Below are 114,982 nucleotides of genomic sequence, written 5' to 3' on the forward strand. Positions count from 1 at the left end.
TTTTCCGACGGCACCCGCTCACGATCCGGACCTTGCTCGAACCAGCCCCAGCGTCGGTGCTCTTCGGCGCCCCAGTGCTCGCCTTCGGTTTTCGGGGTCTTGCCGGCCAGCAGCGCGTCTTCCTGACCGTCCAGCCCTTCGACGGTGTAACAACCGGCGGTGCCATTTACCCGAAAACGCGGGGCCTGGCTGTTTTGCAGGGCGCTGCCCCACAGGTGCGAAATCACCCCGTTGGCGTGGGTCAGCGATACAAAGAAGCCGTGATCCACGTTGGGCTCATCGGCGGTGTAGTGCAACTGGGCGAAGACCCGGTCCACCGGGCCAAACAGCTGCATGGCCTGGTCCACCAGATGGCTGCCCAGGTCCCGCAGGAAACCGCCGCCACTGGCATTGCCCACGGAGTCTGGGTTGTAGCGCTCCACCCGGGATTCAAAGCGGGTGATGGTGCCCAGGGCGCCGGCATCGATCAGCTTGCGCAGGGTCAGGAAATCCGAATCCCAGCGCCGGTTCTGGTAGACGCTGAGCAGCACGCCCTGGCGCTCGGCGGCGGTAATCAAGGCCTGGGCCTGTTCGGCGTTGCTGGCGAAGGGTTTGTCGCTGACCACCGCCACCCCGTGCTCGATGGCCTCCAGCACCAGGGCCGGACGGCCCTTGAGGGTGGTGGAGATCACCAGCACGTCGACACCGGCCTCGGTGATCTGCCCGATGCTGTCGAAGGCTTTCACACCGGGGTGATCGGTTGCCAGTTGCTGGCGACGCTCGGGTGACCGCGTCACCACGCCGACAAAGGTCGCCCCCGGCAGGCTGGCTATCAGGGGTGCATGAAATACACGGCCACCTTTGCCGTATCCAACCAGTCCGATTCGCATGGGTCGATTCCTTGATCGTTCCCACGCTCTGCGTGGGAATGTAGCCCGTGACGCTCTGCGTCACATTAAGAGCGGACGCGGAGCGTCCAGCGAGGCGTTCCCACGCAGAGCGTGGGAACGATCTATCTAACAGCAAAGTTCGCGGGTGACCCGCTCCAGCATCATCCGGTTGGACTCATCCGGCCGGTCTTCCCAGGCAAACACCGAGACCGTGGCGATGCCGTCGAACTTGATTTCCCGCAGGGTGCCGAAAAACGCCTCCCAGTTCACCTCGCCCTGGCCGATGTCCAGGTGCTGGTGCACGGTGGCGGTGACGCCCGGCGGGTTGACGATGTAGCGCAGGTTGGACGAAGCGCGGTGGTTGTAGGTGTCGGCGATGATCAAGTGACTGAGTTTGGAGCCTGCGTACTTGAGCATCGAGGCGATATCGCCCTTGCCGTCGTCATAGAAGAACGTGTGCGGCGCGGCGTAGAGGTAGTTGATCCAGTCGCGGTCGAGGCCGCGAATGATGTCTACCGACTCGTTGTTACGCTCGCAGAAGTCGTACGGGTGCGCCTGGATATCCAGCTTGACGCCTTCGCGTTCGAACTCCGGCATCAGCTCGTCCATGGAGCGCATGAACTGGTTCTCGCACACCAGCGGGTTGTCGGACTGGCCGGTGAATTCGGTGTTGACCAGCTCGCAGTCCATTTCCACGGCGATCTGGATCGCGCGTTTCCAGTTGCGTACGGCGGCAACCCGCAGGCCTTCGTCGGCGGCGGCCCAGTGGTACATGGGCAGCAGGGATGAGAGTTGCACGCCGGCATCGCTCAAGGCCTTGCGAAACTCCTTGATGCGCGCTCGGTCGACCCGGGCTGACTTGTAGAACGGCAGGAAGTCTTCACGGGGTGAGAGTTCGATGTGCTGGTAGCCGAGCTCGGCGGCCTTGTCGACCATTTGGCCGAGGGGCAGGTGGCGGTACATGTAGGGGTCTAATGCGATGCGCATAATATGAAGTCTCCCGGATCGCCTTATGTGGGAGCGGGCTTGCTCGCGAATGCGGTGTGTCAGTTAATGAATTTGGATACTGATCCACCGCATTCGCGAGCAAGCCCGCTCCCACACTGACTGCGTTACATCAGTGAGGGTTGTGGTTAGCCGTAGAAGTGCGGTCGGTCTGGCAGCCCCACCTTCACAATCTGCCCACTGTTCTGCGCCTCAATGCACGCATCCGCCGCCACCGCCGCCGCAAAACCATCCCACGCCGACGGCCCGCCTACCTGCCCTGCCCTTACGCCATCGATAAACGCTTGCAACTCGACGTCATACGCCGCGATAAACCGGTCTTTCCAATCCATCAGAATTGCATTCGACAGCTTGGCCTCACTGCGCATCTGCACCTGGGACGGCTCCGGCAATTTCGCAATACCGGTCTCCCCCACCACTTCACACTGAATGTCGTAGCCGTACTGGCAGTTCACAAACACTTCCACATCGATGCGCGTGCCCTTGGCGGTTTCCAGCAGCACGATCTGTGGGTCGCGCAAGTGCGCCAGCGCCTTGCTCGATTTACGCGGGAACACCACTTGCACCGACACATAGTCATCAGCCAGCAACCAGCGCAACACATCCAGCTCGTGGATCAGCGTGTCGGTGATCGCCATGTCGGTCTTGTAGTTCTCACCCACCCTCGGGTTACGGTGCGCGCAGTGCAGCATCAACGGCTCGCCGATCTGGCCGCTGTCGATCACGGCTTTCAAGGCGCGATAGCCTTGGTCATAGGGACGCATGAAACCCACCTGCACCAGGCGCTTGCCGTGGGCCACTTCGGCCTCGACGATCTTGCGGCAGCCTTCGGCAGTCACCGCCAGCGGCTTCTCGCAGAACACCGGCTTGCCGGCCGCAATCGCCGCCAGCACGAACTCTTCGTGGCTCGGGCCCCAGGAGGTCACCAGCACCGCTTCAACTTGCGGCGAGTTGATCAGCGCGTGGCCGTCCGGGTAGATCTCGGCGGTGAGTTTCAGGTCCGAGACGACCTTGGCAGCCTGCTCAAGGTTGATGTCGGTCACGGCCACCACCTGGCTGTTGAGCAGGGTCTGGCTGCAACGACGAATATGATCCTGGCCAATGGCGCCAGTACCGATAACTCCAAGCTTCAACGACATGAAAACACTCCTCTTGTTATTAGTACTGCCGAGCCTTGGCCAGGCGTTCATTGAGTTGTTTGGCCACCGCATCGGTGCGCGCGCTGGTGGACACCTGCGCCACACCGACGCGCCACCACGACAGGTATTTGTGGATCATGGTTTTCGGCAGGACCTTGATATCAATCAGCGTCGATACCGTTTGCGTGCGCGCATCGGCCAGCGCCGCCTGCAACTGCTCCACGGTGTTGACCTTGTAGGTCTTGCAGCCATAGGCCGCCGCGCTCATGGCGAAGTCCACCGGGACGAAACCGCCGTCGAGCTTGCCGGTCTCGGGGTTGCGAAAGCGGAACTCGGTGCCGAAGCTGTCCATGCCGTGTTCCATCTGCAAATTGTTGATGCAGCCAAAGGTCATGTTGTCCAGCAGCACCACGTTGATCTTGCGCCGCTCCTGGATCGAGGTGGCCAGCTCCGAGTGCAGCATCATGTAGGAACCGTCGCCCACCAGTGCGTACACCTCGCGCTCAGGCTCGGCCAGCTTCACGCCCAATGCGGCGTTGACCTCGTAACCCATGCACGAATAACCGTATTCGACGTGGTAGGTGTTCACGCCCTTGCTGCGCCAGCTGCGCTGCAGGTCACCCGGCAGGCTGCCGGCGGCGGCGACGATGATCGCGTCGTCGGCCAGGGTTTCGTTGAGCACACCGAGTACGCGGCTTTGGGTCAGGCAGGAACCGGTCAATTCGATGAATTCGCGCAGCACCGCCGGGTCCATGTGGTCGTTGATTTCCGGGACGAAGTTTTCAGTCTGGTATTCAGCCTGGTAGATGCGGTCGACCTCGACGTCCAACTGCGCCTTGGCATCCCGTGGTTGATCGCCCCAGCTGGACCGGTAGTCGCCCAAAGCCTCAGCCAAGGCTTCCAGGCCGACCTTGGCATCCGCCAGCAGCTGCACGCCATCGAGTTTCAGTGCGTCGCAGGGGCTGATGTTCAGGTTGAGAAACTGCACCTCGGGATGCTTGAACAGCGACTTCGACGAGGTGGTGAAATCGGTATAGCGCGTGCCGATGCCGATGATCAGGTCGGCTTCCGGTGCCAGCAGGTTTGCCGCCAGGCAGCCGGTTTCACCGAGGCCGCCGAGGTTCAGCGGATGGCTTGAAACCACCGCACTCTTGCCCGCCTGGGTTTCCGCGAAAGGAATGTCGAAGCGCTCGGCAAAGGCTTGCAACGCGGCATTCGCGCCGGAGTACTTGACCCCGCCACCACACACGATCAGCGGTTTGCGCTTGCCCTTGAACGCCGCCACGGCATCCCCCAGCATCGCTTCGGTCGCCGGGCGCCGGTCGATCCGGTGCACGCGCTTTTGCAGGAAGTAGTCCGGGTAATCCCAGGCTTCGCCCTGTACATCCTGTGGCAGGGCCAGGGTCACGGCGCCGGTTTCCGCAGGGTCGGTGAGCACGCGCATGGCGTGGATCGCCGCCGTCATCAGCTGTTCCGGGCGGTTGATGCGGTCCCAGTATTTGCTGACCGCACGAAAGGCGTCGTTGGTGCTGATGCTCAAGTCGTGGAACTGCTCGATCTGTTGCAGCACCGGATCGGGCTGGCGACTGGCGTACACATCACCGGGCAACAGCAGCAGCGGAATCCGGTTGGCGGTCGCGGTCGCCGCGGCAGTCAACATATTCGCCGCGCCCGGTCCCACCGAAGAGCTGCACGCGTAGATCTTGCGGCGCAGGTGCTGCTTGGCAAAACCAATCGCCGCGTGGGCCATGCCTTGCTCGTTGCGGCCCTGATGCACCACCAGGTCGCCGCTGTCCTGCTCCAGGGCCTGGCCCAGGCCCAGCACATTACCGTGGCCGAAAATCGTGAAGATGCCGGCGACAAACTTGCTTTGAATACCGTCGACTTCGATGTACTGGTTATCCAGAAACTTCACCAGGGCCTGGGCCATGGTCAATCGGGTTGTGGTCATGGGGTACCCCTTATCGTTTCTGCAGGTGGGCGATACTCGCCCCCAACGCCTGCTTGATATCCGCCAGGCCGTGCACGCTTTCGGCGAACGGTTCGAACGACAGGTAACCGCTGTAGCCGGTGCTGAGCAAGGTGTCGATCTGCGCGGCATTGCCGAGGATATCGCCCTCGCCCACCAGCACGCGGTGACCGTCGCGGATCGTGTTCAGCGGCGCGTCGGCGTCTTCTACACCGGAGATGTGCACCAGCCCGGTCAGTTCGGGAAAGAACTCATGTTCGCTGGCCAGGTGGTGGTGGAAGGTGTCATGCACCACGCGAAACACATCCAGCCCGCCGATGGCCTTGATCGCATCCACTGCTACGCGCTTGCGGCGCAGGGAGCATTCTTCAAATCCCAGGGGTTCAACAAAACCGAGAATCCCGTATTCCCGCAGGATCGGCGCCAGCTCACTCAAGGCCGTGCGCAAACCGGCTGCGCGCTGAGCTTCGTTGCGCGGGTCGGCGCGGTCGTTCAACGGGCACATCACCAACGCCTGCGCACCGCTCTCGCGAGCATAGGCCGCCAACTTGATCGCCTGGGCGCGGCGCTCGTCATTCCACACGTCGAACGGGTACAGCGCGTTGATCGACAGCACGGTGATGCCGTGCACCGCGCACAATTCGCGCACGCGGCTGGCGGGAGTGCCGTCTTCAATTTCGATGCCCTTGAGGTCGTTGCGGATCTCGATGGCGTCGCATTTCAGGGTCACCGCCAGCTGGATAAAATCCGGCAGGGAAAGGCTGGGGGCGACCATGCGGTTCAGGGCAAAACGTAGAGGCGACTTCATTATTGTTGTGCTCCACACTCGAAAGAGTTACTTGGCGGTTGGCATGCTGAATTCAGGGCCCTTGGCGATGCTGTCAGGCCAGCGTTGCATGACGCTTTTGTAGCGGCTGTAGAAACGAATGCCTTCTTCACCGTAGGCATGGTGGTCGCCGAACAGCGAGCGCTTCCAGCCACCGAACGAATGCCAGGCCATCGGCACCGGAATCGGCACGTTGATGCCGACCATGCCGACCTTGATGGTGCGAGCAAAGGCGCGGGCGATGCCGCCGTCGCTGGTGAAACACGACACGCCGTTGCCGAACTCATGGGCGTTGATCAAGGCGACAGCGCTGGCAAAATCCGCCACCCGCACGATGCCCAGCACCGGCCCGAAAATCTCTTGCTGGTAGATGCTCATCTCGGTGGTGACGTTATCGAACAAGGTCGCGCCGACGAAGAAACCACCCTCCGCGCCTGGCACCTTGAAGCCACGACCGTCGACGATCAGCTTCGCGCCCTGGGCCACGCCCTGGTCGATAAAACCTTCGACCTTGGCCTTGTGTTCGGCGGTGACCAGCGGGCCCATCTCGCTGTCTTTTTGCATACCGTTGCCGACCTTCAGCTGGTCGATACGCGGCAGCAGTTTTTCGATCAGCTTGTCGCCGACATCGCCCACCACCACGGCAATCGAGATGGCCATGCAACGCTCGCCGGCCGAGCCGTAAGCCGCACCGATCAAGGCGTCTGCCGCCTGGTCCAGGTCGGCGTCCGGCATCACGATCATATGGTTCTTCGCGCCGCCCAATGCCTGCACACGCTTGCCGCGCTGGGTGGCCTGCTGGTGGATGTACTCGGCAATCGGCGTGGAACCGACAAACGAAATCGCCTCGATATCCGGGTGCTGCAACAGGCCGTCTACCGCGCTCTTGTCACCCTGCACCACGTTGAACACGCCGTCGGGCAGCCCGGCTTCGGTCAGCAGGCGGGCCATCAGCAAACTGGCGGACGGGTCGCGCTCGGAAGGCTTGAGGATGAAGCAGTTACCGGTGGCCAACGCCAGCGGGATCATCCACAGCGGCACCATCACCGGGAAGTTGAACGGGGTGATGCCGGCGCACACCCCCAGTGGCTGGCGCAGGTTCCAGTTGTCGATGCCGCCACCGATGTTGTCGCTGAAATCGGTTTTCAGCAGGTTGGGCGCGCCACAGGCGTACTCGACGATCTCGATGCCGCGAGTGACTTCGCCCTTGGCGTCGGAGAACACTTTGCCGTGTTCGCGACTGATGATTTCCGCCAGCTCGTCATGGTGCTGGTCGAGCAGTTCCTTGAATTTGAACAACACCCGCGACCGGCGCAGGGACGATTGCTCGGACCACGCCGGGAAGGCTTTGAGTGCCGACGCGACGGCTTCATCGACGGTCTTCTGGCTGGCCAACCCGACGCGGGCCTGGACTTCGCCCGTGGCCGGGTTGAACACATTGCTGAAGCGCTCGCTACTGCTGTCCTGCACCTGGCCGTTGATGTAATGGCCGATTACCGGGGCGTTGCTCATTATTGTTCTCCGTCGAAAGTGCTTAAAGATCCAGCAGCCAGCTGTGCTGCGGGTCGTTATGGAAGTGCCAGGCGCGCTTGGGGCCGGCCATAACGTTCAGGTAGTAGGACTCGTAGCCATACGGCACGCTGACCGGGTGATACCCTTTGGGCACCACCACCAGGTCGCTGTTTTCCACGGCCATGGCCTGGTCGATGCTGCGGTCGTCGGTGTAGACCCGCTGGAACACAAAGCCCTGGGGCGGGTTGATCTGGTGGTAATAGGTTTCTTCGAGAAAGCTCTGGTGCGGCAAGTCGTCGGTGTCGTGCTTGTGGGGCGGGTAGCTCGACGAGTGACCGGAGGGCGTACGCACTTCCACCACCAGCAGCGAATGGGCAGGCTCGCTGTCGGGCAGGATGTCGCACACGTAGCGGGTGTTGGCGCCCTTGCCGCGTACGCTGCGCTTGCATTGCTCGGGGCGGATCAGGCGTGGCACCAGGCCTGCTTCGGTGGAGCCGGGAGCAGCGCAGACGGCGATTTGTACGTCGCTCAACGCGGTGACCTGGGCGTCGGTGCCCGGTGGCAGGTAGGCGGCAAAGGGGGATTTGTCTTCGAAGACCGAGTGGCGGTCACCGAGGTTTTCCCAGTTGAAGCCTTCGCCCTGAATCGTCACCCGGCCGCTGAGCAGCACCAGACACAGCTCTTTATCACCGGCCGTCACGGGCAGGGTTTCGCCCAGGCTCAGGCGGTAGGCGGCAAACCCTACATATTCCAGGCGCCCTTCTTCCAGGGCGACCATGGTTTGCCCGCGTTTGCTGCTTTTGACCAACAGGCTCATTGTCCAATCCTCTCGCTGAGAAGCGCGCGCAGCGTGTCGTAGCCTTTCTTCGCATAGATGTAGCTCGGCGCCACGGCAGGATCCTGTTCCGCCTCCACCACCAGCCAGCCCTTGTAATTGGCGGCCAGCAGCACGTCCAGCAATGCGGCGAAGTCGATATCACCGTCGCCGGGCACGGTGAAGGTGCCGTTGACGATGCAGTCCGGGAAGCTCCACATCTGGTTGCGTGCCAGTTGCACCACCGGCTTGCGCACGTCCTTGAAGTGCACGTGGCAGATGCGGTCGATGTGTTTGCGCAGCACCTCGATCGGTTCGCCGCCGCCCATGTAGCAGTGGCCCGAGTCGAACAGCAGGCCGACTTCCGGGCCGGTGCGGCGCATCAGTTGGTCGATGTCGTCCGGGGATTCGACGTAGGCGCCCATATGGTGGTGGTACGCCAGGCGCACGCCTTGGGACAGGGTGAAGCGCGCCAGTTCGGTGAGTTTGTCGGCGTATTCCTGCCAGGCCTGTTCGCTGTGGAAACGCGGGCGTTCCATCAGGCGCACCGGTGAACCCTGGATCGAGTCGGCGACTTCGCCGTACACCAACACGCTGGCGCCATTTTCGCGCAGCAGTTCGACATGGCTGGCGATGGCCTCGATTTCTTCCGCCACCGAGCGCCGGGCCAGGCGGCTGGAGTACCAGCCGGAGACCAGTGCCAGGTCATACGGGCGCAACACATCACCGACGCCCTTGGCGTCCTTGGGGAATTTACCGTTGAGTTCGAAACCTTCGTAGCCGATGTCCTTGCCTTCGCTGAGGGCCGTGCTCAACGGCGTTTCGCCGCCCAGGGCCGGCAGGTCGTCGTTGCTCCAGGAGATCGGGTTGATGCCAATTCGGATAGCGGGCATGGCTGCACCTATTATTGTTTTTCAGAGTGACCTGAGATCTGCTTTATGTGGGAGCTGGCTTGCCTGCGATGCGGGCGACTCGGTCTAACAGGTGTACCGAGGTGATGCCATCGCAGGCAAGCCAGCTCCCACATTTGATTGCATTCCAATTCAACGACCGGGGTTTAACTTCGAGCACTGCGCCAGGCATTGATCAGTTGTTCGAATATGCCTTGGGCTTGTTGAATCAACCCCTCATCGTCGATCTCCCCCGCCAGCCAGGCACGGCTTGGCTCCTGGAAAATCGTGCGGCCCACGGCGAAACCGCGGCAGGTCTGGCTCTGGCTGGCTTGCTGGAAGCCATCGGCCAGGCATTCGGCGGAAGCATTCAGGCCCAGCAGCACCACGCCCCGGCAGTAGGGGTCGCGTTCCTGGATAAGTTCGTCGAGCTTTTTCCAGTCTGCGGCCGACTGCGCCTCAATCTTCCACCACGCCGGGTAGATGCCCAGGTTGTACAGGCGCTTGAGGCTGCGGTAGAGCACGTCGGGATAGGTGGACGGATGGTCCTTGGGCGGCACGATTTCCAGCAGCAACTCATGCCCGCTGACCAGGGATGCCTGGTACAGGCTCTTGAGTTGTGCTTCCTGTTCGAGGCGCAGCAGCGGCTCGTCGTCAGGATGGAACTGCACCAGGCACTTGATGATTTGCTCCTGCGGCCAGGCAATCAGGTTGCTGCCCACCGAGCGGCCGTGTTCAAAGGCCAGCGGCCGTGAGTTCTGGACTTCCACCGGACGGGCGATCCACCAGCCACGACCGCTGGCAGCGTTCAGCGCGTCCTGGCCGAAGCGTTGGTCAGCCAGAATCCCCACATCGGCTTCGACGCCCTGCTCCGCCAGTTTGCTTTCAACCCGTTCCACGGCCTGGATAAACAGTTGCTTGAGGGCGCTGATGCGCGCCGGGTCCTGGCCGCCTTTTTGGGCGAGTTCCACCAACTGCCAGCGGTGGTCGAAGGCAAACACAAACAGCTGCTTCCAGACTTTGCGCGGCACACTGACCTGGTGCAGGCGTTGCAGCACCGCGTCCTGATCCGGACGGGTAATCGGCACCGGGCTGTTGAACAGGTAATCGAGTTCGGCACGGGTCGGCATCGCCGGTGCGCAGGCGTGGCGCGACACCACCAGGCCGCCGCAGGCATTCGCCAACTGGCAGCAGCGCTCGTCGCTGGCGTCTTCAAGCCAGCCACTGAGGAAGCCGGACATGAAGGCATCACCGGCGCCCAGGACGTTGAGCACTTCCACCCGCACGCCAGGGTAGATGGCGCCGTCTTCGAGGCGGGCCGGGATGTCACCGTGGATCACCGTGCAGCCCTGCGGGCCGAGCTTGACCACCAGGGTTGCGCAAGTCAGGCCACGTACCGTGCGCAGTGCCGTGAGCAAATCTTCGCTGCCACCAGCAATCAGGAATTCTTCTTCAGTACCGACGATCAGATCGAAGCGCGGGAGGATTTTCTGCACGTGCTGGCTGACATTCTGGTCGGCGACAAACCGCGTTTCACCGTCGGCCTTGCCGGCCAGGCCCCAGAGTACCGGGCGGTAGTCGATGTCGAGCACGCGTTTGACGTTGTGCTGCTCGGCGTAGTCCAGGGCCTGGATGCTGGCCTTGTACACGCCGTCGGTGGAGAAGTGAGTGCCGGTGATCAGCAGCGCCTTGCTGGAGGCAATGAAGGCTTCGCTGATGTCTTCGGCGCGCAGGGCCATGTCGGCGCAGTTCTCGCGGTAGAACACCAGCGGAAAGGTTTCGCGGTCCTTGAGGCCCAGCAGCACCAGAGCGGTGAGGCGTTCCGGGTCGACCTTGATGCCGCTGACATCGCAACCTTCACGGGCCAGGGACTCCAGCAGGAAACGCCCCATATGGTCGTCCCCCACCCGGCTCAACATCGCGGACTTGAGCCCCAGCCGCGCGGTGCCGAACGCGATGTTGGCGGAGGAACCGCCGAGGTACTTGGCGAAGCTTGAGACATCTTCCAGCCGTGCACCCACTTGTTGTGCGTAAAGGTCGACGCCCAGGCGTCCCAGGCAAATCAGATCCAATTGACGCCCACTGGCAAAACGAGTCTGGCCCATGCTGGCTCCTGTTATTTTTATCAGCCTGCGTGTGCCGTCGTGGTGGCGGCATACGCTCTTGGTGCAAGCAGACTAGAACGTCTGGCGGCGCCAATCAATATTTATTCTATAAATATTTTTCGTGGAATATATTTTCCAATACGCCATCATCGGCGTGTTCCAGCCACGGTGCATCGTTTCAGCCGTACCGTGGGGCGGGATGCCGAGGTATTTTTTTGCGCCTACCCTGTAGACTTGCGCACATCGACTTATTGGTCAGGGGCGACTGAACGCGCCCTATAAGAACAAGCCAGAAGGATTCCCTATGTCCCAGAGCGCCCCGGAAGACGCACTCGTCAGCCCGCCGCTGAACGCCGAGCGGCTGTTGCAGCTGATCACCGATGAATACGAGAGCCTGCCCCGCCAGCTCAAGCGCATCGCCAGCTACATGAGCCAGCAGAGCGACCGGATCATGGTCGACCGCATCAGCGACATCGCCCGTGAATGCGAAGTGCACCCGTCGGCCATCGTGCGGTTTTCCCAGCGTTTCGGGTTCAGTGGCTTCAGTGAAATGCAGGCGCTGTTCCGCGAGGCCTACACCCACAAGACCACGCCGGTGCAGAACTACCAGCAACGCATCCGCAGCATGATCGCCAACAAGTCGCAGAAAGCCAGCGGCGGCGACTTGGCGCGCGAATGTGTGAACGCCACGCTGTCCGGCATCGAGCGCCTGGGGCTAGAGCTGGATGACGCGGCGTTTGAAAAGGCCGTGGACCTGGTGGTGAATGCCGACAATATCTACGTGGTGGGCGTGCGCCGTTCGTTCGCCGTGGCGGATTACCTGGTGTACAACCTGCAGCACACCAACAAGCGGATTCATTTGGTGTCGGGGCTGGGCGGCAGTTATCGCGAGCAGATGCGCAGTGTGCGGGCGAATGACTTGGTGATTGCCATCAGCTTTACTCCCTATGGCAAGGAAACCCAGCACTGCCTGCGGATTGCCCAGCACCATCAGGCCAAGACGTTGATTATTACGGACAGCAACCTGTCGCCCCTGGCCAAGCGGGCGAGCACGGTGTTGCTGGTGAATGAGGGCTCCTCGTTTGCGTTCAGGTCACTGAGTGCGACGCTGTGCCTGTGCCAGGCGTTGTTTATTGCCGTGGCGTATCGGCTGGAATTGAAGGTCGATGAGATTCATGAGCAGGTGGGGTTCGACGACTGACGGCGACCTTTCAGCCACCAAAGATCAAATGTGGGAGCGGGCTTGCTCGCGAATGCGGTGGAACAGTCGATGGAGATGTTGACTGACAGACCGCATTCGCGAGCAAGCCCGCTCCCACATTTTTGACCGCGTTCACTCGGGCTTAGCGCAGTGCCCGGCGCAGCACCTTGCCCACCGTCGTCTTGGGCAACTCCTGCGTACGAAACTCCACAAACCGCGGCACCTTGTACCCCGTCAAATATTCCCGGCAATGGGCCAGGATCTGTTCCTGGGTCAAACTCGGGTCCTTACGCACCACGATGATTTTCACCCGCTCGCCGGTCACGCCATCCTCCACGCCAATCGCCGCCACTTCCGCCACGCCGGGATGCAACGCCACCACGTCTTCAATTTCGTTGGGGTACACGTTAAACCCGGACACCAGGATCATGTCTTTCTTGCGGTCCACCAGGCGGATGAAGCCCTGCTCATTCATCACCCCGATGTCCCCGGTAGACAGCCACCCGTCGGCATCCAGCACCTCGGCAGTTTCCGCCGGGCGTTTCCAGTAACCCTGCATCACCTGCGGGCCGCGTACTTGCAGTTCGCCCTGCTCGCCCAGTTCCGCCAACTCACCGTCCTCACGAATGAACCGCACCCAGGTCGACGGCAACGGCACGCCGATACTGCCGGTGAATTCCATCTCGCGCATGCGTGAGATGTCGATGGGGCTGATGCTCACCACCGGCGAACATTCAGTGAGGCCGTAGCCTTCGATGATCGGCAAGCCGGTGACTTCCTTCCAGCGCTTGGCCACAGCGGTATGGGTGGCCATGCCGCCGGCGATCACCATGCGCAAATCGGAAAAATCCCGGGCGCAGAACTCCTTGTTTTCCAGCAGGCCGTTGAACAGCGTATTCACCCCGGCAATCCCGTTGAAACGCTCCTTGCGCAGGATCATCTGCACCCGCTTCACATCCCGTGGGTTGGCGATCAGGATGTTGCGCCCGCCCAGGCACATGAACATCAGGCAGTTCACCGTCAGGGAAAAAATGTGGTACAGCGGCAGCAGGGTGACGTTGGTTTCCTGCTGGTTCTGATCGAGCTGATCACCGACCCACGCCTTGGCCTGCAACAGGTTGGCGATGATGTTGCGGTGGCTGAGCATGACGCCCTTGGCATCGCCGGTAGTGCCGCCGGTGTATTGCAGGAAGGCCAGGTCTTCGCGGTTCATCGGCACGGCGAGATGGGTTTGCCCGCGTCCCTGTTTCAACACCTGGTTGAAACGCACGGCCCCCGGCAGGTTGAAACGCGGCACCTGCTTCTGCACGCTGCGCAGGATAAAGTTCATCGCCGCGCCCTTGAAGGTGCCGAGCAGGTCACCGATGGCCGCGATCACCACACGTTTGACGGTACTGGCGGCCACCACCTTCTCCAGGGTGTGGGCGAAGTTTTCGAAGATCACCAGGGTCTCTGCGCCACTGTCCTTGAGCAAATGCTGCAGCTCCCGGGCGGTGTACAGCGGGTTGACGTTGACCACCACCGCACCCGCGAGGATCGTGCCCAGCAGGCAGATCGGGTACTGCAAGCAGTTGGGCATCATCAACGCCACCCGGTCGCCCTTCTTCACACCCTGGGCTTGCAGCCACGCAGCAAAGGCGATGCCCTGCACCTCCCAGTCGGCGTAGGTCATTTCGGTGCCGATGCTGACGTAGGCCACGCGGTCGCGGAATTTGTGCAGGTGCTCCAGGAACACCTCGCGCAACGACGGGTAGTCCTCGATGCCGACGTCGATGTCTGCCGGTACGCCGGGCAGGTAAGCGTTCAACCAGAGGCGTTCGGTCTGTTCCAGGCTTACAGCGTTCATGGCAGTCTCCTTGTTGTTTTTATGGTGGGAACTACTTTTCGACGATAGCGGTAATGCCCAACCCACCCGCCGCGCAGATCGAAATCAGGCCGCGGCCGCCGCCACGCTGGTGGATCGCCTTGGCCAGTGCCGCGAGTTGCCGGCCACCGGTGGCGGCGAAGGGGTGGCCGCAGCCGAGGGAGCCGCCGTTGACGTTCATCTTGCTGCGGTCGATGCTGCCCAGCGGCGCGTCGAGGCCCAGGCGGTCGCGGCAGTAATCCGGGTCTTCCCAGGCCTTGAGGGTGCACAGCACCTGAGCGGCGAAGGCTTCGTGAATCTCGAACAGATCGAAGTCGGCGAACGTCAGGCCTTCGCGCTTGAGCATGCGTGGCACGGCGTAGGCCGGGGCCATCAACAGGCCTTCGGTGCCGTCGACGAAATTCACCGCAGCGGTTTCACCGGTTCGCAGGTACGCCAATACGGGCAAGCCGCGCTCGGCGGCCCATTCCTCGCTGGCCAGCAGCACCACCGACGCGCCGTCAGTCAGGGGCGTGGAGTTGCCGGCGGTGAGCGTGCCGTTCTGGCGGTCGTAGGCCGGGGACAAGCCGGCAAGTTTCTCCAGGCTGGCGTCGGCCCGCAGGTTGTTGTCCCGGGCCAGGCCGCGATACGGGCTGATCAAATCATCGAAGAAACCCTGCTTGTACGCCGCATCCAGCCGCTGGTGGCTGGTGAGGGTCAACTCGTCCTGGGCCAGGCGCTTGATCTGCCAGCGCTTGGCCATTTCCTCGCAGTGTTCACCCATGGACAAGCCGGTGCGCGGCTCGCCATTGCGCGGCAGCAGCGGCTTGAAGAACATCGACGGGCGCACACCCATCAAGGCCTTCAACCTGGCGCCGGTGCCCTTGGCGCGGTTGGCTGAAAGCAAGGTGCGACGCAGGGACTCGTTGATGCCGATGGGCGCGTCGGAGGTGGTGTCGGAACCACCGGCAACGCCCACTTCGATCTGCCCAAGGGCGATCTTGTTCGCCACCAGCAACGCCGCTTCCAGGCCGGTGCCGCAGGCTTGTTGCAGGTCGTAGGCCGGGGTTTCGGGAGACAGTGTGGTAGACAGCAGGCTTTCCCGGGCCAGGTTGAAATCCCGGGAATGCTTGATCACCGCACCCGCGGCAAACTCGCCCAGGCGCAGGCCGTGAAGGTTGTAGCGGTCCACCAGGCCTTGCAGGGCGGCGACCAGCAGATCCTGGTTGCTGTCATGGGCGTACACGGTGTTGGAGCGGGCGAACGGGATACGGTTGCCGCCGATAATCGCCACGCGGCGCGTCGGGGCCGGGTTGAAACTGTAGTCACTCATCGATCGGTCTCATTCCAGATAAACAGCCCACGCATATGGGGTTTGTCACCGGCGAAATTACGCACTTCAAACTCACGGCGCGGGCCGGTTGGCGGAACGTTCCACAGCGCCACCTGGCCGGGCAGGAAGATCGGCAGCTTGAAGTCGCAATGGGCCTCGGCCTGGTCCAGTCCGCCGGGGGGTTGCTGGGCGGCCAGGGCGCGGCCAAGGGTCCACATGCCGTGGGCGATGGCCCGGCGAAAACCGAACAATCGGGCGCCGATCACCGAGGTATGAATGGGGTTGAAATCCCCCGAGACCCTGGCGAAACGCCGCCCCAGATCCGCCGGCAGCACCCAGCGTTGAGTGCGCAGCAAACCTTCTTCCTGCAAGGGCAACGCGTCGTCCCACGGCTCGCCAACCGGCGCGTTTACGTCACGGCGCAGGTACAGGCTGTCGCTCTCCCATATCAGGGCGCCCGCGCTGTAGCCACGGGTGGCGATGCTCAGCGCCTGGCCTTTCGGATGGGCGACCCAGCGTTCGCAATACACCTCCAGGCGCAAGGCCTGGCCCGCCTCCAGCCGTCGATGCTGGCGGATGCGATTGGCCAAATGCACCATGCCGCTGGCCGGGTACGGGAAACTCGGGCGGGTCAGCAGCATCAGGTGCAAGGGGAACGCCAGCACATGGGGATAGGACAGCGGCACGCCTTGCTCACGGCGGAAACCACAGGCCCGACCGTAAGCCGCGATCCCTTGGGCAGACAGCTCGACGGCCGAACGCACCAGGCGTTCTTTCGGCAACGTCGGCTCGCCTTCCAGCTTCGGTTTGCGCAGCCCCAATACCCCGTCCAGCAACAGCCGCGAGCGCGAGGGCGGCGGCTCAATGATCTGCGTCACATAGTCCATGCTCAGGCTCCCAACAGGCTTTGGCCACAGACCCGCACCACCTGGCCATTGACCCCGCCGGATGCCGGATGCGCCAGCCAGGCGATGGTTTCTGCCACGTCGATGGGTTGCCCGCCCTGGGACATCGAGTTCATCCGCCGCCCCGCTTCGCGAATCATCAGCGGGATCTTCGCGGTCATCTGGGTTTCGATAAAACCGGGGGCCACCGCATTCACGGTCACTTGCTGCGCCGCCGCTTGCGGTGCCAGGCCTTGGACCAGGCCGATCACACCGGCCTTGGACGTGGCGTAGTTGCTTTGCCCGAGGTTGCCGGCAATGCCGGAAATCGACGAGACACACACGATCCGCCCACCCGCGTTCAGGCCTTGGCTTTCCAGCAAGGCAGTGCTCAGGTGCAGCGGAGCTTCCAGGTTGACCGCCAGTACGCTACGCCACGCCGCTTCGGTCATCTTGGCGATGGTCTTGTCGCGGGTGATCCCGGCGTTGTGCACCACCACGTCGAATGCGCCGTGTTGGCTGACATGGGCTTGCAACTGCTGCGCAGCGTCGGTGGCGGTGATGTCCAGCGCCAGTGCCGTACCACCGACACTGCTGGCCGCTTGTTGCAATGATTCCTGGGCCTGGGGCACATCCACGCAGACCACCTGCGCACCGTCACGGGCCAGCACCTGAGCGATTGCCAGGCCGATGCCACGGGACGCGCCGGTGACCAGGGCACGGCGGCCGCCGAGGGGTTTGTCCCAATTGATTTCGGCTTGGGTGTCGACCGGTTTCTCAAGGCGTACCACCTGCCCCGAGACATAGGCCGAGCGCCGCGACAGGAAGAACCGCAGGCTGCTTTCCAGCGCACCTTCGGCACCCGGTGCGACGTAGATCAACTGCACGGTGATCGCCCGGCGCAGCTCCTTGGCCAGTGAGCGCACCAACCCTTCAAGGGCGCGTTGAGCGATGGCCTGCGGCAAGTCCTTGCACAGCTCCGGCGCGGTGCCCAGCACCACCACCCGGGCGTGTTGGCCCAGGCGCCTGGCGTTGGCGTGAAAGAATTCGTAGAGCTCGTCCAGTTGCTTGAGGTCGGCGATGGCGCTGGCGTCGAACACCGCGCCCTGGACCTTGACTGTAGAGGGCGCCTTGAGGGTCGCGGCGGTGGCGGGCACCGTGTCGGTGGCACTGAAGATGCGCTGGATCTCGGCAGCCAGGCGCCCTGCCCCGGCTACGATCACCGGGTTGGCCAGGCCGTGTTGGCCGCTGCGATGACGTTGCAGCGCCAGGGGTTGCGGCAGGCCCGCAGTCTGCGCCAGCCAGCGGCCCCAAGGGGAATTGACGAACGAGAGGTAGCTGTCACTCATGGATAAATTCACTCACAACACGGTGTTGCCATGGAAACCCGATCCCTGTGGGAGCTGGCTTGCCTGCGATTGCGGTGTGTCAGCCAACACATCTGGCCCTGAACCAACGCTATCGCAGGCAAGCCAGCTCTCACATTGACCGTGTTCCCCCAGTTCCAATCAGTTGACCGGCGCGTTTTCGCTTTGGTTGGCGCGGCGCTTGGCGGTCGGTTTGGCGGCCTGTTCCAGCGCCTGTTGGCGCTGTTGCAAGGCTTCCAGCAAGCCGAAGTCCTGCGGGAAGTCGTCCACCTGGATCGCGTGATCGCCGTATTCCACATAGCGCGCCAGCAAGCTGTCCTCGTCGTCGCTGATCAGGTCCAACGCCCGTGCCTTGACCCGCCACGGCGTAAACGCAGTACCGGAAATCGGCATCGGTTCGATCAGGCCTTGCTTGATCGCGCCCTTGAGCCGCGCCTCGATCAGTTCCACCTGTGGCAACAGGCGGAAGCCCAGTTCGCCATAAGCCAGCTTGTCGATTTCCGGCCGCGGGATGTAGGAATTGCCCAGCAAGCGGTCACGGGTTTCCCCCGGCACTTGCACCAGTTCCGCCACTTGCGCCAGCAGGCGATCCGACGGTTTGCGCAGTGGAATGCCAAACGGAAAGCTCAAGCCACGCACCACCGCCGCTGCAGCTTTCGAAGGATAGTTGTCGAGCACTTCAGCCAGGGCTTCATGGGCCCGCAGCAACGCGTCCTGAGCCGCCCAATGCACCAGCGGCAGATCTGCCTGGGGCCGGCCATCATCTTCAAAGCGCTTGAGCACGCAGGACAGGATGTACAGCTGGGACAGAATGTCCCCCAACCGCCCGGTGATACTTTCCTTGCGCTTGAGGGCACCGCCCAGCACGCCCATGGAAATGTCCGAGATCAACGCCAGCACCACCGACAGCCGATTGGCCTGGCAGTAGTAGGACGCCAGCGCCGGATCGGTCTTGCCCGGCACCGAAATCAAGCGCCCGCCCGTCAGCGAATGCACCGCTGCGCGTACGGTATTGGCCAGCACAAAGCTCAGATGGCCGAACATCGCGCTGTCGAAATCCACCAGGGCCTTGCGCCGGTCGGTGTTGCGCGCCGCTTCCATCTCGCGGAACACATAGGGATGGCAACGAATCAGGCCCTGGCCGTAGATGATCAGGCAGCGGGTCATGATGTTCGCGCCTTCCACCGTGATGGCGATGGGGCTTTGCTGGTAGGCCCGAGCGAGGAAGTTGTTGGGGCCCATGCAGATGCCCTTGCCGGCGACGATGTCCATGCCGTCGTTGACGATGATCCGCGCGCGCTCGGTGACGTGGTATTTGGCGATGGCCGAGATCACCGACGGTTTTTCACCGGCATCCAGTGACGCCACTGAAACCTTGCGCACCGCATCGCAGGCATACAGATGCCCGGCCATACGTGCCAATGGTGCTTGTACGCCTTCGAACTTGCCGATGGGCAGGCCGAATTGTTTGCGCATCGCCGCATAAGCGGTGGTGCCGCGCACGGCCACCTTGCCCAGGCCGACGTTGGCCGACGGCAGGGAAATCGCCCGGCCAGCCGCCAGGCACTCCATCAACATGCGCCAGCCGTTGCCGACTTGTTCGCGGCCACCGATGACCCATTCCAGCGGGATAAACACATCCTTGCCGGTGGTTGGGCCGTTCTGGAATACCGCGTTGAGTGGCCAGTGACGCCGGCCGCTGTTCACGCCCGGATGGGTGGTCGGGATCAACGCACAGGTGATGCCCAGGGAGCCGGGCTGGCCGAGCAAACCGTCCGGGTCTTCGGCGCGGAATGCCAGGCCGAGCACGGTGGCGATTGGGCCGAGGGTGATGTAGCGCTTGTCCCAGGTCACGCGGAAACCCAACACTTCCTCACCTTCGTGCAGGCCTTTGCAGACGACGCCCAGGTCTGGAATGGCCCCGGCGTCGGAGCCGGCATACGGGCTGGTCAGGGCAAAGCACGGGATGTCTTCGCCACGGGCCAGGCGTGGCAGGTAATAGTTGCGCTGGGCGTCGGTGCCGTAGTGCAGCAGCAGTTCTGCCGGGCCCAGGGAGTTGGGCACCATCACCGAAATCGCCGCCGCCGAGCAACGGGTCGAGAGCTTCATCACCACTTGCGAATGCGCATAGTGGGAGAAGCCTTTGCCGCCGTACTGCTTGGGAATGATCATGCCGAGGAAGCCGGCATCCTTGGTGTACTGCCAGCCTTCGGGGGACATGTCCTGCCAGACCTGGGTGGTTTCCCAGTCGTTGGACATGTCGCACAGGGTCTCCACTTCGTTGTCGAGGAAAGCCTGTTCTTCAGCGCTGAGGCTGGCAGGTGCGGCTTGCAGCAGGCGCTCCCAGCGCGGTTTGCCGCTGAACAGCTCGGCGTCCCACCACACGGTGCCGGATTCGATGGCGGCGCGCTCGGTGTCGGACATCGCCGGCATGATGCTGCGGAAAAGGCCCAGGGCCTTGCTGGTCAACAGCGCGCGGCGCAGGGGTTTGATCGTCAGCAGCAGCGCGGGCAATACCACCAGCACTGCCACCACACTGACGCCGAAACCGGCGACCACGTTGAACAGGTAACCGACCGCAAGCCAGACCAGGCCGGCACCCAGCCAGAGGGTGGCAGCGGCTTGTCGATACGCCAGGGCAATCGCTGCTGCGAGTCCCGCCAATAACCAGATAACCATGGGGATACCTCTACTCAATTCAGGGTACGGCCAACGCCCGAGCAGATCGGAATGACCTGTGACGTAAAGCCACACTACAAACTTGAAAAGATAAATTCAAATTTTGTTTTGAAATTTTTATTTAATGCTTGGGCGAAAAAATAGCGGCTGAATGAATCAGCCGTTCAGGTCAGTGAAAAAGGGATCGGAACGGGTCGCGTGGGCGACCCGTCGATGCAATACCGGTGTGAGATGTGCAGAAAGATGCGCTGACTGCAGGCTGACACCGACACACGCCACAACGGTGGATCAGAACTCGTAGGAGATCGCCATACTGACTACGTCCCCATAGGCGTCCGCCTTGCCATCCAGGGTGGCTGCCCCCAGACGATCCTGGTTGTGGGTTTGCAGCTTGGCTTTTTCCACGAATTGGTGGGAGTAGGAACCGTCGATACCCAACCCCGGAATCGCACGAACTTTGTAGCCAAAGCCCAGGGATGTGAAGATCCGGTCACCATCCGGAATGCGTGGGTCACGGGTGGAGTTACGGGTTGGCGTCTGGTCCGTGGCCACACCGGCGCGCACAGTGAGATCGTTGGTGAGTTTATAGTCACCGCCGAGGGAGACCATCCAGGCGTCCTTGTAGTTATAAGGAATCGACACAATCTGGTTGCCGTCAGACTTCAAGGTCAGCGCCTTGAATGACGACCATTGGGTCCACATGACACTGGCACCCAGGCTGAAACGATCACTGAACTGGTGAACCCAGTCGATGGTGGCGTTGGCCGGGACATCAAGTTGTGTGCTGGCGTTGGCACCGTTGAGCTTCAGGTCCAGACCTGGGTAGGCAAGGCCTGGGAGACCGCCCTCGATCAGCGACTGGCTCAAGGGGTCAGCGTAGATATTGTATTTGCCCTCCAGCTTGTTCTTGATCTTGGCGTGGTAGGCAAGGCCCAAGGTATCTTTGTCTGTAGGCTTCCAGGCCAGGCCGCCAAACCAGCCGACGGAGGTATTGTCCACCTTGACGCGAATCAGCGAATGGCCTACGCCGGAAGGAAACTGAAGTCCGATCGGAGACACGGCCGCCGCGGAATACAAGTCTATGTTCTGGCTGACGAAGCCTTTGGTGTGCTGAACAATTGCACCGCCGCCAATGGAAAACTGATCATTCACCTTGAACGACAGCGCGCCCGTCAGGCCAACGGTTTCAATGCGCGTGTCGACGGCAAAATCTCGTCCAATCCAGTCGGAATCCCATGTAGTACGTGCACCCATGGGAACCACCTGGCTCAGACCAAAGGCGAAGCGATCGCCAATCGGCATCACCGCAAATCCGGTCGGTACCCAAGCGGTGAAGCCGCCCTGCCCGCCTTTGTTGTCATTGGGCGTGCCGGCCAGCGTATCCGGGTCTACCAGCTGCGGCGCATTGCCGGCGTAGTCCTTTTCGGTGCCTTTGTATTTGATGTTGATCCGCGCATAGTTGACGGTGAGCTCGGCGACGTTACGATCGATAAAGGCCATGGCCGCCGGGTTGTTGAACGCCGCGGATGGATCGTTCTGAAACAGCGAGCCACCCCCGAAGGCACGGCCCCAGCCTTGGGCACCATAGGTCGGAGTCGCGAAGCCGCCGGCCTGGACCGACCCTGCCGCGGCCATGAGCCCGCCCAACAATGCCAGGCCGAGAAACGCTTGAGCCTGTTGTTTCTTATTATTCATGCTCCACTCCTTATTATTTTTTCCATCACGGGCGTTAACCCCGATCGGGCTTACCTCGACAGGTGCCTCTGACGAGGCACCTGTTTATTTCAACGTGTGATCATCACGTCTTGCGCGGAGCAGTACTTATGGCGAAATGACGAATGCTGGGTTCGGTGTTGCAGTCAGAGCGGTGATGGTGCAAGACCCAACTGCCTGTTGTGTCGCAATACTCAGGAGGTTGGAGCCGTTGTTCCAGGTCACTGCAATTGGCACGGCGGCCGATGCACAGTTAGAGACAACCGAGAAGTTCACCGACACGGTACCGGTGTAACTTGGGTTGGCACCGGCGGTCACTTGCAGTTTCCATGGCAGGTTCAGCAGTTTTGGAACACCGCACAGAGGGTTGCTGCCATTGACGGTCGCACTGTTGATCTGAGCGTAGGTACCATCAGCCGCCACTTGGCCGGAAAACGCAATATTGCAAGTTACAGGCTGTTGCAGCGACGCCGGCGACTTCACAGTAATGCTGCCGGTAGTTGCGAAGGGCGAACCCGCCGGAGCAATGGTATAGGCCGCATTGGCCATCGAAGCTGCGCCGAAGCACAACGCAAACGAACCTACACAAACGAGGGTTTTCAAGCTTTTCATTGTTTTTCCTCACATGTTATGGCGAGTCAATTCGCCAGGGGTAATGGCCATGATCGAGAGGTCACGGTGAATCTGCAGAACTTCCCTTTCCAGCCAAATTTCAATTCGATTACCGTTACAACGCCTAACTGTTACTCAACAACTTTGAAAGTCGGCGGCATCTTGATCGACACCGTTTTAATCGTGCAGTCTTCGCCGATCGGCACATTGGCCGCTTCTAACTTGCCAGTGGCGTTATCCCAAGTTCCATCGGCGGTAGAAGGCCCGCATTTACCGCCCAACCCAAAGGCGTGCACATCGACGGCAATCTTCGACATCGAGCCGCTCTTGGTATCTTTAGCCACCAATACCCACGGCAAGTTGATCGCTTCCACCCGGCTGCACTTGAGGCCGCCGTCGAATTCAACTTTGTCGACATTCACCGACGAGCCATCCGCCGCCACTTTGCCGGCGACCTTGATGGTGCAGTCCGCGCTGATCAGCGCGCCCTTGGAAAAGCTGATGGGACCCTGGGCAGTAAACGCACTGCCGGCGGGTTCGATACGGGCGGCCTGGGCCTGGTGGTAAACAATCAGGCCCAGGGCGGCCAATACAATGTGCGTCGTGAACTTGGCAGGGTTTTGCATGGTGTACGTCCTTCCCTTAATTTTATTTTTGTTCGGGTCAAACAACTGTCTTGCAACTAAGCCGTACTCGAAACCGGTAAAGCCTGGGCGATGAGAACCTGCGCGATACACAGATCCCGAGTACGCCCTACAACTGACTGATTTACGTTAGAAGGGTCTGGTGGTGTTGCTATACTTCTCCAGGTACTTCAAACGTTGTGACGGTTGAAGATTGGTCAGGGTGATATCCCCGGCATAGTGATTAAGCACTCGGTGATCCATGCGTCGTCGCCACAAGTACGGTACATAAGCCCAGACAATCATGCTGGCATAACCGTAGGGCAGTTGCGGCGATTCATCAAAGTGACGCAGGGACTGATAACTTCTGGTTGGGTTGGCGTGATGGTCAGAGTGGCGCTGTAGTTGGAACAGAAAGATATTGGTCACAATCCGGTTGCTGTTCCACGAATGCCGTGGCGAGCAGCGCTCATAACGACCGTTGGGCAACTTCTGGCGCTTGAGACCGTAATGCTCGACGTAGTTCACCACTTCCAGCAGCGAGAAACCGTAGATGCCCTGGATGATCAGGAACGGAATCACTGCCGCGCCCAGCCACGCAATCATCGCGCCCCACAACACCACACTGTACATCCAGGCGCTGAGTACGCCGTTCTTCCAGTGCCAGGCCGGCAGGCCGAGTTTGCGCAGGCGCTCACGTTCCAGGTTCCATGCCGAGCGGGCGCTGAACCACACCGAGCGTGGCAGGAAGGCCCAGAAGCTCTCCCCCAACCGCGAACTGGCCGGATCTTCCGGAGTGGCGACACGTACGTGGTGGCCCCGGTTGTGTTCGGTGTAGAAGTGCCCGTAGAAGGTCGGCGCCAGGGTGATCTTGGCCAGGATGACTTCCAGCAGGCGCGGCTTGTGCCCCAGTTCATGGGCCGTGTTGATGGCGATGCCGGTGGCGGCGCCGGTGGACATCGCCATGCCCAGGTAGGTGAACCAGCTGATTTCGCCGTGCAGTTGGGTGCGAGCGGTGATGAACGCGGCGGTCTTGGCCAGCCAGCTCGACGGGTCCAGGGTGGCGGTAGCGTGCAGCAGACCGCCGCCGATGATCCAGTCGATGCCACCGGCCGCCAGCCACCCGGTGATCACCACCGAGGAGATGACAAACAGCACGCCGGTGTAGACGATCCAGCGGTAGTAGCTTTGGGATTCAAGGTTGCTGACGGCGGATTCCGGCGGGTTGCTGACGTCTTCACCCAGCAGGCCGTCGATTAATGGGATCAGGCCGAAGATCACCAGTACGCCAACCCACCACAGCTGTTGCACACCGGTGGAGATGGCCAGGGCGCCAGAGAGCAAAGGGGTTGCCAGGGGCATAATGCCGAGCCACCACAGGTGGCGTTTGCCGTCGGTCCAGACGTTCGGGGCAGCCAGGGTCTGATTCATGGCAACCTCCGTACGCGGCAGGTGGGCAGGGAGCAAAAATCAACACTGGACAGGTACACGGAGCGATGACTGCTCCGAGAATTCAACCATGCGATAAAAGGCGTTTTTTTCATTATTTTATTCGCTCTTAGGCATTTCAAAAATTGTTTCAAATTAGACATTGAAATAATTTTTTTAAATAAATAGCGCGGAATCGTTAGGTCGTCAACTAAATTCTTGAACCCTTTTGAACGTGACCGGGCAGTCTCTTTTTCAGCCGCTTGGTCAGGTGTCTAGGGCAAGCATTGACGGCGTGGAACCGCGAGTTCAGTCGCACAATTATTTGCTCGCCACGGCAAATGGCGGATGCAAAATCGTGGCGCTTTCCGGTGGCCGGACACGCTTGGCCACCTGCTCGACCAGGGCCGCGACACGCTCGGTAGCCGTTATCGGCAACATATGCCCGCGCCCTTCCACCAACTGCAGCTTGAGGCCCGGCACCCGGCTGGCCAGGGCCTGGCCGTGTTTGCGGAAGTCCAGCACCTTGTCTTGCGCGCCATAGATCAACCCGATGGGCAGGGTCAGTTGCGGGTAGCGCTTGACCATATCCGGCAGGAAATCGTTGACCAGGTTGATCTCGGTGGAGGCGGCATAGAAGTTGTCGGGCCGCATGCCAAGCAATCCTCCGCCGCGGGTGGCGAAGTCTTCCGGAGCGGGGTCGGGGGCGAACACGCCCTTGACCACCGAGCCTTTCGTCAGCAGGCCTATAGGCATGGTCAGGGTGTGGGCCATGTAGCGCCGCAACCATCCCGGACGTATCGCCAAGGACATAAACACCAGCGGCAGCATGCGCTGGGGATGGGTGAGCGGCGCCACCAGGATCAATCCGGACACCGCGTGGGGATGATCCAGCGCCAGCGCCAGAGAAATCGCCCCGCCGAGGGAATGCCCCAGTACCAATGGCTTATCCAGGTCCAGAGTCTTGATAAAGCTCGCGACTTGCCGGGCCTGGCCAGGCAGGTCGGCGGCCGTCCCGGCATGCCGAGTGGAATAGCCCGAACCCGGACGATCCAGGGTGATCACCCGAAAGTGCTCACGCAATTGGGCAGACAAGGCATACGTCAGGTTGCGACTGCTGCCCATCAGCCCGTGGATCATCACCAGCGGCGGGCCCTTGCCCTCGTCTACATAATGAAAGCGCTCGCCGTTGATCTCCAGAAAGCGCCCGTTGATCGGAACAGCGGCTTCTATACGCCGTGTCATCCGGGCACTGAAGCCCCACAACACTACGCTTAACCCTACAAACACACCCGCAGCGACAACCCATTCGACAGCCATAGCTCGGTCCTCTGCATCCCTGCGTTGCTGGCGGCCCGACCGGTATTGGTCAAGACCTCAGCCATCGTCCACCCCTGGACCTAACTGCGTGCGTAAAAGCTCTCGTCCGTCGGATAAGTCGCACTTGAGGAACTGGGTCGTAGCCTAGACGATATTTTCAGGTAGATTATTTAAAATCTTTTTTAAAATAAATAATTCAATTTTTCTTTGCAATGGTGTTCTATCTAAAAAGCCAAAACAAAAACAAGGAGCACATCCGATGTCGAAACCCGTAAGGCGCCACCGGCCCACGAGGGACAGCCTATGAATGCCCATGACACCGTCGACATTGCCATCATCGGTTCCGGATTTGCCGGGCTGTGCATGGCGATCAAACTCAAGGAAGCCGGGTTCAACGACTTCTTTGTCGCCGAGCAAGCCGACGCCCTCGGCGGCACCTGGCGCGATAACCACTACCCCGGCTGCGCCTGCGACGTGCAATCCCATGTCTATTCGTTTTCCTTTGCGCCCAACCCGGACTGGACGCGGCAGTTTGCGCCACAGGCGGAGATTCGCGCCTACCTGGAACAATGCGCCCAACGCTTCGGGCTGGCGCCGTTCCTGCGCTTTGGCATGGGCCTGGAGAAGGCCGTGTTTGATGAGGCACAACATCGCTGGAGCCTGAGCTTCAGCAATGGCCGTCAGGTCAGCGCGCGGGTGTTGGTATCCGGGATGGGTGGCTTGTCGCGCCCGGCACTGCCGAACATTCCGGGCCTGGACAGCTTCAAGGGCAAGCGCTTCCACTCCCAGCAGTGGGACCACGAGTATTCATTGAAGGGCAAACGCGTGGCGGTGATCGGCACTGGCGCCAGTGCCATTCAGTTCGTGCCGCAGATCGCGCCGCAGGTGGCCCATCTGGACCTGTTCCAGCGCACCCCGCCGTGGATCATGCCCAAGCCCGACCGGCCGATTTCACGCGTCGAGCGCTGGGCTTTCAAACACCTGCCGTTCACCCAGCGCCTGGTGCGCGGTGCGTTCTATTGGGCGCTGGAAGGCCGCGTGGTGGGCTTTGCCCTGCACCCGCGCCTGATGAAAATGGTGCAGAAAATCGCCGTGCGCCACCTGCACAAACAAGTGGCCCGCCCTTCCCTGCGCAAGACCCTGACGCCGGACTACACCATCGGCTGCAAGCGCGTGTTGATCTCCAACGACTACTACCCGGCCCTGTCGCGCAGTAACGTGCAGGTGGTGACCGACAACGTGCAGCGCATTGAGGCCGACGGGGTTGTCACCGCCGACGGCATCAAGCACCCGGCCGATTGCATTATCTTCGGCACCGGTTTCCAGGCCACCGATCCCCTGCCCCGCAACTGCATCATCGGCCGCCACGGCATCGACCTGATGGACACCTGGCAAGACGGTGCCCATGCCTACCTGGGCACGACGGTGCCGGGTTATCCGAACCTGTTCCTGATCGTTGGCCCCAACACCGGGCTGGGGCATAACTCGATGATTTTGATGATCGAGGCCCAGGTCACCTACATCCTCGATGCCTTGCAACAAATGCAGCGCCATCGCATCGCCACGGTGGACGTCAAGCCAACGGTAGAGTTGGCCTACAACGCCAGGCTGCAGGAAAAACTCAACGGCACCATCTGGTCCACCGGCGGCTGCAAGAGCTGGTACCTGGACCCGCGCACCGGCAAGAACACCACGCTGTGGCCCGGCTCCACCTGGCGCTTCAAGCAGGTCACCCGGCACTTCGCCCTCAAGGACTACGTCGCCAATCTGGTGCCGGTACCTTCCACCCCGCGCCCGGCCGCAAATCCCCACACCACCGCAGAAGGGAGCCTGTCATGAAGTCATTCAACGGCCGCGTGGCGGCCATCACCGGCGCGGCGTCAGGCATGGGCCGCGCGTTGGCCCTGGCGTTGGCGCGTGAAGGCTGCCACTTGGCGCTGGCGGATAAAAACAGCCAGGGCCTGGAGCAGACCGTCGCACTGATCAAGGCCCAGGTGCTTGCGCCAGTGCTGGTGACCTCGCAGGTGCTGGACGTTTCCGACCGCCAGGCGGTGGAAGAGTGGGCGGCCCGCTGCGCCGCGGAGCATGGCCAGATCAATATGATCTTCAACAACGCCGGCGTCGCGCTGTCCAGCACCGTCGAAGGCGTGGATTACAGCGACCTGGAATGGATCGTCGGGATCAACTTCTGGGGCGTGGTCTACGGCACCAAGGCCTTCCTGCCTTACCTCAAGGCCAGCGGCGACGGCCATGTGATCAACACCTCCAGCGTGTTCGGCCTGTTCGCCCAGCCGGGCATGAGCGGCTACAACGCCACCAAGTTCGCCGTGCGTGGCTTTACCGAATCCCTGCGCCAGGAACTCGACTTGCAAAAAAGCGGGGTCTCGGCCACCTGCGTGCATCCCGGCGGGATCCGCACCGACATCTGCCGCAGCAGCCGGATCGACGCCAACATGACCGGCTTTCTGATCCACAGCGAACAGCAGGCCCGGGCCGACTTTGAAAAGCTGTTCATCACCGACGCCGACCAGGCCGCCAAAGTGATCCTGAGCGGAGTCCGCAAAAACAAACGCCGCGTGCTGATCGGCCGCGACGCCTACTTCCTGGACCTGCTCGCCCGCTGCCTGCCGGCCGCCTATCAAGCGCTGGTGGTGTTCGCCAGCAAACGCATGGCGCCGGAACAACGCAGTGCGCCCTCGCCCGTCCTTGAAACCAACGAAGAGCACCGTCTCTGAACTGGAGTACCGACCATGCTGCCGATTCGCCGCGACCTCCGTTTTGCCCTGCCGGCCGAACGCATCAAGAACTGGCATGAACAAGGCCCGTTCATCACGCACTTTTTCAACGCGTTGTCGCTGCTGTTTCCCCAGGGCGAACTGTTCTTCATGGACAGCGTACGCCACTACCGCCAGCGCATCGAAGACCCCGAACTGAAGAAGGAAATCCAGGGTTTCATCGGCCAGGAAGCCATGCACAGCCGCGAGCACGTGGCCTACAACGACCTGCTGCAAGCCGCCGGGCTGCCCGCGCATACCCTGGACCGTCGGCTGAAGATGATCCTCGACGCGCAAAAGAAATACATGCCCGCCTCCTTCAACCTGGCGGTGACCATTGCCCTGGAGCATTACACCGCGATGCTCGCGGAAATCCTCCTCAGCGATCCCTCGCGGTTCGGTGACTCGGTCAAGGGGTACCAACAGATGTGGTACTGGCATGCCCTGGAGGAAACCGAGCACAAGGCGGTGGCGTTTGATGTGTGGAACAGCGTGATCAAGCCTGGGCCCAAACGTTATTTGCTACGCACCGGGACCATGCTGACCACCACGCTGCTGTTCTGGGTGGTGGTCTTTGATTTTCACCTGCGCCTGCTGTTTGCCGACCGGCGTTCGGGTGGGCATGTGAAGGGTTTCTGGCGGATGCTCAAGTTTCTTTACGGGCCCAAGGGTGTGTTCCCGCGCATGGCGCTGCCCTGGTTGCATTACTTCAAGCCCGGGTTTCATCCCTGGGACCATGACAACCGGGCACGCCTGGCGGGCATTGACCGTTTGGTGGAAGAGATCGAGCAGGCCCATAACGGTTATGGGCCCGCTTGAATCCGCTTAACGCTGGGTCGGGATGCGAATGTCGCCATCCCGGCACTGGCTCTTGACGCTACGCGGGCAGCCGGCGAATGCCAGGTCCTTGGTCAGGCACACCCGCACTTCGGTCAGCACCGCGCCCTTGCAGATCACTGCAAGGCCGTGGTTGCCCATGGCCGGGTTGCTCTCGCGAAACAGCGCTTCGATGTCCCGCGCGCCCAGGCCGCTTGGGACATTGAAGGGCTCAAGCTGCTGCGGGATCTTGACCACGCCCAGCGCCGCGTCGGTCTTGTCCAGGTAGGCTGACGCCTCAAGCCCACTGCAGGTACCGTGCTTGGCCCATTCATGCCTGAGCAGTCTGGGCGACGGGAACAGCGTCCTGCCCCGGGCGAAGTCTGCATCCGACAAGCGCGACTGCGGCTCACACGACGCCGGCCAGCCGCCCTTCGCGTACTGCGGCCACAGCCCATGCAGGACAAACCCGTAGCCCTTGCCCGAACACTGCTGGTCGTCCGGGTGCGTCAGGCAGAAGGTTGGCGACCAGGACAGCGACAACACATAAAAATCAAACTCCCCGGCTTGCCCCTGGGCCCGCGGCGCTGCCGTCGCGGCCCCGGCCAATGCCAGGCAAAGCACAATCCAGGCTGCTTTCATCTTCATCCGTTCATTCCTTAAAAAGACAAAATCAACGCACCGCTAGACCGCCAGGTTGGGGTTACGTTGTAGCACCCGGTCCATGACCCGGTCGGTCTTCAACGCCTCGATCGCCAGCGCCGGGTGCTTGCTCTCGCCGCGAATATGCGCATTCATCCCCAGTACGTGATGCCACTGGATATGCGCATGGTTGGGCACCTCCAGCACCTCGCTGGTCTCGCCCTCAAGCCGCAACGGCGCTTCATCGAACACCGAGAACGTGATGCGACCCTTGCTGCCGATCATCTCTACCCGGTCTTCGCGCCGGTCGGCGACAAAGTTCCAGCAGCCCATGCCCAACGCGCCCGAGGCGAAGGTCCAGCAGGCGGTGACGGCATCTTCGGCGGCGTAGCGCCCGGCCTGGCGCGCGGTAAACCCGGCCACATCGACGATATCCCCGACCAGGTACTGGAACAGGTCAAAACCGTGGCTGGCCAAGTCGGCAAAATACCCGCCGCCGGCAATCGCCGGGTCGGTGCGCCAGTTGGCACTGCTGGCATCGTCTTCTGACGGCGGCTTGCACAGGGTCCAGGTCAGATGACGCAACTCGCCGATGCGCCCGTCCTGCAGCCAGTCCCGCACCTGCTGGAAGCGCGGCAGGGAACGCCGGTAATAAGAGACAAACAGGTGCAGCCCGGCCTGTTCGAAGGTGCGTTGCATCAGCGCGCTTTGCTCGGCATTCAGTGACATGGGCTTCTCGACGCAGCAATGCTTACCGGCAGCGGCCACCATCAGGCTGTATTCGAGGTGGCTGTCGGGTGGCGTGGCGATGTAGACCGCGTCCACTTCCGGGTCGTCAATCAGCGCCTGGGCGTCGGTGTAGAACCGGGCAATGCCATGGCGTGCCGCATAATCGCGCACGGCTTCCTCGCGGCGCCCCATCACAGCCACCAGCGCCGAACCTGGCGCTTTGTAGAAGGCGGGTCCACTCTTGAGTTCAGTGACACTGCCACAGCCGATCATGCCCCAGCGTACGGTGTTCATCTGCATCTCCTTCAGGTGAGTTTTTTCGATGGGGCAGTATCGGTGTTTTCCGGCCCCCTCTCCACCCTGCCGGAGAAAGACTCAGCATGACAATTGCATTACACTTTTATGACAATCATCCAGCTGCGGGGGCACAGACGATGAAAATAAGGGCCACGGTGATTTGCGAGCACGACGGGCACATCCTGTTCGTGCGTAAAGCCCGATCGAAATGGGCACTGCCCGGCGGCAAGGTCGAGCGCGATGAGCGCCCGGCAGGTGCTGCCGCACGAGAACTGGAAGAGGAAACCGGGCTGAACGTGGACGGTTTGCTGTTATTGCAGGAGCTGAAGGCCAGCGACACCCTGCACCATGTGTTCGAGGCGTCGGTGGTGAATATCGACGAAGCCCGGCCGCTGAGCGAAATAAAGGAATGCCAGTGGCATCCCTACACGCGCCTGGAAGACCTGGATACCACCCAGGCCACCCAGCAAATCGTCAAATCCTTCCTGCGCCGCCTCTAGTCGGGAACGAACGGCAGCGCGCGCATGTGGGCCGTCTTGAGGTAGGCGCTCTCGACAATCGCCCTCACCCGTTCACTGACCGACTCGCCCATCAGATAGCTGTCGATCTCGTCATAACTGCAACCATACGCCAGCTCATCCAGCTTGCCCGGGGCCAGCTCTTCCAGGTCAGCAGTCGGTGCCTTGGCCACCAAGTGGCGTGGCCCGCCAAGGGCGCTGGCCAGCAGGCGCACCTGGGTCTTGGTCAGCCCTGAGAGCGGCGCCAGGTCGCAGGCGCCGTCACCGAACTTGGTGAAAAACCCCATCAACGCCTCTGCGCCGTGGTCGGTGCCCACCACCAGGCCATTGTGCAAATTCGCTACGGCGTACTGCGCCATCATCCGCGCCCGGGCCTTGACGTTGCCCTTGATAAAGTCGATGCGTTCAGCACTGGCCTGCCCGGCAGACAGGCTGCCCATCAGCCCGTCGACGCAGGCGGCAATGTTCAGCGTCTCGATCTGGTCCGGCGCGATAAATTCCAGGGAGGCCTGGGCGTCGCGTTCGTCCGCCTGGGTTTTATAGGGCAGGCGCATGGCAATAAAGCGCGCCTCGTAGTCCTCGTCGCGCAGTTGCTCCACCGCCAACTGGCACAGGCGCCCGGCGGTCAGTGAGTCGACGCCGCCGCTGATGCCCAGCACTAATGCGTGGCAGCCGGACTGGCGCAAAGTGCCCTTGATGAAGTCGATGCGCCGTTGCAGTTCAGCGCCCTCGCCACCCTTGCCGAGCAGCCGGTTGATCTTCAGTTCTTGTGCGATACGTGCCTGTGTGTCCATGTCACACCCCCAGTTGCGGATTGACGTTGCCGACGTTGAACACCTGCGCCGCATACTGCAGGAACGAGGCGTCTTCGCAGACGTTCTTGATCGGGTCATCGGAGAATTTCACCACCGGCTCGCCATGCACCCGCACCAGCTTCATCACGATGCTCAGCGGCTCCACTCCGTCGACATCACAGGCCAGGCTGGTGCCCATGCCAAAGCCGAACTTGGCCTTGCCCCGCACGTGCCGCAGGATCGGCAGGCATTTCTCGAAATTCAGGCCATCGGAGAACATCAGGTCCTTGGTCATCGGGTCGATGCCCAGCTCCTTGTAGCGGGCCAACACCTTGTCGGCCCAGACGATCGGGTCACCGGAGTCCTGGCGCAAACCGTCGTACAGCTTGGCAAAGTACAGGTCGAAATCCTTGAGGAAAAAGTCGGTGCTGATGCAGTCGGTCAGGGCGATACCCAAGCGCCCACGGTATTCGCGCACCCAGTTTTCCAGCGCCGCGTTCTGGCTTTCCCGCAGCCGGCCCAGTTGCTGGTGCACCATCAGCCATTGGTGGGCCATGGTGCCGATCAGCGGCAAGTCGAATTCGTAGGCCAGGTGCGCGTTGCTGGTGCCGATGAACTGGCCGGGAAAGTCACGGCGCATGATGTCCACCACTTCGCGCTGGGCCTTGAACGACAACCGACGGCGGGTGGAGAAGTCCGAGACGCGCAGGTCCGCCAACTCGTCGCGGGTGAGATTCTTCTCCAGCCAGTCGAACTTCTGGTAGAGCTTGCGGGTGACGTCTTCGAGGGTCACGTCGGGGTATTTGGCGCGGTTGCGCAGTTCGCTGACCAGGGCCAATACCGGCTGTTCGAACATGATGCAGTGCAGCATCGGGCCAACCACGCGGATGTTCAGTTGGCCGTCGACTTCACTGACGTGGATATAGCGGAGGTTGAAGCGGAACAGGCCCAGGAAACGCTCGAAATCCGGGGTCAGGTATTCCCGGCGCTGGTTGAACAGAAAGCGCAGTTCACCTTCGCGCATGTTGAGGCCGGCGAGTTTTTCCAGCTCGGCCCGCAGCTCGGGAATCAGGTGCCCGAGTTTCTCTTTGGAGCGGACGATGAACTGGTATTCCACATCGACATTCGGGTGCTGGTGCAGCACGGCCTGCATCATGGTGAAGGTGTAGTAGTCGGTGTCCAGCAAGCCCTGGATCACGCTGTTCTCGTAGTCGTATGCACTTTCCATGAGGTACTCCTTAACGCGCGGCCATCGCGGCCAGTTCTTCCCGATTGCGGGTAATGACGACGCCTACTTGTTGCAGGTGGTTGACCGCCTGCACACCGCCCTCCTCGCTGATGCCGCGGCATGCCGGCAGGTGCAGGATCACTTCGAAACCTGCCTGCAGCAGTTGCAGGGCGGTGGTCTTGACGCAGTAGTCCAGCGCCAAGCCGCCGACGATCACGCGCCGGATGCCCTGTGAGTAGAGGTATTCGATGACGCCGGTGGAGAGTTTGTCGTGGAGGTCGTGGTAGCAGGCGCCGTAGGGGTGCAGGTCGGGCTCGACGCCTTTCCAGATGAAGTAGTCGTAGTCATAGGGTGTGGGCAATTCGTCCAGCAGGGTGAAACCCTCGGTGCCCGGCACGCAGTGGGCAACCCAGGTGACGTCGGCATGCACCAGCCCGGTGGGTTTCAGCATGTCGCTGTGGTGTTGCACCACCCAGGGCGCGTGCGGGGTGTGGGCGTCCTTGCTGCCGACACGTCGCCCGGCGAGGCTGGCCATGTAATTGAGCTCGGCGCCGATCTCGTCACCGCCGGCGACCGGCAATTCATTGGGGCACAGTGGCGTGAAGCTCTTCTGGGCGTCGACGTCGAATGAGGCGATAGCGTTTTTAGAGACGGTCATGTGCGTGTTCTCCTGTGGCCTGGACACAAAAGTACACGTCATGTACTTTCATAGCAAGAAACATTTATTTACCTATGCTGGATCGAGTACACGACATCGCCGCTTGATCCGTTAGACTGTGCCCCACCGCTGCCAACAGGACCCGACATGCCAGACCACGCCCCACCCCTTAGCGCCTACCTGCACACCGTGGACTTATGCGTGCTGTTCTATTGTCGTGCCTCCGGGGAGTTGAAGATCCTGCTCAACCAGCGCGAAGCCGAGCCCTTCGCCGGACACTGGGCGTTGCCGGGCGTGGTGGTGAATGGCGGCGTGCAAGATCTGAGCCTTCAGGATGCCGTGGAACGGTTGCGGGCCAGTGACAAGGTCGGCCTGGCGCTGGCCTGGTGCGAGCAGGTGGGTACGGTGGGTGATGCGTTTCGTGATCCGCGCTGCTGGTCTTCGTCGACCTATTACCTGGCGATCGCGGCTGATGAAGTGACGCTGGCCGGGCATCAGCGCTGGTTCTCGCTGGATGCGGTGGCGGGTAGCGCGGTCAAGTTGCCTTTCGATCACAACGGGATTGTGGCGGCGGTGCAGGAAAGACTGTTTTCCAAGTCGCTGTACAGCAGCTTGCCGTTGATGTTTTTGGGCAATGAGTTCAGTGCACCGGAGGCGACTACGATCTTCTCGCTGGTGCTGGCGCGGCCGGTGCTGAAGACCAGTATTCGCCAGCGGTTGCTGAAGTTGACTGAGGCCGGTTTCTTGCGGGAGACGGGCCGCAAGAAGCATGGCGAAGGCGGACGGCCGCAGGCGACAGTGGAGAACCTGAAGCCTGGCGCGGTGTACTTCTTTGATCGCAGCTTTGCCGAATAAGACCAAGCCCCCTTCCCTGGGCAATGAAGATCCACTGTGGGCTTGCTCGCGAATGCGGTGTATCAGTCAGCATATCCGGCGACTGACACTCCGCATTCGCGAGCAAGCCCGCTCCCACATTTTTTGATCTGCGGTGGTTCAAGGAGATGCGTCCGGCTCAATTCATCCAGTTGCCGCCGTCGACGTTGTAGGTCTGGGCAACCACGTAGTCGGCCTCTTTGGACGCGAGGAAAATCGCCATGCCGGTGAGGTCTTCCGCCGTGCCCATCCTCCCAAACGGCACCTCGGCCCCCACGCGCTTTTTCTTCTCGCCCAGCGGCAGCCCTTCGTGTTTGGCAAACATCGCGTCCACCCCGTCCCAATGCTCACCGTCCACCACACCCGGTGCGATGGCGTTCACGTTGATCCCCTGCTTGATCAAGTTAAGCCCCGCCGACTGCGTGAGGCTGATCACCGCCGCCTTGGTCGCGCAGTACACCGCCACCAGCGCTTCACCCCGGCGCCCGGCCTGGCTGGCCATGTTGATGATCTTGCCGCCATGCCCCTGTTTGATCATCTGCCTGGCAGCCGCCTGCAAGGTGAACAGCGTACCGGCGACGTTGATCGAGAACAGCCGGTCGAAGCTGTCGCGGGTGATGTCGGTGATGGGTGCCAGGTCGAACAAGGCGGCGTTGTTGATCAGGATGTCGAGCTTGCCGGCCTGCGCCACCACGGCGGCAATCGCGGCGTCGATGGACGCCTGGTCGGTGACGTCCATGGCCACCGCGTAGGCCTTCGGGCCCAGCTCCGTGGCGGTAACCCGGGCCCGTTCCAGGTTGATATCGGCGATGGCGACGGTGGCGCCTTCGTTGATGTAGGCCTGGGCAAACGCCCGGCCAATGCCTCGGGCGCTGCCGGTGACCAGCGCGCTTTTACCTTCCAGTCGTTTCATGAATGCAGTGTCCCTGAGGTGGTTATTTCGGGTAGCCGGCGCGTTTCATTTCGCGCTCGGTGGTGGACTGCGCCTCGGCCAGTGCCTTGTCGACGGTCATGCCGCCGGTGAGCGCTGCCGAAAACAGCTTGCCCACCGAGGTGCCGATGGCCTGGAACTCGGGGATCGTCACGTATTGGATGCCCACGTACGGCACGGGTTTGGCCGACGGGTGCGCCGGGTCGGCGTGTTGCATCATCTGCAAGGTCACCTTGGCAAAAGGCGCGGCGGCCAGGTAGGCCGCGTTGTAGGTGGACTGGCGCGTGCCCGGCGGGACGTTGGTGATGCCCTCCTTGTCCGCCACCAGCTGGATGTATTCCTTGGAGGTGGCCCAGGTGATGAAGGCTTTGGCGGCGTCCTTGTGCTTGGAGGTGGCCGGGATCGCCAGGGACCAGGCGTACAGCCACGACGAGCCCTTGTCGGTGACTTCGGTAGGCGCGGCGGCAAAGCCCACGCTGTCGGCGACTTTGCTTTGGGTTTTGTCGGTGGTAAACGAGCCGGCCACGCTGGCGTCGACCCAGATCGCGCATTTGCCGCTGTTGAACAGCGCCAGGGTTTCGTTGAAACCATTGCTGGAGACGCCCGGCGGGCCGTAGTTCTTTAGGGTGTTGACGTAGAAGTTTGCCGCCGCGGTCCATTCCGGGCTCGTCAGCTCGGGTTTCCATTGCTCGTCAAACCAGCGCGCACCAAAGGCGTTGGCCATGGTGCTCAGCAGCGCGACGTTTTCACCCCAGCCAGCCTTGCCCCGCAGGCACATGCCGTATTGGTCCTTGGTGGGCTGGTGTAGCTTGGCGGCGAACTCGCCCAATTGGGTCCAGGTCGGATGTTCCGGCATCGTCAGGCCGGCCTGCTTGAACAGGTCGGTGCGGTAATAAGTCACGGTGCTTTCGCCGTAGAACGGCAAGGCGTAGAGGGTGTTGTTCACCGACAGCCCCTGGCGCACTGCGGGGAAGATGTCTTCCACGTCGTAATCGGCGGGCAGCGGCGTGATCGGCTCCAGCCAGTGCTTGGCGCCCCATAGCGGGGTTTCATAGGTGCCGATGGTCAGCACGTCGAATTGGCCGCCCTGGGTCGCGATGTCGGTGGTGAGGCGCTGGCGCAGCACATTTTCTTCGAGCACCACCCAATTGAGCTTCACCTCGGGGTGCTGCTGTTCGAACACCTTGGACAGGCGTTGCATGCGGATCATGTCACTGTTGTTGACCGTGGCGATGGTCACGGTTTCGGCCGCATGGGCGGCCATCGCGAGTGTGAGGCCGGAGAGCAGGAACAGCGCTTTCGGTATCTTGAACATGGCGGTTTCCACTTATTGTTTTTGTTGTTGACGGCCCGATTACAGCAGCTTGCCCTGGGCCGGACAAACGACTGACGGATGCCCGGCTGATACTTTTTTAACCGCATCGCCAAGATCAAAAAAGTATCAGTGGCGGGCAAAACCCGGGGTAGCGGCTACTTGGTCAAAGGGCGTATTTTGGTGCCATTCCAAAAAGCCCAAAAGGGCCAAGCCCATGCCAGCCAGCCGATCCGCCCTTTTTGAACAGCGCCCCGCCGAGCTGGAAGTGATTCTTGCCGAGCCCGAGCATGGCTTTCGCTGGTACGAACATGACTATCCGTTCGAACTCGCCCGCTGGAACCATCACCCCGAATTCGAAATCCACCTGATCCGCCAGGGCAGCGGCAAGCTGGTGGCGGGTGACTATATCGGTGCGTTTGGCGCCGGCCATGTGGCGCTGATCGGCCCCGACCTGCCCCACGACTGGATCGGCGACCTGGCCCCGGGCGAATACCTGACGGGGCGCGATGTGGTGTTGCAGTTCGACGGTGCGGCGCTGCTGGCCCTGCGCAACACGCTGCCTGAGCTGGGCGACCTGCAAGGCCTGTTTGACCGGGCCCGGCGCGGTCTGGAGTTCACCGGCGAGACGGCACTGAAGGCCGCGCAACTCCTCGAATCCATCGGCCCCGCCCAGGGGCTGGCGCGCCTGATTCTGTTCATCCAGTTGCTGCACACCTTGATGCAGGCACCTTCCGGGGAAGCCCATTGCCTGGCCAGTGCCTGTTACACGCCAAGCCTGGACGCCCGCAGTTCGAAACGCATTCACAAGGCTTTCGACTACCTGATGACGGAATTGACCGGCGACCTGCGGCTTTCGGTGATCGCCCAGCGCCTGGACATGAGCGAGCCGGGCTTCTCGCGGTTCTTCAAGCGCGTTACCGGCCACGGTTTTATCGACCTGATGCGCAAGTTCCGGGTGCAGCGCGCCTGCCGACTGTTGCTGCAAAGCGAAATGTCGGTGGCCGATATCTGCTTTGAAGTGGGCTACGCCAACCTCTCCAATTTCAACCGGCACTTTCGCATCGAGATGAACCAGACACCCAGCGAGTATCGCAGGGAGACGGCGATGTACCTGTTCAACCGCAACGGTGATCAGGCGCTGCCGTTTACCAAGGCGCACTGAGCCAGACGCGCCACTTCCAGCTCCCTATCGGCTCGGTGCCGCTGGTCATCCTCCAGAAACCACGCCGCCGACAAGCCGGCGTGCGCCACCACCCATTGCAACAGGCGCTGGCGCTCCAGGCCCGCGGCACCGACGATGATCTCGACCTGGCGTGCAAATCGCGCCGGATCGGTGCAAGTGGGCAAATCCGGATTGCAGATCAAATTCGCGTAGTCATAGCCACGCTCGCCGGTCACCCGCTTGGGATCAATCGCCAGCCAGCCCCGGGGGCCGAAATCGAGGATGTTGTCGTGGTGCACATCACCGTGCAGCACCACCGGTTCCTGAGGTGAAGCCAGCAGGCTGCGGGCCGTGGCGGCACACTCGCGTATCCGCCCGCCTTTGCCCTCAGCGGCGAGCCACAGGGAGCGGAACCAGTGCTCCAATGAGTGCAAGCCCGCCGGTGGCAACGGGCGCGGGGCATGCAACAACGCCACGGTGGCGCAGGCAATGCGGCTGGCTTCATCGTCCTGGCCATTGAGGGCCATGTGCATCAGCGAACCCGGGCCGGTTGCGCGCTCCATCAGCACCGCATCGCCGTCATGCAAAAACACTCGTGCAGCGCCCTCGCCGGCCCACCAGGTCATCAACTCGCCGCCGAGCTTTTCCTCAGGCTCGCGGGCGATCTTGAGCATCACCGGCTGCCCGTCCCAGCGCACCGGCAGCAGGTCGCTGCCGGGGGTGATGATGGCGTCACCCTCGGGTGTCAGGTTCCAGCGTTTCAAATAGTGATCGAACATCGGACGACTCCCAGTGCGAGGTCCTGCAGGATGCCACATGCGACTTTACCCGGTCCGTTACGTTTCTGACCAAAAGGCCGACTAAATCGCACTTTTCTCAATTCCTTCATGCAATTGACACAAATTGGTACAACCTGTGCAAACGTTTGCGGAACGAACCTGGACACCAGGTTCACCTCAACCCGAAGAATCGGGCCACAACCGCGTAAGAACAGGGATTTTCAATGCAACCCACTTCCAGACGGCCCGCGTCGGCCACCCCTTTTGCTGTTTCCCTGCTACTGGCTGCCGTTACGGGAGTACTCAGCGCACCCATTTTGGCGCAGGAAAAACCCTCCGATGACTCAGCACAGGGCGAAACCCTGGCCCCGGAAGCCAGCCCCTCGAAAAAAGGCGTGTACCTGTCGGACTGGTTCAACCAGGACCTGACGGTAATCGGCAGCAAAGACATCAGCTTCGGCCCCAAACCCGCGGATGACGTGTACCTGGAGTACGAATACTTCGGCCGCAAGGGCCCGTTCGAACTGTATGGCTACGTCGACATCCCGAAGATCTTCGGCATTGGCAACAGCAATGACAAAGGCGCGTGGGACCACGGTTCACCAGTGTTCATGGAGCACGAGCCGCGTATCTCCATTGACTACCTGGCGGGCCGCAGCCTGGCCATCGGCCCGTTCAAGGAATGGTATGTAGCGTTCGACTGGATCTACGACCACGGCAGCAACAAGGACAACCGCGCCAACACCTTGTACAGCGGCCTGGGCACCGACATCGAGACCTACTCGCGGGTCAATCTGTCGGCCAACTTCTACGGCCGTTACCAGTGGGAAAACTACGGCGCCAGCAACGAGTATTCGTGGGACGGCTACCGTGCGCAGATGAAATACATCGTGCCCATCGGCAGCTTCGACAATGGTGCGTCGCTGACCTATATCGGCTTCACCAACTACGATTTCGGCTCGGACCTGCACAAAGACAACCCTGCGCGCACCGCCAACGCCCTGGTTGCAACAAACGTGCTGTTGTATTCGTTCACTCACCTGCGTTTCACCCTGGTCGGCCGTTACTTCCACAACGGCGGCAACTGGGAAGACGGCAGCGAGCTGAACTTTGGCGACGGTAATTTCCGCGCCCGCTCCAACGGCTGGGGTTACTACGCCGGCGTGGGCTATCAATTCTGAGTGTGAACAAGGAGCAGTAGATGAAGACCTTTACCCGCCTTTCAATCGCCATCGGCCTGGCCGCCGGGGCGCTGTTGCCGCAGGTCGTGCTGGCCGATGCACCGGCCCCGATCAAGCCCAAGGTGATGCTGATCACCATGTTCGCCCCCGAGGCGCAGAACTGGATCGACCGCCTGGAGCTCAAGCAGGAAGTTCGCGTGCCGGGCTTGTCGGCCGAATATCCGGTGATCCGCTGCAACACTCAGGACGTGTGCCTGCTGGTGACCGGCATGGGCCAGACCAACGCCGCCGCCTCGACCCTGGCACTGGCGTTGTCGCCCAAATTCGATCTGCGCCAAAGCTACTTCCTGATTGCCGGGATTGCCGGGATCAACCCGCACCACGGCACCATCGGCACCGCCGCGTGGGCGCATTACCTGGTGGAATTCGGTACCCAGTGGGAACTGGATTCACGGGACGCGCCGAAGGATTGGCCGACCGGCTATATCGGCATCAATACCAAGGGGCCGAACGAGAAGCCGCCACTGGACTACAAGACCGAAGTGTTCGAGCTCAATCCCAAGCTGCAAGCCAAAGCGTTTGCGCTGTCGCAGAAAGTCGAGCTCAGTGAAAGCAAGGAGTCCACGGCCTGGCGCAAACACTATCCGTATGCGCCGGCCAATCAGCCGCCGCAGGTCACCCAGTGCGATACCCTGGCGGGCAATACCTGGTTCTCCGGGACTCGTCTGAGTGAGCGCGCCGAGGTCTGGACCAAGCTGCTGACGGACAATAAGGGCGTGTACTGCACCACCCAGCAGGAAGACAACTCCACCTACGAAGCGTTGCTGCGCGCCAGCCGTGAAGGGTTGGTGGATATGAAGCGGTTGGCGGTGGTGCGGGCAGGTTCCGACTTTGATCGGCCGTACCCGGGCTACAGCGAAGTGGACAACCTGTTGAAGTACGCGGACCAGGGCGGTTTTGTGCCGGCGCTGGAAAACCTGTACCGCACCGGTAATCCGCTGGTACAGGCGATTCTGAAGAACTGGTCGGCGTGGGAAAAAGGCGTTCCCGAAGCCTGAATAAAGATCAAATGTGGGAGCGGGCTTGCTCGCGAAAGCGGTGGATCAGTGCCGAATGTATTGGCTGACACACCGTATTCGCGAGCAAGCCCGCTCCCACACAAGCCCGCGCCCACAATGAGCGGGTCAGGGCAGGAAGATAATCTTGTCTGCACTGCCCTGGTTCACTTCCTCAAAGCACTTCACACCGTCGGCCAGCGACACTTCCCGCAAACCGGTCGGCAGCGGCAGCAAATCCTCATCGAAGAACCGCCCGAATTGCTCCAGCATTACGGCGCATTGCTCGCAGTTGTAGAGCAACGAATTGATCCCCACCACCGAACCACCCTTGCGGTACAACGCCAGGGCCGGCAGTTGCACGTGCCCGTCCACCGGCGCGGCAATGATTGCGATACGGCCAAAAGGTGCCAGGGCCGCCACCGCGGCCGGCAGCCAGAAACCGGTGGTGTCAAAGATCACATCGGCGCCCGTACCGAACAGCGCGTTGACCTGCCCTCCCAGCGCTTCCGGCTGGCCCAGTAAAAGCCCCTCGAAACCCTGATCGCGCAAGGCCTCGACCTGTTCCGGCCGACGCACGGCCCCGAGCACCTGGGCCCCACGGATTTTCGCCAGGGCCAAAGCCGCACTGCCTACGGCACCGTTGGCACCAATCACCAGCAAACGCGTGCCTTTAGTTACACCACTGCGCTCAAGGGCGTCCCACGCCGTGGTGTACGGCACGCCGAGACTGGCGGCCTGGGCAAAGCTCAAATGGCTGGGCTTGTGCGCCACGCCCTTGGCCGACACGGTGAGGTACTGGGCGTGGGAACCGTCAGCGAAAAAGCCCAGGTCGCGACCGGTGCCCCAGACTTCCTGGCCCACCAGTGCCTGCGGGCCGTCCACCACCACCCCGGCAAAGTCCCGCCCGGGAATGCGTGGCAACGTGGTGTAGGGAAAACGCCCGAGCACGTTCTTCACATCGCTGGGGTTCAACCCGGCGGCCTTGATCTGCACCAGGACTTCACCCGCTGCCGGCACCGGGGTGGCGACGTCGACGTAAGCGAGGGCAGCGAGATCGCCGGTGGCGGAAAATTGCAGTGCTTTCATGGCCAATATCCATCGAGGTTAAAAAGGGTTTCAGGAGAACCAGGCGCTGAACATTTGCCGGCCCATGGGCCAGAGCTTCTCGCCCATCAACATGCCCATCAGCCCGACCAGGGCGATGGCGGGAGGCGCGGGCGAGCGAAAGTCCAGGGCACCGTAAATCACGCCGACCAACAGGCCGATGGCCAGCGAAATCAGGTAATTCATGGAACACTCCGCAGCAAGGGTTGATGCGGTCAGTGTAGGGAAGCCAAATCCGAAGCATCGGCCAACTGCTTCAGGATTTCGGCCAAGCCTCAGACGGGATACTGCGACGGCGCCATCCCCAGTTCGCGGCGAAACATGTCGCTGAAACTGCTCGGCGAATACCCCAGGGAACGGGCGATAGCGCTGACCGGCTGGCCCTGGATCAACTCGGCCACGGCAGTGGCCAACTGCACCTGGCGGCGCCACTCGGCAAAGCCCATGCCCAGACTGTTCTGAAACAGCCGGGCCAGGGTACGTACGCTGGCACCGGCCGCTTCGGCGTGCTGTTCGAAAGGAATGTCCAGGGAAGGCGACGCCATCACCGCCTGGCAGGCACTCGTCAGGCGTCGGTCGGCGCCCACGGGCAAGGCAATGCGGATCGGCGAGCGCCGGGCCCGTTGCAGTTCCAGCAAGGCCAGGCCGACCACGGCCTCGTAGTAGACCTGGTCACCCTGGTCGCCCTGCTCCACCAGCGCCACGATCAGTTCGCGCAGCAGCCCGCCGACCTCGATCACTTGCACCTGGCTGTCCAGGGTCGCCGCCAGCGCCGGGCGCAGGTAGATGTTGCGCATCTGCAAGTCCGACACCACACGAATCCCGTGCTCGACACCTGGCGGCAGCCACACCGCGCGCTGGGGCGGCACCACCAGCGCTTCCTGGGGTGTCTCGACCCACATCACGCCGCTCATGGCGTAAAGCAACTGGCCCCAATCGTGCTGATGGGGCTCGACGTACAACCCGCGTGGGTAGGTACGCGCCAAGGGTTGCACGGGGACGGCGTGGTTGCTGAGGTCGGGCGGCGCGGCAAGGGCCATGGAGGGCACATCATTCAGGGCTGGAGAGCCATGATAAGACCTGCGGCGGATAATCCGAGTGAATTTTTACCGCGTCAGGAGGGTCACTTAAAGACACAGGGAGGGTTAACGGATCCATGACTAACGCAAAACTTTTCGTGATCGACTACACGCTGCATGGCCAGCCCAAGTCGTTCATCATCCGTCTGGAAAAACTCGACAACGCCGAAGCCTGGCATTGGGCAAGCTGCGATGCCGGCGTAGGCCGTATCGGGCGCTTTGCCCGGGAGCAGGTGAAGAAGACGAGCCAGCCGCAGGCCGAGAAATTCGGCATCGAAAACGTGCAGTGGCGCCGCTCGGATGCGCGCCCCACCGCCTGAAAACCGCTTGAAACCTGTAGGAGCGAGCTTGCTCGCGAAGGTCGTTAACGATAACGCGGGGCATCTGGTGCCCCGCGCCGCTCTCAGGTTTTTCGCGAGCAAGCTCGCTCCTACAGGTCGTCCGCGTTAGCCATGTGCCGACTTGGCACACTCGCACCCGGTCGCAGAAGCACAAGGCTCACCATGGGCATGATGCTCGGCGCAGCCTTGGCAGCAATACCCCTTGCCATCCTTCATCACCGCGTTTTTCCCCAACTGACAATTGCAGTGGGGGCAGGCGCATGTTTTCTCTTGCATGATCAGACTCCTGTTTCGTGGTCGTCCAGATGCGGCGAACGCCGGCACCTCAAGCAGTGACTACAGGCAATCATTCAAGGTTCAAAGGCCCTTCAGTCAGCCCGACGAGCGTTGCTGCGATACATGAACACCAGGGCCAGCGCCAGGCAAAGCATCGCCACGATCCGGCTGCCGGACAGTTCGATCGCCGGGTTCCCCAGCCAGCCAAAGTTGTCGATCAACATACCCATGCCCAACTGCCCGACAATCACCGCCACCGTCGCCACCGCCGTGCCGACAATCGGTACCGCGCCAACCATCACCATCATGTACACCACCCCGAACAACGCCCCGGTCAGTTGCCACTTCGGCACGTCCAGCAGGCTGACTGCATGGGCTGGCTCGAAGAACAGAATCAGCAACCCGGTACTGATCGCGCCCACCACAAAGGTCAGCAGACTGCTGCGCAATACGCCCACCGCCTGTCCGAGGCGGCCGTTGATAGCGGCCTGCACACTCAACACCGCACCGGCGGCCACCACCAACACCAACAACAGAATCAGATTCATCGCCTTAACCTCGTGCAATCAGAACAAGTGCCACCACAATCAACGCCAGTGCAATCCAGCGCTCACCGTTGACCCGCTTGCGGGCAGTGCCAAACCAGCCGAAGTGGTCGATCAACACGCTCTTGCCCACCTGCCCCGACAAGATTGCAATCATGGTCATCGCGATGCCGATATGTGGCGTAGCCAGGGTCAACACCATCACGTACATCGGCCCCAGGAAGCCGCCGATCAGTTGCCAGCGCGGCAGGTCGGTCAACGCCGGGCCTTTTTGCGGGCCGCTGAACAGCAACAGCAAAAACAGGATCGCCGAGCCGACGCCGAAGATGCTCAAGGTCGCCCACAAGTGCCCCACCTGCACACCCAACGGGCCCAGCAACCCGGCCTCCACCGACAAGCCCATGCCGGCGAAAATCACCAGCGGCAGCAACAGCAATCGAAGAAACGTCTTGGGCCTGGCCTGAGCCACACCCGCCATTGAAGAAGCCTGCATACATCACCTGCGCGTTAGAGAGAGGAACAATGGCGCGCATTATCCGGTGGCGCTGCTGTGCGATAAATGGGAGCATGCCGACAACACCTTTGCGTAATGCGCACAGCATGGAGTCATGATGCAGGGCTTGAACGAACTGAGTTTCAAGGCGCTTCGCCTGTTTGTCGCAGTACTGGACTACGGCAGTTTCTCCGAAGTCGCACGCCGTGAAGGGCTGGCACCCTCCTCCATTTCCCGGCAAATCCAGTTGATGGAGCAGGCCCTTGGCCAACAGTTGCTGTACCGCCACACTCGTGCGGTCAGCCCTACCGAAGCCGGGCGCCTGCTTGGGCATCATGCGCGGTTGATGCTGGAGCAACTGGAAGTCGCCGGCCAGGCATTGCAGGAACAGGAAAGCGAACCCAGCGGCCTGGTGCGTATCAATGCGCCGATGGTGTTTGGCCAGCGCCATCTCTCGCCGTGGCTTGGGGAGTTGTGCAGGCGTTATCCGAAGCTGCAACTGGATATCCAGCAAACCGACACCTACGTCGACCCGCTGCAAGACGGCACCGACCTGCTGTTTCGCATCGGCGTGCTGAACGATTCCGGCATGCAAGCGCGAATCTTCGCCCCGCAGCGCTTCCGCCTTGCGGCCAGCCCCGGCTACCTGGAACGTTTCGGTACGCCGCGCCATCCGGACGAACTGGTGAACCACCAGTGCCTGGCCTACAAGGGTGTCACCGGCCAACAACGCTGGTTCTTCCGCTGCGACCAGGACGACTGGACGTCCTACAGCGTCAAGGGCCCGATCACCGGCAACCACGCCGACACTCTGACCCACGCCGCCGAGCAAGGCCTGGGGCTGGTGGTGTTTCCATCTTGGTTGATCGGCGAAGGGCTGCGTGCCGGCACGCTGCAGGCGGTGCTGACCGACTACGAAGTGGCGACGACCCTGGAGCCGCAACAGATTGCGGCGCTGTGGCCGGGTAGTCGGCGGTTGTCGTTGAAGGTGCGGACGGTGATCGACTACTTCGTCGAATGTTTTGGGGCAGTGCCGTACTGGGACCGTTGAGTAACCGTGGGAAACTATTCGGCCCGTACTGTCGGGAAAAGTCCCCCCTTAAGTAAGTCCGATCTGATTTTCCAAAACATGGGTCAAAAACCTCTTGCTCTCGGGCAGACTTCGACGAATTCCTTCAGGAGAGACGTCATGGATGCCAGTCATTACCCGTTCGGAAACCTACAATCGTCCCCGCAAAAATCACCTTCCACCAGCAGTCGGTTGATCTTTGCCTGCTTACGAAATTTTGGCTATATTTGGCCAAAACCTCGGGAAGACCAAATGATTACCGTACCGTTGGGTGAAGCAAAAAATAATTTATCAAAATTGGTCGATGATGCCGCCGCCGGCCAAATCATCACCATAGCCAAGCATGGGCGCGCGATGGCTCGCCTTGTTCCTGTCGGGAAACCGACAGGCCGGCGAATCGGCGCAATGAAGGGCAAACTGGTGGTGCCGGATGACTTTGATGCGCCATTGCCAGACGACATGCTGGATGCGTTTGAGGGAAACCACCCATGAGAATACTGCTGGATACCCATATCCTGCTTTGGGCCCTGAGCGATGATCCAAAACTGTCAGCAAAGGCCCGAAAACTGATCGAGAACGCAGCAGAAATTTACGTCAGCGCCGCCACATTCTGGGAACTGGCGATAAAGGTCGGGCTCGGGAAGCTCAACGTCAACCTGGACGAAATTCGCGAATACTGCCTGGAAAGCGGCTACGTGGAACTGCCCATAACCCCGGAGCATGCCATCGCGGTCAAGGACCTTGAACACCATCACAGGGACCCGTTTGATCGGCTCATCATTGCGACGGCTATCATTGAGCCGATGAAGTTAGTGACCGCGGACCCGATAGTGGCGAAATACACATCATTGGCCGTCTTGACGTAAATCACTTCGCTCAAAACAACCACTGCCCGATCAGCCAGGCATTCGCCCCGCTGATCACCACAAACAAACTCCAAGCCAACAGCCGCGTCGGCACACTGTTCACGAACGGCCCCATCAGGCGCTTGTCCCCCGTCATGCGGATCAGCGGGTACAACGCAAATGGCAACTGCAGGCTCAATACCACCTGGCTGAGGATCAACAGCTTGCCGATGGCATCGTCGCCCATCAGCCACACACCGAGGAACGCCGGGATCAGCGCCAGGCCACGGGTAATCAGGCGTCGCTGCCAGCAGGGAATGCGCAGGTTGAGATAGCCTTCCATGATCACCTGCCCGGCGATGGTGCCGGTGAACGTGGAGCTCTGGCCAGAAGCCAACAGCGCAATACCAAACAGCACACTGGCGAAGGCACCACCCACCAGCGGGTCGAGCAGGTGATAGGCGTCCTGGATTTCCACCACGTCGGTGTGGCCGGTCTGGTGGAAAGCAGCAGCAGCCAGTACCAGGATCGCGGCATTCACCAGCAGCGCCAGCGCCAGTGAGCCAATGGTGTCGATACGCGCCAGCTTGACCGCATCCTGGCGGCTGGCCAGGTCCTTGCCGAATAGCCGGGTTTGCACGATGGAGCTGTGCAAGTACAGGTTATGGGGCATCACCGTGGCGCCCAATATACCAATGGCCAGGTACAAGGGCGCGGCATCACTGATGGCCGACAGCGACGGGGTGAAACCACGGAACACGTCGGGCCAATAAGGCTTGATCAGCACCAGCTCGATAAAGAAACACACGCCGATGGTCGCCACCAACGCCAGCATGATCGCTTCCAGTCGGCGGAAACCGCGATTTTGCAGGGCCAGGATCAGCAACGTATCGAAGGCAGTTATGACAATCCCGGTGGTCAGCGACACCCCCAGCAACAGGTGAAACGCCAGGGCGCAGCCGAGGACTTCGGCGAGGTCGGTGGCGATGATCGAGATTTCCGCGAGGATCCACTGCACGAATGACGAGCGCCGGCTGTAACGCTCGCGGCTCAGCTGCGCGAGGTCCTTGCCGGTGGCGATGCCCATCCGCGAGCACAGGCACTGCACCGCCATCCCCGCCAGGCTGGCCAGCAGCACCACGAACAACAGGCTGTAGCCGTAGCGGGAACCGGCCTCGATGGCGGTGGCCCAGTTGCCCGGGTCCATGTAGCCGATGGAGATCAGCAAACCGGGGCCGGCGAACTTCAGCACGCGCTTGAAAAACGACGCACGGGGATCAACGACGATGGAACCGGCGACTTCCGGCGGGCAGAACGGTGCAGTAGCGATTTTGGGCAGGCTGAATTTCACGCGGGGTACCAGGCTTTCACACAAGACGTGAACGCAGCTTATCAGTCAGACGCGACGGTACGCATCACCGTCTCCCGGGGCAGATCAAATGCCTCTACCACCTGGACCACCAGATCCATCTCCTGGTTCAGTGCCTCACGCTCCAGACGCTCGCGAATCACCCCGATCACCAGCACCGCCAGGGTGGTGATGGAATACGCGGGGCCAGAAAACGCCCGCACGCCGCTCACCAACAGCATCGCCGCCGCCAGCGCCTGCCCCACCACCGGAATCGCCGTGGCCGCGCCTCGACGCAGGATAAACCCGGTCAGCCCGGCCAACGCGGTGCCACTCAGAGCAGTGGTGGCTGAGCGCCCCACATCGAAGCGATTGAAAAAGCTCTGCTCCTTTTGCGCGGCAGCCTGCAGTTCCGCCTCGAACACTTGCCGATCGGCCTGGCTGAGCTTGTCCTTGTATTGCTCGATCAGCCGCTCGGCGACCTGCAGTTCCAGATCCGCCAGGGCCACCTTCTCGATCGGTTCATCAAACTTGATACCCACCCGCTGCGCGACGTCCTGGGCGATTTCGCGATAGCTCACGCCATGCCCCCGGGCCAGGTTCATAAAGGTGTCGCCGCCCATGCGCTGCAACTCGATGGCCAGCTTCAAGGGCTCGCGCACTGTGGCGTCGATCGAGGCACTGCGCTTTTGCGCCATCAGCTCGGCGAAGAACTTCAACTCCTCCGGCCGCGCCTGCACCAGCAGCGGGAACAGGTCGACATCCTCTTCGGCAAAGCGCACTTCAGGGCTGCGCTGATCGGCGCGGATCATGCCCCGGCGCTCCTGCAGCAGGTCGGTGTACTGCACCACCGTTTTCAATTGAGGCCAGTAAGCGGCGTGGTCAAAAGTGGCCAGGTGCACATTCGCGACCTTGGCCTTGAGCGCAGGCGTCAGCGGGATGGCATAACGGCCGATGCAACGCTCGGTGTCGGGCTTGAGCGCCAGCGCCCAATCCTTGCTCGAATGGCAGTTGATCACCCGCCCCTTGAGCGGCGCCGACACCAGGTCCCACGGGCTGGACGTGCAAATCGCACCGCCCATCAGCAACAGGTTGTTCAGCGGCAATTCACGCGCCACTTCGGGGCTGGCCAGCAGGCTCTTGACCAGGAGCCGCGCGCCCAGGGAATGGCCGATCAAGTTGATTTGCCGCACCTTGATCGACTCGCCGTGCAGGTAATTGGCCAACTCGGGCAGCAGACTTTTGGCGACCTCATCCACCCGCGCCTCGACACTTTTGTAGTGGTCGAGGAAATAGGCAATCGCCTTGCCCACCCCGATGGTCGCCGCACCCAGGGCGCCACCGCCGAGCATCGAAGCGATCACATCCTTGAACGGTGCAAACAGGTTTTCCAGGAAGTGCCCCGCCGGCCAGAACAGCATCAGGTTGGTAGAGCCTTCGATGGTTGCCAGCTGCCGGGAGAAATTGCCCAGTTGCTGCTGGTTGAAGAACGCCGAATAACCGTGCACGTAGAGATTGAGCACCTCCCCTTGGGGCTCGCCACACAACACAAACGTGGGCTTGCGGGTACGGTGCATTTCATACCACTGGTGTTGCATGTGGCGGTGACTCCTGGCGACGACGGAGGGCGATAGTAACAAAGGGCGGGCTGCGGGAATGTGAAAAACTGATACTCGGACTATCCATATTCCTGCACAGTGATGACAGAAAACGTGGATTTTGTTCGCAGATTCAGTCCATTAACCTTTGTCGGGTCAACCACTGAAACCGAGGAACACCATGAGCAAGCCCGAATTTTTCATCACACCCGGTTACGGCGACATTGCACGCGAAACCCTGCATTACGCCCAAGCGGTAAAAGTGGGTAACCGCGTCGAAACCTCGGGCCAGGGCGGCTGGGATCACCAGTTTCAAATTCCCGAATCCCTCACCGACGAGATCGCCCTGGCCTTTCACAACCTGGATCGCACCCTGGCAGAAGCAGGTGCCGGCTGGGAGCATGTGATCCACGTCAACTCCTACCACGTGGGCGGTTTTCCTCCCGAGGTGAACGAGCAGATGGTCAAGTGGTACCGCCATTACATGCCCAATCACGCGCCGATCTGGACCGAACTGGGGGTGGAGGCCCTGGGACTGCCAGCGATGCGTATTGAAATCCGCGTGACGGCGATTATTGCCTGACGCCGAACCGCTCGATCACCCAGTCGATAAACACCTTCAGCCGGGCGTTCTGATGTCGATTGGGTGGGTAGATGATGTGCAACGGGGCGGCGGGCCGAGTCCAGTCCGCCAGCACCGGGACGAGTTGGCCAGTCTCGACGTAGTAGTCAACGATGGACTTGAAATGCTGTCCGACGCCCAGGCCAGCGAGCAGCATTTCCTTGAGGCCATTGCCTTCGTTGGTCGAAAAGGCGCACTGGCCTACCTCGTACCGAGTCGTGCCTTGCTCGAAAATCAACGGTTCCGGCTTGCCCGATCCGGCAAAAAAATAGCCGGCCTTGAGGTGGTTTTTTTCGAGGTCTTCGGGAGACTCGGGCGTACCCATGCGTTCCAGGTAGCCCGGCGCAGCGCAAGTGACATATTCCAGGTCCGCAACCTTGCGGCCGATCATGGCCATATCATCCAGCTTGCCAACCCGCAGCACGCAATCCACACCCTCCCCCACGATATTCACGGCGCGGTCGCTGATGCCCAGGGCGATGGTGATGTCGGGATACTCGCGATGAAAATCCACCAGCGCAGGAATCAACAGGCAATTGGCAAAGGACGCCGGCGCATCCACCTTCAGGTGACCACTGGGCTTGAGCTTCTGCCCGCGCAGGGCGTTGTCCAGTTCATCCAGTTCTGCCACCAGGCACAGCGCATGGTTGTAGTACTCCAATCCTTCCGGCGTCGCCGCCAACGCACGGGTGGTGCGGTGCATCAACTTGACGCCAAGGTGCTTCTCCAGGTCGGTGATGAGTTTGCTGACAGTGGAGCGCGGCAGTGCCAACTGGTCGGAGGCGCGGCTGAAGGAGCCGGTTTCGACGACACGGACGAAGGCACGCATGGCGAGGAGTTGGTTCATGGCGATGGCCGATAGGGCGAAAATGCCAAGTATTGTCTATAAAGCTGCACAATGGCGACAGGTATTCAGATAACAAAAAAACCGGCACAGGGCCGGGCGTTGACGGAAAAACTGACTCAGTTGGCAAAGTTTTCGATCTTTACCTGGCCATCAGGAAACGTGGCGACAATCTCCAACTCCCCTCCCATGGCACGAATGTAGTTACGCAGCGTGCTGATATACATGTCGGTGCGACGTTCCATTTTGGACACTGCCGCCTGGTTGATATTCAGCGCCTTGGCCAACGTGTCCTGGCTCATCTGTTGCGCCTTGCGCAGTTCATGCAGAGGCATTTCTTTCAGGTGCTGCTGGAGGATGCGCTCTGCATCGGCCCGAGCTTGCGGTGTCATGCGAGCCTGAAGCTCACTGAATTTTTTAGCCATGGTGACGGCCCTCTTTACGCAGTGTTTCCAAATGTTCGTCATACAAGGTCTCAGCCAGCGGGACGTATTCGTCATACCAGCGGCCTCGTCCTGTTTTGTCTCCGCCTATCAGCAATAAGGCACCCTTCGTATCCAGATCGCCCCACCGGCCTCCAAACTCGTCCGTATATTCAACGTCCCAACTCATGCAAATATTCCGTCCATGGAATATAAACTCAAGTGCATAACTGTAGAAGCCTGAGGGGCACACAGCCTCCCGTTTTCCCCGGGAAAGTGTTTGTAGATTATTCCCGCACGATTATCCGCCCATAAAAAAACCGCCCTTTCGGGCGGTTGAAGAGACTCGGTCTTGATCAGAAACCGAGGGAGAAACTGATGGTCATCGCATGGTCCTTGTCGTTGCGCGAGACCTGGCCGGAGTAGCCCAGGCCCAGCTTGCCGTTGGGGCTGATCTGATAGTCGATGCCGGCTTCCAGCACGGCGCTGTCCTTGGCAATCGGCACACCTTGGGTACTGAATGAAGTTCCACCGCCGTTGATAAAGCTCAGGTCGGCATCCGGCTTGGTATCACCAAAGGCATGACGCCAGCCGATGCTGCCCCGCGGTGTGATTTTCGAGCCGTTGCCCAAAGTGATGGTCTGGCCGGCACGCAGGCCCAGGGTGGAGAAGGTGACGTCTTGATCGGCATCACCGCGCAGGGCTGCCGAGCCGCCCTTCTCCTTGATGGTGTCGCTGTCGTAGTTGACGTAGGCCAGGCCAGCGAACGGTTCCAGGGCGACGCTGCCGGTTTGAATGGTGTAGCCGACTTCACCGAACACTTGCGCGCTGCGGGCCTTGTAGTCGGCCTTCAGGCGTTGCCCCACATCACCCACCGCCACGTCGCGCTTGCTCTCGATGTCGTGCCAGCTGTAGGCCACGCCCATCCGTGCGGCGAACGCTTCCTGCTGGTACGCGGTGTAGGCCATCAGGTGATAGCTGTCGACGTCGGCGCTGGAGTTGCGGTGCTTGGCGTCGAGGTCGCTGCGGGTGTAACCGGCGGCAACACCGGCGCGCCAGGCGTCATCCAGTTGCTTGTCTGTGCCCAGCAGGAAGCCACTGAGGTTGCGGTCCAGGTTGGCGGTGTTGCTGTCGCCGCCCATATGCCCCCAGGTGCCCAGCACACGTGCCCAGCCGACCATTTCGCCTTGGCAACCGGCGCTGCTCAACTGGTTTTCGCTCGGTGCCAGGCTGCTGCGGGGATCGTCCTTACGGTAGCAGCCGGGTTGGCGCAGGCGCTCATTGACCGCGTCACGGATGTAACGCGAATCTTCGAGCAAGGCGCTGGCGGTACTGGCGTGGATTTCCCCCGACAGGTTGTCGAACGCGGCGCGAGCCCCGGCGACGCTGCCGTTGAGCAGTGCGTTTTGCACCGCCGCACCGCCCACCGCTGCGCCACTGCCCAGTGCTGCCGCTACCGCCCGCTGATTGCCGGTGGCCGCCACGCTGGCGTAGCTGACATTATTGCGGCTGACCGCCAGCGCAACCTGGTTCGGGCTGTAGCTGAGCGCGGTATTGAGGAACGCCAGGTTCTCAAGGTTGGTGGTAGCGAACGTTCCGGTGACCCCGCCGTCGGCGGTCAACAAGGTGTAGGTAGTCGGCCCGGCATACGGCGCCAGGTTGACCACATTCAGCGTGCCCGCCAGGTCCGCCGTGCCGCCTACCGCCAGGGCCCCGGCGGCCGATGGGGTGATAACCAGGTTCAGCGCGCCATCGGTGGCGTTGGTGAAGTTGCCGGCGACGCTCAGCTTGCCACTGTCCGGGGCCACCGCACCGTGGTTGACCAGCGAACCAACGCTGCCATTGCCCGTCAGCCCGGCACCGTTAGCCACGGTGACCTGCCCACCGAACACTGCATTTGGATTGGCCGCGTTGCCGACTTGCAACACGCCCTGATCCACCGCCACCGTCCCGCTGAACGGCTGGTTGCCGGTCAGCAGCAGCGTACCCGCACCTTGCTTGACCAGCGCACCGGTACCGCTGAGCACTCCGTTGAATTGGCCGCTGCTCAGTTGCGTGAACAGCAAGCGCGCGTTGTTGCGGATATTGCCCCGCAGGCTGGTGGTGTTACCGGCCAAGGTCCCGCCACTGACGGTGGTGCCGCCGGTGTAAGTATTGGCGCCCATCAGCACCAGGGTACCGGCATCCAGCTTGTTGATGCCGCCCGTGCCCACCAGCGGCGCATCGATCTGCGTGGTCACGCCAGCGTTGACCCGTGCTGCGGCCAAGCTGCCGTCCGGCGTATTGGTCGGGCTCAGGCTGCCGCCTGCACCGGCCACCAGCGAGTAGCCCGGATCGAGGAACTGCAGACCGGTGAAGCCCTGATTACCCTCCACTGTCACGGTCCCGCCCTGCCCGCCAAACACTGCGAACTGGTTGGTTGACGCCTGGCCCTGGGTGCCGTTCGGATCGGTCCAGTTGGTGCCCGGGCCCCACGTCCCGCTACCGCCGGTGATCGTGCCGTCAGGATTGGTGGTGCCGCCGTTCCAGAACTGGACTTGCCCCGGCGTGGTTTGCACCAGCAGGTTGACCTGATTGGCCAGCGCGGTTTGCAAGGTCAGCGCGCCCGGCAGGATGCCCGAAGGCAGCGTGCCGTAAGCCAGGCCGTTGTCGGTCAGGCTGCCGCCGTAGCGGAACAGTTGGTAAACCCCGGTGCCGAAGCCGCCGGCGTCGGTGACGTTCAGCGTGCCGTCCAGGGTCAGGTTGCCGGCCACATTCACCACCGAGGTAGAAGCGCCCGGCGCGCCGAGGCTGAAGTCCAGGTTGGTCCCCGACGACAAGTTGAGACCGCCTACCGACAACGGGGTGCCGCCAGTGCCTGCGGTCAGGGTCGAGCCGTTCGCCAGGGTGACCGTACCCGCCAGTTGGCCCGAACCGCCCAGGGAGGCGCCACTGCCCACCAGCACATTGGCGCTGTTCAACGTGCCATTGACCAACAGGCCGCCGGCGTTGACGTTGGTATCGCCGGTAAAGGTGTTGTTGCCACTGAGCAGCAGGTCGCCGGTACCGTTTTTGTTCAGCACGCCGGCGCCAGTGAGGTTGCCGGTGTAGGTGCCATCCGCCGCCTGTTCGAAGGTCAGGGTCGCATTGTTGGCGATCGCGCCCTGCAGGCTGCTGGTGTCACCCGAAGTGATACCGCCGTTCAAGGTGGTGCCGCCGCTGTAGGTGTTGGCACCGGTGAGCAGCAGTGAACCATTGCCGTTTTTCACCAGGCTGCCAGTGCCACTGATGACGCCACCGAGGGTGGTGTCTTGAGTGCCCGCGAGGCCCAGTTGCGCACCGAGGTTGATCCCATTATTGAGCTGCAACGCCGCCGTGCTGTCGAGTACTGAATTGCCGGTAACACCCAGGGCACCACTGCCCAAGGCATTGTTATTGCCGAGGATCAGCGTGCCTGCCGCCAACTGCGTCCCGCCGCTGAAGGTGTTGTTGCCATTGAGGGTCAGGCTGGCCGCACCGTTCTTGACCAGGCTGCCGCTGCCACTGACCACACCACCCAGGGTCAAGGCGTTGGACCCGGCGACATTCAAGGCGCCGTTCACAACCACCGCGTTAGCCAGGTTGACCGCCGTGTTGCTGTCCAGCGCGGTGCCGTTGGCCGTCGTCAATACGCCGGTGCCGAGTGCGCTGTCATTGCCCACCACCAGCTTGCCGCCATTGAGGGCAGTGCCGCCGGTGTAGCCGTTGGTGCCATTGAGTACCAAGGTGCCGGTGTCGTACTTGCCCAGCGTGCCGGCGCCGTTGATGGCCACGCCGATGGTGGCAGTGTTGTCAGGGTCGACACGAATCGCCGCATTCCCGGTGCCGCCATTGACCAGGTTCAACGCGCCCGCCGTGCCGTCCACCAGGCTGTAGCCGTCGGTGGCGAACTGCAGGCCGGTGATACTTTGTGTACCGTTGACCGTGACCGTGCCCGCCGTGCCCTGGAACACCGCGAAACTGTTGCCCCAGGCCTGATTGACGGTACCATCCACATTGGTCCAGTTGGTCGTACCGGTGCCCCAGGTGCCGCTGCCGCCGTGAACGGTGCCGTCGCCCACCAGTTGGCCGCCGTCCCAGAACTGCACAGTGGTGTTCGGTGCCGTCACCAGCAGGTTGACCTGATTACCGACTGCCGTCTGCACCTGCAGATCCCCCGGCGTCACGCTGCCGGGCACCGCGCCGATCACCAGGCCATTGTCGGTCAAGCCGCCGGTGTAGTTGATGATGCGGTACACACCACTGCCGAAGCCGCCGATATCGCTGACGTTGAGGTTACCGTCGAGGGTCAGGTTACCGCCAACATTGATCAACGCATTACCGCCGCCGACAACCGGTGTACCCAACCCGACATCCAGGTTGGAGTTGCCGGACAACACCAGCGAGCCCACCGACAAGGTACTGCCGGTCGAGCCTGCCAGGTGCCCGCCATCGGCCACGGTGACGGCGCCGCCAAGGCTGCCGGTGCCCGTGAGCGTCGCGCCGCTGTTGACCGCGACATTACCGCTGGCCAGGGAGCCGCTGAGATTCAGGGTGCCACCGTTGACGCTGGTGTCGCCGGTCAGGGTGTTGATGCCGCTGAGGGTCAAGGTACCGGTACCGAGTTTGTTCAGTTGCCCACCACCGTCGAGTACCCCGTCAAAGGTACTGCTCTGGTTGCCGCCACCCAGGCTGAGGATATTGCCGCCGCCGATCAGTGCGGTGCCGTTGCCGGTCAGGCTGCCAAGGCTGGCAGAAGCCCCGAGATTGAGCTGGGTACCGGCACCCAGGTTCAAGCCGGCGTTATTGCCGAGCGCCGTCGCACTGGTGGTGGTCAGGCTACCGCCGAGTACATTGAAATTGCCGCTGAAGGTGTTGTTGCCGCCAAGGGTCAGGTCGGCTGCGCCATTTTTGGTCAGGGTGCCAGCGCCATCCAACACGCCGCCCAAGGTCAGGTTGTTGGTGCCGGTCACACTCAGGTTGTCGTTGACCGTGGCGTTGTTGGCCAGCACCAGCGCCGAACTGTTGTCCAGCGTCGAAGGCCCGGCCACGGTCAAGGTGCCTGAGCCGAGTGCCGCTGCACCGCCGAGAGTCAAGGTACCGGCGTTCAGCGTGGTGCCGCCGGTATAGGTATTGGTGCCATTGAGCGTCAGGTTCGCCGCGCCGTTTTTACTCACGCCTCCTGCCCCGCTGATCACGCCGCCGAGGGTCAGGTCATTGCTGCCGGTAACGCCCAGATTGGCGTTCAGGGCGATGTTATTGGCCAGGCTCAACGCCGTGTTGCTGTCCAGGTTCGAAGCGCCTGCCACCGTCAAGTTACCCAGGCCCAGCGCCGAAGTGTTCCCCGCCGTCAGGGTCCCGGCGTTCAAGGTGATTCCACCGAGGAAACCATTAGCGCCATCCAGGACCAGATTGGCCGCGCCGTTTTTGGTCAGGCTGCCGGCGCCGTTGAGAGCGCCACCGAGGGTCAGGTCGGCCGTGCCGCCGACCCCGAGGTTACCGGCCAGGTTGATAGCGTTGTTCACGCTCACTGCAGTGGCCGCATCCAGCGTGGTGCCGTTGGCGGCATTGAGTGTGGCGCTGCCCAGTGCCGAATTCGACGCCAGGATCAGCCCGCCCGCGTTCAGCGCAACCGGACCGAGGAAGGCATTGTTGCCACCGAGGGTCAGGTTAGCCGCGCCGTTTTTGATCAAGCCACCGACGCCGCCAATCACGCCATTGAGGGTCAGCGCATTGCTGCCGCCAACCGTCAAGTTGCCGAGCAGGCTCACTCCATTCGCCAGGGACACGGCGGTGTTGCTGTCCAGCGTGGTGCCGGACGAAGTGCTTAATTGTCCGCTGCCAAGGGCCGTGTTGCTGCCCACCACCAATGTCCCGCCTTGAAGCTCGGTGCCTCCGGTGTAGCTGTTGGCGCCATTGAGCACGAGGGTGCCACTGTCGAGTTTGGCCAGGGTGCCACTGCCGTCAATCCCCACACCGATGGTCGCGGTGGAACCCGGGTCAACACGAATCGCGGTGTTGCCACCGGTGCCGTTCACCGCCGTCAACTGCCCTGCCGCGCCGCTCACCAGGTTGTAGCCATCGGTCACGAATTGCAGCCCCGTGAACGATTGTCCGCCCACCACCGTGACGGTGCCGGCTGCCCCCTGAAACACGCCGAAGTCGGCAGCCCATGGCTGGTTGACCAGGCCATTGACCGAGGTCCAGTTGGTGCCGCCAGCCGTCCAGCTGCCGGTGCCGCCGTCCACCACGCCGTTGGCGATAGTCTGGCTGCCATCCCAGAAGCGGATATTGGCGTTCGGCGCCGCCACCAGTACGTTCACCTGATTGCCCACCGAGGTTTGCACCACCAGGTCGCCGAGGCCGAAGCCCACCGGCACGCCAGTGACATTCAGGCCCAGGTCGGTCAGCGCCCCGGTGTAGTTGATCAAGCGATACACCCCGACGCCGAAGCCACCGGCATCGGTGACGTTCAGGTTGCCATCGAGGGTCAGGTTGCCGCCAACGTTGAGCAACGAGGTGGTGGACGGTGCGCCAAGCGCTACGTCCAGATTGCCGCTGCCGGCCATCACCAGCGAACCGGCCGACAGCGTATTGCCGCTGCTCAAGGCCAGGTGGCCGCCATTGTTGACGTTCAGCGCACCCAGTACCGAGCCGGTGCCGGTGAAAGTCGCGCCGGTATTGACGTTGACATTGGCACTGCCCAGCGAACCGCTGAGGTTCAAGGTGCCTGCGTTGACGTTGGTGTCGCCGGTGAGGCCATTGATGCCGGTCAGGTTCAGGGTGCCGGTGCCGACCTTGGCCAGGGCGCCGCTGCCACTCAGGCCGCCGTCAAAGGTGCTGGTGGAATTGAGGCCGCCCACCGACAGTGTGTTGCTTGCGCTGACCTGCACATCACCGCTGCCGGCAAGGGTTGCCAGGCTGGCATCGCTGCCCATGATCAGCGACGCGCCGGCGCTGACATTGGCGCCGGAGGTATTGCCCAGTGCGCCGGTACTGGCAGTAGTGACGCTGCCGGAAAGGATGTTCAAGGCGCCGGTAAAGGTGTTGGTGCCGCTGAGCGTCAGGTCTGCCAAGCCATTTTTGTTCAGGGCGCCAGCGCCGCTGATCACGCCGCCGAGCGCCAGGTTGTTATTGCCGGCCACGTTCAAATCAGCGTTGAGGATGATCCCATTGTTCAGGGTCAGCGCCGCGCTGTTGTCCAGTGTGGAGGTGCCTCCCACGGTCAGGCTACCGCTGCCCAGCGCCGCACCGTTACCCAGCGTCAGGGTACCGGCGTTGAGGGTGCTGCCGCCGCTGTAGGTATTGATGCCGTTGAGGGTGAGATTAGCCGCACCGTTCTTGATCAACTGACCGGTGCCCCCGATAAGGCCGCCCAGTGTCAGGCCTTGAGTGCCGCCGACGGTGAGGTCGGCATTCAGGGCAATGCTGTTGGTCAGTGCTACCGGGGCATTGCTGTCCAGCGTCGCCGCGCCGTTGACTGCCAGGCTGCCGGTGCCGAGGGCCGCATTATTGCCGACGGTCAGCGTGCCGGCGTTCAACGAGGTGCCGTCGATAAACGTATTGACGCCGTTAAGGATCAGGTTGGCTGTGCCGTTTTTCACCAGGTTGCCGTTGCCGCTGATGACGCCGCCCAAGGTCAGATCCGCCGTACCGCCGATCGTCAGCGGGCCGGTCATGCCGATCTGGTTGCTCAGGCTGACGGCGGTGCTGGCGTCCAAACTGGTGTTGGCGGCGGTGGTCAACGCACCGCTGCCCAAGGCGTTGTTGGCGCCGACAATGATCTTGCCGGTGTTGAGCGTCGTACCGCCCTGATAGTTGTTGCTGCCGTTGAGGGTCAGGTCGGCCGCGCCGGTCTTGATCAAACCACCGATGCCGCTGACGTTGCCGCCGAGGGTCAGCGCATTGCTGCCAGCGAGGGTCAGGATGCCACCGAGGTTGACGGCATTGCCCAGGGTGGCGGCGGTGTTGGCGTCCAGGGTGGTGCCGTTGGACGCGTTCAGCGCGCCAGTGCCCAACGCGGTATTGGCGCCGACAATCAAGGTCCCGGCATTCAGCGCCGTGGTGCCGGTGTAGGTGTTGTTGCCATTGAGGGTCAGGCTCGAGGCGCCGGTCTTGATCAGGCCGCCCGCGCCGGCGATCACACCACCGAGGGTCAACGGGTTGGCCCCGCCGGCGGTCAGGTTGGCATTGAGGTTGATCGCATTGCCTAGGGACAACGCGCCAGTGCTGTCGAGGCTACTGGCGCCGCCCACCGTCAATGCCCCAGTGCCCAGTGCCGTGGCATTGCCCAGGGTCAGGCTGCCGGCGTTCAGGGTCGTGCCGCCCTGGTAGGTGTTGGCCCCGTTGAGGGTCAGGTTGGCCGCGCCGTTCTTGATCAGTTGGTTGGTGCCACTGAGCACGCCGCCCAGGGTCAAGGCGTTGCTGCCCGCCACGCTCAAGTCGGCGTTTAATGCGATGTTGTTGGCCAGGGTCACGTTGGCGCTGCTGTCCAGCGAGGCCGCACCCGCGACGGTCAGGTCACCGACGCCCAAGGCCGCGTTATTACCGGCGGTCAGCGTGCCCGCGTTGAGAGTTACGCCGTTGAGGAAAGTGTTGGCACCGTTGAGGACCAGGTTGGCCGCGCCGTTTTTGGTCAGGCCGCCGCTGCCCGCAACGACGCCCCCAAGGGTGAGGCCGGCGGTCCCGCCAATGTTCAGGTTGCCGGTTACGCCGACGCCATTGGTCAGGGAAACATTGATGCTTGCGTCCAGCGTGGTGCCGTCGGCCGTGTTCAAAATGCCGCCTGTACCCAGCGCCGTATTGGAGCCGACGATCAGCGAACCGGCATTGAGCATGGTGTTGCCGGTGTAGGTATTGGCGCCACCGAGGGTCAACGCCGCAGTGCCGTTCTTGATCAGGCCGGCCGCTCCGCTGATTGCGCCTGTGAGGCCCAGGGCCTGAGTGCCGCCGATGGTCAAGTCCGCCGCCATGAACACCGTGTTGGCCAGTGTCACCGCCGTGGTGGCATCCAGGGTCGTGCTGGCGGCCGTGTTCAGGGCGCCGGTGCCCAGTGCATTGTTGTTGCCCACCAGCAGCGTGCCGGCGTTGAGCGTGGTAGGGCCGCTCTGGGTGTTGTTGCCGGTCACCGTCAGGGTCGAGGCGCCATTCTTGGTAATCCCTCCCACACCCGAGATGACGCCCCCAAGGGTCAAGGCGTTGCTGCCGACCGTGGCCAGGTTGGCGTTGAGGATGATGTTGTTGTTCAGGGTGACATTGGCGCCGGTATCAAGATTGGCGCCGCCATTGACGTTCAGTACACCGGTACCCAGTGCGTTGTTATTACCTAATACCAACGTGCCGGTGTTCAGGTTAGAAGGGCCTGTAAAGGCCGTGTTGTTGCCATTTAACGTCAGGGTGCCGCTGCCACTCTTGCTGAGCCCACCCGCCCCGTTGATCACGCCTCCCAGGGTCAAGGACCCGGCTCCGGTAGCCGTCATGGCACCGTTGAGGGTGATGAGGTTGTTCAGGCTGATGGTGCCCGGCGCACTCAACGACGCCGAACCCGCGAATGTCACAGAGCCGGTGCTGAAGGCTTGATTGTTGAGGACCTGAACCGAGCCGCCATTGATCGTGGTATTGCCGGCATAGGTATTGGCACCACTGAGGCTCAACTGCCCGGTACCGGCCTTGGTCAAACCACCACTCCCGGAGATCACGCCTCCCAGCGTCGAACCATTGGCCCCCTGAACCGTCAACCCGCCGCTGCCCAGGGAAATCAGGTTATTGAGGGTCAACCCGGCGTTGCTGGCCTGGATCACCCCGCCATTGGACGTCAGCACGCCCGTGCCGAACGACTGGGCGTTGTTGAACGACGCAACGCCACCGTTGAGGGTTGTGCTGCCGCTGACAAGCGGCCCTTGCAAGGTCCAGGTACCGCTGTTGACCGTCAGGTTGTTGAAGTTCACGTAGTTGGCGCTGGACGCCGTGCCCGCACCGCTCGTGCCACCGCCCACACCAATGGTGTTTTGCAGGATCAAAGAGTTGTTGCCCCCGGCCCCGCCATCAACTTGCCCGGTGGGCGCAAACGTCAGGTTCACGCCGATCAGGCCACCGAGGCTGAGCCCCACCCCGCCACCATTGGTGATGGTCGAACCGGTCACGGCGGTAAATGTGTTGCTGCTGGCCGCCCCCATGGAGACGCCACCGGAGATCGTCCCGGTGTTGATGAACGTGTTGCCGGTGCTGGACGTTTCGAAGGCCACACGTCCGGTCAGGGTGCCGTTGTTGACCATGTTGACCTGCGAGCCACCCTGCACCGCTACCACCGGCGTATCCGAAGAGAACAGCGTCAAGTTGAGCAACGCGTTCGAGCCGATAGTGCCGTTGTTGGTGATATTGGTGACGCCACCCGCACCGTTGACGACATTCATCGCCATGCCGGCGAGGCTCGTCAGGTTCAACCCGAGCACATCCCCAGTGCCCCTGATGATCCCGGTGAGGGTGTTGTTGATAGTGACGTTACTCGCCGCCGTATTCCCCAGCGTCACACCACCGCTCAACACAGTCACGAGGCCAAGCAGCGCCGGGTCGATGGTGCCGGAGTTATTGAGGGTCAGGTTATTGCCCGTGAGGTTGAGCACCTGGCCACCCAGGGTCGCGTTCATCTGCGCGCCGCTGTTGACGTTAACCGTCAGGCCGTTGACCGCGCTGGCAAAGGTGTTCAAGAACAGCGGCAAACTCGGCACGCCGGTACAGGTGACCGTGGCGCCTGCCGTGGGACTTGCCGGCGAACAAGCAGCCATCGCCTGCGGGCTCGCCAAGCCTAGAACCAGGCCGGCAATACCGAGGCGAATAGCAAGATTAAGAGGAGAAATACGAGGTACAGCGGCAGCAGCAAGTCTTCTTTCCACGTGAAACTCCTTGTGGTCAAAGCCTTTCATCCATGAATGCGTAGAAGCCCCAAATACAGATCCAAACACGCATCGACGTCGAAATACCTGACCGTGGTGACAACTGATCCTGTTTGTCACAACGTTAGCCGCGTGCATAAAACTCATTGAAATAAATGGTATTAATACTTTGGCGAGTGCCGCCCAGAAACCGGACGACGTCCAATGAACGCGGAGTTGAACGCTCTGAGACGCGCAAAAATTCAGATTTCACCACGCAAAAAAGCGCTCTAATAACGCCCTGTTGATTCAGCAAAACGATCCTGGAGTCCCCAATGCCCCATGAAGGCAACCTGTTACAAGCGGCGGTTGTATTCCTGTTCGCTGCCGTACTGACCGTGCCCTTGGCCAAGCGCCTGCAGTTGGGTGCCGTGTTGGGTTATTTGCTGGCCGGCGTGATCATCGGCCCCTCGGTGCTGGGCCTGGTGGGCAACCCGCAAAGCGTCAGCCAGTTTTCCGAACTGGGGGTGGTGTTGCTGCTGTTCATCATTGGCCTGGAGCTGTCACCGAAGCGTCTGTGGGTGATGCGCAAGGCGGTGTTTGGTGTCGGCCTGGCGCAGGTGTTGCTGACGGGCACGGTGATTGGTGTGGTAGCGCTGTTCCTGTTTGGCCAGTCATGGAACAGTGCGATTGTGCTGGGCCTTGGCCTGGCACTCTCCTCCACCGCCTTCGGCCTGCAGAGCCTGGCCGAGCGCAAGGAGCTTAACCAGCCCCATGGGCGCCTGGCCTTTGCCATCCTGCTGTTCCAGGACATCGCGGCCATCCCGCTGATCGCCATGGTGCCGCTGCTCGCCGGCAGCGATCACCCCGCCACCACCTCCCAAGGCCTGCAGCATGGCCTGGAAGTACTGGGCAGCATCGCCGTGGTGATCATCGGCGGGCGCTATCTGCTGCGGCCGGTGTTTCGCATCGTCGCCAAGACCGGGCTGCGGGAAGTGTCCACGGCCACCGCGTTGCTGGTAGTGATCGGCACCGCATGGCTGATGGAGCTGGTGGGTGTGTCCATGGCCCTCGGCGCCTTCCTCGCCGGGTTGCTGTTGGCAGACTCCGAATACCGGCATGAGCTGGAATCGCAGATCGAACCGTTCAAGGGCCTGCTGCTGGGCCTGTTTTTTATCAGCGTGGGCATGGGCGCCAATATCAGCCTGTTGTTCAGTGCGCCGGTGATCGTGCTGGGTCTGACCCTGCTGCTGATCGCCATCAAATTGCCGCTGCTGTTTTGCGTGGGCCGACTGGCCGGTGACCTGAGCCGTGAAAGCGCGCTGCGCTTGGGTGTGGTGCTGGCGGCCGGCGGTGAGTTTGCCTTCGTGGTGTTCAAGATCGGCCGCGACCAGGGCCTGTTCGAACCGCACCTCTACGACATCCTGGTGCTGACCATCACCCTGTCCATGGCCCTGACCCCATTGCTGCTGTTGCTCTGCCCGAAGCTCTTCAAGCCCAAGGTCAAGCCGGTGGAAGTGCCCGAGGAATACCGCGCCATCGAAAGCGATGCACCCCGGGTGGTGATCGCCGGGATGGGCCGTATGGGGCAGATCGTGGCGCGGATCCTGCGGGCGCAAAACATCTCGTTTATCGCCCTCGACACCTCGGTGGAAACCATCGAGCTGACCCGCAGTTTCGGCGGCATGCCGGTGTTCTACGGCGACCCCCAGCGCCCGGAAATCCTCCACGCGGCGAAAGTCGACCAGGCTGAATTCTTCGTGATCGCCATGGACGACCCCGAAATCAATATCAAGACCGCCGAGCTGGTGCGCAGCCTCTATCCGCACATGAAGATCATCGCCCGCGCCCGTAACCGCCAGCACGTGCACCGCCTGGTGGACCTCGACGCGTCACCGGTGCGCGAGACGTTTTACTCCAGCCTGGAAATGAGCCGCCGCACCCTCGTGGGCCTTGGCTTGACCCAAGCCCAGGCCGACGCGCGCATCAGCCGCTTCAAAAACCATGACCTGCAATTGCTGGCGGCCCAACACGCCGTGTATGACGACGCGGCCAAGGTGATGCAGTCGGCCCAGGAAGCCCGGACGGAACTGGCCCGATTGTTTGAGATGGACCGACTCGAGGAAGAGTCCGACAAGGTGTAAGGATGGAGATGAACGATCTTGCGAAATTTCTGACAGAATACGGCGCAATTTCGTTCATCCCTGGAGAGCTTCATGGCCACCCTCAGCAAGACCGCAGCCCTCTTGGCCCTCGCGCTGGCCGCCGGCTTCGGCGCCAGCCAAGTCCTCGCCGCCAGCAAGCCTGCGGCGCAGAAAACCGCCACCCAGACCATCTCCACCCTGGACGGCAAGTTCAGCTTCAACCTGCCCAAGTCCTACCAGGCCGACCCACTGCCGGCCGGTGATGCCGAACACGGCACGGCGGGCGCCAGCGGCACGATGTACAGCGACCAGGCCACCAAAAGCGTGATTTTTGTGGTTGAGAAACCGAGTGTCGCCGGCCTGATCAAGGACAACGACCCGCAGTTCCTCGACGGCGCCGTGGCGGATTTCGTCAAGGAACAAAGCGCGGCCCTGCCGGACTTCAAGAAAGGCGCCGAGAAGAAACTCACCGTCAAGGGCCTGGCCCTGCGCCAGGTCGACAGCACTGCGACCATGGGCGGTGGCAAGACGCTGAGCTCCACTTTCCTCACGGGCTCCGGCAGCCACCAGTTGGTGGTGCAGGCCATTTCCCGGGCGGATGATGAAGCCGGTCATGCACTGTTGGTGAAGCAGATTATTGGCGGTAAGTAACCCGATTTACCTGACAATGAAAATCTAAATGTGGGAGCTGGCTTGCCTGCGATAGCGATTGACCAGTCACTGCTTTAGGCGACTGATACACCGCTATCGCAGGCAAGCCAGCTCCCACATTTTTATCGCATTCACATCACCGGACTCAGCGCAGGCTCTTCTCCAGCCACTGCTTCAAGTCCAGCAACTCCGCCTCACCGATGGTATGAATCATCCCCGGGTAACCGTGGAATTCCGGCGTGAGGCCAAGCCCCTGCAATACCTCGTTGGCCCGCGTTGCCGAGTAATACGGCAGCGCCTGGTCCAGCGTCCCGTGACCGATGAAAATCGCCAGCTTGCCCAGTGGCGCATCCGGCTTGAGTTCGGCCTTGAGTACCGGCAGCAGGCTGCCGCTCAACGCCGCAATCCCGCGCAGGGTTTCGGGATGTCTTAACCCGACTTCGTACGACATGATCGCACCCTGGCTGAACCCCACCAGAAACACCCGCTCAGGTTGGGTGTGGTACTTGGTAGTGGCCCGGGCGACGAAGTCTTCGATCAGCTTGGCGCTGCTCTGCAAATCGGCGGTCTCGCCATCAAAGTCGCCATCGCCCGGCTTCTTGCGAAACCAGCGATACCCCCCGCCCTCCACCGGCATCGGTGCCCGTGCAGACAGGTAGGTCCAGGTCGACGGCAAGCGGTCCTTGAGCCCGAACAGGTCGGCCTCGTCACTGCCATAACCGTGCAGGAAGATCACCAGCGGCTCGTTGCGCGCATCGCTTTGGGTCTGTTCCAGGTAAGGCAGCGGCAGGTCGGTGTGCAATACGTCTTCGGCCTGTGCGGCGCCGGTAAACAGCGCCACCGTCAGGGCAATCAGTTTGAGCATGAGCATCAACCTCTAGGGTTTGCGCAACAAATAGGTATCCATGATCCAGCCATTGGCCTGACGCGCCGCCTTGCGCACACGTTCAATCTCTTCGGCAACCTCGGCCACTTTGCCGCTGATCAGGATTTCATCCGGTGTGCCCAGGTAGGCGCCCCAGTAGATATCCAAGTCCTGATCGGCCACGGTGCGGTAGGAATCTTCGGCGTCGAGCATGACAACCAGGGTGTCGGCATCACTCGCCTGCCCCGCCGCCAACCGGCGGCCGGTGGTGATTTCGATGGAGCGACCGATGCGGTTCAGCGGCACTTTGTGCTGGGCCGCCAACGCTTGGACGCTGGTGATCCCGGGGATCACCTCAAACTCGAATTCGCAACGGCCGCTGGCCAGGATCGCCTGCAGGATACGGATGGTGCTGTCGTACAGTGCCGGGTCGCCCCAGGCCAGGAATGCGCCCACTTCGCCGTCGGCCATTTCTTCATTGATCATCCGTTCGAAGGTCTGCTGCTTGTCGCGGTTCAGGTCCTTCACGGCGGTGGTGTAGTCGATATCGCCACGCACCCGCTCGGGGCAATCGGCCTCGACAAAGCGGTAGGCGTGATCGGTGATGTAGGTCTCGCAGATTTCCCGGCGCAGGTCGATCAGCTTGTCCTTGCTCTGGCCCTTGTCCATCAGGAAAAACACGTCGGTGCGGTTGAGCGCCTTGACCGCCTGCATCGTGATGTAGTCGGGGTTGCCGGCGCCAATGCCGATGATCAGGATGCGTTTCATGGGAAAGTCTTCATGGGTGGTCTCGGTGCGGGGAACGGATTTTGCCATGTTCGGGACGTCAGGCGTGAGTTTCCAGGCGCAGGCGCCAACGGCCATTGAAGCGCAACTCGGTGGATGACAGCGGCTCCACGTCGATCAGGTTGAACATCGCGGGCGGGCATTGCATGACATGCAGCAGCGCTGCGCGGATCACAAATGGATGCGTCACCGCCACGACATGCCCCGGGGATTGCTCAAGGGACTGCAACCACTGCCCTACCCGCTCACACAGTTGCACTACCGACTCGCCGCCGTGGGGCGCCGAGGTGCTGTCGGTCAACCAGGCCTGAAGCGCTTCGGGTTCGGCTTGCTGAACCTCCTCGATCGCCAACCCTTGCCAGCGGCCGAAATCACAATCGCGCAGGGCTGTTTCAACCAAAGCATCGTCGGCAAACAGCGCCGCGGTCTGCCGGGTCCGCGCCTCCGGGCCGCACAGCACCCGGGGTGCACGCTTGAAGCGTTGCGCCTGGGAAAGCGCCGCCTGCTGCCAGCCTATCTCCACCGACTCATCCAGCGCAAAGCGTGCCTGTTTCTGGGCACGGGTGCTGGCGTGGGCAACAAGGGTCAAACGGGTGGCCTGCATGACAAATCGCTCTGGTTTTAAGGGGCAGTCAGCGTAGACTTGCGAAGTTGTTTCAACATGTTTCAACTATTCTGCAACAGGAAGCCGGTTCAATGCCGGCGCGGTCGCGCCACTGTATTCGGCCTTTTAGCCGTAAGCCAGACCCTGTTTCAGCCAACTCGCTATCCATTTCGGGACGCGTCATCCCTGGAGGTTCTCATGGCTTATACCGCTGTAACTGGCTCCGACGTTTCAATACCGTCCATTCCCCTGAGCGAAATCCTTCCCTGGGCGATCTTCGGCGGCCTGCTGCTGTTGCTCGCGATTTACTTCGTCGGCGCCGAGCAGGGCGCGACGGCCGTGTTCAAAGGCATGTACGTGCATGAGTTTGTGCATGACGGTCGCCACCTGCTGGGTTTCCCCTGCCATTGATTGGAGCGTGACGACATGACAGGGCATTTACTCGTTCGCGGGATGCTGGTGGGCCTGCTCGCCGGCATCCTGGCCTTCGGCTTCGCCAAGACCTTTGGTGAGCCGCAGATCGACAAGGCCATCGCCTTCGAAGATCAGATGGCTCAGACGCACGGCGACGCGCCGGAAGAGGAACTGGTGAGCCGCGAAGTACAAAGTACCATCGGCCTGTTCACCGGCGTGGTGGTGTACAGCGTCTCCCTGGGTGGCATTTTCGCCCTGGTGTTCGCCTACTCCCTGGGCCGCATCGGCAAGGTCGGTCCCCGTGGCTTGGCAGCGCTGCTGGCATTGGCGGCGTTTGTGACGATCATCGTGGTACCGGGGTTGAAGTATCCGGCCAACCCGCCATCGGTGGGCGACCCCGCCACCATCGCGCAACGCACCAAGCTGTTCTTCCTGATGCTGCTGGTGTCGGTGGCGGCTGCGGTGATTGCGATCAACGCGGCGCGCAAGCTGATTGCCAGCCGTGGCCTATGGGCAGGCGCGATCCTCGGTGTGGCGCTGTATATCGTGATCGTGTCGGTGGCCGGCAGCTTGTTCCCGACCATCAACGAAGTGCCGGAACAGTTCTCGGCAGTGTTGCTGTGGAAATTCCGGGTGGCTTCCCTGGGGATTCAACTGGTGCTGTGGACCACCCTGGGCCTGGTGTTCGGCGCCGTGGCCGAGCGCAAGCTGAGCCAGCCTCAGGCGCGTCTCAATTCCTGACGGTACAGGTAGCCGCCGACGAATCGGCGGCTACCGGCATTCACACCCCGGGCCGCGCCAGGTAGAACACCTCGTAGCCATTGCCCGGATGATTCACATCCAGCGCCTTGCCCGACAAGGTAATTCGCACCAGCTTCCACGCCTGCACATCCAGCGCCAGAAACACCGCGAAGTTATCGCTGCTGTCCGCGAGCTGCTGGTTGCGGGCCTTTTCTGCGGCGAGGATTTGCCCGCGATCCGCCCCCGGCGCCAGCGCCCACTCCTCCCGATACAGGCTCAAGGCGTCTTGCGCCGGACCTCGCTGCACATCCAGCGGTAACCAGGACTCAATGTGCGGCTGGCCAAAACTGTCGAGGACCTTCTGGAAGCGCTCGCCGAGCAAGAAATCCGCAGCCTGCAAAGGATCCGACCACAGATAAACCGACGAATACAGGTTATTCACCCCCGGCCCCTGCCCTCTCTCCTGGGCGATAAACGCCTTGAACAGCAAACCCTCGGCATGATCCCACAACGGCCCCAGGCGAGCGGCCCGCTCACGGATGACACCCATGTCGTAATCGGCTGGCAAGCGGTGTGAATACTGTTTGGCAAACATCATGGCGCTCCTGTTCAGATGAGTGCCCAGCTTGCGCAGCGGCCATGATTTCAGCAAGATATCACCGGATATAGGTATGATAAGGAACTGAAATGACCGACGCACTCAAGCCGCTGGATATCGACACCGTGCACGCCTTTGTACTGGTGGCCGACTTCGCCAGTTTCACCCGCGCAGCCCAGGCCCTGGAGACCTCACAGGCGGCCATCAGCCTCAAGCTCAAGCGCCTGGAAGAGCGCCTCGGTTACCGCCTGCTGGTGCGCACGCCACGGCATGTGCGGCTGTCGCCCCAGGGCGAACAGTTCATCGTTGCTGCCCGCGCGTTGCTCAATGCCCACGAACGGGCATTGGGTGACATGGGCAACGGCGCACCACGAAGGCTGGTGATCGGCATCAGCGACCATGTGGCCGGGCCCGACCTGCCACTGTGGCTCAGCCGCCTGGCGGCGTATGACCCATTGGTGATTCTGGAGGTGCGGATTGCCTCGTCCCGGGACCTGGTCGCAGCGTTTGACCGCAACGAACTGGACGCGGTGATCGTGCGCAACGAAGGCGACCGCCAGGACGGCGAAGTGTTGGTGGTTGAGCGCTTTGGCTGGTTCGCCGCACCGACCTGGCAGCACACCGCCGGTACACCGTTGCGCATGGCAACCATGGCCTCGCCCTGCGGCGTGCGACACCTGGCGGTGCGCGCGCTGGATGAGGCGCGGATCGACTGGACCGAAGTGTTTGTCGGCGGCGGCGTAATGGCGGTGGGTGCGGCAGTCAGCGCCGGCCTGGGTGTGGCGGCGCTGGCCCGGCGAGTGGCGCCGGCGGGCGCCGTGGACGTCAGCGAACAGTACGGATTACCGGCGTTGCCCGTCAGTGAAATCGTGCTGCACAGCCGCATCAGCGACGGCCGCTCCCGCGAGACATTACGTGCGTTGAGCGCAACCTTCAGAGGGGTTCTGGAGCGTTAGATTGCATCTGGGTGTACCGCCCGCGCACGAACCGCTCCAGTTCATCGCCCGGCAACGCCTTGCTGAAATACCAGCCCTGGATGATCAGCTCCGAGCCCGACTGCAAAAACGCCAGTTGCTCGGCGGTTTCCACGCCTTCCACCACCACCCCAAGGTTCAGCGCCTCACAGAATCGCAGCATCCCGGTCAACACCTGGGCGCCCTTTGGATCATGCTGGGCGACCACGAAACTGCGATCGATCTTGATGAAATCCACCGGGAACTGATGCAGATAACTCAGCGCTGAAAACCCCGTCCCGAAGTCATCGATGTAAACCTTGGCGCCAATCGCCTGCAGCTTCTCGATCATCTGCCGGGTGCCCTGAATATCCCCCACCAACGCATCCTCAGTGATCTCCACCGACACCTGCCCATGGGCCTGGGCCAGTATCTCCACCAGCCGGTCACCATAGGCCGGGGTGGTCAGCGTGGCGCTGGAGATATTGATCGTCATCGGCAAGGTAAAACCGACCTTCCGCCACTTTTGATACTGGCGCACAGCCTGGGACGCCACCCACACATCCACATCGGGCATCAACCTGGCATTGGCCAGCCATTGCAGGAACTCCCAGGGCGAATGCACCGTGCCCTCGGCATCCCGCGCGCGCATCAACGCCTCGCAACCGGTGCACAGCCCGGTCAGGGTCGAAATCTGCGGTTGGAATTCGAGGTAAAACTCATAATCGCTGATCTGCTGGATATGGCTCAACTCGCTGACCTGGCGTGCCTGGGCCTTATGGGACGCCATTACCGGGTCCAGTTCCAGCAAGCGGCCCTTTTCTTCGAGGCCGCGAAAGGTCATATCCAGCGACTTCAAATACACCGTGCCGCCTTCCGTGGCCTGGCGATTGATCGCCCGCACATAGGGTGCATAAATCAGCATGCCAACCCCCAGCAACACCACCTGCAGCAACACCGCCGCGAGGTCGCCGTGGGTGCTCAAATAGGCGTTGAGCAACACCGGCGCGGTAAACGGCACACTCACCACCGCAGGCGACACCCAGCCAATCTGCACCACCACCAGCGCCAACATCGCGTTGAATGCCGGCACCACCAGAAAGGGAATGAACAGGCGCGGGTTGAGGATGATCGGCAAGCCAAACAACAACACTTCACTGACATTGAACAACGACAGCGGCAGGCTGGCTATCGCCACCAATCGCATGGACCGGCTCTTGGAAAACAGCAGGATCGCCAGCAGCAAGCACAATGCGCCACCCGAGCCACCGATAAACGCGAAGCTGCCCAGCAAGCCGCCATTCAGTAAATACTTGACCGGCTCGCCCGCCGCCACTGCGGCGTTGTTGAGCGCGACAGCCTGATCCAGTACATCAAACAACGGCTGCATGGCGTAGACCCCATGGATCCCGAAAAACCACAGCAGTGAATTCATCAGGGTCACAAACAGACCGCTGCCATAGGGCGTTTCCAGTGCATCGAGTACCTGCGGGCCCTGAAGCTGCGCCACCTGCGGAATCTGCAACAGCAACGACAGCAAGAGCACCAGCACGAGCGCCGTGATCGCCCCCGGCACCACCATGTTGATGGTGCCCTTGAGGTTGTGCCCCACCAGGTCTTCGTTAATCAACCGGGTCCAGCGACGCCGATGCAGCCAGGCGATGGCGGGCACATTGATCAACGGCGAGGCGATGGCGATGAACAGCACGAAGGTCGCCGAAGCACGGGGGAAATCCCGCAGCACAAAGGTGGCGATCACCACGTGGGCCAGGCACAGGAACGCCACCGGTAGCTGCGGCAGGCGGTGCTGGATCGCAAGCATGTAACCGATGGAGGCGGCCACCAGCAGCGGGATCACCGAACTGATCTGGTTGTGCAGCCCCGCGAGGAAGGCCACCCACTGAGGGTCGAAGCCCAGCACACGGGCGCATTCGGACAGGATCAGAAAACCGGCCGACACCAGCAGGCATGGCAGGATCCACAACAACCCCTCACGTATGGCCCGCAACGACTCGGTGCTGGCCAAGGCCGCCAGCCGCTGGGTGAAGAAAAGCTTGAACAGCGTTTGCGCCATCACCTGTCCCTCTGCACATAGCACTCGGTCCCTGATGCCAAGGTCGCAAAAACACCTGAGCCGTTGCCTTTATCGACAAGGTAACGCTACACGTCCTGATACCGCGAACGAAAGGCTTTTGCCGCCAGCGGCGTAATTATTCAGATTCGTCCCGTGGCACTGCTGCTTGTCGATTGCCTCCGGTTGGCCCATCCTTCGGCGCACTGGCTGTCGTAAAAAGCGACACTTCCTCGAACGGACTCGACTGATGCTGCGAATCGCCCTCCTGCTCACCTGCGCGCTGCTCGGCCTCATCAGCCCCTTGGCCAGCGCTGCCAGCCCGACCTTCCCGGATGCACAAGCCAGCGACCCGGCCAAGCTGCAATGGATGGTCGGCGCACCGCCGCCGGCAGATCGCACCGTACGCTTTGAAGACGGCAGCTATTTCCGCTTCCCGGCCATGCGCTGGAGTGTCGCCCACTTTCGCCAATTGATGCCCACGGTGAACGTCTCCCGCGGGCTGGGTGCGCCGCTGGCGTTGCCACGCAAACTCGATCCGGGACTCGATGCAATCCCCGTGCAGCCCGTGGGTGCCACCCAGCCGTTGAGCTGGCGCCAGACTCTGGACGCCACCTACACCGATGGCATCGTGGTGATGCATCGCGGTACGGTGGTGTATGAGCGTTATTTCGGGGTGCTCAAGGACGACGGGCAACACGCGGCCATGTCGGTCACCAAATCAGTGATCGGCACCCTGGGCGCGATGCTGGTGGCCGATGGCACCCTCGACCCACAGAAAAAGATCGTCGACTACGTGCCCGAACTGGGCCGCTCCGCCTTTGGCAGCGCCACCCTGCGCCAGGTGCTGGACATGACCACCGCCCTGGACTACAGCGAAGACTATGCCGATCCCAACGCCGAAGTCTGGGCCCACGCCCAGGCCGGCAACCCGCTGCCCAAACCCAAGGACTACACCGGGCCGCGCAGCTACTACGAGTTCCTGCAAACCGTAAAACAGCGCGGCGAACACGGGCGCGCCTTCGGCTACAAGACCGTCAATACCGACGTGCTGGGCTGGGTGATCGCCCGCGCGACCGGGCGCAATGTGGCGCAACTGCTCAGCGAACGCATCTGGAGCCGGCTCGGCGCCGAACAGGACGCCTACTTCACCGTCGATTCCATCGGCACACCGTTTGCCGGTGGTGGCCTGAACACCGGGCTACGGGACCTGGCCCGTTTTGCTGAAATGCTGCGCAACGGCGGGCAGTTCAACGGCCAGCAGATCGTGCCCGAGAGTGTGGTCAAGGCTATTCGCCAAGGCGGCGACAAGCAGGCGTTCGCCCAGGCCGGTTATGGCCAATTGAAGGGTTGGAGCTATCGCAACATGTGGTGGGTAACCCACAATCCCGACGGTGCCTTCATGGCCCGTGGGGTGCATGGCCAGAGCATCTATATCGACCCCAAGGCCGAGATGGTGATTGTTCGTTATGCCTCCCATCCGGTGGCGGGCAATGCTGCCAATGATGGGGTGACGTTGCCGGCCTATGAGGCCATGGCGACTTTTTTGATGACCAAGCCAGACTGACCGTCTCGCTTAACGTGGAGTAAACCTTTGTCCCAACCCGGCGAAAACCACCAGCTAGCCCTGGACCGATTCTTGAGCGAACACCCGGCCCTGGCGGCGGAACTGAATACGTTGAACCCCTTGGCGGCCCAGGCCAAGGGGGAAACCATGGAGCAGTACCGCGCCGAACGCCTGCATGAAGCCTTCGAGGCAGAAGCCGAGCAACAAGGCCTGTTTGCCTGGGAGCTGACGCTGAAACTGACAGCGCATTCACCCGCGGAATTCGAGGCCCAGCGCCTTGAAGTGCACAAGGAAGTGGCGCAAATGGCAGGCCTGAGCTGGGCGGAATATTGCCAGTTGCATGACTTGCCCGCTTAGAACCAGCGGCTCAAGCCCTGGCGGGTATCGCCGATCACCGCACGTAATTCATCCAGGGTGATTGTTCTGCGTTCAGGTTCGATCGCCAACGCCGTGCGTAACGCTCGCCAGCAATGGCGAGGCAGTTGCCCGGGCCGGGCCGGTCGGTCACTGGAGTGGCGCCGGCCTTGTGCCAATTCGTAAAGCACACAGGCCACTGCATACAGATCGGCACTGGCCGACAGCGCTCCGCCAGCCAGCAACTCTGGCGCGGCGTACATCGGTGTCCAGGCATTGAAACGACTGCGACTCAAGCCTGGGGACCCCGCCGGGGCCTGTCCGCACGCCTGCCCCAGGCCGAAATCGAACAAACGCAACCCGCCCTCTCCCACCATGACATTGGAGGGTTTCACATCGCCGTGCAGCACACCCTGTTGATGGCTATGACGCAACGCATCAAGCAATTGCACGGCGATGCCTTGCAACTCGCGCCAGGGTAAACCTTCAGGACACTCCAGCAGCAGCCGGTCCAGGGTCATGCCCTGAAGCAGCTCCATAGTGAAGAAGGCGATCTGACAGGGGGCGTCCACTTCAAACGAAAATACACGCACCACCTGCTCATGGCGAAGGCTGCGGGTCAGGGCGAACTCGTTGTACAGCAGCACGTGGGCATCCGCAGATTCACGGATGGTTTCACCCAGCACTTTGATCGCCACACTGGAACGCGACTCACCAAACTGTTCGTACAGCAGGTCCCGGGCGCGATAAACCACGCCCATGCCGCCGGCACCCAGCACGCGCTCGATAAGGTATCGTCCGGCGAGTAATTCGGGGACGCCGTCACGCGGTGGGTTTGTCGTGGCCTCGGCAAAGGCAAAGTGGGTTATGTCGTTCATGACTGCACGACCACAGCGGTCAGGTTATCGCGGGCGGCACCGCGCAATACGCCTGCAAATAGTTGGTCCAGGACCCGCCGTGGGTCTCCCAGGCTCAACGCCTGCCCCAGCTCGCCATGGCTAAGCGCCTGGTACAGGCCGTCACTGCACAGCAGAAAGACATCCCCTGCCACAGTCCCAAGTTCCAATACCTGCGGCCTCAACGGATCACGCGAGCCAATGGCGCGGGTCAACGCCCGTGCATCGGGATGCGCCCTGGCCTGCTCCAGGCTCACCCGCTGATCAATTAACTGTTCGAACAGCGAGTGATCCCGCGACAGCTGGTACAGCGTCTGCGCTCGCCACAGATAACAGCGGCTGTCACCGGCCCAGATACACGCGGCGCGATCGCCCTGAAGCAGCAATGCCACGACCGTGCTCCCCATGGTGCGATCACCGCCATGGTCGGTGACCGTCAACTCCTCACCCAACCGCCGATTGAGCCATTGCAGGCAACGGCGGGTCGCCTCGACCCGGTCGTCCAGGCTTCCCTGGCCAGGCAATAACGCCAGGCTATCGACCACCAGTTGGCTGGCGACATCCCCGGCCTGATGCCCGCCCATCCCGTCTGCCACGGCCCAGCAGCCCTGCCGGGGACAATCGAGAAAGGCATCCTCATTGCGCGACCTGAGCTTGCCACGGTCCGTACGGCCAGCGCTGCGCCAGCGATCCGGACATCGGTTCACAGCTGCTCCGGCAGGCGAAAGGTACGCCACTGCGTCATCTGAAACGGGTTGGGAGTGCGCCGGCTGGTCAGCAGATAGTTGGCGCGCAAGCCTGCCAGGTCGGCCTTGAGGATCAATACATCCTGCCCGCTGGAGGCCTCGCTTTGCATCAGGTCGAACAAGCGGAACAGCGACCAGGCCCCGGCATTCTTTTCGAGGCCCAACGGCCGTTCGCTGCCCCGCTCCAGCACCAGGCTGCTGCGACCATTTTCAGCCTCGGTTGGCCTCATACACCGGGGCCACCCCACGCACAATCGTCACCGCCTCCTCTACTGTCGGCTCGCGCACCTGTACCGGCTGGAAACGCCGCGCCAACGCAGGGTCTTTCTCGAAGTATTTCTTGTGCTCCGACCAAGTCGTGGCGGCGATGGTACGCAGTTCACCGCGTGCCAGCGCCGGCTTGAGCAGGTTCGCAGCATCGGAACTGCCGGCCTGTTTGCTCAACCAGGTGCGCCGGATTGAAGTCCTTCATCGAATTGATCCTGATCTGGATCGCCAGCTCATCCAGCTCGGCAGAGTCCTGGAGCCGATTGGGGACGCTCAAGGTCAAGCTCAAGGCTTGCTTGGCCAACACCTCGTCAAAGGTGTTCTTGTCGATCCCGACGGGCTTGCGGTCTTCGAGTTGGCGTGGGTCTTCACGCTGGGTGAAGTCGCCAAGCACCAGCAGTTTCAACGGCAGCTCCAGCTCTTCCTGCGCAGTACCGACGGCGGGTTTGAACGTGATATTGATGCGTTCCTTGGGGGCTACCGAACCTTCTTTCGCCATGGTGTTTCTCCTTTTTCGGGTGGCTCGAAAGCCTATTCAAGTACCGCTTCAAGATCGAAGTGGCACAGCCTGCGATGGACATCTTCCTTGCGCTCACGCACAGAGTGGCTTTGCGGCAACACGTCACAACAGCCATGCAGGAGTTGCAGCACCTCAACCGCCAATTCAGGCTCCCAGCGCTGCAAGCCTGACTGCTGCAGTTCGTGGTCCAGGTGGTCAAGCTGGACTTTGGCAAGGTCATGCTTACCCGCCAGCACAGACAACCTGGCGAGGCCAAGCCGCCAATGAAATCGGGCACGCTCACCTGTGGCGGTTTGCATGCTTTGCTTGAGAGATTGAACGGCCGCCTTGAATCCGTCCTTGCGCAGCACGGGCACGACGTCGTGCAACGCTTTGTCCCAAGGCGCAGCCTGGGCATCAAGTGCCGACCGGGCTGGCACCGGACTTTGCAAATGGCGGACAACCTGAGTGTTGATCCAGCCCCGGGTAACGGAGTCAGCGAATGGCGTTCCATCGTGAAAGCGCAACTGCACGAGGCCAGGCAAACGCTGGAGCAACAAGGCGAAGTGCACTTCCAGCTCGGTCATGGCCAAATCGGCCTGAAGTGTCTGCAGGCACTCCCATACCCTGTACAAGCCGTCAAACCAGAAAGGTGCGCAGGCCAGGCTGGCCTCAAGTTCCAACAACAGGTCGGCGTGTTGCCCTTGGGCAAAGCGCTCCTGGTAGCGCTTGAGCTTGTCCGGCGCCGGGCCCCGCAAAGGCGTGACCTGTTCGTTGTCACAGTCCGGGAGGCTGGTGATCGTCAGCCAGGTCAACGTTCGGTTCAGACGCAGCGCGCGCAGGTCAGTGGCATTCTGGCGCTGCCACCAGGCAGACAAAGGCCGGGCATTCTCCTGCAGCGCACGCAGCAGCTTATGGGCGTCCTTTTCGTTATCCACCACAGGCTCGGGGGCCAGCTGTTGAGTCGCCACCGGCCTGACCTGGTCGCTTATCCCTGCGATACCGTTTGGCGGGGAGTCACTCACGGTGGCCTGCTGCAACCCGTCCGAGAGCCGCCTGCGAATCGGCAGTAACGATGGCGCCTCGTCGCCGAGATGCTGGGTCAATAGTTCATCCAGCCGGGTCAGGTGTTCGAGCATGCAGTGGAACAGGGAGCGCTGATCCTTGAACGGAAGATGTTGCCCAAGCGCCTGCTCAAGGCGCGGAACCAGCCAGCCAAATGCGGCACTGCGGGTACGCAGTTTGACCGGGTACACGACCGCCCAATGATGCTCACAGAGGTAGCGCAGCAATCCGAGGCCTGCGAGCAATCCTGGAAAGGACTCACGCTGATGCAATGCCCAGGTCAACCAGACAGCAACCCGCAAGTCCTTGGACTGGTGGCGTAACAAAGCCTCGCCTTTTTCCACTACCCATTGCCAGTCAGGTTGGCTGTTACCATGTATGGAATGCGTCTTGCCCAGTTCGGTTTCAAGTGCCTCATATTCAGTGGAAAAACGCATATCCGCGCCCGCATAACTCACTGTCGAGTTGGGTGCCTGCGCAAGTTTCAGGTAATAATCGGAAAGCCTGTCTGAATAAACCATTATTGGCTGCACTTTACTTCCTGGAAATGTTCAGCTAACTAACGGCAATTTAAGCGCACATTAGAATACTGTTTTAAGTTCATCTTCCCGGCGGGAAGAGCACGAACCTTATCCATGCAAAAAGCTTTGTTCAAGCCACGAAACGGCTGTTAAGGAATTTCCTACAAAAATAAAAAATTCGCCGGTGCGCAACAGTTTGCACAATCAGAACAACACGCACGCTTATGTTTAATGTAGACCCTGCGGATAAGCCGCCTATCAGTACGCTGCAACTAACTGCACACCGCTGCGCAAACAAATACAAATAACTTCAGTTCCAAACCGACATCACCTCTTAAAAAACAAACCAATAAAACCTTAACCCCCCGATTTCATTAGCTCTTGAACTTTCCGGCACGCTTCTTGATATCGAGCATTACCCAGCCGGCAAATCAGCCGACTGGGGCGACCTCATTTATCAGGCAAGGAAACCAGTTATGCCAACACCCGCGTATCTCTCCATCACCGGCACCAAGCAAGGCTTGATTACGGCAGGCACATTCACCCAGGACTCGGTCGGCAACATCTATCAGGAAGGCCACGAAAACCAGATTCTGGTGCAGGGGTTCCAGCATCAGGTGATCATTCCCCGTGATCCACAATCCGGCCAGCCCACCGGCCAGCGAGTGCACAAGCCCCTGATGATCAGCAAGGTATTCGATAAGTCTTCGCCACTGCTGTTCAACGCATTGACCTCCGGGGAAATGGTCAAGTGCCGCCTTGAGTGGTACCGCACCTCTTCAGTCGGCACCCAGGAGCACTACTTCACCATCGAGCTGGAGGACGCGATTCTGGTGGACATCCAGTCACGGATGCCCAACTGCCAGGACCCGAACAATTCGCACTTCACACATCTGGAGGATGTGTATTTCGCTTACCGGAAAATCCTCTGGACCCATAAGGTATGCGGCACCTCAGGCCATGATGACTGGCGCAACCCGGTAGCTGGCTAAGCACCCACCGAAACAGAAACGGCAAAGCCATGGATGGCGCCGTTTCTGTCGGCTACTAGACCATCGCCAGCGGATGCTTGCGCTTCGGCGCACCAAAAACCCGGTCAATCGCATCCAGGTCGTGCTCATCCAGCACCAGCTTTGCCGCTGCGGCATTGAGCCGGATATGCTCGGGCGTCACAGCTTTGGGAATGGCGATCACACCGTCCTGGCGCAAGACCCAGGCCAGGGAAACCTGGGCGGGTGTGACCTCGTGTCGACGGGCAATTTGCTTGAGGGTCGGGCTGGCCAACAGCTCGCCACCCTGGGCGATGGGACAGTAGGCCATCAATGGCAAATTATGTTGCTGCCACCACGGCAGCAGGTCGAATTCGATACCGCGCTCTTCAATGTTGTAGAGCACCTGATTGGTGGCGCAGGCCGGGGACGCCAGTTCCTGCAGGTCGGCCACATCAAAGTTGGACACGCCCCAACGACCGATCTTGCCCGCCTCACGCAAGCGTTCGAAGGCTTCCACCGTTTCTTCAAGGGGGTATTGCCCACGCCAATGCAGCAGATACAGGTCGATGTAGTCGGTGCCCAGGCGCTGGAGGCTGGCCTCACATGCCTGTGGAACACCTTTACGGCTGGCATTGTGCGGGTACACCTTGCTGACCAGGAACACCTGGTCACGTTTACCGCGAATCGCTTCGCCGACGACTTCTTCGGCGCCGCCTTCGCCATACATTTCAGCGGTATCGATCAGGGTCATGCCCTCATCAATGCCCAGTTGCAACGCCGCCACTTCGGCGCTGCGTTGACCGGGGTGTTCGCCCATGCGCCAGGTCCCCTGGCCGATGACAGGGACGGGAACGCCGGCCAGATCAATGGTGCGCATGACAACCTCCTGATGAATTCGCGAATTAACAGTGTGGCACCGACTGGACAAAAGGGTTCAATCGAAGGATGGTGGCCCTTTCCATCCCAGCCATAGAAAGGGCGCGCAATGCTGTTTGTGGTCATGCTTGGGGGCAAGCACCCCCGGGCGAAAATCGAAGTGCATGATGTGGTATTCGCCGTGGCCGACACCCTGGAAGCCGCCTACCCGCAACTGCGCGAGGGCTGGTTTGGCAGCCAGAAAGGTGTGCATATCGATTCCTGGATGACGGTGGACGGCGTCGACGGCTGGAAAGTCCACCTCAGCCACCTGGCACCTAACGCCGGTGCGCCGCGCCTGTACTTCATCAACCTGGGCGGTTATGAATCGAACATCTTTGGCGAAGCCCACCACTACCTGTTGGTGGTTGCGCGCACGGCCAGGGAAGCCGCGGCCCAAGGCAAACGGCAGATGCTCACCCACTGGACCCAACCCCATACCGACGGTGTGCTGGATATCGACGACTGCCTGCCCATCGACCTGGTAGACGGACGCTATATCCACCTGGAACAGGGCGTTCACCGCCCGGTCGTCACGCGAAACGACTACATCGTACTGCCCTGACCGCCTCCTACCCGAACGGGGTATGGCGCCCCACCCACCACCTGCCTGAAAGTGCAATCAGCCCCTCGGCCTGACAACAAGCACAATTTCAAGGTGGGTCCGCCATGCATAAAGCCGTTATCGCCCTGTTCAGCGCTGTCTTGCTTGCATCCACGTCCCTCAGCCAGGCCGCTGACGACCCGGACAACACCTTGCGCATCTACAACTGGGCCGATTACATCGGGGAACACACCCTCACCGACTTCGAGAAAGCCAGCGGCATCAAGGTGATCTACGACACCTACGACTCCTACGAAACCGTGCAGGGCAAGCTGCTCTCCGGGCGCTCGGGTTATGACCTGGTGGTGCTCAACGCGTCCCTGGTGCCGCTGCTGATCAAGGCCAAGGCCTTCCAGCCCCTCAACAAAACGCTGTTGCCCGACTGGAACAACCTTGACCCTCCGGTGCTGAAAAGCCTGGAAACCCATGATCCGGGCGTGACCTATTCGGCGCCCTACACCTGGGGCAGCAACGGCGTGACCTACAACATCGACAAGATCAAGGAACGCATGCCGGATGCGCCTATCGGCTCCCTGGCGATGATCTTCGATCCCAAGATCGTTTCGCGCTTTGCCGACTGCGGAATTACGTTCATGGACTCCCCCACCGACATGATCCCGCTGGCCCTGACCTATCTCGGCCTGGACCCCAACAGTGTGGCGCCCAAAGACCTCAAGGTCGCCCAGGATGTACTGATGGCCGTACGCCCGTACATCCGCAAATTCGATTCCAGCGGCTTTATCAACGGCCTGGCCAACGGCGAGCTATGCATGGCCACGACCTGGTCCGGCGACTACGCCACGTCCCAGGCCCGGGCCGCGGAAGCCGGGGCCAAGGTCAACCTGGGTTACTTCATCCCCAAGGAAGGCTCGCTGATCTGGTTCGATAACTTCTACATCCCGACCGACGCGCCCCATGTGGCGAATGCCCACAAGTTCATCGAATTCCTCCTGCAACCGGAAGTCATCGCCGGCGTCAGCAACACCATTCACTACGCCAACAGCAACTTGGCGTCCAAGCCCTTTGTAAATGCGGACATACGCGACAACCCGGCCATCTACCCGGACGCGGCGACGATGCAGCGCTTGTTCACCCAGAAAAGCCAGTCCCAAGCCGCCGTGCGCCTGATCACCCGTACCTGGAACGCCGTGAAGACCGGCAAGTGAAACCCAGCCATTGAAGGTAAATGCCATGACCCTGCCAAATCCTGCTTTTTTCGCCCAGTTCGACCACGAGCAACTGGACGCCGCCGACAAGGCCCATTACATGCACGGCTTCCATATGTTCGATGAGCACCGTGAGCAAGGCTCGCTGAACATCGCGGCCGGTGACGGCGCCTACATCTACGACACCGCCGGCAACCGTTACCTGGATGCCGTCGGCGGCATGTGGTGCACGAATATCGGCCTGGGCCGCGAGGAAATGGCCGACGCCATCGCCAACCAGGTGCGCCAGTTGGCCTACTCCAACCCGTTCTGCGACATGGCCAACGTCACCGCCATTGAACTGTGCGCCAAGCTCGCCAGCCTGGCCCCCGGCGACCTCGACCATGTGTTCCTGACCACCGGCGGTTCCACGGCTGTCGATACCGCCTATCGTCTGGTGCAGTTCTATCAGAACAGCCGCGGCAAGCATGCGAAGAAACACATCATCTCGCGCTTCAGTGCGTACCACGGCTCGACATTCCTCACGATGTCCATCGGCAACAAGGCCGCCGACCGCGCGCCGGAATTCGACTTCATGAGCGACCTGTTCCACCACATCTCCTGCCCAAACTACTACCGGGCGCCAGAAGGCATGAGCGAGGCGCAGTTCCTCGATTTCCTGGTGGATGAGTTCGAAGACAAGATTCTGACCATCGGCGCCGACAAGGTGGCCGCGTTCTTTGCCGAACCGATCATGGGCTCGGGCGGCGTGATCATTCCGCCGAAGGGTTATCACCGGCGCATGTGGGAAATCTGCCAACGCTACGACCTGCTGTACGTGGCGGATGAAGTGGTGACGTCCTTCGGCCGGCTGGGAAAATTCTTCGCCTCCCAGGAGGTGTTCGACATGCAGCCGGACATCATCACCACCGCCAAGGGCCTGACTTCCGGCTACCTGCCGTTGGGCGCCTGTATTTTCTCGGACCGCATCTGGCAAGTGATCGGCGAGCCGGGCAAGGGCCGTTGCTTTACCCATGGCTTCACTTACAGCGGTCATCCGGTGAGTTGCGTGGCGGCACTGAAGAACATCGAGATCATCGAGCGGGAAAACCTGCTGGCTCATGTCGAGGATGTCGGCGTGTACCTCGAACAGCGCCTGCAAACCCTGGACAGCCTGCCGTTGGTGGGCGACGTACGCTGCCAGCGCTTGATGGCCTGCATTGAATTTGTCGCCGACAAACACACCAAGGCGCTGCTGCCGGACGCGGTGAACATCGGCGAGAAGATCCACCTGCGGGCCCAGGCCAAAGGTTTGCTGGTGCGGCCCATCGGCCACCTGAATGTGATGTCGCCGCCGCTGATCATCACCCATGCCCAGGTGGACCAAGTGGTGGAGATCCTGCGCCAGTGCATCCTCGACACCGCCGAAGAGCTGCGCCAAAGCGGCGAGTATCAGGGCCGATGAGCCTGGGCGCCCCGGTGCTTTTGCCGGGGCCCTGGCCGGCGGGTAGACTGGCCGGCATGAGCCAGAACGCCGATCACTGCCCTGCCCCGTCCTTCCAGGTGCTTGAAGCCTGGAACGGCGCATTAGCCCACGCCTTCGCCAGCGTCGACGAAGCGACCTTCCTTGAACACCTGGCCTGCGCCCTCAGTGCGCTGACCCCTATCGAATCGATGATGATCAGCCTGGAGCGCCAGGGCCAGGCGCCGCACTTGCTCTACCAGCAAGGCATCCCCCGGCCGCACTATGAAGAAATCATCAACCGCTACTTTTCCCGGGGCTACCTGCTGGATCCGTTCTGCCTCGCGGTAGACAAGGGCCTGGCCGAAGGTTTCTACCACCTGGCGCAAATCGCCCCGGACGATTTCTTCAACAGCGAGTACTACAAGACCTACTACCTGCGCAGCGGTGGCGCCCAGGAGAGCTACTACATCGTTGACCTGTGCCCCAACAGCAAGATTTCCCTGTGCATGTTCCAGGGGCTGAGTGCCGGCCAGTTCAGCGATGAACAACTGGCGCTGCAACGAACCGCCCACCCCATCGTGCGTGAACTGCTGCGGCGCTTCGGCACCACGGGCGGGCTGTGCAAGGTGATCAGCGACGAGGCTTTCACCCAGACCCAGGTGCATCAGCAGATTGAAGCGGCGTTCATGCATTTTGGCAGCGGCGTATTGACCGTGCGCGAACGGGAGATCGCCCACCTGATCCTGCGGGGGCACTCGGTGAAATCCACCGCGCAGGTGCTGGGCATTTCCCCGGAAACCGTGCGCATGCACCGCAAGCATTTGTATACCAAGCTTGAAATCAACTCCCAGGCGGAGCTGTTTGCGCTGTTTATCGATTGGCTGACCCACAGCGGCGTAATGGCCCGCCACACCTGACCCACCATCCCCCCGGGCGCGGCGCTCGTGAGGCTACGGTTCATTCTTGGGGAACTTTGCCAGGAAATAACCACCTGAATCCGGTACGCTCACCGTTTTTACCCAAGGAGTTATCCCTCATGGCCAAAGCCACCGCCCGTCACATCCTGGTTGCCACCGAAGACAAGTGCAACGAACTGAAAGCACAGATCGAAGGCGGCGCTGATTTCGCCGAGGTTGCCAAAGCCAACTCGTCCTGCCCGTCCAGCCGTCAAGGCGGCGACCTGGGCTCGTTCGGCCCGGGCCAAATGGTCAAAGAATTCGATACCGTCGTCTTCAGCGCCCCGGTCAACACCGTGCAAGGCCCAGTGAAAACCCAGTTCGGTTATCACCTGCTGGAAGTGACCAGCCGTCAGGACTGATCCAGTCCGCACCTATGTTTAAAACAGCGGCCCGCCTTTTGGTGGGCCGTTGTGCATCTGTGACAGTGTGAAGACTGGCGAGGCGTACGCGCATAGCGTACAAATCCCCTTACCTCTTCACCCGGCGCCCAAGGCTGATAATGCGAGTCGCTTTTTCTACCCTGTTTTGCTCCACCCTGGCCCTATTGCTGGCCAGCACCGCCGTGATCGCCGCGCCGCAATCGGCACTGACCGTGTACGGCGAACCGGCCAAATACCAACCCGGGTTCACTCATTTCGACTACGCCAACCCCAATGCCCCCAAGGGCGGCAGCTTGCGGCGTTCAGCGATCGAAATCGGGCGCTACGACCATGTATTGCCCTATGGCGACAAAGGCATCGGCGTCAGCCAGGTCGACGGTTGGCTGTATTCGCCCCTGGCCCAGCGTTCCCTGGATGAGCCCTACACGGTCTACGGCCTGGTGGCGGAAAAGATGGAGCGGTCAGACGACGGTCTGTCCCTGCGTTTTTACCTGAACCCCAAGGCCCGTTTCGCCGATGGCCAGCCGATCACCGCCGAAGACGTGCGCTACACCTTCGACCTGCTGATGACCCAGGGCAGCCTGCGCTACCGCACGCTGTTCGCCGACGTCAAACACGTCGAAGTCGAAGGCCCGCGCCAGGTACGCTTCGACTTCTCCAGCAACGAAAACCGCACCCTGCCCCTGGATGTCGCCACCCTGCCGGTGTTCCCCGAGCATTGGTGGAAGACCCGCAACTTTGCCGACGGCGGCGGCTACGAGATTCCCCTCGGCAGCGGCCCCTACACCATCAGCAAGGTGGATGCCGGCAACACCATCACCTTCAAGCGTGACCCGAACTGGTGGGGCAAGGACCTGCCCATCAGCCGTGGCTTGTACAACTTCGATCACTTGAGCCTGGAATACTTCGGCGACACCGAAGTGGCGCGCCAGGTCCTGCGGGGCGGAGCCTACGACTTCAACCGCGAATTCTCTGCCACCGGCTACTCCATCGGCTACAACGGCCCGGCCCTCGACGATGGTCGCCTGCAGCGCGCGCACCTGGCCAAAGAGGCGCCGCAACCGGCCCAGGGTTACGTGTTCAACGTGCAAAAGCCAATGTTCAAGGACCGCCGCGTGCGCCAGGCCCTGGCCATGCTGTGGGACTTCGAGTGGGCCAACCGGCAGATGATGCGCAACATGTACATCCGCCAGCAAAGCTTCTTCTCCAATAGCCCGCTGGCGGCGACTCAACTGCCGGATGCCCAGGAACTGGCGATTCTGGAACCTTTGCGCGGGCAGATTCCCGACGAAGTCTTCACCCAGGTGTTCAAGGCCCCCACCACTGACGGCACCGGGATGATCCGCGACAAGCAACTGCAAGCCCTGGCCCTGCTGGAACAGGCTGGCTGGAAACCCGACGGCGACAAACTGGTAAATGCCGAAGGAGAGCCGCTGGAGTTCACCTTCCTCAACGCCCAGAACGGCCTTGAGCGCCTGTTGTTGCCGTACAAACGCAACCTGGCGCAGATCGGCATCACCCTCAATATCCGCCGTATTGACTCCTCGCAATACGTCAACCGCCTGATGGCCCGGGACTACGACATGATTGTCACCGGTTTCCCGGTCACCACCTCGCCGGGGATGGAGTTGTACAACTACTTTGGCTCGGCCGCCGCGTTTGATACCGGCGCCAACAACTACATGGTCCTCAAGGACCCAGCCGTGGACAGCCTGATCAACGGCCTGGTCAAGGCCAACACCCAGTCGCAGATGCTCAGTTACGCCCACGCCCTGGACCGCGTGCTGCAATGGAATTACCTGTGGATTCCCAACTACTACCCGCCGGGCACCTCCGCCGCGTGGTGGAACCGCTTCGGCCGCCCGGCCGTGGAAGCCAAGACCGATGAGGCCCTGGAAACCTGGTGGGAAATCAGCCCCACGCCGCTGACCAATGAACAGATGAAAGCCGAACTGACCAAACGCCCGGGAGCCCGCTGATGTTTGCCTATATCGTGCGGCGCTTGCTGCTGATCATTCCCACCCTGGTGATTATCCTGCTGGTGAACTTCGTTATCGTGCAGGCCGCGCCCGGCGGGCCGGTGGAACAGGCCATTGCCCACCTGCAAGGCATCGGTGGCGGTGGCGTCGGCGGCTCGTCTGCCGAAAGCCTCAGCAGCGGCTCACGGGCCAGCCGTGGCCTGGACCCGAAACTGATCAAGGACATCGAAAAACAATACGGCTTCGACAAGCCCGCGCCGGAACGCCTGTGGCTGATGCTCAAGAGCTATGCCCAACTGGATTTCGGCAACAGTTTCTTCCGCGGCAAAAGCGTGACCGACCTGATCCTGGAAAAGATGCCGGTGACCATTTCCCTCGGCCTGTGGGCCACCTTGATCACCTACCTGGTGTCGATCCCGCTGGGGATTCGCAAGGCGGTGCGCCATGGCAGCAGTTTCGATGTGTGGAGCAGCACCGCGATCGTGATTGGGTATGCGATGCCGGCGTTTCTGTTTGCGATGTTCCTGATCGTGGTCTTCGCCGGCGGCACCTCGTTGAACTGGTTCCCCGTGCGCGGGCTGGTCTCGGAAGACTTCGACCAGTTGAGCACCGTCGGCAAGATCGCCGATTACTTCTGGCACCTGGTACTGCCGGTCAGCGCCCTGGTGATCGGCGGCTTCGCCACCTTGACCATCCTCACCAAAAACTCGTTCCTCAATGAAATCACCCGCCAGTACGTGGTCACCGCCCGAGCCAAAGGTTTGAGTGAACGCCGGGTGCTGTACGGGCATGTGTTTCGCAATGCCATGCTGCTGGTGATTTCGGGGATTCCCCAGGCATTTATCGCGGTGTTCTTTGCCGGTTCGCTGCTGATCGAGGTGATTTTCTCCCTGGATGGCCTGGGCCGCATGAGCTACGAAGCGGCGGTTTCACGGGACTATCCGGTGGTGTTCGGTTCGCTGTTTATCTTCACGCTGTTTGGCCTCTTGATAAAACTCATCGGTGACCTCTGCTACACCCTGGTGGACCCGCGTATCGACTTCGCCGCGAGGAACGCCTGATGCTCAAGCTCTCTCCCGTGGCCCGCCGGCGCTTTGAACGCTTCAAGAAAAACCGTCGCGGCTGGTGGTCGCTGTGGCTGTTTATCGGCCTGTTTATCCTGACCCTCGGCGGCGAGTTGATCGCCAATGACAAACCCTTGGTGCTCAGCTACCAGAACGAACTGTATTTCCCGGTGTTCAAGCGCTACACCGAGCAGGAGTTCGGCGGGCAACTGCCCTTCCAGGCGGATTACCGCAGTGAATACGTACAGAACCTGATCAAGAAGGACGGCGGCTGGATGCTGTTCCCGCCGATCCCGTTCAGCGACGACACCCCCAACTACGAACTGACCCGTCCTGCCCCCAGCCCGCCATCGAGCGTGAACTGGCTGGGCACCGACGACCAATCCCGCGACGTACTGGCGCGGGTGATCTTCGGCGCACGAGTATCCATCCTGTTTGCCCTGGCCCTCACCGCCATCAGCGCTGCCATCGGCATCGCCGCCGGGGCGTTGCAGGGTTACTACGGCGGCTGGGTTGACTTGCTCGGGCAACGAATATTGGAAGTGTGGTCCGGCCTGCCGGTGCTGTATTTGCTGATCATCCTGTCGGGGTTTGTCGAGCCGAATTTCTGGTGGTTGCTGGGGATCATGGCGCTGTTTTCGTGGCTGGCCCTGGTGGACGTGGTGCGCGCCGAGTTCCTGCGAGGGCGCAACCTGGAGTACGTCAAGGCCGCGCGGGCCCTGGGGCTGGGGGACGGCAAGATCATCCGCCGGCATATCCTGCCGAACGCGATGACCGCCACCCTGAGTTACTTGCCGTTCATTCTGACCGGGGCGATTTCTACCTTGAGCGCCCTGGATTTCCTCGGCTTCGGTATGCCCGCCGGCAGCGCGTCACTGGGCGAGCTGATCGCCCAGGGCAAGCAGAACCTGCAAGCGCCATGGCTGGGGCTGACTGCATTTTTCACCCTGGCGCTGATTCTGTCGTTGCTGGTGTTTATCGGCGAGGCGTTGCGTGACGCCTTCGACCCACGCTCATGAAGGGCCCTGAGATGACTGAAAACCTGATCGAGATTCGCGATCTGAGCGTCGCCTTCAACGGCCAGACCGTGGTGCGCAACCTGTGCCTGGACGTGCGCCCCGGCGAGTGCCTGGCGCTGGTGGGCGAGTCGGGGTCGGGCAAGTCGGTGACCGCCCATTCGATCCTGCAATTGCTCCCCGAAGCCGGCACCGAAACCACCGGTTCAGTGCGTTATCGCGGCCAGGAACTGCTCGGCGCCTCACCCGCGACCCTGCAAAAGCTGCGGGGCAACCGGATTGCGATGATCTTCCAGGAGCCGATGACTTCCCTGAATCCGCTGCACAGCATCGAGAAGCAAATCGGCGAAACCCTGCTGCTGCACAAGGGCCTGGGTGGCAAGCAAGCCCAGGCGCGGATCCTTGAATTGCTGGAACTGGTGGGCATCCAGAAGCCCCAGGAACGCCTCAAGGCCTACCCCCATCAACTCTCCGGCGGCCAGCGCCAGCGGGTGATGATCGCCATGGCCCTGGCCTGCGAGCCGGAACTGTTGATCGCCGACGAACCGACCACCGCGCTGGATGTGACAGTGCAGCGCAAGATCCTGCTGCTGCTCAAGTCCCTGCAACAACGCCTGGGCATGTCGTTGCTGCTGATCAGCCACGACCTCAACCTGGTGCGCAGCATTGCCCAGCGGGTGTGCGTCATGAAGGCCGGGGAGATTGTCGAGCAGGCAGATTGCGAAACCCTGTTCTGCGCCCCCAAACACCCTTACAGCCGCCTGCTGCTGGATGCTGAACCGGCAGGCATCGTCTTGAATCACGAGGCGCGGGAGACGGTGTTGCAGGTGGATGACCTGAGCGTGCAGTTCCCGCTGGGCGGCGGACTGTTCCGGCGCAAGCAGTACCTGCAAGCGGTGGACGGCATCAGCCTGACGGTGCAGCGCGGCAAGACCTTGGGGATTGTCGGCGAGTCCGGCTCGGGCAAATCCACACTGGGCCAGGCGATTCTGCGGCTGCTGGATTCCAGCGGCACGATTCGCTTCCAGGGCGAGGCTCTCGAAGGCCTGACGCAAAAGCAGATGCAGCCGTGGCGCAAGCAGATGCAGGTGGTGTTCCAGGACCCGTTCGGTAGCCTCAGCCCGCGGATGTCGGTGGCGCAGATCATCAGCGAAGGCCTCGAAGTGCATGCCCCGTGCAGCCTCAAGGACCGCGAAGCCCAAGTGATCCGCGTGCTGGAAGATGTCGGCCTGGACCCCGCCAGCCGCCATCGCTACCCCCACGAATTCTCCGGCGGCCAGCGCCAACGCATCGCCATCGCCCGGGCTTTGGTACTCAAACCGGCGTTGATTCTGCTGGACGAACCCACCTCGGCGCTGGACCGTACCGTGCAGAAACAAGTGGTCGCCCTGCTGCTTGAGCTGCAGGAAAAATACGGCCTGACTTACCTGTTTATCAGTCACGACCTGGCAGTGGTGCGGGCCCTGGCCCACGACATGATCGTGATCAAGGACGGCAAGGTGGTGGAGCGCGGGCCGAGCGACGAAGTGTTTGCCGCGCCTCAACACCCCTACACCCAGGAACTCCTCGCGGCGGCGCATCCATGAACACCAGCGGCAGCCTCAAGGATTACCAATACGTTCGTGGCCTGGCGATCCAGTCGTTGTTCGAGATCATCGAGCAGTCCAGCGAAGGCACGGTGATTGTCGACGGTGACGCCAACATCGTCTGGATGAACGAGCGTTACGCCAAGCGCTTCGGCCTGAAAAGCGCCGACGAGGCCATCGGCCAGCCGTGCGAGCAGGTGATTTCCAACAGCCTGCTGCGCCAGGTGGTACGTAACGACCAGCCGATATTGCTGGATATCCAGGACACGCCCAAAGGCCCGCTGGTGGTGATGCGCCTGCCGATCCATGACGACGCCGGCAAGGTGATCGGCGCCATCGGGTTTGCGTTGTTTGATGAGCTGCGCAACCTGTCGCCGCTGATCGAGCGCTACCTGAGCATGCAGCAGGAACTGGCGTCCACCCGGTCGTTGCTGAGGTCACGGCAAAGCAAGTACAACTTCGCGCACTTTATCGGCACCAGCGCGGCCAGCCTGGAAGTCAAACGCCGGGCGCGGCGCAGTGCCAGCGCGGACTCGCCGGTGTTACTGCTGGGGGAAACCGGGACCGGCAAGGAACTGCTGGCCCAGGCGATTCACGGTGCATCGCCTCGGGCGCACAAAGCCTTTGTGAGCATCAACAGCGCGGCGATTCCCCATGATTTACTGGAAGCCGAATTCTTTGGCACCGCACCGGGCGCGTTTACCGGCGCCGACCGCAAGGGCCGTCCCGGCAAGTTGCAGATTGCCCAGGGCGGCACGCTGTTTCTCGATGAGATCGGCGACATGCCGCTACCGCTGCAAAGCAAATTGCTGCGGGTGTTGCAGGAGAAAGAGTTCGAGCCAGTGGGCTCCAACGAGATGATCCACAGCGATGTGCGGGTGATTGCCGCCACGTCGATGGACCTGGAAGCGGCGATCAAGCGCGGGGAATTTCGGGCGGACCTGTATTACCGCCTGAATGTGCTGCCGATCCAGGTACCGCCGTTGCGCGCACGACTGGATGATTTGCCGGCATTGAGTGAGGCGATCCTGGAGGAGTTGCGCAGCCAGCACGAGCTGGACCGGGAAGCGTTGGCGCTGCTGGCGCGGCACGCATGGCCGGGGAATATCCGCGAACTGCGCAATGTACTGGAGCGGGCGGCGTTGTTGAGTGATGACCTGGTGCTGGATGCCCGTGAAATTCGCGCGGCAATTGGTACGTTCAGTCCGGTTGAGCACCGTTCGGTAGAGACCGTTGAGGGCGAGAGTTTCAGTGCGGCCAGGGAGCGGTTTGATCGGCAGGTGATTGGGGCGGCGTTGAAGCAGTGTGAGGGGAATGTGGTTGAGGCGGCGAAGCGGCTGGGGCTTGGCCGGTCGACCTTGTACAAGAAGATGGTCGCGCTGGGCATCGCCTAGTCTCAAAACAGAGACATAATTCCAAATACAGAGAAAATCCAATGTGAGAGCGGGCTTGCTCGCGAATGCGGTGTGTCAGTGCATGAATTACTGCCTGATACACCGCATTCGCGAGCAAGCCCGCTCCCACATTTGATCTCCAACAGTCTCAAATTCGGGACAAAACTTGAGAACACATTCACAGGTCAATAATTTCTCTATATATATCAACAAGTTAACCACTTGGCACACATCTCGCTATAGCCCTTCTCCACCGCCTCACCCCACAAAAATAACAATCAGATGGAGACACACCATGAGTGTGATCATTGCCCTCGCAGCCCTGGCGCTGCTGATGCTGGCCGCCTACCGTGGCTACAGCGTCATCCTGTTTGCCCCCATCGCCGCCCTCGGCGCTGTGCTGCTCACCGACCCTTCCGCTGTCGCGCCCGCCTTCACCGGGGTGTTCATGGAGAAGATGGTCGGCTTCCTGAAACTGTATTTCCCGGTATTCCTGCTCGGCGCGGTGTTCGGCAAGCTGATTGAAATCTCCGGCTTCTCGCGCTCCATCGTCGCCGCCGCGATCCGCTTGCTCGGCACCCGCCAGGCGATGCTGGTGATCGTGCTGGTGTGCGCCCTGCTGACCTACGGCGGCGTGTCGCTGTTTGTGGTGGTGTTCGCGGTGTACCCGTTTGCCGCCGAGATGTTCCGCCAGAGCAATATCCCCAAGCGCCTGCTGCCGGCGACCATCGCCCTCGGTGCGTTCTCGTTCACCATGGACGCCCTGCCCGGCACGCCGCAGATCCAGAACATCATCCCCAGCACCTTCTTCAACACCACCGCCTGGGCTGCGCCGTGGCTGGGGCTGATCGGCACCCTCTTCGTGTTCTGCGTCGGCATGCTGTACCTCGCCCGCCAGCGCAACAAGGCTCAGCGGGCCGGTGAAGGCTATGGCACCAACCTGCGCAACGAGCCGGAGACCGCCGAAGACATCAAGCTGCCCAACCCATGGATCGCCCTGTCGCCGCTGCTGCTGGTGGGCATCATGAACCTGCTGTTCACCCACTGGATTCCGCTGTGGTACGGCAAGACCCACACCCTCAGCCTGCCGGGCATGAGCGTGCCGGTGCAGACCGAAGTCGCCAAGCTTACGGCGATCTGGGCAGTGCAGGCGGCGTTGCTGGTGGGGATTATCGTGGTGCTGGTATTCGGCTTCTCGGCGATTCGCAGCAAGCTCGCCGAGGGCAGCAAGAGCGCGGTCAGCGGTGCATTGCTGGCGGCGATGAACACCGCTTCGGAATACGGTTTTGGTGCGGTGATCGCGTCGCTGCCGGGCTTCCTGGTGCTGGCGGACTGGCTCAAGGGCATTCCCAACCCACTGGTCAACGAGGCGATTACCGTGACCCTGCTGGCCGGTATCACCGGTTCCGCCTCGGGCGGCATGAGCATTGCGCTGGCGGCCATGTCGGAGAGCTTTATTTCAGCAGCCCATGCGGCCAATATCCCTCTTGAAGTACTGCACCGGGTCGCGGCCATGGCCAGCGGCGGCATGGACACCCTGCCCCACAACGGCGCCGTGATCACGTTGCTGGCGGTCACCGGGCTGACCCACCGCGAAGCCTATAAAGATATTTTCGGCATCACGATCATCAAGACCCTCGCGGTGTTCGTGGTGATTGGTACTTTCTACGCCACCGGCATTGTGTGAGGTTGATATGACGACATTGAACGGCAAGACCGCCCTGGTCACCGGCTCCACCAGCGGCATCGGCCTGGGCATCGCCCTGAGCCTGGCCAAGGCCGGCGCCAACCTGATCCTCAACGGCTTCGGCGACGCCAGCGCGGTGATCGCCCAGGTGCAGGCCTTCGGTGGCAAGGTGGGGCATCACCCGGCGGACGTCAGCGACCCGGCGCAGATCGCCGAGATGATCGCCTACGCCGAGCGCGAGTTTGGCGGCATCGACATTCTGGTGAACAACGCCGGGATCCAGCATGTGGCGCCGGTGGACGAGTTCCCGGTGGAGCGCTGGGATTCGATCATTGCGATCAACCTGTCATCGGTGTTCCACAGCACGCGGTTGAGCCTGCCGGGGATGAAGGCCAAGGGCTGGGGGCGGATCGTCAATATCGCCTCGGTGCATGGGCTGGTGGGTTCGGTGGGTAAGGCGGCTTACGTCGCTGCCAAGCACGGGGTGATCGGGTTGACCAAGGTGGTGGGCCTGGAAACCGCCCAGAGTAATGTCACTTGTAATGCCATCTGCCCGGGCTGGGTGTTGACGCCGCTGGTGCAGAAGCAGATTGATGATCGCATCGCCACCGGGGTTGATCCGCAGCAGGCACAACATGACTTGCTGGCGGAGAAGCAGCCGTCCCTGGAGTTCGTGACGCCGCCGCAATTGGGTGAGCTGGTGCTGTTCCTGTGCAGTGAAGCCGGCAGCCAGGTGCGGGGCGCGGCGTGGAATATCGACGGCGGCTGGCTGGCCCAGTAAACGACGATTTGATCGTTCCCACGCTCCGCGTGGGAATGCAGCCCGGGACGCTCCGCGTCCCAAGAGCGGACGCAGAGCGTCCAATGAGGCATTCCCACGCGGAGCGTGGGAACGAGAGAGACTCACCTATGTCCGAAATACTCTGGCAACCCTCCCCCGAACGCATCCACAACACCCGGATGGACCAGTTCCGACGCTTCATCAATGATCGCCACGCCTTGCAAATCAGCGACTACCCGGCCCTGCACCAATGGAGCATCGACCAGCGCCCGGACTTCTGGCAGTCCATCGTCGAGTTCTTCGACGTGCAGTTCCGCACGCCACCGAGCGCGGTACTGATCGAAGACGCCGAGATGCCCAGCGCCCAGTGGTTTCCCGGCGCTACCCTGAACTTTGCCGAACACCTGCTGCGCCGTCGCGACGATCATCCTGCGGTGGTCGCCATCAGCGAAGACGGCCAGCGCGAACAACTGACCTATGCCGAACTGGCCCGCCACGTCGCCGGCCTGCAACGCAGCCTGCGGGGGGCCGGTGTGGGCGTCGGTGACCGGGTGGCCGCGTGCATGCCCAACACCTGGCAAACCCTGGTGGGCATGCTCGCCACCACCAGCCTCGGGGCCATCTGGTCGTGCTCTTCGCCGGACTTCGGTACCCAAGGCGTGATTGACCGCTTCGGCCAGATCGAACCCAAGGTGCTGATCACCTGCGCCGGTTACCGGTATGCCGGCAAGGTCATCGACCAAAGCAGCAAGCTCAATGAAATCCTCGAGCGGCTGCCGTCCCTGCAACAGCTGATCATCGTGCCGTATGCCCGCCCGCAGGCGCGTCCCGAGGATTATCAGACTCGGGCCAACATCGCGCTCTGGGACGACTTCTACAGCCCCGGCGGCGAACCCGATTTCGTCGCCGTGCCCTTCGATCATCCGCTGTACATCCTCTATTCCAGCGGCACCACCGGCGTGCCCAAGTGCATCATCCACGGCACGGGCGGCGTACTGCTCACGCACCTCAAGGAACACGGCCTGCACGCCGACCTGTCGCGGGATGACTGCCTGTTCTACTACACCACCTGCGGCTGGATGATGTGGAACTGGCTGGTGTCGGTGCTGGCCATCGGCGCCACGGCGGTGCTGTATGACGGCTCACCGTTTCACCCGGGGCCGGAACGCTTGATGGACTTGATCGACCAGGAAAAAATCAGCGTGTTCGGCACCAGCCCGAAGTTCCTCGCCACCCTGAAAAAGGCCGGGCTGCAACCGCGCCTGAGTCACGACCTGGGCAGCCTCAAGGGCTTGATCTCCACCGGCTCGCCGCTGTCGCCCCAGAGCTACGACTACGTGTACCGCGAGATCAAGCCGGAGCTGTGCCTGTCGTCGATGTCCGGCGGCACCGACATCGTCTCCTGCTTTGTGATCGGCAACCCGGTGCTGCCGGTGCGGCGTGGCGAGATGCAGTGCAAGAGCCTGGCAATGGCCATCGAAGTCTGGGACGACAAAGGTCGCCCGCTGATAGGCGAAAAAGGCGAACTGGTGTGCACCCGGCACTTCCCGGCGATGCCCATCGGCCTGTGGAATGACCCGCACCAGGAAAAACTGCGGGCCTCGTATTTCAGCCAGTTTCCCGGCGTGTGGGCCCAAGGCGACTACGCCGAACAACGGCCCAATGGCAGCCTGCTGATCCATGGCCGCTCGGACGCGGTGCTCAACCCCGGCGGCGTGCGCATCGGCACCGCAGAGATTTATCGCCAGGTGGAAAAAGTGCCGCAGGTCCTGGAAAGCCTGGCCATCGGCCAACGCTGGCAGGATGACGTACGGGTGGTGCTGTTTGTGCGGCTCAGCGACGGCGTGGAGCTGGATGACGCCTTGGAGCAGCAGATCCGCCAAGTGATCCGCGCCAACACCACGCCGCGCCACGTGCCGGCGAAGATCCTCGCGGTGACGGATATCCCGCGCACCATCAGCGGCAAGATCGTCGAACTGGCGGTGCGCAACGTGGTGCATGGCGAGGCGGTGAAGAACACCGACGCCCTGGCCAACCCCGAGGCACTGGAGCAATTTCGTGATCGCCCGGAGCTGGCAGAAAGATGAAACGTTTTAGCCCTTCAGCACTCATTTGAAGACAAAACCCTCAAGCATGCTATTTTTCGAGGGTGGAAAGCCGATCACTCCTCGCGGGATAATCGGCTTTTGTCATTCTTCAAGCGTTACGCGCAGGGCATTTTCATGAACGTATCACCCACCGGCAGCGAGGCCGCAGCACTGATTGCGCGGCTGGACTGGGCACGAAGCCCCCTCGGTGACGCCATTGATTGGCCGCAAAGCCTCCGCACAGCCGTCGACATCGTGATCCATTCACCCATGCCGATGCTATTGTTGTGGGGTGCCGAACTCACCCAGATCTACAATGACGGCTTCGCAATGCTGGCCGGCAACAAGCACCCTGGCGCCTTTGGCCAGCCTGCCGACCTGATCTGGCCGGAACTCAAGCCCTTCACCGACCCGATCTACAGCGCCGTCTTCGCGGGCCAGGTGCGCACGTTCACCGAGCAGCGTTTCGTGCTGCAACGCAATCACCGCGACACCGAGATCTGGCTCGACCTGACCTACAGCCCGATCCGCGACGAGCGTGGTGAGGTCGCCGGAATCCTGATCACCGCCATCGAAACCAACGAGCGCCGGCGCATCGCCCTGGAACTCCAGCAGCGCACCGAAAACAGCCTCAGGGCCCAGCGCGATACCGAACAGCGCCTGCAACTGGCCCTGGCCGCCACCGACGCCGTGGGCACCTGGGACTGGGACATTGGCGAAGACCGGTTTATCGCCGATGCACATTTCGCCCAACTGCATGGGGTTGACCCCTGCGATGCCGGCCTGCTGCCCATCAGCGACTACCTGCAAGGCGTGCACCCCGAAGACCGTGGCATGGTGGCCCGCAGCATCAAGCATTGCATCACCCACGGCACCGAATACGCCGAGGAATACCGCCTGCTGCAGGCCGACGGTGAAGTACGCTGGGTGTTTGCCCGGGGCCGTTGCTACAAGGATCACCATGGCCGACCGGCACGTTTTCTCGGCGCCGCCCTCGACCTGACCGAACGCAAGCACACTGAGCAGGCCCTGCGCCAAAGCCAGACCGAGCTGCAGTTGATCATCAACGCCATGCCGGTGCTGATCGGCTATGTCGACCACGAGCAGCGTTTTCGCCTGAACAACAGTGCCTACCTGGACTGGTACGGCATGACCCCGCAGGAGCTGTACGGCAAGACGATCCGCGAAGTCGTGGGCGACGAGATCTATGCCGGGCGCGTCGACAAGATCGAGGCGGCGCTCAAGGGCAAGGCTTGCAGTTTTGTCACCGTCACGCCGCACCATGACGGCCGACCCCGCCACGCGCTGATGAAGTACCTGCCGCGTTTCAGCGCTGACGGTTCAGTCAACGGTTTCTACATTTTTGTGATCGACGAGACCGAGCGCAAACTGACCGAAGAAGCCCTGCGTCACCTCAACGAAAACCTCGAAGAGCGCGTCAACCAACGCACCCAGGCCCTGGCCGAAGCCAACCAGCGCCTGCAAAACGAGATGTTCGAGCGTGAGCGTGCCGAAGACGCCCTGCGCCATGCCCAGAAGATGGAAGCGGTCGGCCAGCTCACCGGCGGCATCGCCCATGACTTCAACAACATGCTCACCGGGATCATCGGCAGCCTGGACCTGATGCAACGCTACATCGCTGCCGGACGCAGCGACGAGATCGGCCGCTTCACCGACGCCGCGGTGTCCTCGGCTCATCGTGCCGCTGCGCTGACCCACCGCCTGCTGGCGTTCTCCCGCCGCCAATCCCTGGACCCCAAGCCGGTAGACCCGAATCAGTTGGTGGCGTCCCTGGAGGACCTGTTCCGCCGTACCAAGGGCGCGCACATCGAACTCAAGGTGCAACTGGGCACCGACGTGTGGCCGGTGAACACCGACGCCAGCCAGCTGGAAAACGCCCTGCTCAACCTGGTGATCAACGCCCGCGATGCGATGCCCGACGGCGGGCAATTGTGCATCGAGACCGCCAACAGCTACCTCGACGGCACCGACATCACCACCCTGGAGCCGGTCAAGGCCGGCGACTATGTGATGCTTGGCGTGAGCGACAACGGCGCCGGCATGACCGCGAAGATTCTCGCCAAGGCTTTCGACCCGTTCTTCACCACCAAGCCTATCGGCCAGGGCACCGGCCTCGGGTTGTCGATGATCTATGGGTTTGCCCAGCAATCCGGCGGGCACGTGACCATTGAAAGCCAGCCGGGCCAGGGCACTTGTGTGCGGTTGTACCTGCCGCGCCTGCATGGCACTGCACTGGAACGCACCGTGCCCGCCAGCCACGGTGAAGCCCCGGTGGCCCTGGCGGGTGAAGCGGTGGTGGTGGTCGAGGATGACGCGGCGGTACGGATGCTGGTGGTGAATGTGCTGGGTGAACTGGGCTATACCGCGCATCAGGCCGCCGATGCGCGGGCGGCATTGCCGTTGCTGGAGTCCGACCTGCGGGTGGATTTGCTGGTGACCGATGTGGGCTTGCCGGGAATGAATGGTCGGCAATTGGCCGAAATCGCCCGGCAACACCGGCCGGCACTCAAGGTGCTGTTCATGACCGGTTACGCCGAGAAAGCCGCCGAGCGCCAGGGGTTCCTGGAGGAAGGCATGGACATGGTGGCCAAGCCGTTTTCGATTGACCTGCTGGCTAACAAAATCCGCAGCATGATCAGCTCAGAGGCCTGACTTCAGGCATAATCGCGCGCCGTTTCACATCAGGACCGATCAATGAAAGCCCAAGCCCGTCACATTCTGGTGAAAACCAGTGAGGAAGCCGAACAACTCAAGCAGCGTATTGCCAAGGGCGAAGCGTTTGACGTGTTGGCCAAGAAGTACTCCACCTGCCCGTCTGCCAAGCGCGGCGGTGATTTGGGTGAAGTGCGACCGGGGCAGATGGTGGGGGTGATTGATGCGGTGATCTTCAAGAAGCCTGTGAAGGTGGTTCATGGGCCGATCAAGAGCAAGTTTGGGTATCACTTGGTGCAGGTGTTTTACCGGGATTGAGCGGTGGGCTTTAGACCGCTATCGCAGGCAAGCCAGCTCCCACAGTTGACCGAGTTCTCTCTCAATAATGCGGTCAACTGTGGGAGCCGGGCTTGCCCGCGATCCGCCGCAGGCGGCCAGGCACCTCAATCTCGCGGAATCAAAGCACCCGGCACCTGAATCACCCGGCTCGCCAACCGATGCCCGGCCAAGGCTGCTTCCTGCGGCGAGCCGCCCTTGAGCCGACTGGCGAGATACGCCGCACTGAACGAATCCCCCGCCGCCGTGGTGTCGTCCACCTTCTCCACCACCAACGCCGGCACCTCGAATCGCTCACCTTCACAGCGAATCAAACACGCATCCGCCCCACGCTTCAGCACCACCTCAGCAATGTCTGGGTACGCCGCAAACACCTGCTCGCTGTCCTCATAGCCAAACAATGCGCGCTCGTCATCTTCCGTCAGCAAGGCAATGTCCACCTCGGCCAATACCCTGTGATACGCCGCACGCGCCGCGTCCACACTGGCCCACAGGCGTGGCCGGTAGTTGTTGTCGAACACCACCTTGCCGCCGCGCTGGCGGGTTTCGATCAGGGTTTCCAGCAAACGCCCACGGCCCACTTCGCCCAGTACCGCCAGGGTGATGCCGCTGAAATACACCACGTCGTATGCCGCCAGAGCCGCCAGGATCGGCTCGGCCGCCGGCGTGGTGAAGCAGTCGCGCACGGCCGCTTCGTTGCGCCAGTAAAGGAATTTGCGCTCGCCGTTGGCATCGGTCTGGATGCAGTACAACCCCGGCAACCGCCCGGGCAGGCGCTGGACCATACCCAGGCCCAGGCCTTCTTCGGCCCAGTGCTTGCACATGGCGTCGCTGAAACTGTCATCGCCCAGGGCGGTGACGTAGTCGACGGTGCTGGGTTCACCCAACTCGCGGCGCAGGTAGACGGCGGCGTTCAGGGTGTCGCCGCCGAAGCTTTGTTGCAGGCTGCCGTCGGCGCGGTGTTGCAGTTCGATCATGCATTCGCCGATGAGGGCGATGCGCGGTTGTGTGTTCATGTCTGGGGGCTCTCGATGTACTGGAGGGCCTCTTCGCGAGCAAGCCCGCTCCCACATTTGATCGCATTTCAACTGAAGGAACTCGGTCGAATGTGGGAGCGGGCTTGCTCGCGAAAGGCGCGACTCGGTCTAGAAGCAGGTATGCAGGCTTTCGATCACCTGCAACTGCTCATCCACCAAATTACCCACTTGCCACTTGTCGAAGGTCAGGCACGGGTGGGAAGTACCGAAGGAGATGATGTCGCCAATGCGCAACTCAACCCCCGGCGCAACCACCATGAACGCATGCTGGTCCATCACGGCTGTGACCTTGCACGCGGTCACGTCATCACCCTCGGCAGGCAGCACGCCTGCCTTGTAGCGTTTGAGCGGCACTGGCAGGCCGGCGTCGTAGGCGACGTCGCGCTTGCCCAGGGCGATCACCGCGAAGCCTGGCTCCGGCAGCGATTGCACGTGGGCCCAGACTTCCAGCGCCGGGCGCAGGCCTTCGTTGAGGTCGCTGCGGCGGTCGAGTACGCAGCACTGTGCTTCTTTGTAGATGCCATGGTCGTGCGCCACGTAGCTGCCCGGGCGCAATACGCTGAGGAAGCGGCCGGCGGCGTTCTGGGCTTCGAAGGATTCGGCGATCAGGTCGTACCAGGCCGAACCCGAGGCGGTGATGATGGGCTTGGCCAGGTCGAAGGCGCCGCTGTTTTGCAGGTCGACGGCGAGGCGCACCAGGGAGGCGGCGAATTCGCGGATGCCACTGATGGCGTGCTCGCCGTGGATCACCCCTTCGTAGCCTTCGATGCCGGTGAGGGCCAGCGCAGGCTGGGCCTTGATCGCCTTGGCCAGGTCGAGCACCTGTTGTTCAGTGCGGCAACCGCAACGGCCGCCGACCACGCCGTATTCGATCATCACGTTCAGGCGCAGGCCACGGGCGGCAAAGAACAAACCCAGGTCGGCCACGTTGTCCGGGTGGTCGACCATGCAGTGGAAGTCGAATTCGGGGTCGGCCAGCAGGTCGGCAATCAGCGCCATGTTCGGCGCGCCCACCAGTTGGTTGGCCATCAACACCCGGCGAACCCCACCGGCGTACGCGGCGCGGGTCTGCACGGCGTTGGCCAGGGTGATGCCCCAGGCGCCCTGCTCGATCTGCCGCTGGAACAGCGCCGGCATCATGCTGGTCTTGCCGTGGGGCGCCAGCTGCGCGCCGCTGTTGCTGACGAAATCCTGCATCCAGCGGATGTTGTGTTCCAGGGCGTCACGGTGCAGCACCAGGGCCGGCAGGCTGACGTCACGGACCAGATGTGCACCGATGGCGGCGGCGCCTTTTTCAACGGCATTGAAGGCAGACATAGCAATTTCCTATTCGTTGATGCGACGGGCCAGGTTGTTCGCGCTTTCGATCAGTACCCGGCGATAGTCGTTGTAGTTTTTGAGGGCATCGGCCCGTGGGGCGACGATGCACAGGGTCGCAATGCTGATGCCTTGGGCGTCCCGAACCGGGGCGGCAAAGCAGTGGGTGAAGGTGTCGGCGACGCTGTCGAAGGAGAAGAATCCGTCGAGGGTGGCCTGGCGGATTTGCCCGAGGAAGGTTTCCAGAGGCAGGCGCTGACCGTCCGGGAGGATGAAGTCGTCGTAGTCGATCAGGTCGATGATTTGCTGGTCGCTCAGATGGCCCAGCAGCAGGCGGCCGGAGGCGGTCCAGGGGATGGGCGCGTTCTCGCCGATGTCTGAGGAAATGCGGAAATGCCGCTCGCCTTCGCGCATCAGGGCCACGGTGTATTTGCGCCCATTGAGCAGGCACATCTGCGCCGTTTCGTGGGTCTGGCTGACGATTTCCTGCAGGGCGTGGTCGGCTTCACGGGTCAGGTCGAAATGGCGCAGATGGGCCTGGCCGAGGAAGTACAACTGACGGCCGAGGTAGACATGACCGTCCTTGCCGACGGTTTCGAGGATGCGCCGTTCCAGCAGCGAGGCCACCAGTTCGTAGACCGTGGATTTGGGGCTGCCGATGCCACTGGCGATATCATTCGGGCGCAGGGGCTGGCCGATCTCCTTGAGGAAATCGAGGATATCGAACGCCCGGTCGAGGCCTTTGGCGCGGCGTTTGATGGTGTCTTCGGTCATGGCAGTCGTCGGTCCCGTTTGAAGATGTAGCTATCAACACAGATCCCCTGTGGGAGCGGGCTTGCTCGCGAAAGCGGTGTGTCAGTGAATACATCTACAACTGATCCACCGCATTCGCGAGCAAGCCCGCTCCCACATTGGGTCTCCTGTGGTCTCAAGAGACGGGCATTTAGCCTTTTTTCTTGTAGGCCACGCAATCAATCTCAACCTTGCAATCGACCATCATGTTCGCCTGCACACAGGCCCGCGCCGGGGCGTGTTCCGGGTTGAAGTATTCGCCGAACACTTTGTTGAAGCTCCAGAAGTCCCGTGGGTCTTCCAGCCACACACCGACGCGCACCACGTCTTCCAGGGCGTAGCCGGCTTCTTCGAGAATCGCCACCACGTTGCGCATGGTCTGGTGCGTCTGCTCGACGATGCCGCCGGTGATGATTTCACCGTCCACCGCCGGCACCTGGCCCGACACGTACAACCAGCCATCCGCTTCCACCGCGCGGGCGAAAGGACGAGGCTGGCCGCCGCCGGCCGTGGCGCCGGTGCCGTAACGAGTAATGCTCATAATGGATCTCCTGAAACGAGTGAATTAAAAACGAATGTTCTTGAGAAATTCCGCCAGTCGCGGCGATTGCGGGCGTTCGAAAATGTCTTTCGGCGGCCCCTGTTCTTCAATGCGGCCCTGGTTCATGAAGACGATCTTGTCCGAGACTTCATAGGCAAACCGCATTTCGTGGGTGACCAGCAACATGGTCATGCCCTCTTCCGCCAAACCCTTGATCACACTGAGCACTTCGCCCACCAGCTCCGGGTCCAGGGCCGAGGTGACTTCGTCGAACAGCATCAGGCTCGGGTTCATCGCAATCGCCCGGGCAATCGCCACGCGCTGTTGCTGGCCGCCCGACAGCTGGCCCGGGAAGTGATTGCGGCGTTCCAGCAGGCCAACACGATCCAGCCATTTTTCCGCCAGTGCAACCGCCTCGTCCTTGCCCATCTTCTTGACCTTGAGCAGGCCCAGGGTGACGTTCTGCAAGGCGGTCAGGTGCGGGAACAGATTGAACTGCTGGAACGCCATGCCGGTCATCGCACGGTGTTGGGAAATCACCCGCTCCGGGTGGCGCACGCGCTTGCCGCCGACGTCGCTGTAGCCGATGGACTCACCGTCGAGGGTGATCTGGCCGCCCTGGAATTCTTCCAGCAGGTTGACGCAGCGCAGCAGCGTGGTCTTGCCCGAACCGCTGGAGCCGATCAACGTCACGACGTTGCCGCGCTGCATGCTCAGGTCGACGCCCTTGAGCACTTCCACCGGGCCGTACTGTTTACGCAGGCCGCGAATGTTCAGCAGCGGCTGGCTTTCATTTGAGGATTGGTTCATGGCAACGCCACCCGCTTTTCAATGTAACGCCCCAGTAATTCGATGGCGTAGTTGATGACAAAAAACATAAAGCCTGCGAACAGGTAGAACTCCAGGGTCATGAACGTCCGGGCAATGACCTGTTGGGTGCTGAGGAGCAATTCGGCCACGCCGATCACCGACAGCAAGGTGGACGCCTTGACGATTTCCGTGGACGAGTTGACCCAGGTCGGCAGGATCTGCCGCAGGGCCTGAGGCAACAGCACGTAGCCCAGGGACTGGTAGAACGTCAGGCCGATGGCCTTGCCGGCTTCCAGTTGCCCCTTGGGAATGGCTTGCAACGCACCGCGCACGATTTCCGAAACGTGGGAGCCGCAGAACAGCGTCAAGCCCACGGCACCGGCCTGGAACGCGGTGATCTGCCAGCCGAGTGCCGGCAGCATGTAGAAGCATGCCAGCACCAGCACAAACACTGGCGTTCCGCGGATCAGGTCGACGTACAGGCGAAACGGTACGCGCATCCAGAATTTGCCGTAGGTCAGGATCAATCCGGCAACGATGCCGATCAGGGTGCCGAAGATGATGGCCAGGGCCGAGCAGTAAACGCTGGTCTGGAACCCCGCCCAGAGGGTTTCCCGGGCGATCCACAACTCATGCAGCCAGCTGGGGGATTCGTACATGGGGGCTCCTTAGCGGCGAATCGCCAAACGCTGTTCCAGGTAACGGAGCAGCATGGCAATGAGGTAACAGGCAGCCACGTAGAGCGCGGTCGTGACCATCCAGGTTTCAATCACCCGGTAGCTTTCGACGTTGATCTTGCGGGCGTAATAGGTCAGCTCCGGCACCGCGATGGCGGCCGCGAGGGAGGTGTCCTTGAACAGCGAGATAAAGTTGTTCGACAGCGCCGGCAACACATTGCGCAGCATCACCGGCACGGTGATGTACGCGCGGATGCGCCATTCGCCCAGGCCGATGGCCAGGCCCGCTTCACGCAACCCCTTGGGAATGTTCAAGAGGCCTGCGCGGAATACTTCGGTGAGGTAGGCACCGGCGTACAGCGACAGGGTGATGATGAACGAGGGGATCTTGTCCAGCCGGATACCCAGGCTGGGCAAGGCGAAGTAGATCAACAGGATCAGCACCAGGATCGGGGTGTTGCGGATCACCGTCACATACACCGAGGCCACGATGCGCAGCGCGCGGTGTCTGGACAGCATGGCAAACGCCATCAACAGGCCGATCACGCAACCGATGGCGATGGACAGCAGTGCCAGTTCAAGGCCGAGGCCGAGCCCCGCCAGCAAGCTGGGGAAGTCGCGCCACACAGCGGCAAAGTTCAACTGATAGTTCATGGTCAGCAGTACCTGATTGGGGCGCCGTCAGCGACGCCCCCAGTGTTTACGAATTACTTGAACTCAACCGGGAAACCGATCGCAGGCTCTGGCAGATCCACACCGAACCATTGCTTGAACGAGGCCTTGTACATCGGGAACTCCACGCCGGTCATGGCTTCGTGCAGCGCGGTGTTGACGAAGTTCAGCCAGTCCTGGTCGCCACGCTTGACGGCGCACGCGTAGGTCTGGGGGCTCCAGGCGTAGGCCGGGCTGCGGTAGCGGCCCGGGTTTTGCACCATCAGGTACTTGACCGAGGACTGGTCCGTGGCGGCGGTGTCGGCACGGCCGGAGTTCACGGCCTGGTACATCAGGTCGACGCTGTCGTACTGGTCGACCTTGGCTTTAGGCAAGGCCTGGTGCACCAGTTCTTCGGCGTAGACGTTTTGCAGCACGGCCACGGTGACGCTGTCGCCGGCCGCCTGCAGGTCTTCGATTTCCTTGTACTTGCTGTTGGCCGGCAGCAGCAGCCCCACGCCTTCGCGGTAGTACGGCAGGGTGAAAGCCACTTGCTGCGCGCGGCTGGCGGTGACAGTGATGAACTGGCAGCTCATGTCGACCTTGTCGGTCAGCAGGTTGGGAATCCGGGCGTCGGAGGACTGCACCACGTATTCGACTTTGCTCGGGTCGTTGAACAACCCCTTGGCCACGATGTGGCCGATGTCGATATCAAAACCTTGCAACTTGCCATCCGCTCCCTGGAAGTGCCACGGCGCATTGGTACTGCCTGTACCCACGATCAGGTGCCCACGCTTGAGCACTGTATCGAGCTTGCTGTCCGCCGCTTGCACTGCGCTTGCGAGGGAAGCCGATGCGGCGAAGAGAAAAACACACGCTTTGAACACGGAAGGTCGGTGATGCATGACAAGCACTCCAGGGGTTGTGTATTCCGCTATACCGGAACTTAGTATGTAACAACGGAATAGACAGCAGAAAGTGTGCCACACGCAGTAACAGAAAAATATTGCGGGATTAATTTCTTTTTAAATCAACGGGATAAATTTGTATCGGCAACAAGGCACTGGGCCAGCAGCTGAAATCGGATTGCTACCGTTGGCTACACACCGGGGTGACAGGCCACATTTGGGTGCGGGTGCGGGTCGTTACCGTGCACACAAGCGGTGCGGCGGCCGTGAATGGAAGAATCCCGTGGCTGGGCTAGGCTTGGCAGATGATCGAGCCCCCAAGGAACGCGTTCAGATGAAGATCAGTCTTGTCCTTATGTTGTTGTCGCTGGCGTTTGCTAGCCAGGTGTTCGCCAAGGATGACCGGCGCGAATGCAAGGCCGAGCTGGTCAAGCTGAAGGCGGCGTTCAGTACGAACTACACCACGCAGAATCATCATGGGTATCGTCGGGCGAAGGATGCCAAGGATCAGGGCGACTATAAGCAGTGCGTGGGGTTGGCGAAGAAGGCTCGGGAGCGGGCGGAGCGCTGAATCCTTCGGGGCTGCGCAGCCCAGCGGGAGCAAGCTCCCTCGCCACAATGGACCAGTTGGAGGTGGGTACCTGTCAGTTTTGACAGTAGACGGTTTTGATCGCCGGGATTAGCGTGGGCCAAGCCTTTCGCTCAAGGAGATCATCATGGGAATTGCAACGGCGGTGATTGCCGATGCCAAGGCGTATCAGCAGGTGCTCAAGGCACACAAAACAGTGTTCATGCTGTTTGTTTCGCAGCATTGCCCGGCCTGCGGGGAAGCCGGGCCACTGTTTGAACGGATTGCCGGGAAATACGCCAGCTCCGTGAAAAGCCTGGTGCTCGACACTGCCCAAACCCCGAAGCACCCAGAGGTAACCGGCACTCCCACACTGCTGGTTTTCCAGAACGGCGAGATGGTCGAGAAGCTGAAGGGGTTCGACGAGAAGACCCTGAGCCAGACGTTCGCCAAGACCAGAATCAGTCCTCCAACATCAACCGCGCCGTCCCCGAAACCCGAATCGACGCACCCTTCTCATCGGTGATCAGCGCCTGCAAACGCGAACGGCTACCCATGTCCTCGCCTTGAATGATGTTGATGCACCCGTTATGCGGCCAGCCCAGGTCCCGCAGATAGCCGGCAAAGGCGGCGGTCGCGGCGCCAGTGGCGGGGTCTTCGTACACACCACCCACCGCAAACGGGTTGCGGGTGTGGAACAGTGTCGGGCTTTCTACAAACACCAGCACCACGGTGCCCAAACCGGCGTCGGTCATGTAGCGGCGACCGGCTTCCAGTTCATAGTGCATCTGGCTGAGCTTGGCGCGGCTGTCGAGCGCCAGCACCAGGTGGGAAATGCCGGCATGGATGATCGCCGGCGGAATGCTCGGGTCCAGGTCATTGCGGGTATAACCGAACAAGGTCAGGCCCGCGTCCACCAGCGCATCGTTGGCCGGTGCGCTGCGGGTTGGCGGGGATTGCAGGGCCGCTTCGATCAGGTCGCCTTCGCTGCGGCCGCTGACGGAAATATCGCCGTTGTTCAAGGTCAGGTGGAATTCACCGTCGCCCAGCGCCAGGCTCAAGGCCGCGCCGAGGGCGATGGTGGCGTGCCCGCAAAAGGCGACTTCGGACTCCGGCGCGAAGTACCGCACACGCCAGCCGTCATCCTGCGGGCAGGCGAATACCGTTTCCGAAAACCCGACTTCGTGGGCGATACGCTGCATTTCTGCGGCTTCCGGCAGGTTGTCACCGATCCATACGCCTGCCGGGTTACCGCCCTGGTTACCGTCACAAAATGCAGAAATCTTAAGCACGTCCAAAGTCATTCGGGTAACCCTTCCTTAACGGTTCAATGAGCGCCGATGCTATCCAAAGGCCAGCGCAGCGTCGAATGAAATTCACCCGTTAGAGAGGAGCCAGCAACACCTGAGTAACTCGCCGCTCCTCCACCGCTGCCACGGTCAGGCGCCACCCTTCATGTTCCAGGCTATCGCCGACGGCGGGGAGGCGATCCAGCAGGCTCATCACCAGCCCGGCCAGGGTCTGGTAATCCTCCGTCGCCACCGCCTTGAAGCCGGTGCGCTGGCGAATCAGGTTAAGGTTCAAGGCACCATTAACCCGAAAGCCACCCTCTTCCTCAACGATGTCTGGCCCTTCGACTTCACTCGCATCCGGCAACTCACCGGCGATGGACTCGAGGATGTCGGTCATGCTCAACACCCCGATAAAGTCACCAAATTCGTTGATCACGAACGCAATGTGAGTAGATTCCTGACGCATCTGCTCCAGGGCATTGAGAATCGAAAAACTCTCCAGCAGGTTGACCGCTCGGCGCGCCAAGTGCTCCAGGTTCGGCTCGTTACCGGCCAGGTATTCCTTGAGCAACTCCTTCTTGTGCACAAAGCCCAATGGCTCGTCGACATTACCGTTGCGGATCAAGGGCAGACGCGAGTAAGACGAATGCATCAGTTTCAGGCGGATAGTGTCGGGATCGTCCGACAGATCTATAGAGTCCACCTTCGCCCGAGGCGTCATCAGGGTACGGATCGGGCGTTCAGCCAGTTGCAGCACGCCACTGATCATCACCCGCTCACGCCGATCGAACAGCGGCCCGCCGTTGGCATCAGGGTTATCCAGCAGGTCGGCCACCTCTTCACCCACCTCCTCCACTGCCAGATTACGCCCGCCGAGCAAACGCATCACCGCATGGGCCGTGCGCTCACGCCTCGGCAGCGTGCCTTGAGCCGACTTCTTGCGGCGCGACCGAGCGATCTGGTTGAACACCTCGATCAGGATCGAGAAACCGATGGCCGCGTACAGATAGCCTTTAGGAATGTGGAAGCCCAGGCCCTCTGCGGTCAGGGCAAAACCGATCATCATCAGGAAGCCCAGGCACAGCATGATCACCGTCGGGTGGGCGTTGACGAAACGGGTCAGCGGCTTGCTGGCAACGATCATCAGGCCGATGGAAATGATCACCGCGATCATCATCACCGCCAGCTCATCCACCATGCCCACGGCAGTAATCACCGCATCGAGGGAGAACACCGCATCCAGCACCACAATCTGCGCAACGATCGGCCAGAACATCGCATAAGCCACGTTGCCAGTGCGCTGGGCCACATGCCCCTCAAGGCGCTCATGCAATTCCATGGTGGCCTTGAACAACAGGAACACACCACCAAACAGCATGATCAAGTCACGGCCCGAAAAACTCTTGTCGAACACCTCGAACAGCGGCTGGGTCAGGGTCACCAACCACGAAATACTTGCCAGCAAGCCCAGGCGCATCAGCAATGCCAGGGACAAACCGATCAGACGCGCACGGTCACGCTGCTCCGGCGGCAACTTGTCCGCCAGGATTGCGATAAACACCAGGTTGTCGATGCCCAGCACCAGCTCCAGCACAATCAAAGTCAACAGGCCGAGCCAGGCCGTTGGATCCGCTAACCATTCCATTTTTCAGTATCTCTTCAAGTTTTTCAGAATGCCGGGCACGGCAACGCACGGTCGAGGGACCGGGTAAGGGTAGGCAATCGGAAGACGGGATGCTTGGCCCGGAGGCAGGCGATCAGCGGGAACGGCGACAGTGCATGTCTTGGGGAAAGACGACTGGGAGGCTCCGAGAGGGTGTTCATGTAGGTCCTGTTGTGGAAAAAGGACTTGAATCGTACAGGCGAAACAGGAATTTCCTACAATGCAAAACTATTACAAGATCTGTAATGAATTGCGTGAAAGTCCCCTGAATAAAAAACATACCCTGCTTCAGTAGGAGCAAGCTTGCTCGCGATGGACGTGAACGATGACCCGGGAAGCCTGAGACCCCACAGTGCTCTCCGGTTTTTCGCGAGCAAGCTCGCTCCTACAGAAAGCGGCCTGTTCAGAACGGTCCTTTCGTCATCACCCGCTCATCAATAAAGCTGCGCAACATCGCAACACGCTGCGTATAGGCTTTGCTCAGGCAACTGACTTGGGCGCCGCAGGTATGCCGTTGCTTGAGCCACACAGCCTGATCATCCATCAACGAACCACGTCCTCCCATAGCCATGAAGTGCCGGTTGAGGTCATAAAGCAGCGCCATGGTCACGTCCTGATCATTGAGGGAGCGCGTGGCACAGATGGTTTTCTCGTCAGGCGCCTTCGCCCGGTCACAGTCAAAACTGGCCGCCAGGCTTGCAGGGCTGAGCCACAACACGGAAAACCCGGCGAGCACTGCAAATACCGCCGGTTTAATCAAACGAACTACCATGGAAATGCCTCCTGTAGGAGCAAGCAGTAAGCGGCGCCATCAGTGAGTTGAGGTTTTAAACTTTGCAAACGCATCCAGATAAGCTGCCTTCAACCCCACACTGACGGCATCGAGGGTAGCTGAATTGAAAGCCACTTTATCCCGCTGAATAAGCGTCTGGCCTGCGCCTTTTATCTTGATTAGTGAATGCCCGGCATATTTGACACCGCCGATATAGACCGAAAGCTCTACATCAGTTGCATAGTATTCGGGATCACTCCAGGTTTTTACGAAAACCCGATCAATCTCGACCCGGGTTTTAATGGACGATGTCGAATCAGACCCTATAGCCCGCTTGGTAAAGCCAACCCAATCATCAACAGGAACATTGGCCATCCCCTCGTAGAGGCTGACGATTTCGTGATTCGCGGCATGCCATACAATCTTGCTTCGCTCAGTACAGGGCCCACAACGCTCGTAGCCTGAAACCCCGACAATATCCGACTGAACAGCACTGTTCTTAATGCTGGCCAACTCCGCGTCAGAGGTATAAGAAGCGAAGTGCAACTGATTGGTGACGCAACCACCCAGCATCAATAAAACAGCGATCAGCAACCCTGCTTTCATACTAAATCCCTAGAAAAAACCACTGCATTAAGAATGTCGCGCCTACAGATTGCCGCGAGCCACACCCTGCCCAAACCGATAAATCGCCAGGCAATACCCAATCAACGCCACTGCCGCCAGCAACCCGCCGGCCGCGCCGACCCAGGCGAAACCAAAGTGGCTGCCCACCCAACTGCCCATCAACGCCCCGCCGCCAATGCCGATGTTGTAGATCCCGGAAAACATCGCCATCGCCACATCCGTGGCATCCGGCGCCAGCACCAGCACCTTCGATTGCAGCGCCAGGCCAAAGCCCATGATGGCCATGCCCCAGAACACACTCAGGGTCACCAGGTACGACACCTCGCCACTCAACGGCAACAACAACGCCAGGCACAGCGCGAGGATGGTCACCGCGCTGATCAGGAAACGATGGGGATTAAAGCGATGCACCAGGCTGAACAACAACGAACCGATGATCCCCGCACCGCCGAACACCAGCAGGATCAGGGTCACGGTGTTGCCACTCATGCCGGCAACACCTTCAACAAACGGCTCAACATAGCTGTAGGCCGTGAACTGCGCCGTCACCACCATCGCCGTCAGCACGTACAGCGCCACCAGTGCCGGGCGCTTGAACAGCAGCGGCAGGCTGCGCAACGAGCCGGAGTTCTGGCTCGGCAGCAGCGGCAAGGTGCGCGCCAGCCAGAACACCAGCCCGGCGGCAAACGCGCCGATCACCAGAAAGGTGGTGCGCCAGCCCATGGCTTCGCCCAGCAGGCGGCCGAGCGGAATGCCCAACACCATGGCCAGGGAGGTGCCGGTAGCGAGCAAGCCGAGGGCCTGCACCTGCTTGCCCTCCGGTGCCAGGCGCACCGCGAGGGAGGCGGTAATCGACCAGAACAACGCATGGGACAGGGCAATGCCGACCCGGCTGAGCATCAGGATGCCAAAGCTGGTGGCCACGCTGGACAGGATATGGCTGGCGATAAACATGCCGAACAGCACGATCAGTAGCTTGCGCCGCTCGACGTTGCGGGTCAGCAGCATCACCGGCAGCGAGGTCAGGGACACGATCCAGGCATAGATGGTCAGCATCAGGCCGACGCTGGCGATGGGCATGTCGAAGCTCGCCCCGATGGCACTCAGCAGGCCGACCGGCACAAATTCGGTGGTATTGAAAACGAAAGCGGCCAACGCGAGAGCGAAGACCGGTTGCCAGTTGGCTTGAGGTGTTGCGGCGGAAATGCTCATTGACAGGTCGTCGTACTCGTTTGCGCGCAGATCAAGCCGGCCCGATGCCGGGCCTTGAGCCGCGCGCAAAAAATAGTAACACGACGATTCAGGGATCGACTTGCCCCATCAGCTCGGGAATCGATTCCGGACGCTTGGCATACCGCTGGGCCAGCGCCGCACAGACCATCAACTGGATCTGGTGAAACAGCATCAGCGGCAAAATCAACACGCCCATACTCGCCCCGGCGAACAACACCTGGGCCATCGGTACACCCGTGGCCAGGCTTTTCTTCGAGCCGCAGAACAGGATGGTGATCCGGTCTTCCTGGCTGAAACCAAACGCCTTGCCCAGCACCGTGGACGCCACCAGCACCAGCCCCAGCAACACACAGCACGCCACCACCAGGCCGCCCAGCTCCCACAACGGAATCTGGTGCCAGATGCCTTCGTTGACTGCTTCACTGAACGCGCCGTAGACCACCAGCAGGATCGAACCCTGGTCGACGAACTTCAGCCAGGATTTGTTACGCCCCACCCACTCGCCGACCCAGCGACGGGCGATTTGCCCGGCGATGAACGGTAGCAGCAGTTGCACGCTGATTTTCAGGATCGCATCGACAGTAGAACCGCCATCGCCATGCACATTGAGCAGCAAGGTCACCAGCAACGGCGTCAGGAAGATCCCGAACAGGCTCGACGCCGCCGCGCTGCAGATCGCCGCCGGGATGTTACCCCGGGCCAGGGAAGTAAAGGCAATCGCCGACTGCACAGTGGCGGGCAACGCACACAGATAGAGCATGCCCATGTACAGGTCTTTGCCGATCAGCGGTGACAACACCGGCTTGAGCGCCAGGCCCAGCAGCGGAAACATCACGAAGGTCAGGCTGAACACCAGCAGGTGCAGGCGCCAGTGCCCGGCACCGGCGACGATGGCCTGACGCGACAGCTTGGCGCCATGCAGGAAAAACAGCAGCGCGATGGCCAGGTTGGTCACCCAGCCAAAGGCCACGGCGGTCTGGCCGCTGGCAGGCAGCAGGGACGCAAGGATCACCGTGGCCACCAGGGTCAGGGTGAAGTTGTCAGGTAAAAAGCGTGGGCGGGTCATAGGCCAATCTTCCAGGGGTTGCCAAGAGCATCGTCGCGACTCTAACGTAACGGCTTGTTACCGACTAACGCCAATGAGCCAGTAAATGCCGCCTAAAGGACATGACAAAACCGTGCGCCGCACCGTGCCCGGGCTTTCCAGCCTGCCGAGGCCGGTGTATGGCCGCACCGAATCCCTGCCCAACCGCGCACTGACCCGCCGCCACAGTCACCCGTGGGTGCAGTTGTCCTACGCGATATCCGGGGTGCTGGAGATCCAGACCAGTGTCGGGCGCTTCGTCGCGCCGCCCCAGCGGGCCGTGTGGATCCCGGCCGGCATGCCGCACCGGGTGTTCAGTTCGCCCCATACCGAGATGCGCAGCTTGTACCTGGATTGCAGCGTCACCGGCTGGGCGGCCGACCGCTGCCAGGTGCTGGCGGTGAGCAGCCTGTTGCGGGAGTTGATTCGCAGCTTCAGTGAATTGCCGGTGGAATATGCCGAGGACGGCCCGGATGGGCGGCTGGCCCAGGTTGTGCTGGACCAGTTGGCCGCTGCACCCCAGGTCGACCTGATGTTGCCGCTGCCCGCCGACAGCCGCTTGCGCCAGATTTACCGCAGCCTGAACCTGCACCCCGAGCAGCAAACCACCCTGGGGCAATGGAGCCAGAAACTGGCGGTCAGCGAGAAAACCCTCAGCCGGCTGTTCCTGAGCGACACCGGCCTGACCTTCCGCGCGTGGCGCCAGCGCTTGCGATTGTTAAGCGCCCTGCCCGCCCTGGAACAGGGTGAACGGGTGACCGATGTGGCATTGGCCTGTGGTTACGAGTCCACCTCAGCTTTTATCAACGCCTTCCGCCAGCAGTTCGACGCTACACCGGGCGAGTTCTTCCGCTGATCATCAGA

General features: G+C 61.5%; 101 protein-coding genes and 4 pseudogenes (1 of these 105 only partly in view). 40 read left to right on the plus strand and 65 right to left on the minus strand.

Translation table 11 applies throughout. The features are described 5' to 3' along the window. From JFU58_RS08990 to JFU58_RS09030, 9 genes are all read right to left on the minus strand, one after another. Positions 1-869: the 5' portion of a Gfo/Idh/MocA family protein gene (locus JFU58_RS08990; RefSeq protein WP_063029369.1), read on the minus strand. The gene continues 172 nt to the left of window position 1, outside the view; the window shows 869 of its 1,041 coding nt (coding positions 1-869); its start codon is at positions 867-869; its stop codon lies off the left edge, out of view. A 126-nt stretch (positions 870-995) separates the two neighbouring features. Further along, complete coding sequence (locus JFU58_RS08995; protein ID WP_201140306.1) at positions 996-1,856, minus strand: sugar phosphate isomerase/epimerase family protein; 861 nt, start codon at positions 1,854-1,856, stop codon at positions 996-998. Between the two features lie 146 nt (positions 1,857-2,002). Continuing rightward, positions 2,003-3,013, minus strand: a complete 1,011-nt coding sequence (locus JFU58_RS09000) for a Gfo/Idh/MocA family protein (RefSeq protein WP_201140308.1) — start codon at positions 3,011-3,013, stop codon at positions 2,003-2,005. Positions 3,014-3,032: 19 nt separating this feature from the next. After that, positions 3,033-4,964, minus strand: coding sequence for a 3D-(3,5/4)-trihydroxycyclohexane-1,2-dione acylhydrolase (decyclizing) (iolD, locus tag JFU58_RS09005; protein ID WP_201140309.1), 1,932 nt, complete (start codon positions 4,962-4,964; stop codon positions 3,033-3,035). Positions 4,965-4,974: 10 nt separating this feature from the next. Next, positions 4,975-5,790, minus strand: a complete 816-nt coding sequence (locus tag JFU58_RS09010; protein WP_201140310.1) for a TIM barrel protein — start codon at positions 5,788-5,790, stop codon at positions 4,975-4,977. A 27-nt stretch (positions 5,791-5,817) separates the two neighbouring features. Further along, the gene (locus JFU58_RS09015) at positions 5,818-7,320 is read right to left on the minus strand and encodes a CoA-acylating methylmalonate-semialdehyde dehydrogenase (RefSeq protein ID WP_201140311.1); all 1,503 of its coding nucleotides are present in this window, start codon (positions 7,318-7,320) and stop codon (positions 5,818-5,820) included. A 22-nt stretch (positions 7,321-7,342) separates the two neighbouring features. Continuing rightward, the gene (iolB, locus tag JFU58_RS09020; RefSeq protein ID WP_201140312.1) at positions 7,343-8,137 is read right to left on the minus strand and encodes a 5-deoxy-glucuronate isomerase; all 795 of its coding nucleotides are present in this window, start codon (positions 8,135-8,137) and stop codon (positions 7,343-7,345) included. Next, positions 8,134-9,027 carry a myo-inosose-2 dehydratase gene (gene iolE, locus JFU58_RS09025; protein WP_201140313.1) on the minus strand — a complete coding sequence of 298 codons (894 nt, stop codon included), beginning with the start codon at positions 9,025-9,027 and terminating at the stop codon, positions 8,134-8,136. Before iolE ends, iolB begins: the two co-directional genes overlap by 4 nt. Positions 9,028-9,191: 164 nt before the next feature. Continuing rightward, positions 9,192-11,129, minus strand: a complete 1,938-nt coding sequence (locus JFU58_RS09030; protein ID WP_063029356.1) for a bifunctional 5-dehydro-2-deoxygluconokinase/5-dehydro-2-deoxyphosphogluconate aldolase — start codon at positions 11,127-11,129, stop codon at positions 9,192-9,194. A 304-nt stretch (positions 11,130-11,433) separates the two neighbouring features. Between JFU58_RS09030 and JFU58_RS09035 the strand changes: the two genes are divergently transcribed. Next, a complete protein-coding gene (locus tag JFU58_RS09035) occupies positions 11,434-12,330 on the plus strand; it encodes a MurR/RpiR family transcriptional regulator (RefSeq protein ID WP_093209074.1) in 897 nt (298 codons plus the stop codon). Positions 12,331-12,472: 142 nt separating this feature from the next. Here the strand turns inward: JFU58_RS09035 and JFU58_RS09040 are convergent, their stop codons facing one another. The 10 genes from JFU58_RS09040 to JFU58_RS09085 all read right to left on the minus strand — a co-directional run bounded on the left by JFU58_RS09040 (position 12,473) and on the right by JFU58_RS09085 (position 26,132). Continuing rightward, positions 12,473-14,176 carry an AMP-binding protein gene (locus JFU58_RS09040; protein WP_201140314.1) on the minus strand — a complete coding sequence of 568 codons (1,704 nt, stop codon included), beginning with the start codon at positions 14,174-14,176 and terminating at the stop codon, positions 12,473-12,475. A 31-nt stretch (positions 14,177-14,207) separates the two neighbouring features. Beyond that, positions 14,208-15,506: an acetyl-CoA C-acetyltransferase gene (locus tag JFU58_RS09045; protein WP_102369297.1), complete on the minus strand. Its 1,299-nt coding sequence runs from the start codon at positions 15,504-15,506 to the stop codon at positions 14,208-14,210. Continuing rightward, positions 15,503-16,393: a MaoC/PaaZ C-terminal domain-containing protein gene (locus JFU58_RS09050; RefSeq protein WP_178966998.1), complete on the minus strand. Its 891-nt coding sequence runs from the start codon at positions 16,391-16,393 to the stop codon at positions 15,503-15,505. Before JFU58_RS09050 ends, JFU58_RS09045 begins: the two co-directional genes overlap by 4 nt. Positions 16,394-16,395: 2 nt before the next feature. Next, positions 16,396-17,739 (minus strand): 3-oxoacyl-ACP reductase, encoded by a 1,344-nt coding sequence (locus JFU58_RS09055; RefSeq protein WP_201140315.1) that lies wholly within the window; start codon positions 17,737-17,739, stop codon positions 16,396-16,398. Between the two features lie 159 nt (positions 17,740-17,898). Continuing rightward, positions 17,899-20,436 (minus strand): acyl-CoA dehydrogenase, encoded by a 2,538-nt coding sequence (locus tag JFU58_RS09060; protein ID WP_201140317.1) that lies wholly within the window; start codon positions 20,434-20,436, stop codon positions 17,899-17,901. Between the two features lie 288 nt (positions 20,437-20,724). Further along, entirely contained in the window at positions 20,725-22,131 is a 1,407-nt protein-coding gene (locus JFU58_RS09065; protein ID WP_017479888.1) for an outer membrane protein transport protein, read from the minus strand. Between the two features lie 126 nt (positions 22,132-22,257). Further along, positions 22,258-22,761, minus strand: coding sequence for an alkane oxidation protein activator PraB (gene praB / locus JFU58_RS09070; RefSeq protein ID WP_017479887.1), 504 nt, complete (start codon positions 22,759-22,761; stop codon positions 22,258-22,260). Between the two features lie 131 nt (positions 22,762-22,892). After that, the gene (gene praA / locus JFU58_RS09075) at positions 22,893-23,387 is read right to left on the minus strand and encodes an alkane oxidation protein activator PraA (protein ID WP_017479886.1); all 495 of its coding nucleotides are present in this window, start codon (positions 23,385-23,387) and stop codon (positions 22,893-22,895) included. 147 nt (positions 23,388-23,534) lie between these two features. Continuing rightward, positions 23,535-24,815: an alkane 1-monooxygenase gene (locus JFU58_RS09080; protein WP_063029341.1), complete on the minus strand. Its 1,281-nt coding sequence runs from the start codon at positions 24,813-24,815 to the stop codon at positions 23,535-23,537. Between the two features lie 318 nt (positions 24,816-25,133). Further along, positions 25,134-26,132, minus strand: coding sequence for an alpha/beta fold hydrolase (locus JFU58_RS09085; protein WP_093209048.1), 999 nt, complete (start codon positions 26,130-26,132; stop codon positions 25,134-25,136). Between the two features lie 303 nt (positions 26,133-26,435). On the opposite strand from JFU58_RS09085, the gene JFU58_RS09090 reads away from it, so the two are divergent. From JFU58_RS09090 to JFU58_RS09100, 3 genes are read left to right on the plus strand one after another with little or no spacing between them, the layout of a single operon-like run. Next, entirely contained in the window at positions 26,436-27,971 is a 1,536-nt protein-coding gene (locus tag JFU58_RS09090) for a flavin-containing monooxygenase (RefSeq protein WP_201140319.1), read from the plus strand. Next, the gene (locus JFU58_RS09095) at positions 27,968-28,867 is read left to right on the plus strand and encodes an SDR family NAD(P)-dependent oxidoreductase (protein WP_201140320.1); all 900 of its coding nucleotides are present in this window, start codon (positions 27,968-27,970) and stop codon (positions 28,865-28,867) included. The genes JFU58_RS09090 and JFU58_RS09095 overlap by 4 nt, the downstream gene beginning before the upstream one ends. A 15-nt stretch (positions 28,868-28,882) precedes the next feature. Next, positions 28,883-29,725 (plus strand): metal-dependent hydrolase, encoded by an 843-nt coding sequence (locus JFU58_RS09100; RefSeq protein ID WP_093209036.1) that lies wholly within the window; start codon positions 28,883-28,885, stop codon positions 29,723-29,725. A gap of 6 nt (positions 29,726-29,731) precedes the next feature. Here the strand turns inward: JFU58_RS09100 and JFU58_RS09105 are convergent, their stop codons facing one another. Beyond that, the gene (locus JFU58_RS09105) at positions 29,732-30,370 is read right to left on the minus strand and encodes a ribonuclease T2 family protein (RefSeq protein ID WP_373568927.1); all 639 of its coding nucleotides are present in this window, start codon (positions 30,368-30,370) and stop codon (positions 29,732-29,734) included. A gap of 36 nt (positions 30,371-30,406) precedes the next feature. After that, positions 30,407-31,387: a Gfo/Idh/MocA family protein gene (locus JFU58_RS09110; protein WP_177070956.1), complete on the minus strand. Its 981-nt coding sequence runs from the start codon at positions 31,385-31,387 to the stop codon at positions 30,407-30,409. A gap of 140 nt (positions 31,388-31,527) precedes the next feature. On the opposite strand from JFU58_RS09110, the gene JFU58_RS09115 reads away from it, so the two are divergent. After that, entirely contained in the window at positions 31,528-31,890 is a 363-nt protein-coding gene (locus JFU58_RS09115; RefSeq protein ID WP_063029335.1) for an NUDIX hydrolase, read from the plus strand. On the opposite strand, the gene nadE is transcribed toward JFU58_RS09115, so the two are convergent. The 3 genes from nadE to JFU58_RS09130 are packed head-to-tail and all read right to left on the minus strand — an operon-like array spanning position 31,887 to position 34,588. Beyond that, positions 31,887-32,702 (minus strand): ammonia-dependent NAD(+) synthetase, encoded by an 816-nt coding sequence (gene nadE / locus JFU58_RS09120; protein WP_201140321.1) that lies wholly within the window; start codon positions 32,700-32,702, stop codon positions 31,887-31,889. The genes JFU58_RS09115 and nadE overlap by 4 nt on opposite strands. Before the next feature lies 1 nt (position 32,703). Then, positions 32,704-33,930, minus strand: a complete 1,227-nt coding sequence (gene pncB / locus JFU58_RS09125) for a nicotinate phosphoribosyltransferase (protein ID WP_063029333.1) — start codon at positions 33,928-33,930, stop codon at positions 32,704-32,706. A 10-nt stretch (positions 33,931-33,940) separates the two neighbouring features. After that, positions 33,941-34,588: a nicotinamidase gene (locus tag JFU58_RS09130; RefSeq protein WP_063029331.1), complete on the minus strand. Its 648-nt coding sequence runs from the start codon at positions 34,586-34,588 to the stop codon at positions 33,941-33,943. 147 nt (positions 34,589-34,735) lie between these two features. On the opposite strand from JFU58_RS09130, the gene JFU58_RS09135 reads away from it, so the two are divergent. After that, positions 34,736-35,443, plus strand: coding sequence for an NUDIX hydrolase (locus JFU58_RS09135; protein WP_201140322.1), 708 nt, complete (start codon positions 34,736-34,738; stop codon positions 35,441-35,443). 157 nt (positions 35,444-35,600) lie between these two features. Here the strand turns inward: JFU58_RS09135 and JFU58_RS09140 are convergent, their stop codons facing one another. After that, the gene (locus JFU58_RS09140; protein WP_201140323.1) at positions 35,601-36,374 is read right to left on the minus strand and encodes an L-iditol 2-dehydrogenase; all 774 of its coding nucleotides are present in this window, start codon (positions 36,372-36,374) and stop codon (positions 35,601-35,603) included. A gap of 22 nt (positions 36,375-36,396) precedes the next feature. Then, complete coding sequence (locus JFU58_RS09145; RefSeq protein WP_063029325.1) at positions 36,397-37,707, minus strand: ABC transporter substrate-binding protein; 1,311 nt, start codon at positions 37,705-37,707, stop codon at positions 36,397-36,399. Between the two features lie 214 nt (positions 37,708-37,921). Here JFU58_RS09145 and JFU58_RS09150 point away from each other — a divergent pair, with 214 nt between their 5' ends. Continuing rightward, positions 37,922-38,869 (plus strand): AraC family transcriptional regulator, encoded by a 948-nt coding sequence (locus JFU58_RS09150; protein ID WP_201140324.1) that lies wholly within the window; start codon positions 37,922-37,924, stop codon positions 38,867-38,869. Here the strand turns inward: JFU58_RS09150 and JFU58_RS09155 are convergent. Further along, positions 38,839-39,648 carry an aminoglycoside phosphotransferase family protein gene (locus tag JFU58_RS09155; RefSeq protein ID WP_201140326.1) on the minus strand — a complete coding sequence of 270 codons (810 nt, stop codon included), beginning with the start codon at positions 39,646-39,648 and terminating at the stop codon, positions 38,839-38,841. The two genes, JFU58_RS09150 and JFU58_RS09155, sit on opposite strands and share 31 nt — an antisense overlap. Before the next feature lie 224 nt (positions 39,649-39,872). Between JFU58_RS09155 and JFU58_RS09160 the strand changes: the two genes are divergently transcribed. After that, positions 39,873-40,829, plus strand: a complete 957-nt coding sequence (locus JFU58_RS09160; RefSeq protein ID WP_201140328.1) for a nucleoside-specific channel-forming protein Tsx — start codon at positions 39,873-39,875, stop codon at positions 40,827-40,829. Between the two features lie 20 nt (positions 40,830-40,849). After that, positions 40,850-41,887, plus strand: a complete 1,038-nt coding sequence (locus tag JFU58_RS09165) for a purine-nucleoside phosphorylase (protein ID WP_201140330.1) — start codon at positions 40,850-40,852, stop codon at positions 41,885-41,887. A 126-nt stretch (positions 41,888-42,013) separates the two neighbouring features. Here the strand turns inward: JFU58_RS09165 and JFU58_RS09170 are convergent, their stop codons facing one another. From JFU58_RS09170 to JFU58_RS09180, 3 genes are all read right to left on the minus strand, one after another. Then, the gene (locus tag JFU58_RS09170; protein WP_063029315.1) at positions 42,014-42,973 is read right to left on the minus strand and encodes a quinone oxidoreductase family protein; all 960 of its coding nucleotides are present in this window, start codon (positions 42,971-42,973) and stop codon (positions 42,014-42,016) included. Positions 42,974-43,003: 30 nt separating this feature from the next. Then, on the minus strand, positions 43,004-43,177 hold the full coding sequence (locus tag JFU58_RS09175) for a DUF1427 family protein (RefSeq protein WP_081253131.1): 174 nt from the start codon (positions 43,175-43,177) through the stop codon (positions 43,004-43,006). Between the two features lie 89 nt (positions 43,178-43,266). Further along, positions 43,267-44,031 carry an AraC family transcriptional regulator gene (locus tag JFU58_RS09180; protein ID WP_177026374.1) on the minus strand — a complete coding sequence of 255 codons (765 nt, stop codon included), beginning with the start codon at positions 44,029-44,031 and terminating at the stop codon, positions 43,267-43,269. 116 nt (positions 44,032-44,147) lie between these two features. On the opposite strand from JFU58_RS09180, the gene JFU58_RS09185 reads away from it, so the two are divergent. Continuing rightward, positions 44,148-44,390 carry a DUF6555 family protein gene (locus JFU58_RS09185; protein ID WP_017479865.1) on the plus strand — a complete coding sequence of 81 codons (243 nt, stop codon included), beginning with the start codon at positions 44,148-44,150 and terminating at the stop codon, positions 44,388-44,390. A gap of 126 nt (positions 44,391-44,516) precedes the next feature. On the opposite strand, the gene JFU58_RS09190 is transcribed toward JFU58_RS09185, so the two are convergent. From JFU58_RS09190 to JFU58_RS09200, 3 genes are all read right to left on the minus strand, one after another. After that, positions 44,517-44,687: a metallothionein gene (locus JFU58_RS09190; RefSeq protein WP_008437063.1), complete on the minus strand. Its 171-nt coding sequence runs from the start codon at positions 44,685-44,687 to the stop codon at positions 44,517-44,519. A gap of 92 nt (positions 44,688-44,779) precedes the next feature. Beyond that, positions 44,780-45,235 carry a DMT family transporter gene (locus JFU58_RS09195; protein WP_003208100.1) on the minus strand — a complete coding sequence of 152 codons (456 nt, stop codon included), beginning with the start codon at positions 45,233-45,235 and terminating at the stop codon, positions 44,780-44,782. Positions 45,236-45,239: 4 nt separating this feature from the next. After that, on the minus strand, positions 45,240-45,725 hold the full coding sequence (locus JFU58_RS09200; RefSeq protein ID WP_201140332.1) for a DMT family transporter: 486 nt from the start codon (positions 45,723-45,725) through the stop codon (positions 45,240-45,242). A gap of 118 nt (positions 45,726-45,843) precedes the next feature. Between JFU58_RS09200 and JFU58_RS09205 the strand changes: the two genes are divergently transcribed. From JFU58_RS09205 to JFU58_RS09215, 3 genes are all read left to right on the plus strand, one after another. Then, complete coding sequence (locus tag JFU58_RS09205; protein ID WP_177070994.1) at positions 45,844-46,776, plus strand: LysR family transcriptional regulator; 933 nt, start codon at positions 45,844-45,846, stop codon at positions 46,774-46,776. A 138-nt stretch (positions 46,777-46,914) separates the two neighbouring features. Continuing rightward, complete coding sequence (locus JFU58_RS32220) at positions 46,915-47,286, plus strand: type II toxin-antitoxin system Phd/YefM family antitoxin (RefSeq protein ID WP_231988837.1); 372 nt, start codon at positions 46,915-46,917, stop codon at positions 47,284-47,286. Then, positions 47,283-47,660, plus strand: a complete 378-nt coding sequence (locus JFU58_RS09215; protein WP_063029307.1) for a type II toxin-antitoxin system VapC family toxin — start codon at positions 47,283-47,285, stop codon at positions 47,658-47,660. The genes JFU58_RS32220 and JFU58_RS09215 overlap by 4 nt, the downstream gene beginning before the upstream one ends. A gap of 10 nt (positions 47,661-47,670) precedes the next feature. Here JFU58_RS09215 and JFU58_RS09220 read toward each other — a convergent pair whose 3' ends face one another. Together JFU58_RS09220 and JFU58_RS09225 are read right to left on the minus strand one after the other, a co-directional pair. Beyond that, the gene (locus tag JFU58_RS09220; RefSeq protein WP_201140334.1) at positions 47,671-48,990 is read right to left on the minus strand and encodes an Nramp family divalent metal transporter; all 1,320 of its coding nucleotides are present in this window, start codon (positions 48,988-48,990) and stop codon (positions 47,671-47,673) included. A gap of 41 nt (positions 48,991-49,031) precedes the next feature. After that, entirely contained in the window at positions 49,032-50,585 is a 1,554-nt protein-coding gene (locus tag JFU58_RS09225) for a DUF726 domain-containing protein (protein ID WP_201140336.1), read from the minus strand. Between the two features lie 181 nt (positions 50,586-50,766). On the opposite strand from JFU58_RS09225, the gene JFU58_RS09230 reads away from it, so the two are divergent. Beyond that, positions 50,767-51,168, plus strand: coding sequence for a RidA family protein (locus JFU58_RS09230; protein ID WP_063029301.1), 402 nt, complete (start codon positions 50,767-50,769; stop codon positions 51,166-51,168). Here JFU58_RS09230 and JFU58_RS09235 read toward each other — a convergent pair. From JFU58_RS09235 to JFU58_RS09250, 4 genes are all read right to left on the minus strand, one after another. Next, positions 51,158-52,054 (minus strand): LysR family transcriptional regulator, encoded by an 897-nt coding sequence (locus JFU58_RS09235; protein WP_242488240.1) that lies wholly within the window; start codon positions 52,052-52,054, stop codon positions 51,158-51,160. The two genes, JFU58_RS09230 and JFU58_RS09235, sit on opposite strands and share 11 nt — an antisense overlap. 116 nt (positions 52,055-52,170) lie before the next feature. Beyond that, complete coding sequence (locus tag JFU58_RS09240) at positions 52,171-52,476, minus strand: XRE family transcriptional regulator (protein ID WP_093208979.1); 306 nt, start codon at positions 52,474-52,476, stop codon at positions 52,171-52,173. Beyond that, complete coding sequence (locus JFU58_RS09245; protein ID WP_177026371.1) at positions 52,469-52,663, minus strand: hypothetical protein; 195 nt, start codon at positions 52,661-52,663, stop codon at positions 52,469-52,471. The genes JFU58_RS09240 and JFU58_RS09245 overlap by 8 nt, the downstream gene beginning before the upstream one ends. Positions 52,664-52,829: 166 nt before the next feature. Then, positions 52,830-63,362 carry an autotransporter-associated beta strand repeat-containing protein gene (locus JFU58_RS09250; protein ID WP_342215232.1) on the minus strand — a complete coding sequence of 3,511 codons (10,533 nt, stop codon included), beginning with the start codon at positions 63,360-63,362 and terminating at the stop codon, positions 52,830-52,832. 314 nt (positions 63,363-63,676) lie between these two features. Between JFU58_RS09250 and JFU58_RS09255 the strand changes: the two genes are divergently transcribed. Beyond that, positions 63,677-65,485 (plus strand): monovalent cation:proton antiporter-2 (CPA2) family protein, encoded by a 1,809-nt coding sequence (locus JFU58_RS09255; protein ID WP_063029294.1) that lies wholly within the window; start codon positions 63,677-63,679, stop codon positions 65,483-65,485. Positions 65,486-65,557: 72 nt separating this feature from the next. Continuing rightward, a complete protein-coding gene (locus tag JFU58_RS09260; RefSeq protein ID WP_063029292.1) occupies positions 65,558-66,136 on the plus strand; it encodes a hypothetical protein in 579 nt (192 codons plus the stop codon). 145 nt (positions 66,137-66,281) lie between these two features. Here JFU58_RS09260 and JFU58_RS09265 read toward each other — a convergent pair whose 3' ends face one another. From JFU58_RS09265 to JFU58_RS09275, 3 genes are read right to left on the minus strand one after another with little or no spacing between them, the layout of a single operon-like run. Further along, the gene (locus JFU58_RS09265; RefSeq protein WP_201140340.1) at positions 66,282-67,001 is read right to left on the minus strand and encodes an alpha/beta hydrolase; all 720 of its coding nucleotides are present in this window, start codon (positions 66,999-67,001) and stop codon (positions 66,282-66,284) included. 12 nt (positions 67,002-67,013) lie between these two features. Then, positions 67,014-67,769 (minus strand): precorrin-6A synthase (deacetylating), encoded by a 756-nt coding sequence (cobF, locus tag JFU58_RS09270; protein WP_177026368.1) that lies wholly within the window; start codon positions 67,767-67,769, stop codon positions 67,014-67,016. A gap of 58 nt (positions 67,770-67,827) precedes the next feature. After that, positions 67,828-68,391 (minus strand): histidine phosphatase family protein, encoded by a 564-nt coding sequence (locus JFU58_RS09275; RefSeq protein ID WP_063029289.1) that lies wholly within the window; start codon positions 68,389-68,391, stop codon positions 67,828-67,830. Positions 68,392-68,589: 198 nt separating this feature from the next. On the opposite strand from JFU58_RS09275, the gene JFU58_RS09280 reads away from it, so the two are divergent. Further along, complete coding sequence (locus tag JFU58_RS09280; protein WP_063029287.1) at positions 68,590-68,802, plus strand: CbtB domain-containing protein; 213 nt, start codon at positions 68,590-68,592, stop codon at positions 68,800-68,802. 15 nt (positions 68,803-68,817) lie between these two features. Next, entirely contained in the window at positions 68,818-69,546 is a 729-nt protein-coding gene (locus tag JFU58_RS09285; protein WP_081253128.1) for a CbtA family protein, read from the plus strand. Between the two features lie 40 nt (positions 69,547-69,586). Here JFU58_RS09285 and JFU58_RS09290 read toward each other — a convergent pair whose 3' ends face one another. Beyond that, the gene (locus JFU58_RS09290) at positions 69,587-70,141 is read right to left on the minus strand and encodes a DUF4865 family protein (protein WP_201140382.1); all 555 of its coding nucleotides are present in this window, start codon (positions 70,139-70,141) and stop codon (positions 69,587-69,589) included. 92 nt (positions 70,142-70,233) lie between these two features. Between JFU58_RS09290 and JFU58_RS09295 the strand changes: the two genes are divergently transcribed. Then, positions 70,234-71,100, plus strand: a complete 867-nt coding sequence (locus JFU58_RS09295; protein WP_201140342.1) for a LysR family transcriptional regulator — start codon at positions 70,234-70,236, stop codon at positions 71,098-71,100. On the opposite strand, the gene JFU58_RS09300 is transcribed toward JFU58_RS09295, so the two are convergent. Then, positions 71,078-73,171 carry an EAL domain-containing protein gene (locus JFU58_RS09300; protein ID WP_201140344.1) on the minus strand — a complete coding sequence of 698 codons (2,094 nt, stop codon included), beginning with the start codon at positions 73,169-73,171 and terminating at the stop codon, positions 71,078-71,080. The genes JFU58_RS09295 and JFU58_RS09300 overlap by 23 nt on opposite strands. Before the next feature lie 247 nt (positions 73,172-73,418). On the opposite strand from JFU58_RS09300, the gene JFU58_RS09305 reads away from it, so the two are divergent. Both JFU58_RS09305 and JFU58_RS09310 read left to right on the plus strand, forming a co-directional pair. After that, positions 73,419-74,735 carry a serine hydrolase domain-containing protein gene (locus JFU58_RS09305; protein ID WP_177026362.1) on the plus strand — a complete coding sequence of 439 codons (1,317 nt, stop codon included), beginning with the start codon at positions 73,419-73,421 and terminating at the stop codon, positions 74,733-74,735. A 27-nt stretch (positions 74,736-74,762) separates the two neighbouring features. Then, complete coding sequence (locus tag JFU58_RS09310; RefSeq protein ID WP_063029276.1) at positions 74,763-75,092, plus strand: DUF6388 family protein; 330 nt, start codon at positions 74,763-74,765, stop codon at positions 75,090-75,092. On the opposite strand, the gene JFU58_RS09315 is transcribed toward JFU58_RS09310, so the two are convergent. The 6 genes and pseudogenes from JFU58_RS09315 to tssA form a co-directional block, all read right to left on the minus strand. Next, complete coding sequence (locus JFU58_RS09315) at positions 75,089-75,967, minus strand: serine/threonine-protein kinase (protein ID WP_177026360.1); 879 nt, start codon at positions 75,965-75,967, stop codon at positions 75,089-75,091. The genes JFU58_RS09310 and JFU58_RS09315 overlap by 4 nt on opposite strands. Next, positions 75,964-76,692, minus strand: coding sequence for a PP2C family protein-serine/threonine phosphatase (locus JFU58_RS09320; RefSeq protein ID WP_093208940.1), 729 nt, complete (start codon positions 76,690-76,692; stop codon positions 75,964-75,966). The genes JFU58_RS09315 and JFU58_RS09320 overlap by 4 nt, the downstream gene beginning before the upstream one ends. Beyond that, positions 76,689-76,955, minus strand: a pseudogene (locus JFU58_RS09325) (type VI secretion IcmF C-terminal domain-containing protein); the annotation flags it as partial. The pseudogene JFU58_RS09325 and the gene JFU58_RS09320, both read right to left, overlap by 4 nt. Next, positions 76,945-77,166, minus strand: a pseudogene (locus JFU58_RS09330) (hypothetical protein); the annotation flags it as partial. The pseudogenes JFU58_RS09330 and JFU58_RS09325, both read right to left, overlap by 11 nt. 1 nt (position 77,167) lies before the next feature. Then, a pseudogene (gene tssB / locus JFU58_RS09335) lies at positions 77,168-77,497 on the minus strand (type VI secretion system contractile sheath small subunit); the annotation flags it as partial. Positions 77,498-77,529: 32 nt separating this feature from the next. After that, positions 77,530-79,083, minus strand: coding sequence for a type VI secretion system protein TssA (gene tssA / locus JFU58_RS09340; RefSeq protein ID WP_201140353.1), 1,554 nt, complete (start codon positions 79,081-79,083; stop codon positions 77,530-77,532). Positions 79,084-79,559: 476 nt separating this feature from the next. On the opposite strand from tssA, the gene JFU58_RS09345 reads away from it, so the two are divergent. Beyond that, positions 79,560-80,075, plus strand: coding sequence for an Hcp family type VI secretion system effector (locus JFU58_RS09345; protein ID WP_063029245.1), 516 nt, complete (start codon positions 79,560-79,562; stop codon positions 80,073-80,075). 55 nt (positions 80,076-80,130) lie between these two features. On the opposite strand, the gene JFU58_RS09350 is transcribed toward JFU58_RS09345, so the two are convergent. Further along, entirely contained in the window at positions 80,131-80,952 is an 822-nt protein-coding gene (locus JFU58_RS09350; RefSeq protein ID WP_063029243.1) for an aldo/keto reductase, read from the minus strand. 108 nt (positions 80,953-81,060) lie between these two features. Here JFU58_RS09350 and JFU58_RS09355 point away from each other — a divergent pair, with 108 nt between their 5' ends. The 15 genes and pseudogenes from JFU58_RS09355 to JFU58_RS09425 all read left to right on the plus strand — a co-directional run. Beyond that, a complete protein-coding gene (locus tag JFU58_RS09355; RefSeq protein ID WP_093208880.1) occupies positions 81,061-81,555 on the plus strand; it encodes a DUF1543 domain-containing protein in 495 nt (164 codons plus the stop codon). A gap of 104 nt (positions 81,556-81,659) precedes the next feature. After that, positions 81,660-82,760 carry a polyamine ABC transporter substrate-binding protein gene (locus tag JFU58_RS09360; protein ID WP_201140355.1) on the plus strand — a complete coding sequence of 367 codons (1,101 nt, stop codon included), beginning with the start codon at positions 81,660-81,662 and terminating at the stop codon, positions 82,758-82,760. A 25-nt stretch (positions 82,761-82,785) separates the two neighbouring features. Next, complete coding sequence (locus JFU58_RS09365; RefSeq protein ID WP_201140357.1) at positions 82,786-84,204, plus strand: aminotransferase; 1,419 nt, start codon at positions 82,786-82,788, stop codon at positions 84,202-84,204. 56 nt (positions 84,205-84,260) lie between these two features. Next, positions 84,261-85,121, plus strand: a complete 861-nt coding sequence (locus tag JFU58_RS09370) for a response regulator transcription factor (protein ID WP_201140359.1) — start codon at positions 84,261-84,263, stop codon at positions 85,119-85,121. Positions 85,122-85,240: 119 nt separating this feature from the next. Next, positions 85,241-85,522: a peptidylprolyl isomerase gene (locus tag JFU58_RS09375; protein ID WP_003208024.1), complete on the plus strand. Its 282-nt coding sequence runs from the start codon at positions 85,241-85,243 to the stop codon at positions 85,520-85,522. Between the two features lie 140 nt (positions 85,523-85,662). Then, the gene (locus JFU58_RS09380) at positions 85,663-87,522 is read left to right on the plus strand and encodes an extracellular solute-binding protein (RefSeq protein WP_063029235.1); all 1,860 of its coding nucleotides are present in this window, start codon (positions 85,663-85,665) and stop codon (positions 87,520-87,522) included. Continuing rightward, positions 87,522-88,583, plus strand: a complete 1,062-nt coding sequence (locus JFU58_RS09385) for a microcin C ABC transporter permease YejB (protein ID WP_102369335.1) — start codon at positions 87,522-87,524, stop codon at positions 88,581-88,583. Before JFU58_RS09380 ends, JFU58_RS09385 begins: the two co-directional genes overlap by 1 nt. Next, positions 88,583-89,605, plus strand: coding sequence for an ABC transporter permease (locus JFU58_RS09390; protein WP_003208019.1), 1,023 nt, complete (start codon positions 88,583-88,585; stop codon positions 89,603-89,605). Before JFU58_RS09385 ends, JFU58_RS09390 begins: the two co-directional genes overlap by 1 nt. 11 nt (positions 89,606-89,616) lie before the next feature. Next, complete coding sequence (locus JFU58_RS09395) at positions 89,617-91,188, plus strand: ABC transporter ATP-binding protein (protein WP_063029231.1); 1,572 nt, start codon at positions 89,617-89,619, stop codon at positions 91,186-91,188. Then, positions 91,185-92,582, plus strand: a complete 1,398-nt coding sequence (locus JFU58_RS09400; RefSeq protein ID WP_201140361.1) for a sigma-54 interaction domain-containing protein — start codon at positions 91,185-91,187, stop codon at positions 92,580-92,582. The genes JFU58_RS09395 and JFU58_RS09400 overlap by 4 nt, the downstream gene beginning before the upstream one ends. A gap of 295 nt (positions 92,583-92,877) precedes the next feature. Next, entirely contained in the window at positions 92,878-94,269 is a 1,392-nt protein-coding gene (locus tag JFU58_RS09405; protein ID WP_201140363.1) for a GntP family permease, read from the plus strand. A 7-nt stretch (positions 94,270-94,276) separates the two neighbouring features. Continuing rightward, positions 94,277-95,050, plus strand: a complete 774-nt coding sequence (locus JFU58_RS09410) for a 3-hydroxybutyrate dehydrogenase (protein WP_177026345.1) — start codon at positions 94,277-94,279, stop codon at positions 95,048-95,050. Positions 95,051-95,178: 128 nt separating this feature from the next. Further along, a complete protein-coding gene (locus tag JFU58_RS09415) occupies positions 95,179-97,137 on the plus strand; it encodes an acetoacetate--CoA ligase (protein ID WP_201140365.1) in 1,959 nt (652 codons plus the stop codon). A gap of 135 nt (positions 97,138-97,272) precedes the next feature. Continuing rightward, positions 97,273-99,810: a PAS domain-containing hybrid sensor histidine kinase/response regulator gene (locus JFU58_RS09420; RefSeq protein ID WP_177026343.1), complete on the plus strand. Its 2,538-nt coding sequence runs from the start codon at positions 97,273-97,275 to the stop codon at positions 99,808-99,810. Positions 99,811-99,837: 27 nt separating this feature from the next. After that, a pseudogene (locus tag JFU58_RS09425) lies at positions 99,838-100,128 on the plus strand (peptidylprolyl isomerase); the annotation flags it as partial. 125 nt (positions 100,129-100,253) lie between these two features. Here JFU58_RS09425 and JFU58_RS09430 read toward each other — a convergent pair. From JFU58_RS09430 to JFU58_RS09465, 8 genes are all read right to left on the minus strand, one after another. Then, positions 100,254-101,162: a sugar kinase gene (locus JFU58_RS09430; RefSeq protein WP_201140367.1), complete on the minus strand. Its 909-nt coding sequence runs from the start codon at positions 101,160-101,162 to the stop codon at positions 100,254-100,256. 129 nt (positions 101,163-101,291) lie between these two features. Next, the gene (locus JFU58_RS09435; RefSeq protein WP_063029220.1) at positions 101,292-102,500 is read right to left on the minus strand and encodes an amino acid deaminase; all 1,209 of its coding nucleotides are present in this window, start codon (positions 102,498-102,500) and stop codon (positions 101,292-101,294) included. Positions 102,501-102,509: 9 nt separating this feature from the next. Continuing rightward, positions 102,510-103,274, minus strand: a complete 765-nt coding sequence (locus JFU58_RS09440) for an IclR family transcriptional regulator (RefSeq protein ID WP_017479820.1) — start codon at positions 103,272-103,274, stop codon at positions 102,510-102,512. A 169-nt stretch (positions 103,275-103,443) separates the two neighbouring features. Beyond that, a complete protein-coding gene (locus tag JFU58_RS09445) occupies positions 103,444-103,833 on the minus strand; it encodes a RidA family protein (protein ID WP_003208000.1) in 390 nt (129 codons plus the stop codon). A 24-nt stretch (positions 103,834-103,857) separates the two neighbouring features. Continuing rightward, a complete protein-coding gene (locus JFU58_RS09450; protein WP_063029216.1) occupies positions 103,858-104,643 on the minus strand; it encodes an amino acid ABC transporter ATP-binding protein in 786 nt (261 codons plus the stop codon). Further along, on the minus strand, positions 104,640-105,302 hold the full coding sequence (locus JFU58_RS09455; protein ID WP_017479818.1) for an amino acid ABC transporter permease: 663 nt from the start codon (positions 105,300-105,302) through the stop codon (positions 104,640-104,642). Before JFU58_RS09455 ends, JFU58_RS09450 begins: the two co-directional genes overlap by 4 nt. A gap of 9 nt (positions 105,303-105,311) precedes the next feature. Then, positions 105,312-105,974 carry an amino acid ABC transporter permease gene (locus JFU58_RS09460; protein ID WP_063029214.1) on the minus strand — a complete coding sequence of 221 codons (663 nt, stop codon included), beginning with the start codon at positions 105,972-105,974 and terminating at the stop codon, positions 105,312-105,314. A 53-nt stretch (positions 105,975-106,027) separates the two neighbouring features. Beyond that, positions 106,028-106,876, minus strand: coding sequence for a transporter substrate-binding domain-containing protein (locus JFU58_RS09465; protein ID WP_063029212.1), 849 nt, complete (start codon positions 106,874-106,876; stop codon positions 106,028-106,030). Between the two features lie 337 nt (positions 106,877-107,213). Between JFU58_RS09465 and JFU58_RS09470 the strand changes: the two genes are divergently transcribed. Together JFU58_RS09470 and JFU58_RS09475 are read left to right on the plus strand one after the other, a co-directional pair. Further along, on the plus strand, positions 107,214-107,450 hold the full coding sequence (locus tag JFU58_RS09470; protein WP_177070927.1) for a hypothetical protein: 237 nt from the start codon (positions 107,214-107,216) through the stop codon (positions 107,448-107,450). 145 nt (positions 107,451-107,595) lie between these two features. Continuing rightward, positions 107,596-107,973 carry a thioredoxin family protein gene (locus JFU58_RS09475; protein ID WP_081253126.1) on the plus strand — a complete coding sequence of 126 codons (378 nt, stop codon included), beginning with the start codon at positions 107,596-107,598 and terminating at the stop codon, positions 107,971-107,973. On the opposite strand, the gene JFU58_RS09480 is transcribed toward JFU58_RS09475, so the two are convergent. The 6 genes from JFU58_RS09480 to JFU58_RS09505 form a co-directional block, all read right to left on the minus strand. Next, the gene (locus tag JFU58_RS09480; protein ID WP_063029209.1) at positions 107,909-108,751 is read right to left on the minus strand and encodes a PhzF family phenazine biosynthesis protein; all 843 of its coding nucleotides are present in this window, start codon (positions 108,749-108,751) and stop codon (positions 107,909-107,911) included. The genes JFU58_RS09475 and JFU58_RS09480 overlap by 65 nt on opposite strands. A gap of 79 nt (positions 108,752-108,830) precedes the next feature. Then, positions 108,831-110,384, minus strand: a complete 1,554-nt coding sequence (locus JFU58_RS09485) for a TerC family protein (RefSeq protein WP_063029207.1) — start codon at positions 110,382-110,384, stop codon at positions 108,831-108,833. Between the two features lie 421 nt (positions 110,385-110,805). Then, positions 110,806-111,174 (minus strand): lysozyme inhibitor LprI family protein, encoded by a 369-nt coding sequence (locus JFU58_RS09490; RefSeq protein WP_201140369.1) that lies wholly within the window; start codon positions 111,172-111,174, stop codon positions 110,806-110,808. A 39-nt stretch (positions 111,175-111,213) separates the two neighbouring features. Then, positions 111,214-111,780 carry a hypothetical protein gene (locus tag JFU58_RS09495; RefSeq protein ID WP_201140371.1) on the minus strand — a complete coding sequence of 189 codons (567 nt, stop codon included), beginning with the start codon at positions 111,778-111,780 and terminating at the stop codon, positions 111,214-111,216. Between the two features lie 42 nt (positions 111,781-111,822). Next, positions 111,823-113,013 carry a sugar transporter gene (locus tag JFU58_RS09500; protein ID WP_201140373.1) on the minus strand — a complete coding sequence of 397 codons (1,191 nt, stop codon included), beginning with the start codon at positions 113,011-113,013 and terminating at the stop codon, positions 111,823-111,825. An 88-nt stretch (positions 113,014-113,101) separates the two neighbouring features. Continuing rightward, complete coding sequence (locus JFU58_RS09505) at positions 113,102-114,100, minus strand: bile acid:sodium symporter family protein (RefSeq protein ID WP_201140375.1); 999 nt, start codon at positions 114,098-114,100, stop codon at positions 113,102-113,104. 85 nt (positions 114,101-114,185) lie between these two features. Here JFU58_RS09505 and JFU58_RS09510 point away from each other — a divergent pair, with 85 nt between their 5' ends. Then, positions 114,186-114,974 carry an AraC family transcriptional regulator gene (locus JFU58_RS09510; RefSeq protein WP_063029195.1) on the plus strand — a complete coding sequence of 263 codons (789 nt, stop codon included), beginning with the start codon at positions 114,186-114,188 and terminating at the stop codon, positions 114,972-114,974. Positions 114,975-114,982 lie beyond the last annotated feature (8 nt).

Origin of the sequence: Pseudomonas sp. TH34 (assembly GCF_016650865.1) — a bacterium.
GTDB lineage: Bacteria > Pseudomonadota > Gammaproteobacteria > Pseudomonadales > Pseudomonadaceae > Aquipseudomonas > Aquipseudomonas yamanorum.

Coding starts and splice junctions, on each gene's coding strand:
- JFU58_RS08995 (WP_201140306.1), bottom strand. CDS start 1,856: ATGCGCATCGCATTAGACCCCTACATGTACCGCCACCTGCCCCTCGGC.
- JFU58_RS09000 (WP_201140308.1), bottom strand. CDS start 3,013: ATGTCGTTGAAGCTTGGAGTTATCGGTACTGGCGCCATTGGCCAGGAT.
- iolD (WP_201140309.1), bottom strand. CDS start 4,964: ATGACCACAACCCGATTGACCATGGCCCAGGCCCTGGTGAAGTTTCTG.
- JFU58_RS09010 (WP_201140310.1), bottom strand. CDS start 5,790: ATGAAGTCGCCTCTACGTTTTGCCCTGAACCGCATGGTCGCCCCCAGC.
- JFU58_RS09015 (WP_201140311.1), bottom strand. CDS start 7,320: ATGAGCAACGCCCCGGTAATCGGCCATTACATCAACGGCCAGGTGCAG.
- iolB (WP_201140312.1), bottom strand. CDS start 8,137: ATGAGCCTGTTGGTCAAAAGCAGCAAACGCGGGCAAACCATGGTCGCC.
- iolE (WP_201140313.1), bottom strand. CDS start 9,027: ATGCCCGCTATCCGAATTGGCATCAACCCGATCTCCTGGAGCAACGAC.
- JFU58_RS09030 (WP_063029356.1), bottom strand. CDS start 11,129: ATGGGCCAGACTCGTTTTGCCAGTGGGCGTCAATTGGATCTGATTTGC.
- JFU58_RS09035 (WP_093209074.1), top strand. CDS start 11,434: ATGTCCCAGAGCGCCCCGGAAGACGCACTCGTCAGCCCGCCGCTGAAC.
- JFU58_RS09040 (WP_201140314.1), bottom strand. CDS start 14,176: ATGAACGCTGTAAGCCTGGAACAGACCGAACGCCTCTGGTTGAACGCT.
- JFU58_RS09045 (WP_102369297.1), bottom strand. CDS start 15,506: ATGAGTGACTACAGTTTCAACCCGGCCCCGACGCGCCGCGTGGCGATT.
- JFU58_RS09050 (WP_178966998.1), bottom strand. CDS start 16,393: ATGGACTATGTGACGCAGATCATTGAGCCGCCGCCCTCGCGCTCGCGG.
- JFU58_RS09055 (WP_201140315.1), bottom strand. CDS start 17,739: ATGAGTGACAGCTACCTCTCGTTCGTCAATTCCCCTTGGGGCCGCTGG.
- JFU58_RS09060 (WP_201140317.1), bottom strand. CDS start 20,436: ATGGTTATCTGGTTATTGGCGGGACTCGCAGCAGCGATTGCCCTGGCG.
- JFU58_RS09065 (WP_017479888.1), bottom strand. CDS start 22,131: ATGAATAATAAGAAACAACAGGCTCAAGCGTTTCTCGGCCTGGCATTG.
- praB (WP_017479887.1), bottom strand. CDS start 22,761: ATGAAAAGCTTGAAAACCCTCGTTTGTGTAGGTTCGTTTGCGTTGTGC.
- praA (WP_017479886.1), bottom strand. CDS start 23,387: ATGCAAAACCCTGCCAAGTTCACGACGCACATTGTATTGGCCGCCCTG.
- JFU58_RS09080 (WP_063029341.1), bottom strand. CDS start 24,815: ATGAATCAGACCCTGGCTGCCCCGAACGTCTGGACCGACGGCAAACGC.
- JFU58_RS09085 (WP_093209048.1), bottom strand. CDS start 26,132: ATGGCTGTCGAATGGGTTGTCGCTGCGGGTGTGTTTGTAGGGTTAAGC.
- JFU58_RS09090 (WP_201140319.1), top strand. CDS start 26,436: ATGAATGCCCATGACACCGTCGACATTGCCATCATCGGTTCCGGATTT.
- JFU58_RS09095 (WP_201140320.1), top strand. CDS start 27,968: ATGAAGTCATTCAACGGCCGCGTGGCGGCCATCACCGGCGCGGCGTCA.
- JFU58_RS09100 (WP_093209036.1), top strand. CDS start 28,883: ATGCTGCCGATTCGCCGCGACCTCCGTTTTGCCCTGCCGGCCGAACGC.
- JFU58_RS09105 (WP_373568927.1), bottom strand. CDS start 30,370: ATGAAGATGAAAGCAGCCTGGATTGTGCTTTGCCTGGCATTGGCCGGG.
- JFU58_RS09110 (WP_177070956.1), bottom strand. CDS start 31,387: ATGAACACCGTACGCTGGGGCATGATCGGCTGTGGCAGTGTCACTGAA.
- JFU58_RS09115 (WP_063029335.1), top strand. CDS start 31,528: ATGAAAATAAGGGCCACGGTGATTTGCGAGCACGACGGGCACATCCTG.
- nadE (WP_201140321.1), bottom strand. CDS start 32,702: ATGGACACACAGGCACGTATCGCACAAGAACTGAAGATCAACCGGCTG.
- pncB (WP_063029333.1), bottom strand. CDS start 33,930: ATGGAAAGTGCATACGACTACGAGAACAGCGTGATCCAGGGCTTGCTG.
- JFU58_RS09130 (WP_063029331.1), bottom strand. CDS start 34,588: ATGACCGTCTCTAAAAACGCTATCGCCTCATTCGACGTCGACGCCCAG.
- JFU58_RS09135 (WP_201140322.1), top strand. CDS start 34,736: ATGCCAGACCACGCCCCACCCCTTAGCGCCTACCTGCACACCGTGGAC.
- JFU58_RS09140 (WP_201140323.1), bottom strand. CDS start 36,374: ATGAAACGACTGGAAGGTAAAAGCGCGCTGGTCACCGGCAGCGCCCGA.
- JFU58_RS09145 (WP_063029325.1), bottom strand. CDS start 37,707: ATGTTCAAGATACCGAAAGCGCTGTTCCTGCTCTCCGGCCTCACACTC.
- JFU58_RS09150 (WP_201140324.1), top strand. CDS start 37,922: ATGCCAGCCAGCCGATCCGCCCTTTTTGAACAGCGCCCCGCCGAGCTG.
- JFU58_RS09155 (WP_201140326.1), bottom strand. CDS start 39,648: ATGTTCGATCACTATTTGAAACGCTGGAACCTGACACCCGAGGGTGAC.
- JFU58_RS09160 (WP_201140328.1), top strand. CDS start 39,873: ATGCAACCCACTTCCAGACGGCCCGCGTCGGCCACCCCTTTTGCTGTT.
- JFU58_RS09165 (WP_201140330.1), top strand. CDS start 40,850: ATGAAGACCTTTACCCGCCTTTCAATCGCCATCGGCCTGGCCGCCGGG.
- JFU58_RS09170 (WP_063029315.1), bottom strand. CDS start 42,973: ATGAAAGCACTGCAATTTTCCGCCACCGGCGATCTCGCTGCCCTCGCT.
- JFU58_RS09175 (WP_081253131.1), bottom strand. CDS start 43,177: ATGAATTACCTGATTTCGCTGGCCATCGGCCTGTTGGTCGGCGTGATT.
- JFU58_RS09180 (WP_177026374.1), bottom strand. CDS start 44,031: ATGGCCCTTGCCGCGCCGCCCGACCTCAGCAACCACGCCGTCCCCGTG.
- JFU58_RS09185 (WP_017479865.1), top strand. CDS start 44,148: ATGACTAACGCAAAACTTTTCGTGATCGACTACACGCTGCATGGCCAG.
- JFU58_RS09190 (WP_008437063.1), bottom strand. CDS start 44,687: ATGCAAGAGAAAACATGCGCCTGCCCCCACTGCAATTGTCAGTTGGGG.
- JFU58_RS09195 (WP_003208100.1), bottom strand. CDS start 45,235: ATGAATCTGATTCTGTTGTTGGTGTTGGTGGTGGCCGCCGGTGCGGTG.
- JFU58_RS09200 (WP_201140332.1), bottom strand. CDS start 45,725: ATGCAGGCTTCTTCAATGGCGGGTGTGGCTCAGGCCAGGCCCAAGACG.
- JFU58_RS09205 (WP_177070994.1), top strand. CDS start 45,844: ATGCAGGGCTTGAACGAACTGAGTTTCAAGGCGCTTCGCCTGTTTGTC.
- JFU58_RS32220 (WP_231988837.1), top strand. CDS start 46,915: ATGGATGCCAGTCATTACCCGTTCGGAAACCTACAATCGTCCCCGCAA.
- JFU58_RS09215 (WP_063029307.1), top strand. CDS start 47,283: ATGAGAATACTGCTGGATACCCATATCCTGCTTTGGGCCCTGAGCGAT.
- JFU58_RS09225 (WP_201140336.1), bottom strand. CDS start 50,585: ATGCAACACCAGTGGTATGAAATGCACCGTACCCGCAAGCCCACGTTT.
- JFU58_RS09230 (WP_063029301.1), top strand. CDS start 50,767: ATGAGCAAGCCCGAATTTTTCATCACACCCGGTTACGGCGACATTGCA.
- JFU58_RS09235 (WP_242488240.1), bottom strand. CDS start 52,054: ATGAACCAACTCCTCGCCATGCGTGCCTTCGTCCGTGTCGTCGAAACC.
- JFU58_RS09240 (WP_093208979.1), bottom strand. CDS start 52,476: ATGGCTAAAAAATTCAGTGAGCTTCAGGCTCGCATGACACCGCAAGCT.
- JFU58_RS09245 (WP_177026371.1), bottom strand. CDS start 52,663: ATGAGTTGGGACGTTGAATATACGGACGAGTTTGGAGGCCGGTGGGGC.
- JFU58_RS09255 (WP_063029294.1), top strand. CDS start 63,677: ATGCCCCATGAAGGCAACCTGTTACAAGCGGCGGTTGTATTCCTGTTC.
- JFU58_RS09260 (WP_063029292.1), top strand. CDS start 65,558: ATGGCCACCCTCAGCAAGACCGCAGCCCTCTTGGCCCTCGCGCTGGCC.
- JFU58_RS09265 (WP_201140340.1), bottom strand. CDS start 67,001: ATGCTCAAACTGATTGCCCTGACGGTGGCGCTGTTTACCGGCGCCGCA.
- cobF (WP_177026368.1), bottom strand. CDS start 67,769: ATGAAACGCATCCTGATCATCGGCATTGGCGCCGGCAACCCCGACTAC.
- JFU58_RS09275 (WP_063029289.1), bottom strand. CDS start 68,391: ATGCAGGCCACCCGTTTGACCCTTGTTGCCCACGCCAGCACCCGTGCC.
- JFU58_RS09280 (WP_063029287.1), top strand. CDS start 68,590: ATGGCTTATACCGCTGTAACTGGCTCCGACGTTTCAATACCGTCCATT.
- JFU58_RS09285 (WP_081253128.1), top strand. CDS start 68,818: ATGACAGGGCATTTACTCGTTCGCGGGATGCTGGTGGGCCTGCTCGCC.
- JFU58_RS09290 (WP_201140382.1), bottom strand. CDS start 70,141: ATGTTTGCCAAACAGTATTCACACCGCTTGCCAGCCGATTACGACATG.
- JFU58_RS09295 (WP_201140342.1), top strand. CDS start 70,234: ATGACCGACGCACTCAAGCCGCTGGATATCGACACCGTGCACGCCTTT.
- JFU58_RS09300 (WP_201140344.1), bottom strand. CDS start 73,171: ATGGCGCAAACGCTGTTCAAGCTTTTCTTCACCCAGCGGCTGGCGGCC.
- JFU58_RS09305 (WP_177026362.1), top strand. CDS start 73,419: ATGCTGCGAATCGCCCTCCTGCTCACCTGCGCGCTGCTCGGCCTCATC.
- JFU58_RS09315 (WP_177026360.1), bottom strand. CDS start 75,967: ATGAACGACATAACCCACTTTGCCTTTGCCGAGGCCACGACAAACCCA.
- tssA (WP_201140353.1), bottom strand. CDS start 79,083: ATGGTTTATTCAGACAGGCTTTCCGATTATTACCTGAAACTTGCGCAG.
- JFU58_RS09345 (WP_063029245.1), top strand. CDS start 79,560: ATGCCAACACCCGCGTATCTCTCCATCACCGGCACCAAGCAAGGCTTG.
- JFU58_RS09350 (WP_063029243.1), bottom strand. CDS start 80,952: ATGCGCACCATTGATCTGGCCGGCGTTCCCGTCCCTGTCATCGGCCAG.
- JFU58_RS09355 (WP_093208880.1), top strand. CDS start 81,061: ATGCTGTTTGTGGTCATGCTTGGGGGCAAGCACCCCCGGGCGAAAATC.
- JFU58_RS09360 (WP_201140355.1), top strand. CDS start 81,660: ATGCATAAAGCCGTTATCGCCCTGTTCAGCGCTGTCTTGCTTGCATCC.
- JFU58_RS09365 (WP_201140357.1), top strand. CDS start 82,786: ATGACCCTGCCAAATCCTGCTTTTTTCGCCCAGTTCGACCACGAGCAA.
- JFU58_RS09370 (WP_201140359.1), top strand. CDS start 84,261: ATGAGCCAGAACGCCGATCACTGCCCTGCCCCGTCCTTCCAGGTGCTT.
- JFU58_RS09375 (WP_003208024.1), top strand. CDS start 85,241: ATGGCCAAAGCCACCGCCCGTCACATCCTGGTTGCCACCGAAGACAAG.
- JFU58_RS09380 (WP_063029235.1), top strand. CDS start 85,663: ATGCGAGTCGCTTTTTCTACCCTGTTTTGCTCCACCCTGGCCCTATTG.
- JFU58_RS09385 (WP_102369335.1), top strand. CDS start 87,522: ATGTTTGCCTATATCGTGCGGCGCTTGCTGCTGATCATTCCCACCCTG.
- JFU58_RS09390 (WP_003208019.1), top strand. CDS start 88,583: ATGCTCAAGCTCTCTCCCGTGGCCCGCCGGCGCTTTGAACGCTTCAAG.
- JFU58_RS09395 (WP_063029231.1), top strand. CDS start 89,617: ATGACTGAAAACCTGATCGAGATTCGCGATCTGAGCGTCGCCTTCAAC.
- JFU58_RS09400 (WP_201140361.1), top strand. CDS start 91,185: ATGAACACCAGCGGCAGCCTCAAGGATTACCAATACGTTCGTGGCCTG.
- JFU58_RS09405 (WP_201140363.1), top strand. CDS start 92,878: ATGAGTGTGATCATTGCCCTCGCAGCCCTGGCGCTGCTGATGCTGGCC.
- JFU58_RS09410 (WP_177026345.1), top strand. CDS start 94,277: ATGACGACATTGAACGGCAAGACCGCCCTGGTCACCGGCTCCACCAGC.
- JFU58_RS09415 (WP_201140365.1), top strand. CDS start 95,179: ATGTCCGAAATACTCTGGCAACCCTCCCCCGAACGCATCCACAACACC.
- JFU58_RS09420 (WP_177026343.1), top strand. CDS start 97,273: ATGAACGTATCACCCACCGGCAGCGAGGCCGCAGCACTGATTGCGCGG.
- JFU58_RS09430 (WP_201140367.1), bottom strand. CDS start 101,162: ATGAACACACAACCGCGCATCGCCCTCATCGGCGAATGCATGATCGAA.
- JFU58_RS09435 (WP_063029220.1), bottom strand. CDS start 102,500: ATGTCTGCCTTCAATGCCGTTGAAAAAGGCGCCGCCGCCATCGGTGCA.
- JFU58_RS09440 (WP_017479820.1), bottom strand. CDS start 103,274: ATGACCGAAGACACCATCAAACGCCGCGCCAAAGGCCTCGACCGGGCG.
- JFU58_RS09445 (WP_003208000.1), bottom strand. CDS start 103,833: ATGAGCATTACTCGTTACGGCACCGGCGCCACGGCCGGCGGCGGCCAG.
- JFU58_RS09450 (WP_063029216.1), bottom strand. CDS start 104,643: ATGAACCAATCCTCAAATGAAAGCCAGCCGCTGCTGAACATTCGCGGC.
- JFU58_RS09455 (WP_017479818.1), bottom strand. CDS start 105,302: ATGTACGAATCCCCCAGCTGGCTGCATGAGTTGTGGATCGCCCGGGAA.
- JFU58_RS09460 (WP_063029214.1), bottom strand. CDS start 105,974: ATGAACTATCAGTTGAACTTTGCCGCTGTGTGGCGCGACTTCCCCAGC.
- JFU58_RS09465 (WP_063029212.1), bottom strand. CDS start 106,876: ATGCATCACCGACCTTCCGTGTTCAAAGCGTGTGTTTTTCTCTTCGCC.
- JFU58_RS09470 (WP_177070927.1), top strand. CDS start 107,214: ATGAAGATCAGTCTTGTCCTTATGTTGTTGTCGCTGGCGTTTGCTAGC.
- JFU58_RS09475 (WP_081253126.1), top strand. CDS start 107,596: ATGGGAATTGCAACGGCGGTGATTGCCGATGCCAAGGCGTATCAGCAG.
- JFU58_RS09480 (WP_063029209.1), bottom strand. CDS start 108,751: ATGACTTTGGACGTGCTTAAGATTTCTGCATTTTGTGACGGTAACCAG.
- JFU58_RS09485 (WP_063029207.1), bottom strand. CDS start 110,384: ATGGAATGGTTAGCGGATCCAACGGCCTGGCTCGGCCTGTTGACTTTG.
- JFU58_RS09490 (WP_201140369.1), bottom strand. CDS start 111,174: ATGGTAGTTCGTTTGATTAAACCGGCGGTATTTGCAGTGCTCGCCGGG.
- JFU58_RS09495 (WP_201140371.1), bottom strand. CDS start 111,780: ATGAAAGCAGGGTTGCTGATCGCTGTTTTATTGATGCTGGGTGGTTGC.
- JFU58_RS09500 (WP_201140373.1), bottom strand. CDS start 113,013: ATGAGCATTTCCGCCGCAACACCTCAAGCCAACTGGCAACCGGTCTTC.
- JFU58_RS09505 (WP_201140375.1), bottom strand. CDS start 114,100: ATGACCCGCCCACGCTTTTTACCTGACAACTTCACCCTGACCCTGGTG.
- JFU58_RS09510 (WP_063029195.1), top strand. CDS start 114,186: ATGCCGCCTAAAGGACATGACAAAACCGTGCGCCGCACCGTGCCCGGG.